The 113562-nt window shown below is 63.9% G+C and carries 102 protein-coding genes and 3 tRNA genes (1 of these 105 cut by a window edge); 58 read left to right on the top strand and 47 right to left on the bottom strand.

Annotation, left to right across the window (positions count from 1 at the left end):
• Positions 1 to 426: 426 nt before the first annotated feature.
• The 4 genes from ACFFUC_RS19675 to ACFFUC_RS19660 form a co-directional block, all read right to left on the bottom strand.
• Positions 427 to 501, bottom strand: a tRNA-Val gene (locus ACFFUC_RS19675).
• A 132-nt stretch (positions 502 to 633) separates the two neighbouring features.
• A complete protein-coding gene (lon, locus tag ACFFUC_RS19670; protein WP_377688624.1) occupies positions 634 to 3051 on the bottom strand; it encodes an endopeptidase La in 2418 nt (805 codons plus the stop codon).
• Between the two features lie 356 nt (positions 3052 to 3407).
• Positions 3408 to 4175 carry a 4'-phosphopantetheinyl transferase family protein gene (locus ACFFUC_RS19665; protein WP_377688623.1) on the bottom strand — a complete coding sequence of 256 codons (768 nt, stop codon included), beginning with the start codon at positions 4173 to 4175 and terminating at the stop codon, positions 3408 to 3410.
• Positions 4176 to 4188: 13 nt separating this feature from the next.
• Entirely contained in the window at positions 4189 to 5571 is a 1383-nt protein-coding gene (locus ACFFUC_RS19660) for an aspartate aminotransferase family protein (protein WP_377688622.1), read from the bottom strand.
• A 403-nt stretch (positions 5572 to 5974) separates the two neighbouring features.
• Between ACFFUC_RS19660 and panB the strand changes: the two genes are divergently transcribed.
• Together panB and panC are read left to right on the top strand one after the other, a co-directional pair.
• Complete coding sequence (gene panB, locus ACFFUC_RS19655; RefSeq protein WP_377688621.1) at positions 5975 to 6805, top strand: 3-methyl-2-oxobutanoate hydroxymethyltransferase; 831 nt, start codon at positions 5975 to 5977, stop codon at positions 6803 to 6805.
• Positions 6802 to 7644, top strand: a complete 843-nt coding sequence (gene panC / locus ACFFUC_RS19650) for a pantoate--beta-alanine ligase (protein ID WP_377688620.1) — start codon at positions 6802 to 6804, stop codon at positions 7642 to 7644. Before panB ends, panC begins: the two co-directional genes overlap by 4 nt.
• Before the next feature lie 46 nt (positions 7645 to 7690).
• Here the strand turns inward: panC and ACFFUC_RS19645 are convergent, their stop codons facing one another.
• Positions 7691 to 8281, bottom strand: a complete 591-nt coding sequence (locus ACFFUC_RS19645) for a TetR/AcrR family transcriptional regulator (RefSeq protein WP_377688619.1) — start codon at positions 8279 to 8281, stop codon at positions 7691 to 7693.
• Positions 8282 to 8578 (bottom strand): hypothetical protein, encoded by a 297-nt coding sequence (locus tag ACFFUC_RS19640; protein WP_377688618.1) that lies wholly within the window; start codon positions 8576 to 8578, stop codon positions 8282 to 8284.
• Between the two features lie 673 nt (positions 8579 to 9251).
• On the opposite strand from ACFFUC_RS19640, the gene ACFFUC_RS19635 reads away from it, so the two are divergent.
• From ACFFUC_RS19635 to ACFFUC_RS19625, 3 genes are all read left to right on the top strand, one after another.
• Positions 9252 to 10463 carry a M24 family metallopeptidase gene (locus ACFFUC_RS19635; protein ID WP_377688693.1) on the top strand — a complete coding sequence of 404 codons (1212 nt, stop codon included), beginning with the start codon at positions 9252 to 9254 and terminating at the stop codon, positions 10461 to 10463.
• Positions 10464 to 10688: 225 nt separating this feature from the next.
• A complete protein-coding gene (locus ACFFUC_RS19630) occupies positions 10689 to 12065 on the top strand; it encodes an MFS transporter (RefSeq protein ID WP_377688617.1) in 1377 nt (458 codons plus the stop codon).
• 121 nt (positions 12066 to 12186) lie between these two features.
• Positions 12187 to 13113 (top strand): LysR family transcriptional regulator, encoded by a 927-nt coding sequence (locus ACFFUC_RS19625; RefSeq protein ID WP_377688616.1) that lies wholly within the window; start codon positions 12187 to 12189, stop codon positions 13111 to 13113.
• A 34-nt stretch (positions 13114 to 13147) separates the two neighbouring features.
• Here ACFFUC_RS19625 and ACFFUC_RS19620 read toward each other — a convergent pair whose 3' ends face one another.
• The gene (locus ACFFUC_RS19620) at positions 13148 to 15703 is read right to left on the bottom strand and encodes an AI-2E family transporter (protein ID WP_377688615.1); all 2556 of its coding nucleotides are present in this window, start codon (positions 15701 to 15703) and stop codon (positions 13148 to 13150) included.
• Between the two features lie 298 nt (positions 15704 to 16001).
• Between ACFFUC_RS19620 and ACFFUC_RS19615 the strand changes: the two genes are divergently transcribed.
• The 15 genes from ACFFUC_RS19615 to paaZ all read left to right on the top strand — a co-directional run bounded on the left by ACFFUC_RS19615 (position 16002) and on the right by paaZ (position 32478).
• The gene (locus ACFFUC_RS19615; protein WP_377688614.1) at positions 16002 to 17174 is read left to right on the top strand and encodes an ABC transporter substrate-binding protein; all 1173 of its coding nucleotides are present in this window, start codon (positions 16002 to 16004) and stop codon (positions 17172 to 17174) included.
• Between the two features lie 175 nt (positions 17175 to 17349).
• Positions 17350 to 18261: a branched-chain amino acid ABC transporter permease gene (locus ACFFUC_RS19610; RefSeq protein ID WP_377688613.1), complete on the top strand. Its 912-nt coding sequence runs from the start codon at positions 17350 to 17352 to the stop codon at positions 18259 to 18261.
• The gene (locus ACFFUC_RS19605; protein WP_377688612.1) at positions 18261 to 19238 is read left to right on the top strand and encodes a branched-chain amino acid ABC transporter permease; all 978 of its coding nucleotides are present in this window, start codon (positions 18261 to 18263) and stop codon (positions 19236 to 19238) included. The genes ACFFUC_RS19610 and ACFFUC_RS19605 overlap by 1 nt, the downstream gene beginning before the upstream one ends.
• Positions 19231 to 19980, top strand: coding sequence for an ABC transporter ATP-binding protein (locus tag ACFFUC_RS19600; RefSeq protein WP_377688611.1), 750 nt, complete (start codon positions 19231 to 19233; stop codon positions 19978 to 19980). The genes ACFFUC_RS19605 and ACFFUC_RS19600 overlap by 8 nt, the downstream gene beginning before the upstream one ends.
• Positions 19977 to 20663 carry an ABC transporter ATP-binding protein gene (locus ACFFUC_RS19595; protein WP_377688610.1) on the top strand — a complete coding sequence of 229 codons (687 nt, stop codon included), beginning with the start codon at positions 19977 to 19979 and terminating at the stop codon, positions 20661 to 20663. Before ACFFUC_RS19600 ends, ACFFUC_RS19595 begins: the two co-directional genes overlap by 4 nt.
• A gap of 334 nt (positions 20664 to 20997) precedes the next feature.
• Entirely contained in the window at positions 20998 to 23373 is a 2376-nt protein-coding gene (locus tag ACFFUC_RS19590) for a penicillin acylase family protein (protein WP_377688609.1), read from the top strand.
• A gap of 212 nt (positions 23374 to 23585) precedes the next feature.
• Positions 23586 to 24422: a PaaX family transcriptional regulator C-terminal domain-containing protein gene (locus ACFFUC_RS19585; protein WP_377688608.1), complete on the top strand. Its 837-nt coding sequence runs from the start codon at positions 23586 to 23588 to the stop codon at positions 24420 to 24422.
• Between the two features lie 198 nt (positions 24423 to 24620).
• The gene (pcaF, locus tag ACFFUC_RS19580) at positions 24621 to 25823 is read left to right on the top strand and encodes a 3-oxoadipyl-CoA thiolase (protein ID WP_377688607.1); all 1203 of its coding nucleotides are present in this window, start codon (positions 24621 to 24623) and stop codon (positions 25821 to 25823) included.
• A 20-nt stretch (positions 25824 to 25843) separates the two neighbouring features.
• A complete protein-coding gene (gene paaA, locus ACFFUC_RS19575; RefSeq protein WP_377688606.1) occupies positions 25844 to 26836 on the top strand; it encodes a 1,2-phenylacetyl-CoA epoxidase subunit PaaA in 993 nt (330 codons plus the stop codon).
• A gap of 81 nt (positions 26837 to 26917) precedes the next feature.
• Positions 26918 to 27202 (top strand): 1,2-phenylacetyl-CoA epoxidase subunit PaaB, encoded by a 285-nt coding sequence (gene paaB / locus ACFFUC_RS19570; protein ID WP_377688605.1) that lies wholly within the window; start codon positions 26918 to 26920, stop codon positions 27200 to 27202.
• On the top strand, positions 27202 to 27978 hold the full coding sequence (gene paaC / locus ACFFUC_RS19565; RefSeq protein WP_377688604.1) for a 1,2-phenylacetyl-CoA epoxidase subunit PaaC: 777 nt from the start codon (positions 27202 to 27204) through the stop codon (positions 27976 to 27978). The genes paaB and paaC overlap by 1 nt, the downstream gene beginning before the upstream one ends.
• Before the next feature lie 14 nt (positions 27979 to 27992).
• Complete coding sequence (paaD, locus tag ACFFUC_RS19560) at positions 27993 to 28526, top strand: 1,2-phenylacetyl-CoA epoxidase subunit PaaD (protein WP_377688603.1); 534 nt, start codon at positions 27993 to 27995, stop codon at positions 28524 to 28526.
• A 33-nt stretch (positions 28527 to 28559) separates the two neighbouring features.
• The gene (gene paaE, locus ACFFUC_RS19555) at positions 28560 to 29636 is read left to right on the top strand and encodes a 1,2-phenylacetyl-CoA epoxidase subunit PaaE (RefSeq protein WP_377688602.1); all 1077 of its coding nucleotides are present in this window, start codon (positions 28560 to 28562) and stop codon (positions 29634 to 29636) included.
• 11 nt (positions 29637 to 29647) lie between these two features.
• Positions 29648 to 30403 (top strand): Phenylacetic acid catabolic protein, encoded by a 756-nt coding sequence (locus ACFFUC_RS19550; RefSeq protein ID WP_377688601.1) that lies wholly within the window; start codon positions 29648 to 29650, stop codon positions 30401 to 30403.
• A gap of 11 nt (positions 30404 to 30414) precedes the next feature.
• The gene (gene paaZ / locus ACFFUC_RS19545) at positions 30415 to 32478 is read left to right on the top strand and encodes a phenylacetic acid degradation bifunctional protein PaaZ (protein ID WP_377688600.1); all 2064 of its coding nucleotides are present in this window, start codon (positions 30415 to 30417) and stop codon (positions 32476 to 32478) included.
• Positions 32479 to 32568: 90 nt separating this feature from the next.
• On the opposite strand, the gene ACFFUC_RS19540 is transcribed toward paaZ, so the two are convergent.
• The 5 genes from ACFFUC_RS19540 to paaG form a co-directional block, all read right to left on the bottom strand.
• Positions 32569 to 33639 carry an AI-2E family transporter gene (locus ACFFUC_RS19540; protein WP_377688599.1) on the bottom strand — a complete coding sequence of 357 codons (1071 nt, stop codon included), beginning with the start codon at positions 33637 to 33639 and terminating at the stop codon, positions 32569 to 32571.
• 132 nt (positions 33640 to 33771) lie between these two features.
• A complete protein-coding gene (locus tag ACFFUC_RS19535; protein WP_377688598.1) occupies positions 33772 to 34371 on the bottom strand; it encodes a TetR/AcrR family transcriptional regulator in 600 nt (199 codons plus the stop codon).
• A 139-nt stretch (positions 34372 to 34510) separates the two neighbouring features.
• Entirely contained in the window at positions 34511 to 35821 is a 1311-nt protein-coding gene (paaK, locus tag ACFFUC_RS19530) for a phenylacetate--CoA ligase PaaK (RefSeq protein ID WP_377688597.1), read from the bottom strand.
• Positions 35822 to 35847: 26 nt separating this feature from the next.
• Complete coding sequence (gene paaI, locus ACFFUC_RS19525; protein WP_377688692.1) at positions 35848 to 36279, bottom strand: hydroxyphenylacetyl-CoA thioesterase PaaI; 432 nt, start codon at positions 36277 to 36279, stop codon at positions 35848 to 35850.
• A gap of 11 nt (positions 36280 to 36290) precedes the next feature.
• On the bottom strand, positions 36291 to 37085 hold the full coding sequence (paaG, locus tag ACFFUC_RS19520; protein WP_377688596.1) for a 2-(1,2-epoxy-1,2-dihydrophenyl)acetyl-CoA isomerase PaaG: 795 nt from the start codon (positions 37083 to 37085) through the stop codon (positions 36291 to 36293).
• A gap of 103 nt (positions 37086 to 37188) precedes the next feature.
• On the opposite strand from paaG, the gene paaN reads away from it, so the two are divergent.
• The 7 genes from paaN (at position 37189) to ACFFUC_RS19485 (ending at position 45387) form a co-directional block, all read left to right on the top strand.
• Complete coding sequence (gene paaN, locus ACFFUC_RS19515) at positions 37189 to 38865, top strand: phenylacetic acid degradation protein PaaN (RefSeq protein ID WP_377688595.1); 1677 nt, start codon at positions 37189 to 37191, stop codon at positions 38863 to 38865.
• A gap of 20 nt (positions 38866 to 38885) precedes the next feature.
• Positions 38886 to 40028, top strand: a complete 1143-nt coding sequence (locus tag ACFFUC_RS19510) for an ABC transporter substrate-binding protein (protein WP_377688594.1) — start codon at positions 38886 to 38888, stop codon at positions 40026 to 40028.
• A gap of 86 nt (positions 40029 to 40114) precedes the next feature.
• Positions 40115 to 40987 (top strand): branched-chain amino acid ABC transporter permease, encoded by an 873-nt coding sequence (locus ACFFUC_RS19505; RefSeq protein WP_377688593.1) that lies wholly within the window; start codon positions 40115 to 40117, stop codon positions 40985 to 40987.
• Positions 40988 to 40989: 2 nt separating this feature from the next.
• Complete coding sequence (locus ACFFUC_RS19500) at positions 40990 to 41949, top strand: branched-chain amino acid ABC transporter permease (RefSeq protein ID WP_377688592.1); 960 nt, start codon at positions 40990 to 40992, stop codon at positions 41947 to 41949.
• Positions 41946 to 42728, top strand: coding sequence for an ABC transporter ATP-binding protein (locus ACFFUC_RS19495; protein WP_377688591.1), 783 nt, complete (start codon positions 41946 to 41948; stop codon positions 42726 to 42728). The genes ACFFUC_RS19500 and ACFFUC_RS19495 overlap by 4 nt, the downstream gene beginning before the upstream one ends.
• Positions 42715 to 43416 carry an ABC transporter ATP-binding protein gene (locus tag ACFFUC_RS19490; RefSeq protein WP_377688590.1) on the top strand — a complete coding sequence of 234 codons (702 nt, stop codon included), beginning with the start codon at positions 42715 to 42717 and terminating at the stop codon, positions 43414 to 43416. The genes ACFFUC_RS19495 and ACFFUC_RS19490 overlap by 14 nt, the downstream gene beginning before the upstream one ends.
• Positions 43417 to 43434: 18 nt before the next feature.
• Positions 43435 to 45387, top strand: a complete 1953-nt coding sequence (locus ACFFUC_RS19485) for a 3-hydroxyacyl-CoA dehydrogenase NAD-binding domain-containing protein (RefSeq protein ID WP_377688589.1) — start codon at positions 43435 to 43437, stop codon at positions 45385 to 45387.
• Between the two features lie 67 nt (positions 45388 to 45454).
• Here ACFFUC_RS19485 and ACFFUC_RS19480 read toward each other — a convergent pair whose 3' ends face one another.
• The 7 genes from ACFFUC_RS19480 to ACFFUC_RS19450 form a co-directional block, all read right to left on the bottom strand.
• Positions 45455 to 46474 carry an MBL fold metallo-hydrolase gene (locus ACFFUC_RS19480; RefSeq protein ID WP_377688588.1) on the bottom strand — a complete coding sequence of 340 codons (1020 nt, stop codon included), beginning with the start codon at positions 46472 to 46474 and terminating at the stop codon, positions 45455 to 45457.
• 131 nt (positions 46475 to 46605) lie between these two features.
• Complete coding sequence (locus ACFFUC_RS19475) at positions 46606 to 47469, bottom strand: PCC domain-containing protein (RefSeq protein WP_377688587.1); 864 nt, start codon at positions 47467 to 47469, stop codon at positions 46606 to 46608.
• Positions 47466 to 49058, bottom strand: a complete 1593-nt coding sequence (locus tag ACFFUC_RS19470) for an acyl-CoA synthetase (RefSeq protein WP_377688586.1) — start codon at positions 49056 to 49058, stop codon at positions 47466 to 47468. The genes ACFFUC_RS19475 and ACFFUC_RS19470 overlap by 4 nt, the downstream gene beginning before the upstream one ends.
• Entirely contained in the window at positions 49055 to 50224 is a 1170-nt protein-coding gene (locus tag ACFFUC_RS19465) for an acetyl-CoA acetyltransferase (protein ID WP_377688585.1), read from the bottom strand. Before ACFFUC_RS19465 ends, ACFFUC_RS19470 begins: the two co-directional genes overlap by 4 nt.
• Before the next feature lie 74 nt (positions 50225 to 50298).
• Positions 50299 to 51102, bottom strand: coding sequence for an IclR family transcriptional regulator (locus ACFFUC_RS19460; RefSeq protein ID WP_377688584.1), 804 nt, complete (start codon positions 51100 to 51102; stop codon positions 50299 to 50301).
• A gap of 8 nt (positions 51103 to 51110) precedes the next feature.
• Positions 51111 to 52124 carry a TRAP transporter substrate-binding protein gene (locus ACFFUC_RS19455; protein WP_377688583.1) on the bottom strand — a complete coding sequence of 338 codons (1014 nt, stop codon included), beginning with the start codon at positions 52122 to 52124 and terminating at the stop codon, positions 51111 to 51113.
• Positions 52125 to 52220: 96 nt separating this feature from the next.
• Positions 52221 to 54095 carry a TRAP transporter large permease subunit gene (locus ACFFUC_RS19450; protein ID WP_377688582.1) on the bottom strand — a complete coding sequence of 625 codons (1875 nt, stop codon included), beginning with the start codon at positions 54093 to 54095 and terminating at the stop codon, positions 52221 to 52223.
• Between the two features lie 438 nt (positions 54096 to 54533).
• On the opposite strand from ACFFUC_RS19450, the gene ACFFUC_RS19445 reads away from it, so the two are divergent.
• The 8 genes from ACFFUC_RS19445 (at position 54534) to ACFFUC_RS19410 (ending at position 60815) form a co-directional block, all read left to right on the top strand.
• The gene (locus ACFFUC_RS19445) at positions 54534 to 56099 is read left to right on the top strand and encodes a histidine kinase (protein WP_377688581.1); all 1566 of its coding nucleotides are present in this window, start codon (positions 54534 to 54536) and stop codon (positions 56097 to 56099) included.
• Positions 56096 to 56767: a response regulator transcription factor gene (locus ACFFUC_RS19440; RefSeq protein WP_377688580.1), complete on the top strand. Its 672-nt coding sequence runs from the start codon at positions 56096 to 56098 to the stop codon at positions 56765 to 56767. Before ACFFUC_RS19445 ends, ACFFUC_RS19440 begins: the two co-directional genes overlap by 4 nt.
• Before the next feature lie 150 nt (positions 56768 to 56917).
• Entirely contained in the window at positions 56918 to 58300 is a 1383-nt protein-coding gene (locus tag ACFFUC_RS19435; protein WP_377688579.1) for a FliM/FliN family flagellar motor switch protein, read from the top strand.
• Positions 58301 to 58611: 311 nt separating this feature from the next.
• On the top strand, positions 58612 to 58830 hold the full coding sequence (gene infA / locus ACFFUC_RS19430; protein WP_020949877.1) for a translation initiation factor IF-1: 219 nt from the start codon (positions 58612 to 58614) through the stop codon (positions 58828 to 58830).
• 48 nt (positions 58831 to 58878) lie between these two features.
• Positions 58879 to 59460, top strand: coding sequence for a Maf family protein (locus ACFFUC_RS19425; protein WP_377688578.1), 582 nt, complete (start codon positions 58879 to 58881; stop codon positions 59458 to 59460).
• Entirely contained in the window at positions 59457 to 60509 is a 1053-nt protein-coding gene (locus ACFFUC_RS19420) for a ribonuclease E/G (RefSeq protein WP_377688577.1), read from the top strand. The genes ACFFUC_RS19425 and ACFFUC_RS19420 overlap by 4 nt, the downstream gene beginning before the upstream one ends.
• Positions 60506 to 60664 carry a DNA gyrase inhibitor YacG gene (locus ACFFUC_RS19415; protein ID WP_377688576.1) on the top strand — a complete coding sequence of 53 codons (159 nt, stop codon included), beginning with the start codon at positions 60506 to 60508 and terminating at the stop codon, positions 60662 to 60664. The genes ACFFUC_RS19420 and ACFFUC_RS19415 overlap by 4 nt, the downstream gene beginning before the upstream one ends.
• A 75-nt stretch (positions 60665 to 60739) precedes the next feature.
• Positions 60740 to 60815 (top strand) — tRNA-Phe (locus ACFFUC_RS19410).
• Between the two features lie 224 nt (positions 60816 to 61039).
• Here ACFFUC_RS19410 and ACFFUC_RS19405 read toward each other — a convergent pair.
• The 3 genes from ACFFUC_RS19405 to metH all read right to left on the bottom strand — a co-directional run bounded on the left by ACFFUC_RS19405 (position 61040) and on the right by metH (position 66275).
• A complete protein-coding gene (locus ACFFUC_RS19405; protein ID WP_377688575.1) occupies positions 61040 to 62029 on the bottom strand; it encodes an MBL fold metallo-hydrolase in 990 nt (329 codons plus the stop codon).
• A 334-nt stretch (positions 62030 to 62363) separates the two neighbouring features.
• A tRNA-Leu gene (locus tag ACFFUC_RS19400) sits at positions 62364 to 62450 on the bottom strand.
• Between the two features lie 87 nt (positions 62451 to 62537).
• On the bottom strand, positions 62538 to 66275 hold the full coding sequence (gene metH / locus ACFFUC_RS19395) for a methionine synthase (protein ID WP_377688574.1): 3738 nt from the start codon (positions 66273 to 66275) through the stop codon (positions 62538 to 62540).
• Between the two features lie 207 nt (positions 66276 to 66482).
• Here metH and lipB point away from each other — a divergent pair, with 207 nt between their 5' ends.
• The 4 genes from lipB (at position 66483) to ACFFUC_RS19375 (ending at position 70395) form a co-directional block, all read left to right on the top strand.
• A complete protein-coding gene (gene lipB, locus ACFFUC_RS19390) occupies positions 66483 to 67136 on the top strand; it encodes a lipoyl(octanoyl) transferase LipB (RefSeq protein ID WP_377688573.1) in 654 nt (217 codons plus the stop codon).
• A gap of 168 nt (positions 67137 to 67304) precedes the next feature.
• Entirely contained in the window at positions 67305 to 67793 is a 489-nt protein-coding gene (locus tag ACFFUC_RS19385; RefSeq protein ID WP_377688572.1) for a c-type cytochrome, read from the top strand.
• A 206-nt stretch (positions 67794 to 67999) separates the two neighbouring features.
• Positions 68000 to 69673, top strand: a complete 1674-nt coding sequence (gene ctaD, locus ACFFUC_RS19380) for a cytochrome c oxidase subunit I (protein ID WP_377688571.1) — start codon at positions 68000 to 68002, stop codon at positions 69671 to 69673.
• A 188-nt stretch (positions 69674 to 69861) separates the two neighbouring features.
• Positions 69862 to 70395, top strand: coding sequence for a DUF2244 domain-containing protein (locus tag ACFFUC_RS19375; RefSeq protein ID WP_377688570.1), 534 nt, complete (start codon positions 69862 to 69864; stop codon positions 70393 to 70395).
• A gap of 90 nt (positions 70396 to 70485) precedes the next feature.
• Here ACFFUC_RS19375 and ACFFUC_RS19370 read toward each other — a convergent pair whose 3' ends face one another.
• On the bottom strand, positions 70486 to 70950 hold the full coding sequence (locus tag ACFFUC_RS19370) for a GatB/YqeY domain-containing protein (RefSeq protein WP_377688569.1): 465 nt from the start codon (positions 70948 to 70950) through the stop codon (positions 70486 to 70488).
• 154 nt (positions 70951 to 71104) lie between these two features.
• Between ACFFUC_RS19370 and carA the strand changes: the two genes are divergently transcribed.
• From carA to ACFFUC_RS19355, 3 genes are all read left to right on the top strand, one after another.
• Positions 71105 to 72250, top strand: a complete 1146-nt coding sequence (gene carA, locus ACFFUC_RS19365; RefSeq protein ID WP_377688568.1) for a glutamine-hydrolyzing carbamoyl-phosphate synthase small subunit — start codon at positions 71105 to 71107, stop codon at positions 72248 to 72250.
• Positions 72251 to 72359: 109 nt separating this feature from the next.
• On the top strand, positions 72360 to 73274 hold the full coding sequence (locus ACFFUC_RS19360) for a cyclic di-GMP-binding domain-containing protein, MshE-related (protein ID WP_377688567.1): 915 nt from the start codon (positions 72360 to 72362) through the stop codon (positions 73272 to 73274).
• Complete coding sequence (locus ACFFUC_RS19355; RefSeq protein WP_377688566.1) at positions 73244 to 74539, top strand: glycosyltransferase; 1296 nt, start codon at positions 73244 to 73246, stop codon at positions 74537 to 74539. Before ACFFUC_RS19360 ends, ACFFUC_RS19355 begins: the two co-directional genes overlap by 31 nt.
• Before the next feature lie 2 nt (positions 74540 to 74541).
• On the opposite strand, the gene ACFFUC_RS19350 is transcribed toward ACFFUC_RS19355, so the two are convergent.
• Positions 74542 to 77373, bottom strand: a complete 2832-nt coding sequence (locus tag ACFFUC_RS19350; protein WP_377688565.1) for a [protein-PII] uridylyltransferase family protein — start codon at positions 77371 to 77373, stop codon at positions 74542 to 74544.
• Positions 77374 to 77684: 311 nt separating this feature from the next.
• Between ACFFUC_RS19350 and ACFFUC_RS19345 the strand changes: the two genes are divergently transcribed.
• The 3 genes from ACFFUC_RS19345 to ilvN all read left to right on the top strand — a co-directional run bounded on the left by ACFFUC_RS19345 (position 77685) and on the right by ilvN (position 81046).
• Complete coding sequence (locus ACFFUC_RS19345) at positions 77685 to 78494, top strand: arginyltransferase (protein ID WP_377688691.1); 810 nt, start codon at positions 77685 to 77687, stop codon at positions 78492 to 78494.
• A gap of 176 nt (positions 78495 to 78670) precedes the next feature.
• Positions 78671 to 80425, top strand: coding sequence for an acetolactate synthase 3 large subunit (locus tag ACFFUC_RS19340; protein ID WP_377688564.1), 1755 nt, complete (start codon positions 78671 to 78673; stop codon positions 80423 to 80425).
• Between the two features lie 60 nt (positions 80426 to 80485).
• Positions 80486 to 81046, top strand: a complete 561-nt coding sequence (gene ilvN, locus ACFFUC_RS19335) for an acetolactate synthase small subunit (protein WP_377688563.1) — start codon at positions 80486 to 80488, stop codon at positions 81044 to 81046.
• Between the two features lie 53 nt (positions 81047 to 81099).
• Here ilvN and ACFFUC_RS19330 read toward each other — a convergent pair whose 3' ends face one another.
• Both ACFFUC_RS19330 and ACFFUC_RS19325 read right to left on the bottom strand, forming a co-directional pair.
• Complete coding sequence (locus ACFFUC_RS19330) at positions 81100 to 81564, bottom strand: hypothetical protein (RefSeq protein ID WP_377688562.1); 465 nt, start codon at positions 81562 to 81564, stop codon at positions 81100 to 81102.
• Between the two features lie 241 nt (positions 81565 to 81805).
• Positions 81806 to 82588 carry a M48 family metalloprotease gene (locus ACFFUC_RS19325; RefSeq protein WP_377688561.1) on the bottom strand — a complete coding sequence of 261 codons (783 nt, stop codon included), beginning with the start codon at positions 82586 to 82588 and terminating at the stop codon, positions 81806 to 81808.
• Positions 82589 to 82712: 124 nt separating this feature from the next.
• Here ACFFUC_RS19325 and ACFFUC_RS19320 point away from each other — a divergent pair, with 124 nt between their 5' ends.
• Positions 82713 to 82964 carry a DUF8831 family protein gene (locus ACFFUC_RS19320; protein ID WP_377688690.1) on the top strand — a complete coding sequence of 84 codons (252 nt, stop codon included), beginning with the start codon at positions 82713 to 82715 and terminating at the stop codon, positions 82962 to 82964.
• A 25-nt stretch (positions 82965 to 82989) separates the two neighbouring features.
• Here ACFFUC_RS19320 and ACFFUC_RS19315 read toward each other — a convergent pair whose 3' ends face one another.
• The gene (locus ACFFUC_RS19315; RefSeq protein WP_377688560.1) at positions 82990 to 83253 is read right to left on the bottom strand and encodes a DUF167 domain-containing protein; all 264 of its coding nucleotides are present in this window, start codon (positions 83251 to 83253) and stop codon (positions 82990 to 82992) included.
• A 235-nt stretch (positions 83254 to 83488) separates the two neighbouring features.
• Between ACFFUC_RS19315 and ACFFUC_RS19310 the strand changes: the two genes are divergently transcribed.
• Both ACFFUC_RS19310 and ACFFUC_RS19305 read left to right on the top strand, forming a co-directional pair.
• Positions 83489 to 84058 (top strand): nitroreductase family protein, encoded by a 570-nt coding sequence (locus ACFFUC_RS19310; RefSeq protein ID WP_377688559.1) that lies wholly within the window; start codon positions 83489 to 83491, stop codon positions 84056 to 84058.
• Positions 84055 to 84756 carry an EI24 domain-containing protein gene (locus ACFFUC_RS19305; protein WP_377688558.1) on the top strand — a complete coding sequence of 234 codons (702 nt, stop codon included), beginning with the start codon at positions 84055 to 84057 and terminating at the stop codon, positions 84754 to 84756. The genes ACFFUC_RS19310 and ACFFUC_RS19305 overlap by 4 nt, the downstream gene beginning before the upstream one ends.
• Here the strand turns inward: ACFFUC_RS19305 and ACFFUC_RS19300 are convergent.
• A complete protein-coding gene (locus ACFFUC_RS19300; protein WP_377688557.1) occupies positions 84722 to 84982 on the bottom strand; it encodes a DUF1467 family protein in 261 nt (86 codons plus the stop codon). The two genes, ACFFUC_RS19305 and ACFFUC_RS19300, sit on opposite strands and share 35 nt — an antisense overlap.
• Positions 84982 to 85386, bottom strand: coding sequence for a methylmalonyl-CoA epimerase (gene mce, locus ACFFUC_RS19295; protein WP_377688556.1), 405 nt, complete (start codon positions 85384 to 85386; stop codon positions 84982 to 84984). The genes ACFFUC_RS19300 and mce overlap by 1 nt, the downstream gene beginning before the upstream one ends.
• 134 nt (positions 85387 to 85520) lie before the next feature.
• Here mce and ACFFUC_RS19290 point away from each other — a divergent pair, with 134 nt between their 5' ends.
• Positions 85521 to 86270, top strand: coding sequence for a response regulator (locus tag ACFFUC_RS19290; RefSeq protein ID WP_377688555.1), 750 nt, complete (start codon positions 85521 to 85523; stop codon positions 86268 to 86270).
• Positions 86271 to 86315: 45 nt separating this feature from the next.
• Here the strand turns inward: ACFFUC_RS19290 and ACFFUC_RS19285 are convergent, their stop codons facing one another.
• From ACFFUC_RS19285 to ACFFUC_RS19255, 7 genes are all read right to left on the bottom strand, one after another.
• Complete coding sequence (locus ACFFUC_RS19285; protein ID WP_377688554.1) at positions 86316 to 87491, bottom strand: DUF1501 domain-containing protein; 1176 nt, start codon at positions 87489 to 87491, stop codon at positions 86316 to 86318.
• Between the two features lie 11 nt (positions 87492 to 87502).
• On the bottom strand, positions 87503 to 88882 hold the full coding sequence (locus ACFFUC_RS19280; RefSeq protein ID WP_377688553.1) for a DUF1800 domain-containing protein: 1380 nt from the start codon (positions 88880 to 88882) through the stop codon (positions 87503 to 87505).
• A gap of 73 nt (positions 88883 to 88955) precedes the next feature.
• A complete protein-coding gene (gene aspS / locus ACFFUC_RS19275; protein ID WP_377688552.1) occupies positions 88956 to 90734 on the bottom strand; it encodes an aspartate--tRNA ligase in 1779 nt (592 codons plus the stop codon).
• Positions 90735 to 90794: 60 nt separating this feature from the next.
• On the bottom strand, positions 90795 to 91358 hold the full coding sequence (locus tag ACFFUC_RS19270; protein ID WP_377688551.1) for a CPBP family intramembrane glutamic endopeptidase: 564 nt from the start codon (positions 91356 to 91358) through the stop codon (positions 90795 to 90797).
• A gap of 68 nt (positions 91359 to 91426) precedes the next feature.
• Entirely contained in the window at positions 91427 to 92212 is a 786-nt protein-coding gene (locus ACFFUC_RS19265) for a glycoside hydrolase family 25 protein (protein WP_377688550.1), read from the bottom strand.
• Between the two features lie 219 nt (positions 92213 to 92431).
• Positions 92432 to 93811 (bottom strand): FAD-binding oxidoreductase, encoded by a 1380-nt coding sequence (locus ACFFUC_RS19260; protein ID WP_377688549.1) that lies wholly within the window; start codon positions 93809 to 93811, stop codon positions 92432 to 92434.
• Positions 93812 to 93999: 188 nt separating this feature from the next.
• Positions 94000 to 94983, bottom strand: coding sequence for a DUF808 domain-containing protein (locus ACFFUC_RS19255; RefSeq protein WP_377688548.1), 984 nt, complete (start codon positions 94981 to 94983; stop codon positions 94000 to 94002).
• 261 nt (positions 94984 to 95244) lie between these two features.
• Between ACFFUC_RS19255 and cobS the strand changes: the two genes are divergently transcribed.
• The 3 genes from cobS to ACFFUC_RS19240 all read left to right on the top strand — a co-directional run bounded on the left by cobS (position 95245) and on the right by ACFFUC_RS19240 (position 100132).
• Positions 95245 to 96216, top strand: coding sequence for a cobaltochelatase subunit CobS (cobS, locus tag ACFFUC_RS19250; RefSeq protein ID WP_377688547.1), 972 nt, complete (start codon positions 95245 to 95247; stop codon positions 96214 to 96216).
• 135 nt (positions 96217 to 96351) lie between these two features.
• A complete protein-coding gene (cobT, locus tag ACFFUC_RS19245; protein ID WP_377688546.1) occupies positions 96352 to 98214 on the top strand; it encodes a cobaltochelatase subunit CobT in 1863 nt (620 codons plus the stop codon).
• Positions 98215 to 98320: 106 nt separating this feature from the next.
• On the top strand, positions 98321 to 100132 hold the full coding sequence (locus tag ACFFUC_RS19240; RefSeq protein WP_377688545.1) for an aminopeptidase P family protein: 1812 nt from the start codon (positions 98321 to 98323) through the stop codon (positions 100130 to 100132).
• 73 nt (positions 100133 to 100205) lie between these two features.
• Here the strand turns inward: ACFFUC_RS19240 and ACFFUC_RS19235 are convergent, their stop codons facing one another.
• Complete coding sequence (locus tag ACFFUC_RS19235; RefSeq protein WP_377688544.1) at positions 100206 to 100610, bottom strand: hypothetical protein; 405 nt, start codon at positions 100608 to 100610, stop codon at positions 100206 to 100208.
• 321 nt (positions 100611 to 100931) lie between these two features.
• Here ACFFUC_RS19235 and ACFFUC_RS19230 point away from each other — a divergent pair, with 321 nt between their 5' ends.
• Positions 100932 to 101183, top strand: coding sequence for a YjhX family toxin (locus ACFFUC_RS19230; RefSeq protein ID WP_377688543.1), 252 nt, complete (start codon positions 100932 to 100934; stop codon positions 101181 to 101183).
• Positions 101184 to 101263: 80 nt separating this feature from the next.
• On the opposite strand, the gene ACFFUC_RS19225 is transcribed toward ACFFUC_RS19230, so the two are convergent.
• Positions 101264 to 102328, bottom strand: coding sequence for a DUF475 domain-containing protein (locus ACFFUC_RS19225; RefSeq protein ID WP_377688542.1), 1065 nt, complete (start codon positions 102326 to 102328; stop codon positions 101264 to 101266).
• 109 nt (positions 102329 to 102437) lie between these two features.
• Here ACFFUC_RS19225 and ACFFUC_RS19220 point away from each other — a divergent pair, with 109 nt between their 5' ends.
• Entirely contained in the window at positions 102438 to 103157 is a 720-nt protein-coding gene (locus tag ACFFUC_RS19220; protein WP_377688541.1) for a DUF1045 domain-containing protein, read from the top strand.
• A gap of 32 nt (positions 103158 to 103189) precedes the next feature.
• Here the strand turns inward: ACFFUC_RS19220 and ACFFUC_RS19215 are convergent, their stop codons facing one another.
• Positions 103190 to 104260, bottom strand: a complete 1071-nt coding sequence (locus ACFFUC_RS19215) for a magnesium transporter CorA family protein (RefSeq protein WP_377688540.1) — start codon at positions 104258 to 104260, stop codon at positions 103190 to 103192.
• Positions 104261 to 104489: 229 nt separating this feature from the next.
• Between ACFFUC_RS19215 and ACFFUC_RS19210 the strand changes: the two genes are divergently transcribed.
• Complete coding sequence (locus ACFFUC_RS19210; RefSeq protein ID WP_377688539.1) at positions 104490 to 105626, top strand: amidohydrolase family protein; 1137 nt, start codon at positions 104490 to 104492, stop codon at positions 105624 to 105626.
• Between the two features lie 515 nt (positions 105627 to 106141).
• On the opposite strand, the gene ACFFUC_RS19205 is transcribed toward ACFFUC_RS19210, so the two are convergent.
• Genes ACFFUC_RS19205 through ACFFUC_RS19190 form a run of 4 tightly spaced genes read right to left on the bottom strand, consistent with a single transcriptional unit; the run spans position 106142 to position 108793 of the window.
• Positions 106142 to 107098: a 2-hydroxyacid dehydrogenase gene (locus ACFFUC_RS19205; RefSeq protein WP_377688538.1), complete on the bottom strand. Its 957-nt coding sequence runs from the start codon at positions 107096 to 107098 to the stop codon at positions 106142 to 106144.
• Positions 107098 to 107460, bottom strand: coding sequence for a tRNA-binding protein (locus ACFFUC_RS19200; RefSeq protein WP_377688537.1), 363 nt, complete (start codon positions 107458 to 107460; stop codon positions 107098 to 107100). The genes ACFFUC_RS19205 and ACFFUC_RS19200 overlap by 1 nt, the downstream gene beginning before the upstream one ends.
• Positions 107457 to 108266 (bottom strand): pyrroline-5-carboxylate reductase, encoded by an 810-nt coding sequence (gene proC / locus ACFFUC_RS19195; RefSeq protein WP_377688536.1) that lies wholly within the window; start codon positions 108264 to 108266, stop codon positions 107457 to 107459. The genes ACFFUC_RS19200 and proC overlap by 4 nt, the downstream gene beginning before the upstream one ends.
• Positions 108267 to 108289: 23 nt before the next feature.
• Positions 108290 to 108793 (bottom strand): type III secretion system chaperone family protein, encoded by a 504-nt coding sequence (locus ACFFUC_RS19190; RefSeq protein ID WP_377688535.1) that lies wholly within the window; start codon positions 108791 to 108793, stop codon positions 108290 to 108292.
• A gap of 259 nt (positions 108794 to 109052) precedes the next feature.
• Between ACFFUC_RS19190 and cobD the strand changes: the two genes are divergently transcribed.
• Positions 109053 to 110024 (top strand): threonine-phosphate decarboxylase CobD, encoded by a 972-nt coding sequence (cobD, locus tag ACFFUC_RS19185; protein WP_377688534.1) that lies wholly within the window; start codon positions 109053 to 109055, stop codon positions 110022 to 110024.
• Positions 110025 to 110036: 12 nt separating this feature from the next.
• On the opposite strand, the gene ACFFUC_RS19180 is transcribed toward cobD, so the two are convergent.
• The 3 genes from ACFFUC_RS19180 to ACFFUC_RS19170 form a co-directional block, all read right to left on the bottom strand.
• Positions 110037 to 111098: a 5-(carboxyamino)imidazole ribonucleotide synthase gene (locus ACFFUC_RS19180; protein ID WP_377688533.1), complete on the bottom strand. Its 1062-nt coding sequence runs from the start codon at positions 111096 to 111098 to the stop codon at positions 110037 to 110039.
• Positions 111091 to 111576: a 5-(carboxyamino)imidazole ribonucleotide mutase gene (gene purE / locus ACFFUC_RS19175; protein ID WP_377688532.1), complete on the bottom strand. Its 486-nt coding sequence runs from the start codon at positions 111574 to 111576 to the stop codon at positions 111091 to 111093. Before purE ends, ACFFUC_RS19180 begins: the two co-directional genes overlap by 8 nt.
• A gap of 99 nt (positions 111577 to 111675) precedes the next feature.
• A complete protein-coding gene (locus tag ACFFUC_RS19170; RefSeq protein WP_377688531.1) occupies positions 111676 to 111894 on the bottom strand; it encodes a YdcH family protein in 219 nt (72 codons plus the stop codon).
• Between the two features lie 165 nt (positions 111895 to 112059).
• Between ACFFUC_RS19170 and ACFFUC_RS19165 the strand changes: the two genes are divergently transcribed.
• Both ACFFUC_RS19165 and ACFFUC_RS19160 read left to right on the top strand, forming a co-directional pair.
• Positions 112060 to 112485, top strand: a complete 426-nt coding sequence (locus ACFFUC_RS19165) for an Hsp20 family protein (protein ID WP_377688530.1) — start codon at positions 112060 to 112062, stop codon at positions 112483 to 112485.
• Positions 112482 to 112706, top strand: a complete 225-nt coding sequence (locus ACFFUC_RS19160; RefSeq protein ID WP_377688529.1) for a DUF1150 family protein — start codon at positions 112482 to 112484, stop codon at positions 112704 to 112706. The genes ACFFUC_RS19165 and ACFFUC_RS19160 overlap by 4 nt, the downstream gene beginning before the upstream one ends.
• Positions 112707 to 112801: 95 nt before the next feature.
• Here the strand turns inward: ACFFUC_RS19160 and ACFFUC_RS19155 are convergent, their stop codons facing one another.
• Positions 112802 to 113562: the 3' portion of a glycosyltransferase family protein gene (locus ACFFUC_RS19155; protein WP_377688528.1), read on the bottom strand. 82 nt of this gene lie beyond the right edge of the window; the window shows 761 of its 843 coding nt (coding positions 83–843); the start codon falls outside the window, past its right edge; it ends in the stop codon at positions 112802 to 112804.

The raw sequence follows: 113562 nt of genomic DNA, 5'->3' as shown, positions 1-113562 counted from the left end.
GCCTTGCCGCAGAGTGGCCGCCAGCATAGCAAGAGCCAATGAAGGGGGAACGCGGCATTCAAAGCCGGCGAGGACGCAGCGGTACTCCTCGATCGTTAGGCTGACGATACAAGAACCCTGTCGTTGACGCGCGTAGAAACCTTCACGTCCACCCCGGGCAGGAATGCCGCGAGCCCTAGCAGGCGACCAATCGCAAACCGAGAACTTTGCGAACAGCGCGGGCATGGTGAGCGTTCACCTTGGCCGCACCAACACGACGATGACCTGTTCGACCTATGCGGGGATTCGTTCCCGAACACCTGACAGAGGCCGCAGACGTGCTCGATTTTGCAAGGCTGAAATCCGGAACCCAGGTTCAGTGAACCGAGGAGCTCTTTGTGTTGGGCATGGCGCTAGGCCATAATTAACTAGATTTTCATAAGGAAATGGTGGGCGATAAGGGATTTGAACCCCTGACATCTTCGATGTGAACGAAGCGCTCTACCACTGAGCTAATCGCCCCACGAGGGCTAGATAGCCGCCCTGCCCCGGCATCGCAAGGGTGAATCTGATGCGAAACGGGGGCTTTTTGCAGGGTTCGCGCAAAAGAAAACGCGCAGGGTTTCCCCTGCGCGCCTTCATTGTCTTCGGGCCTTAATGGGCGATGGTCGAGCCGCTATTGTTTTCACCGCGCAACGCGGCAAGGCGGCTGGCCTCGGCTGCCTCTTCGGCGGCCTCGTCCCATTCGATCGGCTCGGGCGCGCGCACCAGAGCATGTTCGAGAACCTCTTTGACGTGACGGACGGGGATGATCTTCAGCCCTTCCTTCACATTCGCCGGAATATCGACGAGGTCCTTTTCGTTATCGGCCGGAATCAGCACCGTCTTGATGCCGCCGCGCAGCGCCGCCAACAGCTTCTCTTTCAAGCCGCCGATGGCCAGAGCATTCCCGCGCAAGGTCACTTCGCCGGTCATGGCGATATCCTTGCGGACCGGGATCTGCGTCAGAACCGACACGATCGAGGTCACCATGGCCAGACCGGCCGAGGGCCCGTCTTTCGGCGTCGCGCCTTCGGGGACGTGAACATGGATGTCGCGGCGGTCGAACTCCGTCGGCTTCACCCCGATTTCGGGCGCGATCGAGCGGACATAGCTCGAGGCGGCTTCAATCGATTCCTTCATCACGTCACCGAGCTTGCCGGTGGTCTTCATCCGTCCCTTGCCGGGCAGACGCAAAGCCTCGATCTGCAACAGATCGCCGCCGACTTGCGTCCAGGCCAGACCGGTCACGACACCGACCTGATCATCCAGCTCGGCCAGACCGTAACGGTACCGGCGCACGCCGAGATATTCTTCGGCCTTCGCGGGGGTCACGTCGACGGATTTGACCTTGCCCTTGAGGATCTCGGTCACGGCCTTGCGGGCCAGTTTCGCGATTTCCCGCTCGAGCGAACGGACACCGGCTTCACGGGTGTAGTAGCGGATGACATGGGTCAGCGCCTCGTCGGTCACCGAGAATTCGCCCTTGTGCAAACCGTTGGCCTTCACTTGCTTGTCGAGCAGGTGCTGGCGCGCGATTTCGAGCTTTTCATCCTCGGTATAGCCCGAGAGGGAGATGATCTCCATCCGGTCCAGAAGCGGGCCAGGCATGTTGTAGCTGTTGGCCGTGGTCACGAACATCACGTTCGACAGATCGTATTCCACTTCGAGATAGTGGTCGACGAAGGTCGAGTTCTGTTCGGGATCAAGCACCTCGAGCATTGCCGAAGCCGGGTCGCCACGGAAGTCCTGCCCCATCTTGTCGATTTCGTCGAGCAGGATGAGCGGGTTCGTGGTTTTCGCCTTCTTCAGCGCCTGGATGATCTTGCCGGGCATCGAGCCGATATAGGTCCGACGGTGACCGCGGATCTCGGATTCGTCGCGCACGCCGCCAAGCGAGATGCGGATGAATTCGCGACCCGTCGCTTTCGCGACCGAACGACCCAGCGAGGTTTTACCCACACCCGGAGGTCCGACGAGGCAGAGGATCGGCCCCTTGAGCTTGGTCGAACGGTTCTGCACCGCGAGATATTCGACGATCCGTTCCTTGACCTTTTCAAGGCCGTAGTGATCGGCGTCCAGCACCTCTTCGGCTTTGCCCAGATCCTTGCGGGTACGCGACTTCACGCCCCACGGCAGGCTCAGCAGCCAGTCGAGATAGTTGCGCGAGACCGTGGCTTCCGCCGACATCGGCGACATCGACTTCAGCTTTTTCAGCTCGGCATCGGCCTTTTCGCGGGCCTCCTTGCTGAATTTGGTCGCGGCGATTTTCTCTTCCAGCTCGGTCAGTTCGTTCGAGCCGTCGTCACCCTCGCCCAACTCCTTCTGAATGGCCTTCATTTGCTCGTTCAGATAGTATTCGCGCTGGGTCTTCTCCATCTGGTTCTTGACGCGCGACTTGATCTTCTTCTCGACCTGAAGTACCGACATCTCGCCCTGCATCAGGCCATAGACCTTCTCCAGACGTTCGGCCACGTTCAGGGTCTCGAGGAGATCCTGTTTCTTCGTCACATCAATACCCAGATGCCCGCTGACCAGATCGGCCAGACGCGCGGGTTCACGGGCTTCACCGACGGCGGTGATCACCTCTTCGGGGATGTTCTTGCGCACTTTGACATAGCGCTCGAATTCCTCGTCGACGGTGCGCGTCAGCGCTTCGAGGCTGTCGGCATCGCCCGGGACCTCGGCCAGAGGTTCGGCTGCGGCTTCGAAATAATTCTCGTTCTCGACGAATTCGGTGATGCGCACGCGTTCACGACCCTCAACCAGAACCTTCACGGTCCCGTCGGGAAGCTTCAGAAGCTGCAGCACATTGGCCAAAACGCCGGTTTCGTAGATGCCGTCTTTCGCCGGTTCGTCGACCGAGGCATCTTTCTGGGCCGCCAGAAGGATCGGGCGGTCCTGTTCCATCACGGCCTCGAGGGCACGAACGGATTTCTCGCGCCCGACAAAAAGCGGCACGATCATGTGCGGGAAGACCACGATGTCCCGCAACGGCAGGACCGGATGGGTCTTATGGGCGAATTGGTTCATACAATTAGTCCTTTCTCGCCAAAGGAAGCGGCCCCAAAAGCGGCAGCGCACGACCCCTGCTGACTGCTTAAATAGGTAGCCAGAAGTACCCGTTCAATGGCCCGCCAACGCCCTGTCTGCGGGGGCCGGCGCGAAGGGTCATCCACACCCGCCCGCCGATGCAGGGCGCATGCGGCAAAGCCATTCAGCCAGAATAGCATTCTTCGCCGCAGGGGCCAGACCGTTCTTGGCCGAAAGCTGCGAAACAGCCCTCAAAATGGCTGGAATTGTCGCTTTAAGGGCCGGAAATGCGGGTTTTCGGCGAATCTCGTGCTTTCCGTAAGAGCGCTCACAATAGCGTTCCCGGCCCTGCCCCGCTATGTCGAAGGGGCATCCGGCGCAATGCCCGACAAAAGCGAGACGACGACACCCGCCGCCACCCTTTGCTCGATCGCGAAAACGAGCCCCTCGGGCAGCGCCTCGGCCCAAGGTTCGGTCAGGGCAAGGCTCAGCGCGTCGCCGTTCCAGATCGCGCGCGCGGCCGAGAACTCCTTGATCGCGCGGACCTGCGGATAAAGCGCCTTGAAGAGCGTCTCCTTGGCGGAAAAGACGCGCGTGATCTCGATCTCGGCGGGCATGCCCTGCCCGCCCGCCCGCGCCTCGGGCATGAGCGAGGCCGCAAGTTGCTGCGCCAGATCGCGCGGCATCACCGGCTCCAGATCGAGGCCGAGGATCTGCCTCCCCCCCTTGTCCGGCACCACCACCGCCACCGCGATTTCGGTCCCGTGCGAGATGCTGCCGCGCCAGCCCTCGGGCCAGACCGGCAGGCGGTCGGCACCGATGGCGGGGACCGCGGGATCGGCCAGACCTGCGCCCCGCAAGGCGGCCAAAGCGGCAAGGCGGCCCGCGACGAATTCCTGTTTCCGCTTGGGCGCGGCATGGCCGAGGCAGGAGGGCAGAATGTCGGACGTGTGCCGCTCCCAATCGGGGCGGATCGGTGCAAAGGCTATCTGCCCGCCAGCAGGCATGGCGAGGTCGGCACAAGCGTTGCTCAGGGCCTCGATCGTCTCGCGGAAGGGTTCGGCGGCATCATCGGACGGCCCGTTCACATGCGGGCCGCCGTTTTCGGAAAAGCTGTTCGTCACGTCCCGGTCCTGCTCAGGCGCTCGGCTGTCCCGCCGCGATCCATTCGGCAGTATCCTTCAGCGTCGCCTCGAAGGCCTGCAGCATCTCGTCGATCTGCGCCTCGTTGATGATCAGCGGCGGGCAGAAGGCGAGGCTGTCGAGGATGTTGCGCACGATCAGGCCATGTTTGTGCGCGCGCGCGAAGAAATAGCCGCCGACCTTGCCCGGTTCGGGGAACTTCTCGCGGGTTTCCTTGTTGGCGACCAGCTCGACCGCAGCCAGCAGGCCGATGCCGCGCACCTCGCCGACCAGCGGATGATCCGCCAGCTTGCGCAGCCGCTCCTGCAGGATCGCGCCCATTTTGGCGGCATTCTCGACCAGCCCGCGTTCCTCGATCACCTTGAGGTTCTCGACCCCCACCGCAGTCGCGACCGGATGGCCCGAGGCGGTGTAGCCATGACCGAAGGTCCCGATCTTGCCGCTGTTTTTGGCGATGACCTCGAAAACACGATCGGAAATCATCACCGCAGCCAAAGGCTGGTAGGACGAGGTGATCTGTTTCGACAAAGCCATGAGGTCGGGCTTGATCCCGAAGTAATCCGACCCGAACGGCGTGCCGAGGCGGCCGAAACCGGTGATCACCTCGTCGGCCACGACCAGAATGTCGTGCTTGCGGCAGATCTCCTGCACACGGGCCCAATAGCCCTCGGGCGGCGGCAGAACGCCCCCCGCCGACATGATCGGCTCGCCGATGAAGGCCGCGATGGTCTCGGCGCCCTCTTCGGCGATCACCGTCTCCAACTCGGCCATGAGACGGTCGAGGAACTGCGCCTCGGTCTCGCCGGGGTTGCCGTAGCGGTAGAAATGCGGGCAGGTCAGATGGCGCACGGGGATCGCTGGCAGATCGAAATCGCGGTGGTTGTTGACCAGCCCCGTGAGGCTCGCCGAGGCCACGGTCACGCCGTGATAGCCGCCGTTGCGGGCGAGGAATTTCTTCTTTTCCGGCCGGCCGAGCGCATTGTTGTAATACCAGACCATCTTGATGATGGTGTCGTTGGCCTCGGAACCCGAATTGGTGAAGAAGGCGTGATTGAGCCCTTCCGGCGTGATTTCCGCAAGCTTTTCAGCCAGTTCGATCGCGGGCAGGTTCGATTTATGGGCGAAGGTATGGTAGAAGGGCAATTTGCCCAGCTGCGCGGTCGCGGCATCGACCAGACGTTGCTCGCCAAAGCCGACCGCCACGCTCCAGAGGCCTGCGAGCGCCTCGATATAGCGGTTGCCCTGATCGTCGAAGACATAGATCCCCTCGCCGCGCTCGATCACGATCGGGCCGGTTTCGGCATGGCGCGCGGCATTGGTATAGGGGTGCAGGTGATGCGCGATGTCGCGATTGGCGGTCGAATTCGATCTGGACATGACATTCCTCCGTTATGCGTCCGGTTTGCATCCTGCGGTTCGGGGTCGGCCCAGTCATCCGGCATGCGAGTCGTCGCGTTTCTCGATGACAGAATGTCCGAGATCAGGCGGAAGGCAAGCCCGCCCCGCATCCGGCCGCGAACTTATGTCTAGAGGAGTTGCCGCAACGGCGTCTCGCGGCCCGCGATCGGCCGCCGCGCAAGACTTCCGCCGGCTGCCGCAGCCGGTTAACCCCCCGTAAAGCTACTTCCACCTTTCATGTGGATTTGTCGGCCCGCCTAAGGTTAAAGGGCGCAAGGAGAATTCAAGCTACCCCGCATGCGGCGGCGCTCGCGCGAGCCGGTCGCCCGCATCCGCTCCCCGACGGGCGCAACGCCTGGGGTCGCCTGCAAGGGAGAAGAAGATGAGCGCCACGCCAGACCGCAAGGCCAGACTGACGCCGCAGGATATCCGCGCCCGCAAAGGCGCGGTGCCGATCGTCTGCCTGACCGCCTATACCACACCCGTCGCGCGTCAGGTCGATCAGGCCTGCGATCTGGTGCTGGTCGGAGACAGTGTGGGCATGGTCTTGCACGGCCTGCCCTCGACGCTTGGCGTGACGATGGAGATGATGGTGATGCATGGCCAGGCCGTCGCGCGCGGCCTCGATCATGCCTGCATGGTCGTCGACATGCCCTTCGGCTCCTACGAGGAAAGCCCCGCGCAGGCTTTCCGCAATGCCGCGCGGCTCATGGCCGAAACCGGCTGCCACGCGGTCAAGCTGGAAGGCGGGCGGCATATGGCGCAGACCGTGGCCTTTCTGGTCGAACGCGGCATTCCGGTCATGGGCCATGTCGGGCTGACGCCGCAGGCGGTCAATGCGCTTGGCGGCTACAAGGTGCAGGGACGCGGCGACGACGGCGAGCGCATCCTCGCGGATGCGGTGGCGCTGGCCGCGGCGGGGGCCTTTTCGGTCGTGCTGGAAAAGATCCCGGCCGAGCTCGGCGCGCGCATCACGCAAGAGATCGCCATTCCCACCATCGGCATCGGCGCGGGTGCCGATTGCGACGGTCAGGTGCTGGTGATCGACGATGTGCTGGGCCTTTTCACCGACTTCCGTCCGAAATTCGTCAAGCGCTATGCCGAACTCGGCCGCGATTCCGAAGCCGCCGTCGCGGCCTATGCCGCCGATGTCCGCGCGCGCCGCTTCCCCGACCCCGACCACAGTTTCTCCGCCCAAGGATCCCGAGCATGAGCGCAACGATCATCCGCAGCCTCGCCCAATTGCGCGCCCTCACCAAAAGCTGGAAGCAGCAGGGCGACGTCATCGGCGTGGTGCCGACGATGGGCGCGCTCCACGAGGGGCATCTCAGCCTCGTACGGGCGGCCAAGGCCGGCTGCGATCGGGTGATCGTGACGCTTTTCGTCAATCCGCGCCAATTCAACAGCCCCGAGGATTTCGCGAATTACCCCCGCACCGAACTCGCCGATGCGGCGCTGCTCGGCCCGCTCGATGTCGATGCGCTTTTCGTACCCGATGCCGCCGAAGTCTATCCCGAGGGGCACGACACCGTGGTCAGCGTGCGCGGCATCAGCGAGCCGCTTGAAGGCGCACATCGCCCCGGACATTTCGACGGGGTCGCCACGGTGGTCACTTTGCTTTTCAACATGACCCAGGCCGATCGCGCCTTTTTCGGCGAAAAGGACTGGCAGCAGCTTCAGGTCGTGCGGCAATTGGCCAAGGATATGCTCCTGCCGATCGAGATCGTCCCCTGCCCCTCCATCCGCGCCGAAGACGGGCTGGCACTATCCTCGCGCAACCAGCGGCTCTCGGGGGCCGCACGCGAACGCGCCGCCGCCTTGCCGGACATTCTCTTTGCCGCCGCCAAAGCGATTGCCAAGGGCCAGCCGGTTGAGGAAACGCTCGCGGCCGGAAAGCGCCGTTTGCGGGCGCAGGGTTTCGCGCCCGTCGAGTATTTCGAGCTCTGTGACAGCGAAACGCTCGGCCCTGCCCGGCCCGACCGGCCGCGCCGTCTGCTCGCGGCCGCTTTCCTCGACGAAGTTCGGCTGATCGACAATGTCGCGGTGGACTGAGCCAACGCCTCGGGCCTTTGCGTCATGACGCCTCTGGTCCTGCGCGTCACCCCAAGCTGAGCAGCGTCGCCTCGAGCGCAGATTGCGCCAGATCGGAGGCAGGCCGGCGCGTGAACATGTCGAGCCTGCGCCCGACATCAAGCGATACCAGCCCGTGGATGGTGATGAAAAGCAGCTCTGCCGAGCGCAAGGCCGCGACCGGAGCCAAGCCCGGCGCGTGATCGGTCAAAAGCGCGGCGAGGCGGTTCATCAGCTGGTCGATCGCGCCGACATACCATTCGGGAAAGGCGTCCCGCTCGCGCAGGCCGCCGAACAGCGCGCTCCACCGCGCCGGATTGCGCCGCATGAAGTTGACATAGGACAGACAGATCGCCTCGAGCCGGTCCTTGGGGCTTCCGTCCGAGGGCAGCGCTTCGAACATCGCGTCCAGCTCGCTCAGCGTCTCGCGGTTCACCTCCATCAAAATATCCGACATTGATTCGAACACATTGTAGATCGAGGCGGCAGTATAGCCGATCTCGCGGGCGATCGCGCGCGCGGTCAGCCCCTCCACCCCCTCGGTGTCGAGGATGTTTTTCGTTGTATCTACAATGGCTTTGCGCAGTTCTTCCCGGGGTTGTCGCGAGGGACGGCTCATCTAATTTCTCTTTTTTAAACACTGTTCAAAAATACCCTTGACGACTCGCAAGGTCCAGAGCATTTTAACTGAACAACGTTCATTAACGAGGTCTACAAGATGCGGAGCCCGAAGGAAAACAGCGCGGAAGGATCTTTCACCCGCCTGTTCCATCCGATGTTCTGCAACTTCGCAATGCGGAAATCCGCCGCCGAAACGCTTGTTGCGCCCCCGCGCCGCAGCCTTCGGGATCCCGTTCTGGACCATGCCCTTCGGGGCCGCGACGCAGCCGGCAGCTTTGCCGCTCCGGCTGGTCATGACGCAAGGCACTTTGCTTTCCCGGGCAAGTCCTCGCGTCTGCTGCCGGCGGTCCGGACCTGTTGTCCGCCATCGCCGACCTGTTGGTAAATGGTTGTCTGGTTTTTGTGTGTTCACCAGTTCCCTGTTCTGTCGTGTTACGAGTGCCCTTGTTTTGTTGCGTAACCAGTCTGTTGTTAACCATGTCACGAGTAAGCTGTTGATGTGATTGTGTCCGCGAAGACCCCCTGTCCTCCTCCCTTTGCACTGGCGGTCAGGGCCCGACTGGAAACAATCTTGTTGTTACCCGACCCGATCGTTTCGGGTCATGATCCCGCCCCCTAGCGCCGAGATCCGGCCGCGGGGGGGCGTCCGCGAAAAGTCGCATCCTGGGCGGCCAAGCGGATCGGTTGTTTTGGTTACGCGAGGAGAAGGAGCCGCTCTCTCGCACATGAACTGGTCGGGGCGAGGTGGGTATTCCCTTTCGCACAAGCCTTGCCCCGCCCCCTTCATCCTCCCGCGCGCGGCGCAGAATTGCCCCTCCGAAATCAACGCTCCGAATTGCCCCATTTGCATCGCTTATGGGCATTCCAACTATAAATTGGCCGCGTTTTGCCGCGCTCCCTATCGTGACCCCATCAGTGTCACAAAAGCGCCAAGCGCAGGAGCCAAGATGAACGTGTTTGCCAAGGGGATGCCGAACGAACTGCTGCGGCTGCAAAAGATGCACAACGGCGAAAAGGTCACCCCGACCTTCAGCGCGGCGGAGATGCAGCGCCGTCAGGACGGTCTGCGCAAGATCAACGACGAGCTGCAGCTCGATGGCGCGATCCTGACATCCTACCACAATATCAATTACTTCTCCGACTTTCTCTACTGCTCCTTCGGGCGCCGCTATGCTTTCGTCGTGACCGACAAGGCCGCAACCTCGGTTTCTGCGGGGATCGATGCGGGCCAGCCTTTCCGCCGCACCTTCGGCGAAAACGTCACCTATACCGACTGGCGGCGCGACAACTTCTTCTTTGCGCTGCAGGAGCTGATGCCCAAGGCCAAGCGCATCGGCATCGAATATGACTTCGTCAATCTCGACACGCTGACCCTGCTCAAGCAAGCCTTCCCCGAGGCCGAATTCGTCGATATCGGCGTCAAGACGATGTGGCTGCGCACCATCAAATCCGCCGAGGAAATCGCGCTGATCAAAGCGGGCGCGCATACAGGCGATCTGGGCGGGGCGGCGATCCGCGACGCGATCAAGGAAGGCGTTCCGGAATACGAGATCGCCCTTGCCGGCACACAGGCGATGATCCGCCATATCGCCAAGACCTTCCCCCATGCCGAGCTGATGGATACCTGGGTCTGGTTCCAGTCGGGCATCAATACCGACGGCGCGCATAACCCCGTCACCTCGCGCAAGCTGGAAAAGGGCGACATCCTCTCGCTCAACTGCTTCCCGATGATCGCCGGCTATTACACCGCGCTCGAGCGCACGCTCTTCCTTGACCACGCGAGCGACGCCCATCTGAAAATCTGGGAGGTCAACGTCGAGGTCCATCGCCGCGGTCTCGAACTGCTGGTTCCGGGCGCGAAATGCAGCGAGGTCGCCGCCGAGCTGAACGAGATCTACGCGAGCTACAACCTGCTCGGCTACCGCTCCTTCGGTTATGGCCATTCCTTCGGCGTGCTTTCGCACTACTACGGCCGCGAGGCGGGCGTGGAGCTGCGCGAGGATATCGACACCGTGCTCGAGCCGGGCATGGTCGTCTCGATGGAGCCGATGCTGACCATCCCCGAAGGCATGGCCGGCGCGGGTGGCTACCGCGAGCACGACATCCTCGTGATCGAGGAAAACGGCGCTGAAAACATCACGAAATTCCCCTTCGGCCCCGAGCATAACATCGTGAAATAACCTCCCGAATGGACCGCCGCATTTTGACTGCGGTCCATTCCTCTCGGCTCCGCCCGCGGCCAGCGCGACCTCCCTTTTCTGGGCTGCGGGCGGAATCGGCCCAAGTTCGCTGTCGAAACGGCTGCCCCAGTCGGAACGGCTGACATGCGGCGCAATCGGATCCCCCTGACCGCCTACGGGCAGGTCAGCCCGCCGGAGGCCCGCCCGACCCACAGGAGATCCGAGATGACCACCGCCTTGACCATAGGCGGGGCAGAATTGCGCCCTGCCGATACCGCCGCAGGCGATCTTTCGCCCCATGCGCCCCAAACGGGCGACGTCACAGATGCCGTCCCCCCCGCCACCATGCGCCGCGTGCTCACCGCAAGCTTTCTGGGCAATTTCGTCGAATGGTTCGACTATGCCTCTTACGGCTATCTCGCGACGGTGATTGCGGCGGTGTTTTTTCCCGATATCGCACCGGCGGCGGCCTTGATGGCGACCTACGCGCTTTTCGCGATCTCTTTCCTGATCCGCCCGATCGGCGGCATCATCTGGGGCGGGATCGGCGACAAGATCGGGCGGCGGACGGCGCTTTCGGCCTCGATCCTGATCATGTCGGGGACGACGACGCTGATCGCGCTTTTGCCCGGCTATGCCACGATCGGGATTTTCGCTCCCGTCCTTTTGCTGGTCCTGCGCATGATACAGGGCTTTTCGGCGGCGGGCGAATATGCGGGCGCGGCCTCGTTCATCGCGGAGTATTCGCCGCCCGCCAAGCGCGGCCTTTATACCAGCCTCGTGCCGGCCAGCACGGCGGCGGGGCTACTGGCGGGATCGCTGATGTCGGCGGGGCTTTTCTGGCTGCTCGATACGGCGCAGATGCACAGCTACGGCTGGCGCATTCCCTTCCTGCTCGCGCTGCCTCTGGGACTGATCGGCATCTATATCCGCCTCAAGCTGGAGGATACGCCGAAATTCCGCGAGATGGAGGACAAGAACCACGCAGCCGCCCTCCCCGTCGAGATCATGTTCAAGGACCACAAGCGCGAGATCATCATCGCGATCGGCGTCACCTGCCTTAATGCGGTCGGTTTCTACCTGATCCTGAGCTATATGCCGACCTATCTCATCACCGAGCTGGGCATGGGCGAGACGGAAAGCTTCCTCGCGGTCAGCATCTCGCTTGCGGTCTATATCTTCTCGATCTTCGCGATGGGGGCCTTGTCGGACCGCTTCGGACGCAAGACGGCGCTGATCTGCGCCTCGGTTTTCTTCATCCTGCTGACGGTCCCGCTTTTCAAGATGCTGGACGGGGCGTCGCTCGGCACGATCATCCTGATCCAGTGTTTCTTCGGCATTCTGCTGACCGTCAACGACGGCACATTGCCGAGCTTCCTGACCGAGATCTTCCCGACCCGCGTGCGCTACTCCGGCTTTGCCTTCAGCTTCAATACCGCCAATGCGATGTTCGGAGGCACCGCACCCTTCATCGCGACATGGCTGATCGCGGCGACGGGCAGCAAGCTTGCGCCCGCCTGGTATCTCGCGGGGATTGCCGTGATCGCGCTGGTTGCCATGTGCGCCAGCCATGAAACCAAGGGCAAGCCGCTGGCCGATTGACGCGCCGCGCGCTGCATCCGCGGCCTCCCTCGCCTCTTGGGCGGGGGATGTCGTTTTGCGCTGTCCTTTGCCCGCGAAGCGCCGAATAATCCATGCTTCCCGTTTTGAAGCGAAGGCCGTGATGCGCAATATTCCGACCGACCTGCTGCGCAGCTTTGTCACCATTATCGACCTCAAGGGCTATCGCCGCGCCGGAGACCAGCTCGGCCGGACCCAACCCGCCATGAGCCTGCAGATGAAGCGCCTGCAAGAACTGCTCGGCGTCACGCTCTTCGCGCGCGGCAGCAGTCTGGAGCTGAGCGAGCAGGGACGCATCGTCGCCGATCACGCCCGCCGCATCCTCGCCCAAAACGATGCGATGCTGGCCGCGCTGAACCAGCGTCAAAGTCTCGGCACGCTGAAACTCGGCATTCCCAATGATTACGCCGACCACTTCCTGCCCCGCCTGATGCCGCAGCTGGCGAAGAAAGAGCCGCAGATGACCTTTGATGTCGTCTGCCATCTCTCGCATCTGCTGTTCAAAGGGCTCGAGGACGACCAATACGACCTCATCGTCGCCCTGACCCCCAAAGGCGGCAGCGCCAAGGCATTCCGCCATTGGCCCGAGCCCTTGGCCTGGGTCGGCGCGCGCGGACACGAGGATCACTGGCCCGCGAGCGACAACAGGGCAACCAATTCAGGCGAAACCGCAGCGGGCGCGGCTGCCGATGGCGCGCCGGTCCGCATCGTCTGCTATCCGCAGGGCTGCCTCTACCGTCAAAGCATGATCGCGGCGCTGGATGGTGCAGGCCGCGCGCACGAGCTGGTCTATACCAGCCCCAGCCTCGCCGGTCTTCAAGCCGCGGTCAGCACCGGCTTCGGCGTCACGGTACTGTCGCGCCGCATCGTGCCCAAAGAGCTGGCGGCGCTGGACGATCCCGCCATGCCCGCGCTCGAGGATGCCGAGATCGGGGTCTATATCCACCCCAAGCACAAGAATTCGCCGGTGGTGCGCGCGCTGGCGCAAAGCTTCGCCGCGCTTTTCTCGGAAGGCGAAGCGGCGCGCTAAGGAGACCGCGCCGCAACCCTCGTTCAGCAAGCCGTCATTCGGGAACCTGCTGGCCCACAATCATCGTGCCGGCCTCGCCGTTCTTGTCCTTGCGCTTGCCTTTGCGTTTGACGGCTTCTTCGCCGATCAACAGCTTGGCGACCTCTTCGGCCAATTGACCCAGCAGCTCGCGCTCGCCCTCGTCGAGCTGGCGCGGCTCGGGGTCGAGCAGGCAAAAGGCACCGAGCGCGCGCCCCTCGCCGTCCAGAAGCGGCGCGCCCGCGTAAAGGCGCTGATGCCAGCGCTTGAGCGCGGGGTGATCGGCGAAATCGGGATCGCGTTCGGTATCGGGCACGACATCGACGCCATCAAGTGCGATCACCGGCCCCGAGAAGCTGCGGTCGGGCAGCTGATCTGCCGCGCCCTCCTCCGCCGGATCGCGGATGAAGGGGTTGTCCTCGTCATCGTCGTCATAGCCCGGAAGATCCCTGCTGCGCGCGATCAGACGTTCGCGACCGGAATCGACGGCGGCAATCAGGGCGTATTTCACGTCGAAGACATCGGCGGCACGTTTGACCACCGCCTCGAGTTCCTCGCGCACATCGTCACTTGCAAGCGCGGCGATGGCTTGGGGCGCAAAGGGCGAGAGCCCCTTGGGTCCGTCGCCGCCTTTCGCGCCCAGCGAAAGCGATTGCGCCACGGTGCGCCCGATCGCGCCGATCTTGCCCTTGGGTGCGGCGTCGTCATTCGCCTCCGCATCGCTTGCGGCTTGCGGCAAAGGCGGGACGAGACGCGCGATGCGGCCGACCGCTTCCTCGATCGAGGTCACGACTTCGTCCGCGCCCATCTCGCCGACCTTTTGCGCGGTCAAGAGTGCTGCGGGCGCGTTCCACAGGGCGAGGATGATCTTGATCTGGGGCCAGCGCTGGCGCAGGCGGCGGCAAAAGCGGCGCGCGGCCTGCTCGGGATCATCGCTGAAATAGCTCAGGCAAACGACGTCGATCCCCGCGAGATCGAGCCGCTCGAGCCCGCGCGCCGACAGGCTCCCCCCCTCGCGATGCGACATCGACGGATAGCCTTCGAGCGCGAGCGCATGGCCCAGCATGACGCAGGCCGTGGCATCGATCTCCCATTTGCCGCCGATACAGGCGATCCTTGCCCGACCGTTGCGCGCGGCCTCCTCGACGGCTTTGGCGGGGAAGTCCTCCTGCAACTCCTCGAGCAGGGTCTCCATGCCGTTGGCGACACGAAGCCGATGCTCGGGACCGGCGTTGAGGTGGTAATCCTCGCTGGTGCGGCGCAGCACGGCAATGCCGGTGTCGTTATAGAATTCCGCGACCGAGCTTGCGGCAATCGCCTCGCTCGCGATCTCTATCGCCTCCTCGGGATCATCCGCGATCAGGCGCTGATAGATGCGCGTCGGCAGATCCAGCACCGGCTCGGATCCCAGCAGGATCTCGAGGAATTGGAGCTGTCGCAGATTGCGCCCGATCACCAGCAGGCAGACCGTCAGAGGCGTCGAGAGGATCAGTCCGACCGGCCCCCAAAGCGCGGTCCAAAAGGTCGCCGCCGCGATCAGGGCGATGGCCGAAAGGCCGGTGCTGGTGCCGTAAAGCATCGGCTCGATGACATTGCCGCTGATGGCCTCGAGGCCGACGACCAGAACCAGCGTCCAGATCACCATGTTCCAGCCCGGATCGACCGCAAAGGCGAGGCTGAGCGGGAACAGCGCCGAAAGCATCGGCCCGACATAGGGGATGAAGCGCATGAAGGCGGCAAGCGTCGCCCATAAAAGCGCTCCCGGCACCCCGATCAGCCACAGGCCAAGCCCCATCGGGATCGCATAGATGATGTTCACGAGAATCTGCATCAGCAGATATTTCGAGATCCGCCGCCCCGCCTCTTCCAGTGCATCGGTCGAGCGGTGGAGGTTGCCGCCCATCAGCCGGATCAGCCGGTCGCGCAGATCGCCGCGATCAAGCAGCACGAGGAAAACGAAAACGAGAACGATACCGGTCGTCGCCAGCGGCGCCATTGCCGGCGTCAGCCATTCCTGCGCCGTTTGGAAAGGAGAAACCGGCGGCGGCACGACCTCGACCTTCTGGGCCGCGTCCTCGCCTTGGCCGTGAACTGCCGCATCGACCTCTTTTTGGACGGTATCGACCGTTTCGAGCGCCCCATCCAGAATGCCCGGTCCTTTCATCTGGCTCGCGAGATCCGAAATCTTGGCGCGGATCGTCGTCTGGTAGGTCGGAAGCTCGGCCGAGATCGTGCGCACCTGCGAGGTCACCAAAAGCGCCAGCCCCGCGATGAAGACGCCCACCGTGAGCATGACCACGCAAACCGAGAGGACACGCGACAGGCCCCGCCGCGTCAGCCAGTTGACCAAAGGCGACATCGCGAAACTGATCAGGAAAGAGATCGCGAGCGGGATCAGCACATCCTGCCCGACATAAAGCCCGCCGATCAGGATCGCGGCAACGATCAGCCACGACGCAAGCCGGATGATCTCGCCGCCGTCGCCTTCCGAAAGGGCCACGATCTGCGGCCCTGCTGTCCCGTTGAGGACGGTCTCTTCGCGTGATGCGTTCTGCGGCTGGTTTGGCGCCATATCGATGACTTCCTGCTCTGATCGGGTCGCATGGCCCCGCGTCGGGTGAACACTTTTGTCTCAATTCCCTAGAGCCGTGTTTGTTCCCTGCCCAACGGCCTTGCGCAGACTGGCGACGGACCTGCCGCGCGTGGGCCGCCGTTAGGCGCAAATCACGGCAAATGAAAGAAAATGCGGCATCAAAGGTCATGAAAGCGCGCAGCCCCCTTTCTTTGCTGCGGTCTTTGCGCGAAAACCGGAGCCAATGCGCGACAGCCGTCAAGCGCCACAAATCAGAACACCGCCGGGGAGAGAGACCATGACCACCACCAACCGCCAAAAGCCGGGCCTCGGCCTTGGTCTGACCACGGCGTTGATCGCGGGGCTTGCCGTTGCCGCGCCCGCCTTTGCCGATCCCGTGAAGGTCGGCATGATCACCACGCTTTCGGGCGGCGGTGCGGGGCTTGGCATCGACACGCGCGACGGTTTCCAGCTGGCGCTGAAACAGGCGGGCGACAAGGCCAAGGACATCGAGCTGCTGATCGAGGACGACCAGCAGAAACCCGATGTCGCGGTCCAGATCGCCGACAAGATGATCCAGTCGGACAATGTCGACGTGCTGACCGGCATCGTCTGGTCGAACCTCGCGATGGCGGTGGTTCCGGCTGCGGTCCAGCAGGGCAAGTTCTACCTCTCGACCAATGCCGCGCCCTCGGCGCTGGCAGGCAAGGGCTGCAATCCGAACTACTTCTCGGTCTCCTACCAGAACGACAACCTGCACGAGGCGGCAGGTGCCTATGCCAATGACGCGGGCTTCAAGAAGGTCTTCATCATGGCGCCGAACTATCCGGCGGGCAAAGACAGCCTCGCGGGCTTCAAGCGCTTCTACAAAGGCGAGATCGCTTCCGAGGTCTATACGCAGGTCGGCCAGACCGATTACGCCGCCGAGATCGCCCAGATCCGCGCAGCCGGTGCCGATGCGGTCTTCTTCTTCCTGCCGGGCGGCATGGGGATCGCCTTCATGAAGCAATATGCGGGCTCGGGCGTCGAAACGCCGGTAATCGGTCCGGCATTCTCCTTCAGCCAGGACGTTCTTCCGGCCGTGGGCGAGGCGGCGCTTGGCGTCAAGAACACCTCGAACTGGTCCAAGGATATCGACAACGAGGCCAACAAGACCTTCGTCGAGGCGTTCAATGCGGAATACGGCCGCCTGCCCTCGATCTATGCGGCCTACGGCTACGATACCGCGAACCTGCTGACCTCGGCGCTGGAAAAGGCCCAGCCCTCGGATACCGACGGCTTCCGCGCTGCACTGAAGGCGGCCGATTTCGCCTCGGTGCGCGGCAAGTTCAGCTTCGGCCCGAACAACCATCCCGTTCAGGACCTCTACGTCCGCGAGGTCGTTTCCGAGGACGGCACGCTCACCAACAAGATCGTTGCCACCGCCATGACCGATCACGGCGATGCCTATGCGGCCGAATGCAAGATGTAAGCAGGCGGCGCGGCTTGGCCCGTCTGCGCATCGCGCATCACGGCCCGTCCGCGCCATCCGCCCGATCGTCACGCCCTTTGTCGGGGCGTGACGCCTGCCTTGCCCCAAACCCCGTGATCGCCCCCATTACCGCCCACGGCGCGACCCTCGTGCCGACCGACCGGAGACTTCAGTTTTGACCTTGCTCATCGAGCAGGCCCTCAACGGGCTGCAATACGGGATGATGCTTTTCGTCATGGCGGCGGGGCTGACGCTGATTTTCGGCGTGATGGGGCTGATCAATCTGGCGCATGGCTCGCTTTACATGATCGGCGCTTTCGCCTGCGCGGCGGTTGCGGCGGCGACCGGATCCTATTGGCTCGGCCTCGCGGCCAGCCTCATTGCCGCGGCTTTCATCGGCGCGTTGGTCGAACGGCTGGTGATCCGGCGGCTCTACGGTCGCGACCACCTAGACCAAGTGCTCGCGACCTTCGCGCTGATCCTGATCTTTTCCGAGGGCACGCGCTGGCTGTTCGGCTCCTTCCCGCTCTATCTCTCGCTGCCGCCCGCGCTTTCGGGCGCGGTTTCGCTGCCGGGCGGGGTGACCTATCCGCTCTTCCGGCTCGTCATTATCGCGATCGGAGCGGCAATCGCGATCGGGCTTTGGCTCCTGATCACCCGCACCCGCCTCGGCATCCGTATCCGAGCAGGCGAAGCGGACCGCGAGATGATCTCGGCGCTCGGGGTCGATATCGGCGCGCTTTATACCGCCGTTTTCGCGCTTGGCGCAGCACTGGCCGCAGTGGCGGGCGCACTGGTCGGCACGCTTCAATCGGTGCAGGTCGGCATGGGCGAGCCGGTGCTGATCCTTGCTTTCGTGACCGTGGTCATCGGGGGCATCGGCTCGATCAAAGGGGCCTTTATCGGAGCGCTTCTGGTCGGCATGACCGACACGCTCGGCAAGGCGCTTCTGCCGATGCTTCTGGCGCCGCTGATCGGCGCGAATGCCGGTCCGGTCGGGGCGGCGCTCGCCTCGGTGCTGATCTATGTACTGATGGCGCTGGTCCTCATCATCCGCCCGCAGGGCCTTTACGGAGCCAAGGCCTGATGCAGCTGAGCCGCGAAACCACCCTCGATCTCGCGATTTTCGCGCTTTTGGTCGCAACCGCCCTTGGCGCCGCGCTGGCGGGGCAAAGCTTTACCGTCACGCTGGCAACCAAAGTCGCGATCCTCGGCCTCGCCGGTGTCGGGCTCAATCTGGTGCTGGGCTACGGCGGGCTTGTCTCCTTCGGCCATGCCGCGTTTTTCGGGATCGGCGGCTATGTCACCGCGATCCTCGCGAGCCATGCCGCCAATTACGAGCCGCTCGCCTTCGGCTTTGAAGGCACGACGCAGATGCTGGCAATCTGGCCCATGGCGATCATCGCGGCAGGGCTTGCCGGTCTTGTGATCGGCGCGCTGTCTTTGCGCACGAGCGGCGTCTATTTCATCATGGTCACCCTCGCCTTCGCGCAGATGCTTTACTATCTCGCGATCAGCTGGCCCGCTTACGGCGGCGAGGACGGGCTGAGCTTTTACACGCGCAACAGCTTTCCCGGCCTGAACACCTTCGATCCGCTGCAATATTTCGCGATTTGCGCAACGCTTCTGGCGGTTGTGCTGCTTTTATGCGCCTGCCTGACGCGGTCGCGTTTCGGCCTCGCGCTCGCCGCCGCGCGCCAAAGCCCCGCCCGTACCGAGGCGACCGGCATCCGTCCCTATCCGGTCCGCCTGACCGCCTTCGTAATCTCTGCAATGATTTGCGGGCTGGCGGGCGCGCTTTACGCCGATCTCAACCGCTTCATGAGCCCCGCCGCGATGTCGTGGCATATGTCGGGCGAAATCATGGTCTTCGTCATCCTCGGCGGCACCGGCCGGCTTGCCGGACCGATCATCGGCGCGGCGGTCTATATCCTGCTCGAGCAGCTTCTTGGGCCTGTGTCGCAATATTGGCTCGGGCTATTGGGTCTGCTGCTGTTGCTGATCGTGATCTTCGCTCCGGGCGGGATCACCGGCCTGATCCTGCGGGAGAAACGCCATGGTTGAGCCGGTCCTCGCATTGCGGAACCTGCGCAAGAGCTTCGGCGCGCTTGCAGCAACCAATGATGTTTCCCTGACCTTGCTCCCGGGCGAGATCCACGCGCTGATCGGGCCGAACGGTGCGGGGAAATCGACCCTGATCAAGCAGATCACCGGCGAGATCCGCCCTGACAGCGGCGCGGTCGCCTTCATGGGTCGCGCGATCGACGGGCTCGATGTCGCGGCGCGGGCACGGCTCGGGCTTGCGCGCAGCTTTCAGGTTTCTGCTGTCATTCCCGATTTCACGGTGCGCCAGAATGTGATGCTGGCGCTGATGGGTGCTTCTGGGCGGGTCTTCCGCTTTTTCCGCCCCGCCCTTTCCGATCACTCCCTGACCGGCCCCGCGCAGGACCATATCGCCGCTGCCGGACTGGCGGATCGGGCCGGTGTCAAAGCCGCCGAACTGTCCCATGGCGAGCGCCGAAAGCTCGAGATCGCCATGGCTCTGGCCCTCTCTCCCAAGGTCTTCCTGCTGGACGAGCCGATGGCCGGCATGGGGCTGGAGGGTGCCGCGCAGCTGACGGAGCTTTTGTCAAATCTTCGCCGCAAAGCCCCGATTTTATTGGTCGAACATGATATGGATGCGGTCTTCGCTTTGGCCGACCGCATCTCGGTTCTGGTCTATGGCCGCATTATCGCGACCGGCACCGTCGCCGAAATCCGCGCCCATCCCGAGGTCCAGCGATCTTATCTGGGAGACGAGGCATGAGCCTGCTTTCGCTGCGCAATGTTACAGCCGCCTATGGTCAGGCCGCGGTTCTGCACGGGGTCAGCTTCGATCTGGCCGAGGGCGAGGTTCTGGCCCTGATGGGCCGCAACGGCATGGGCAAATCCACGACGATCAAAACGGTGATGCAGCTTCTGCGCGCCGGCAGCGGCGAAATCCGCTTTGACGGCGCGGACCTGACCCGCCTCGCACCACATCAGGCCGCGCGCTGCGGGCTGGGCCTCGTCCCCGAGGGTCGGCGCGTCTTTGCGCCGCTCAATGTCGAGGAAAACCTCATGGTCGCCGCGCGCCCCGGCGCTTGGGACCGTGCCCGCGTCATCGCGCTGTTTCCGCGATTGGGCGAGCGCCTCGGCCAACGCGCGGGCACGCTTTCTGGCGGCGAGCAGCAGATGCTCGCGATCGGGCGCGCGCTGATGACCAATCCGCGCCTTCTGATCCTCGACGAGGCGACCGAGGGCCTCGCCCCTGTCGTGCGGCAGGAAATCTGGGCCGGCATCCGCGCGCTCAAGGCCGAGGGCCTCTCGATCCTCGTGGTCGACAAATCGCTCAAAGAGCTGGCTTCGGTCGCAGATCGCGCCGTCATCCTCGAACGCGGTCGCTCTGTCTGGCAAGGCGGCATGGGGGAAATCACCCCCGACATCGCGCGCAACTGGCTGGGCGTCTGAGCGCCGAGCGCACGGCAACCCCCTTCAGACCGCCCAGCAGATAGCTGCGGATTTCGCTAAGGTCTTTCCCGATTTCCAAAGGATATCGCGCCGCCAGCGGCGTGTATGCGCATATGATAAACAACTTCATATATCGAATATAATATATTGTTATTACTTGAGCACTTTAGAGATCCTAAACCTCTCTTCAGACGTAAGCCCTCTGCCACTCGCCGTCGCTCCTTGCCACCAAAACATCATTGACCGTCCGGTCGGTTGACCATAGCGTCGCCGGAATCGCCCGCGCAGGAGGACGCCCGGGTGTGATTGCCGAATGCCTACCGGAGGATTGAAGTTGCGCGTTCACAAACCCATTGCCGCTTTGTTGCTTTCAGCCGCGCTCGCACCGTTTCTCGCGAGCCCCAGCCTTGCCCAATCGCAGGTCGAGATCATCCGCGATGACTGGGGCGTGCCCCATGTCTATGCCGACGACGTCTTCGGCCTTTACGCGGGCTTCGGCTATGCCGTCGCCGAGGACCGGCTGTTCCAGATGGAAATGTCGAAACATTCGGTTCTGGGCACCGTATCCTCGGTTCTGGGGATCGAGCATCTGCCCTATGACCTGCGCACCCGCGCCGATTTCGATCACGCCGATATCCGCGCCCAGATCGAGGCCCTGCCGGCCGAAGACCGCGCCATTCTGCGCGGCTATGCGGCGGGCTACAACAGGCGCGTGGCCGAGGTTCTGGCCGATCGCGACACGCTTTTGCCCAAACAGTTCACCGATTTCGGGATCGAGCCGAGCACATGGACCGAATTCGACGTGGCGATGATCTATGTGGGCACGATGGCGGGCCGTTTCTCGCATTATTCGACCGAGCTAGATAATGCCAAAGTCTTGGCAAAGCTCGAAAAAGATCACGGAAAAGAGAAAGCGGCCGAGCTGTTCAACCAGATGTTCTGGCTCGAGGACCCGCTTGCCCCGACCACCGTCCCCGAAGGCGGCCAGTACCAGATCAAGGCCGAGGCACCCGCCGCGCTCGACGCCAGCCGCTTTGCCGCTTTGCTTGGCCGCGATGACGTGCCGGGCGGCGATGACGCGATGCCGCGCGCCTCGAACCTGTGGATCCTCGGTCCCGAAAAGACCACCGACGGCAGCACGATCCTGCTGAACGGGCCGCAGTTCGGCAATTACAACCCCTCCTATGTCTTCTCGATCGGCCTGCATGGCGCGGGCTTCGATCTGACCGGCTCGACGCCTTTCGCGGTGCCGAACGTGCTCTTCGGGACCAACGGACAGATTGCTTGGGGCGCGACCGCCGGCCCGCTTGACGTCAATGATTTCTTCCAGCTGGCGCTCAACCCCGAAAACCCCGCGCAATACAAAAAGGACGGCGCCTGGGTCGACATGAAGCCGCGCCTCGAGACCTTCAAGGTCAAGGGTCAGGGCGATGTCTCCGCGACGGTTTATGAAAGCGATTACGGCGTGGTCAGCCTGATCGATCCGGAAAGCCACACCGCCTATGCCTTCAACCGCAGCTGGAAGGGTCGCGAGATCCAGACGCTGATCGCTTGGGTCAATTCGACCAAGGCGCAGAATTACACCGACTGGCTGGCGCAGGCCGAAAATGTCGCGACCACGATCAACTGGTATTACGCCGACAAGGACGGCAATATCGGCTATGTCTCGCCGGGTTATCTGCCCTTGCGCAATACGGCGCAGGACCAGCGCATTCCCGCGATCGCCGACGGCTCGCAGGATTGGCGGCAGGGCCGCCGCCCCTTCGCCGAGATGCCCAAGACATACAATCCCGAACGGGGCTGGATCGCCAACTGGAACAACCGCTCGACCCATGGCGAGATCGGCAATTTCGAGGCCAATCCCTGGGGCGCGGCAGACCGTGTCGACGAGATCATGGCGCGCATCACCGCCAAGGACAAGCTGACCCCTGCCGAGGTCTGGGACATCAACAAGGAAATCAGCTTCCTCGACATCAACGCCCGCGCGCTGCTGCCCTTCCTGCTCGATGCCGCCACGACCCTGCCCGCAGACGACCCGCGCCAGCCCCTTGTCGCCGAGCTTGCCGCGTGGGACGGGCAGATGATCCGCGCCGAGGACGGCCGCGCCACCGCTCCGGCGGTCGCGATCTTCCAGAGCTGGGTCGAGACCATGGTTGCCGATGTGCTGATGGACGACAATCCGGGCTTTGCGCCGGTGGTGACGCGCAACCGCGTCTCGCGCCCCGCGCAGGTGCTGCGCAACGCGCTTCTGGGCGATCAGGCGGGCGTGCCCCAGACCCATGATTTCTTCAACGGCGCCGACAAGACCGAGGTCATGCTGGCCGCCCTGTCCAAAACCGCAGAGGCGCTGAGCGCGAGCTACGGCAGCGACAATCCCGCCGATTGGCGTCAGGAGCTTGCCCAGCATGTCTTCGAGACCGACAACTATCTCGGGATCCCGCAGGCAGGCGAGGACGAGGTGCTTTCGATCGGCACGGCAATGAACCGCGGCACGCAGAGCGATCTCATCACCTTCAAGGACGGCAAGGTCTCGGTCTGCATCTCGGCCCCTCCGGGTCAAAGCGGCTTCATCAGCCCTTCGGGCGAGAAATCGCCGCATTATCAGGACCAGCTGTCGCTCTACGAGGCCTTTGAATGCCGCCCGCAGGCGCTTGCCCGCGAGGATCTGGACAAAGTCGCGAAGGACCGCACCAGCTTTACCATCGAGTAAAACGGGACCGGAGCCTGCGACAAGGATCGGGGGCAGCCTGCAACGGGCTGCCCCTTTTCCGTCGCCTGTCGCACCGCCCGCCGCACGGGCCGCGCGGTCCTTTGGCGGTTTGACAAGCGCGCGCAGCCTGCTACCCATTCGGACCTGCCCCAATCCGGACCAAAGCGGCGCGGCGCCCACCTGCCCCGTCCTCCCCGAACGAAACGACACGCATGACCACCGAGCCATTTCTCGCCCCGCTTCTTTCGGACCTGCCGCTGCGGGCGACCTCGTTCATCGTGACGGTTTACGGCGATGTCGTTGTGCCGCGCGGCGAGGTCTTGTGGATGGGCAATCTGATTGCGGTCTGCGCCCATGTCGGCATCAGCGAATCGCTGGTGCGTACGGCGGTCTCGCGTCTGGTGCAGGCCGGACGCCTCGCGGGCGAACGGATCGGACGGCGCAGCTATTACCGGTTGGCGCCGACCGCGCGGGCCGAATTCGCGCAGGTCGCCAAACTGCTCTACCATCCGCCCGCAGAAGCTTCGGGCTGGCTGGTCCTCCATGCACCCGAGCTTGCCGAAGATGTCATCCGCCGCCGCCATCTCGGCCGGCTCGAGGGCAATGTGCTGATCGCGCCCGATCACGGCCAGACCCCGCCGGAGGTCGCGCTGACCCTTCACGCGGGCCTTGGCCGCGATGACGCCAAGCTCGCCGCCTGCTGGGATCTCGCGCCTTTGAACGCGGGATATGCCGATTTGATCGGGCGCTTTGCCCCGCTCGAACAGGCGCTCGGATCCGGCGCCCCGCTCGCGCCCGATGCGGCGCTGATCGCGCGGCTTTTGCTGGTCGATCTCTACCGCAGCACGCTCTTGCGTGACCCCCGCCTGCCCGCCTCGGCCCTGCCCGCCGATTGGTGCGGCCACGAAGCCCATGCGCTTTTCGCGCGGCTTTACCTGCTGCTTTCGGAACCGGCCGAGCTCCATATCGCGCGCAATCTCGAGGGCGAAACCGGATATCTGCCGCGAACAAGCGCGATTTCGGAAGCCCGCCTGGCGGCCCTCGCTTAAGCCGCCCAGTATAGACCACTGATTTAACGTGTATTTTCGGTGCAGTCCGTTCGCGCCACCGCAGACATTACACTCAATGCCAATTTTATCTTTGCGATGTAATGTTTCGATGCTATAACCGACCAATCGGTTGACGAATTGGAGAGTCGTCCGCCGCCAGCCAAAGACCAGCGAGAGACACGAGGGAGCACGGGCCTGATGGATGCCTTTATCTGCGACGCGGTACGCACACCGATCGGCCGTTACGGCGGGGCCCTGTCCTCGATCCGCGCCGATGATCTGGCCGCTTTGCCCCTGAAAGCCCTGATCGAGCGCAACCCGAACGTCGACTGGACGGCGGTTGACGATCTGATTTACGGCTGCGCCAATCAGGCCGGAGAAGACAACCGCAACGTCGGCCGCATGGCGGCTTTGCTTGCGGGTATGCCGATCGACGTGCCGGCGACCACGGTGAACCGGCTTTGCGGCTCGGGGATGGATGCGATCGGCATGGCAGCGCGGGCGATCAAGGCGGGCGATTGCGATCTGGTGATTGCGGGCGGCGTGGAATCGATGTCGCGCGCTCCCTTTGTCATGCCAAAGGCCGAAACCGCATTTTCGCGCAATAATGCGGTTTACGACACCACCATCGGCTGGCGTTTCGTCAATCCCGCGATGAAGGCGGCATTCGGCGTCGATACGATGCCCCAGACCGCCGACAACGTCGCCGCCGATTTCAACATCTCGCGCGAAGATCAGGACGCATTCGCGCTCCGCAGTCAGGCCCGTTGGGCGGCAGCCAATGCGGCGGGCGTCTTTAAAGACGAGATCATCCCCGTTTCCGTCCCGCGCAAAAAGCAGGAGCCGATGGTCGTCGATACGGACGAGCATCCCCGCCCCGAGACGACGGCGGCGCAGCTTGCCAAGCTCAGGGTCGTGAACGGCCCCGATCTGACGGTGACGGCGGGCAATGCCTCGGGCGTGAACGACGGTGCGGCTGCGCTGGTCATCGCCTCGGCCGAGGCCGCCAAGACCCATGGCCTGACCCCCAAGGCCCGCATCGTCGCCATGGCGGCCGCAGGCGTCGAGCCGCGCGTCATGGGTATCGGCCCCGCGCCGGCAGTGCGCAAGGTTCTTGCCAAAACGGGCCTCACGCTGGCCGATATGGATGTGATAGAATTGAACGAGGCCTTCGCGGCGCAGGCTCTGGCCGTGCTGCGCGATCTCGGTCTGCCGGATGATGCGCCGCAGGTGAACCCCAACGGCGGGGCCATCGCGATCGGCCATCCGCTCGGCATGTCGGGCGCGCGTCTCGTGACCACGGCCATGTACCAGCTGCACCGCACCGGCGGCCGCTATGCGCTGTGCACCATGTGCATCGGCGTCGGTCAGGGCATCGCGCTGATCATCGAACGCGTTTGAGTTAGGGAGTTTCGCAAGCCATGTATGCACAGCTCGTCAAGACCGAGGACGCCAAAACCGCCGCCGAGATGACCCCCGAGGAGCGCGCCTTTCAGGAGCGCATCGACCGCAACGAAAAGATCGAGCCCAAGGAGTGGATGCCGGACGGCTACCGCAAGACGCTGATCCGCCAGATGGGCCAGCACGCCCATTCCGAGATCGTGGGCCAGCTTCCCGAGGGTAACTGGATCACCCGCGCCCCCACGCTGGAGCGCAAGGCGATCCTGCTTGCCAAAGTGCAGGACGAGGCCGGCCACGGGCTTTACCTGTACTCGGCCGCCGAAACGCTGGGTGTCTCGCGCGACGAGCTGCTGGAGGCCCTGCATTCGGGGAAGATGAAATATTCCTCGATCTTCAACTATCCGACGCTGACCTGGGCCGATATGGGCGCGGTCGGCTGGCTGGTCGATGGCGCGGCGATCATGAACCAGGTGCCGCTTCAGCGCACCTCTTACGGCCCATACAGCCGCGCGATGGTCCGGATCTGCAAGGAAGAAAGCTTCCACCAGCGTCAGGGCTACGACATCATGATGAAGATGTGCGCGGGCACGCCCGAGCAGAAAGCCATGGCTCAGGATGCGCTCAACCGCTTCTGGTATCCGTCGCTCATGATGTTCGGCCCTTCGGACAAGGATTCCGTCCATTCGGCCCAGTCGATGGCGTGGAAGATCAAAATGAACACCAATGACGAATTGCGTCAGAAGTTCGTCGACCAGACCGTGCCGCAAGCCAAATTCCTCGGCCTGACCGTGCCGGACGAGAACCTTGTCTGGAACGAGGAAAAGGGCGGCCATGATTTCTCTGAGCCGGACTGGAACGAATTCTTCGCCGTCATCGCCGGCAACGGCCCGTGCAATGCCGAGCGTCTTCAGGCGCGCGTCGATGCCTGGGACAATGGCGCTTGGTTCCGCGAAGGGCTGATGGCCCATGCCGAAAAGGCCGCGGCCCGCCGCGCGCCTGTGGCTGCCGAGTAACGACACCGACCTCCGGCGGGCGCGCGACGCCCGCCCCTCTCACCCCCTGCCAGAAATCCCCAAGCTTAGGGAGGAACCCTCATGTCCAAAGAATGGCCCCTCTGGGAAGTCTTCATCCGCGGCCAGCACGGCCTGAACCACCGCCACGTCGGCAGCCTGCACGCGCCCGATGCCGAAATGGCGATCCGCAACGCCCGTGACGTCTATACCCGCCGCAACGAGGGCGTGTCGATCTGGGTGGTGAAGTCGAACGACATCTCGGCCTCCGCGCCCTCGGACAAAGGCCCGCTGTTCGAGCCCTCGAACGACAAGGTCTACCGTCACCCGACCTTCTTCACGATCCCCGACGAAGTGGGGCATATGTGATGGAGGCGAGTGCTCAAGCTGTTGATCGGGCCGCCTTTTTCGAATGGCTGTGCCGGACGGGCGACAATACGCTGATCCTCGGGCACCGCGTTTCGGAATGGTGCGGCCATGCGCCCGCGCTGGAAGAGGACATCGCGATCTCGAACACCGCGCTCGATCTGATCGGCCAGACCCAGCTTTGGCTGGAATATGCTGCCGAGATCGAGGGCGAGGGCCGCAACGCCGACAATCTCGCCTTCCTGCGCGACGCCGGTGCCTTCCGCAACGTCCTGCTGGTCGAGCGTCCGAACGGCGATTTCGGCCTGACGCTGATGCGCCAGTTCCTGTTCGACGCCTATCACATGGAGCTGCTCCGCGCCCTGCAATCCTCGACCGATACCCGCGTGGCCGAGATTGCGGCGAAAGCCTCGAAAGAGGTGGCCTACCACCTCGAACGCTCGGCCGATCTGGTGGTGCGTCTGGGCGACGGCTCGCCCGAAAGCCATGCGCGGATGCAGAAATCGCTGAACGCGCTTTGGGCCTACAGCGGCGAGATGTTCATGGACGATGCCGTCGATCAGGCTATGGCCGATGCGGGCATCGCGCCCCTGCCGAGCAGCCTGAAAACCGGATGGGAGGCGACGCTGCGCCATGTCTTCGACGAAGCGACCCTGACCATCCCCGAGGCAAGCTGGCAGCACAAAGGCGGCAAGACCGGCGTTCACACCGAACATCTGGGCTTCCTTCTGGCCGAGATGCAGTTCCTCCAGCGCGCCTATCCGGGCGCCAGCTGGTAAAACGGGGGCAGCCCATGGACAGCCAAAGCCACAAGATGCTTCCCGATCTCGATCAGGTCTGGCAATGGCTGGCCGAGGTCCCCGATCCCGAAATTCCGGTCATCACCCTGACCGATCTCGGCATCATCCGCGATGTGCGTCTCGAAGACGATACGCTCGTCGTCGCGGTCACGCCCACCTATTCGGGCTGTCCCGCGACCTCGATCATCAACCTCGATATCGAGACGGCCCTGCGCGCGCGCGGCATCGAAAAGCTGCGCCTCGAGCGGCGGCTTTCCCCGCCCTGGACCAGCGATTGGCTGAGCGCCGAGGGCCGCGAGAAGCTGCGTGCCTACGGGATCGCGCCGCCCGTCGACGGCACGGCTGCCGACGGGGTGATCGCGGGCCGGATCGCGCGGCTGACGGGATCGGGCAATCTCGTGATCGCCTGCCCGTTCTGCGGATCGAACCACACAGAGCGGCTCAGCCAATTCGGCTCGACGCCCTGCAAGGCAAGCTACCGCTGCAAGGACTGCCTCGAGCCCTTCGACTATTTCAAATGCATCTGAGGATGCGCCCGAACCGACAGGAATGATACCCCAATGGCACGCTTCCATTCCCTGAAAGTCACCGAAGTCCGCCGCGAGACCCGCGATGCCGTCGTGGTGACGCTGGCGCCGCGTGACGAAGACCGCGCGCTTTTCGACTTTACCCAAGGCCAGTATCTGACGCTGCGCCGCGCCTTCGACGGCGAAGAACTCCGCCGCTCCTATTCGATCTGCGCAGGCAAGGATGACGGCATTCTGCAGGTCGGCATCAAACGCGTCGACGGCGGCGCTTTTTCGACCTGGGCCAATGAGAACCTCCAGCCCGGCGACGAGATCGAAGCCATGCCGCCGATGGGCAAGTTCTTTACGGCAATCGAACCCGAAGCCGCGAAAGCCTATCTCGGCTTTGCCGGTGGTTCGGGGATCACGCCGGTCCTGTCGATCATCAAGACGGTGCTTGCGCGCGAACCCGAAGCGACCTTCACGCTGGTCTACGCCAACCGCCAGATCAGCTCGATCATGTTCCGCGAGGATCTCGAGGATCTCAAAAACACCTATCTCGGGCGTTTCTCGGTCATCCATATCCTTGATAGCGAGGCGCAGGACATCGACCTCTTCACCGGCCGGATCGACGCGGAAAAGATGAAAGCTTTGTTCGCCAACTGGATCGACCCGACCGCGATCACCACCAGCTTCATCTGCGGCCCCGAGCCGATGATGCTCGCCATCGCGCAATCCTTGCGCGACCACGGTCTCAAGGACGAGCAGATCAAATTCGAGCTTTTCGCCTCGAGCCAGCCGGGCCGCGCCAAGGCCCGCGCCGTCTCGCAAAATGCAGCGACCGCAGGCGAGGCGATCGAGGCCACGGTGACGCTGGACGGCTCGACCCGCAGCTTCTCCATGCCGCGCAACGGCGAGAGCATCCTTGATGCCGCGATCGCCAACAACATCGACGCGCCCTATTCGTGCAAGGCCGGCGTTTGCTCGACCTGCCGCTGCAAGGTCATCGAGGGCGAGGTCGAAATGGCGGTGAACCACGCGCTTGAAGATTACGAAGTCCGTGCGGGCTATGTCCTGAGCTGTCAGGCCATCCCGCTCTCGAACAAGGTTGTCGTGAGCTACGACGAATAAGGGGTGTTGCGATGTCCGGTACGATGAATATCGAAGACTACCTTGCCCAAGGCGGCGTGCTGTCCTCGCCCGATAACGCCCCCGCGCGTTACCGTGGCGAGCTGATGCGGATGATGTCCTCTTTCGTGGATAGCGAGCTTGCCGGTTCGGCGGGTTTCGCCGATGCGATCAACTTCGCCCCCGCGATCAAGGAGCGTATCGCCGCCAGCCGCATCACGCTGGAGAAAGCCGACCACGCCGAGCGTGTTCTGGCGATCATGGGCGATTTCGGCACCGATACCGCGCGTTATCAGGCGATGCATGACTGGTCGGCACGTCTGCCGCGCGAGGCCGCCCATAATGCCGAACGCATCGGGTCGGACATGCGGCTCTCGGTCTTTCACTATCCGCTGGAAGGCTGGACCGATGCGGTCGTGATGAACGTGCTGATGGGGCTTGCGAGCGGCGTGCAGCTGGCGGAACTGTCGCGCGTTTCCTACGGCCCGCTGGCCGAAGTGTTTCGCGGGGTCGCCCCGCGCGAGGCGCGCCATGCCGAATTGGGTCGCGAGGGTCTGGAAAAGATCACCGCCACCCCCGAGGGCCGCGCCGAGGCGATGGCCTCGATCGCCTATTGGCAGCCGCGCGTTGCCGCAAGCTTCGGCGCGCCCGCATCGGCGCGCTACGAGACGCAGGCCCGTTTCGGGCTGCGCCACACCCCCAATGCCGCCATGCGGGCCGATTGGGAAAAGCAGGTCGCCGCGGTGCTTGCCGCGCTGGATCTGAACTGAAAGGACAAGACATGAACGCCCCTCTCAAGGCGCGCCGCCGGCTCGAAAGCTATGTTCTGGGCCAATGGACCTCCGGTGCGAAAGACGGTCAGGTCCTGCGCGATGCCGGCACCGGCGAGGCCATCGCCACCATCGATTCCTCGGGGATCGATTTCGCCGAAGTGCTGAATTACGGCCGTTCGGTCGCGGGCAGGAAGCTGCGCGCCATGTCCTTCCATGAGCGCGCGGGCATGCTCAAGGCGCTCGGCCTCAAGCTGATGGAGCAGAAGGAAGACTTCTACGCCGAAAGCCTGCGCACCGGCGCGACGCGGCCCGACGGCTGGGTCGATATCGAGGGCGGCATCGGCACCATGCTGACCTTTGCGTCCAAAGGCCGCCGCGAATTGCCCAACACCCGCGTGCTGACCGAAGGCCCCGTCGAGGTGCTTTCGCGCGACAACACCTTCTCGGCCCAGCATATCCTGTCGCCGCTTCAGGGCGTCGCGGTCCATATCAACGCCTATAACTTCCCGATCTGGGGGATGCTGGAAAAGATCGCGCCGACGCTTCTGGCGGGCGTGCCCTGTATCGTCAAACCGGCCAGCCAGACCGCCTATCTGACCGAACTCATGGTGCGCCGCATCATCGCGACGGGCATTCTGCCCGAAGGCGCGCTGCAGCTGGTTTCGGGCTCGGTCGGCGATATGCTGAGCCATGTCTGCGAGCAGGATGTCGTGACCTTCACCGGCTCGGCCACCACCGGCCGCATGCTCAAAACCCTGCCGGCCATCGTCAACAATTCGGTGCGTTTCAATATGGAGGCCGACAGTCTGAACGCCTCGATCCTCGGCACAGATGCGGTGGCGGGCACGCCGGAATTCGATCTGTTCGTCAAGGAAGTCGCGCGCGAGATGACCTCGAAAGCGGGGCAGAAATGCACCGCGATCCGCCGCGTTTTCGCGCCGCGTGGCCAGATCGACGCGCTTGTCGCGGCTTTGGGCGAGCGTCTGGGCAAGACCGCCGTGGGCCTGCCGGGCGACGAGGCGACGCGCATGGGCGCGCTGGCCTCCTTCGATCAGCGTGACGAGGTTCGCGCCCGCATCAAGGATCTGCAGGCCGATGCCGAGATCGTCTCGGGCGACCCCGACAATGCGCGCCTGACCTCGGGCAATGCCGAAAGCGGCGCTTTCATGAACCCCGTTCTACTCTACTGCGACAAGCCCTTTGCCGCGCGCGCGGTCCACGAGGTCGAGGCTTTCGGCCCCGTCTCGACGGTCATGCCCTACGACACGCTCGACGAGGCGATCGAGCTGGCCAATATGGGCAAAGGCTCGCTGGCCGCATCGGTCTTCACCAATGACGGCGAGGTCGCGCAGGAAGTGGTCTTGGGTATCGCGCCCTATCACGGCCGCGTTTTGATCGGAAACCGCGCCTCGGCCAAGACCTCGACGGGTCACGGCTCTCCGCTGGCCGGTCTGGTCCACGGCGGTCCCGGTCGCGCGGGTGGCGGCGAGGAAATGGGCGGCATTCGCGGCGTCACCCATTACATGCAGCGCACCGCCGTCCAAGGCGCGCCGAACATGCTCTCGGCCGTCACCGGCCGCTGGATCGAGGGCGCGGATGCCCGTCAAGGCACGCATCCCTTCCGCAAATCTTTGGCCGAACTGCGCATCGGCGACCAGCTTGTGACCGCAAGCCGCGTGGTCACCTTGGAAGATGTCGAGCATTTCGCCGAATTCACCGGCGATACGTTTTACGCCCATATGGACAGCGAGGCCGCGAAAGCGAACCCGTTCTTCGACGAGCGCGTGGCGCATGGCTATTTGATCGCAAGCTTCGCGGCGGGTCTTTTCGTCGAGCCGAACCCCGGTCCGGTTCTGGCCAATTACGGCGTCGACAATCTGCGCTTCCTGACGCCGGTCTATTTCGGCGACAGCCTTCAGGTGCGGCTGACCTGCAAGGAAATCAATCCGCGCGCCAATGCCGAACATGGCGAGGTGCGTTGGGATTGTCAGGTCACCAACCAGAAGTCCGAGGTCGTCGCGCAATATGACGTGCTGACCATGGTGGCCAAGGAATGGCCGCTCAAAGACTGATCACCACCGATCGGTGACGCAGAAGGCGCCGGATCACATCCTGATCCGGCGCCTTTCCGTTTTGCCCTGATGCGTTGGGCCCGTCGGGCCTCAATCGGCTTCGATCTGAAGGGGGGCCTCGCCCTTTTCTTCCATGTAGAGCCGCCAGACGGCCAGAAAGAGAGCCGCGACCAGCGGGCCGATGACGAAGCCGTTGACGCCGAGCAGGGAAAGCCCGCCAAGCGTCGAAACCAGCACGATATAGTCGGGCATATTGGTCTGCCCGCCGACAAGGCGCGGGCGCAGAAGGTTGTCGACAAGGGAGATGACGCCGAAGCCCACCACCATCAGGATCACGCCGCTGGCGATGCTGCCGGTCGCCAGCAGATAGACGGCGATCGGAAACCAGATCAGCCCCGCCCCGATCGCGGGGATAAGCGACAGGACCGCCATGACGACGCCCCAAAGCACCGCGCCTCCGATCCCGAGAAACCACAATGTCACCCCCCCGATCGCGCCCTGCACCGCCGCGATGATGAAGTTTCCCTTCACCGTCGCCGTCAGGACCGAGTCGACAGTCTGCATCAGAACCTCGGTCTGGTGCAGGCTGAGCGGGCTCGCCTTGCGGATCGTCGCGGCCAGTCCGCGCCCGTCCTTGAACAGGAAGAACAGCAGGTAAAGCGCCACACCGAATGCCACGGTGAAACTCAGCGCGCCCTGCCCCAACGAGTAAAAGCCCTTGGCGACATATTGCAGGATGCTTTGCAGGAATTCGCTGAATTTCTGCGCCAGCTCGGCCGCGCTCGGCAGATTGAGACGGTCGAGGAAAGAGATCACGCTTGCAGGCAGGTGATTGCGCAGCCCGTCGAGCGTTCCCGCCACATCAAGCGGCGCGCTGGTGAGCGCCTGATAGGCCCGCGCCGCCTCGGCCGCGATCATGGCGACAAGGATGAGGAAGGGGATGACCACCAAAAGAATGCAGGTCATCACCGTGCAGATCGAGGCCAGTGCAGAACGCCCGCCGCACCAGCCGAGCAAGCGCCGATAGAGCGGCTGGAACAGCAGCGCCAGAATGAGCGCCCAGAAAACCGCGCCGTAATAGGGCCGGATCACCAGCAGAAAACAGATGCTGATGATGACCATCGTCGCGACGAAAGCCGTGGAAAGCCGTTTGTCCGTCATAATGTCCCCGATTTCCCCGGCTTCTTGGCCTGTCCATAGGGAAAGCCGTGGCACGGCTCTCGGGTTCCGCGCAAGCGCGAAAAGCCGGAGCCTCCGCGTCTTGCATGTTTTGCGCAAACCTTGCGGCGCGCCTTAGCGGACCGCCTTGATCCCTTCCAGAACCAGCGTCGTCGCGACATCGGCGTAATCGTCGCGCGAAATGCGCCCGCCGTCGCGAAACCACATATAGACCCAGTTCAGCATGCCGAACAGCGACATGGTGACAGGCATCAACAGCGGACGCTCGGGATTGGCCAGCTCGGGGTTGATCTGGTTGAGAACGCTGGAGAAACGCTTGACGATGCCACGCTCCATCGCGGTGATCTCGGCCTTTTGCTCGTCCGAGAGCGCCGAGGTCGCATTGAGCTGGACCTTGTGCTGGTCGTCGGCGCCGCGATAGCTTTCAAGCACGGTGCCCACCAGTTTGCGCAAGCGCTGCTGGGGCGGCAGATCGGGCTCGTCGGCCTCTTCGATCGCGGCATCCAGCTCCTCGAGATGGGTCATGATGATCGCAAAGATCAAAGCATCCTTGCTGGGATAATAGTGGTAAAGAAGCGCTTTCGAGACCTTCGCGTGCGCCGCAATCTGCGACATCGAGGCCTTTTCCATTCCCTGTTCGGCAAAAACCGCCGCGGCATCATCGAGAATGCCGCGTTGTTTTTCCTCAAAATCGGCTGCTCTTGTCCGAGCCATTATTCGTCACTTTCATGCTTGGAGCGGTCGGCCCGACAGCAGGCGAAAAACTCACCCCTAGCTGTAAGCCATTGACGAGGGGGAGTTCCACCCTTGCGTGAAACCCCGCCCCGCCCTGGGCACGACCGTCAGGCCGGGTTCATTCCTTGGGACGGTTGTCGACCACGCGTTTGGCCTTGCCCTCGGAGCGTTGCAGCGAATGGGGATCGCAGACCTGAATCACGGTCGAGACCCCGACCACCGCCTTGATGCGATGCGACAGATCCTTGGCGGAACGCAGGCGCGCATCGCTGTCGGTGCCGTCTTCGGAGCATTCAACATGGACGACCATGCTGTCCATCCGGCCCGAGCGCGTCAGCTCGATATGGAAATGCGGCGCGAGCTGCGCGCATTTGAGGATCTGCTCCTCGATCTGGGTCGGGAAGACATTGACGCCGCGCAGGATGATCATGTCGTCGCTGCGGCCGGTGATCTTCTCGATCCGGCGCATCGAACGTGCGGTGCCGGGCAAAAGCCGCGTCAGATCGCGCGTGCGGTAGCGCACCATCGGCAGACCTTCCTTGGTCAGCGTGGTGATGACCAATTCGCCCATCTGGCCGTCGGGCAGCGGCTCGCCGGTGACCGGATCGATGATCTCGGGATAGAAGTGGTCCTCCCAGAAATGCAGCCCGTCCTTGGTCTCGACGCATTCCATCGCGACGCCCGGCCCCATGATCTCCGACAGGCCGTAGATGTCGACGGCATGCATGTCGAAGGCTTCCTCGATTTCCTCGCGCATGGCATTGGTCCAGGGCTCGGCCCCGAAAATGCCGACCTGCAACGAGGATTTGCGCGGATCGAGGCCCTGACGGCGGAATTCGTCGAGGATCGACAGCATGTAGGACGGCGTCACCATGATGATGCGCGGCTTGAAGTCGTTGATCAGCGTCACCTGACGCTCGGTGCCGCCGCCCGAGATCGGAACCACGGTGCAGCCCAACTTTTCGGCGCCGTAATGCGCGCCCAAACCGCCGGTGAAAAGGCCGTAGCCGTAGGCGTTGTGCAAGATGTCGCCGGCACGCCCGCCGCCCGCGCGGATCGAGCGCGCGATCAGATTGGCCCAGGTGTCGATGTCGTTCTTGGTATAGCCGACCACGGTGGGCTTGCCGGTCGTGCCCGACGAGCCGTGGATGCGCGACAGCTGGTTCTGCGGAACCGCAAACATCCCGAACGGATAGGTGTCGCGCAGGTCCTGCTTATAGGTGAAGGGGAACTTCGCGATGTCTTTCAGAGACTTCAGCTCTTCGGGATGCACATCCGCCTCGATGAAGCGTTTGCGGAAGAAGGGCGAATTCTCATAGGCATGTTTGAGCGAGCGCTTCATGCGGTGGAATTGCAGCGCCTCGATCTCGTCGCGCGACGCCGTTTCGATCGGGTCGAGATCTTTCGGATTCGGAGTGAGGTCTTCCATAATGTTCCTCCCTAAGACGGAATAGCTCAGGCGAGATCGGGCAGATGCTGCCCTTTCACCGAGCGCGAATGGCCACGAAATTCGGCGACATGGTCGCCATGCTGGTTGGTGATGCGCACATCATAAATCCCCGAGCGCCCGCGCAGGGAAATCTCGCGCGCGGCGGCCGTCAGGCGGTCGCCGATCCGGACGGGGTTGATGTAGGTGATCGAATTGGTCTGGGCGACAACCATCGTGTTGCGGCTGTTGCAGGCAAAGGCAAAGGCGCTATCGGCGAGGGTAAAGATATAGCCGCCGTGGCAATTGCCGTGGCCGTTCGACATGTCCTTGGTGACATCCATCGACAAGGTGGCCTCGCCGGGCGCGACATGCTCGAGCGCCATGCCGAGGCGCTGGCTCGCGCTGTCGTCGTTCCACATGGACTGCGCGCAGGCTTCGGCGATTTCCTGATCGGTCATCGTCATCGGATTTACTCCCCCTTGAAGGCGGGTTTGCGCTTTTCGAGGAAGGCGGTGACGCCTTCTGCGTAATCCTCGCTGCGGCCTGCGATCTGCTGGCAATCGCGCTCGTGATCAAGCTGTTCGTCAAGGCTGTTGCTGGCCGCCGCCTGAATGAGGCGTTTCGTCAGGCCAAGCCCGAGGGTCGGACCCGCGGCAAGGCCGGCGGCCAGAACCTCGGCTTCGGCCATCAGGGCCTCGTCCTCGACGGCTTTCCAGATCAGCCCCCAATCGGCGGCCTTTTCGGCCATCAGCGGCTCGGCGGTCAGCGCCAGCGCTTTCGCGCGCGGCTCGCCCAGAATGCGCGCCAGCGACCATGTGCCGCCCGCGTCCGGAACCAGACCGATCTTGGCGAAAGCCTGAATGAATTTCGCGGATTTCGCGGCCAGAACGATATCGCAGGCAAAGGCGATATTCGCGCCAGCGCCGGCAGCAACCCCGTTCACCGCGCAGACGACCGGCTTTTCGAGGCTGCGAATCAGGCGCAAAGTCGGGTTGTAGAATGTCTCGAGCGTCTGGCCGAGATCGGGCTTCGGCCCGCCCTTGCGCGGATCGCGATCGCCCAGATCCTGCCCCGCACAAAAGCCGCGCCCTGCCCCCGTCAACAAAACGGCGCGCACCGCATGATCGTGATGGGCGCGCTCGATCTGCGCGCGCAGCGCCAGATGCATTTCCTCGTTGAACGAATTCAGCTTGTCGGGGCGGTTCAGCGTCAGGCGCAACACACCCCCGTCCAGCGCCACGAGGACGGTGTCGGATTGGCTCATGGTGATGTCTCCCAATCCCCGCATATCGGCGGGGCCTCCAGATTCTTGTTGCATAGACCGACCGGACGGTCAATGATTAAGCGTGATCTGGGAGGAGACCACCATGACGCGATTTTTCGACCTTCACCGGCCGATGCTGGAGACTGCCATCAAGGCGGTCGAGAGCCGTGGCTTCTGGTCGCCCTTCCCCGAAATTCCCAGCGGCAAGATCTATGGCGAGAGCGCCAAATCCGATGCCGAGGCCGCTTTTGCCGCGCTGCAGGGCGAGGCCTTTGCCCTGCCCGACCACCCCGAGAATGCGCGAATCGGAGCGGAGATCTCGCCTTGGGGCCCTGCCCTCGCGATCAGCTATCCGGCGGCGCCGGTCGATGATCTGGTCGCCGCGAGCCTTGCCGCTTCCAGCGCTTGGGCCGAAGCCGCGATCGAGACGCGCGTGGGCATCTGCCTTGAAATCCTTGCGCGGCTGAACCGCCAAAGCTTCCTGATGGCCCACGCGACGATGCACACGACCGGCCAAGCCTTCGCGATGGCCTTTCAGGCGGGCGGGCCCCATGCGCAGGACCGTGCGCTTGAAGCCGTGGCCTTGGCCTATGCGGAGATGACGCGCTTTGCGCCGCGTGCCGACTGGATAAAGCCGCAGGGCAAGGCCGCCCCGCTGGAGATCGAGAAGCACTGGACGATCCTGCCGCGCGGGATTTCTCTGGCGATCGGCTGCAATACCTTCCCGACGTGGAACTCCTATTCGGGGATCTTCGCAAGCCTTGCCACGGGAAATACCGTCATCGTCAAACCCCATCCCGCCGCGATCCTGCCGCTGGCGCTGACCGTGCGCGTCGCGCGCGAAGTTCTGGCCGAAGCGGGTCTGCCCGCCGATGTGATCTTGCTGGCCGCCGATCGCGCGGATGCGCCCTTGGCCAAGGATCTGGTCACCCGTCCCGAAGTCGCGCTGATCGACTATACCGGCTCGAACGCTTTCGGCGATTGGGTGCGCGCCAATGCGGGGCGGGCAGCGGTCTTCACCGAAGAGGCGGGCATCAATACCGTAACCCTCGCCGCGACCGAAGATTTCAACGCGGTCTGCGCCAATCTCGCCTTCTCGCTGGCGCTGTACTCGGGCCAGATGTGCACCGCGCCGCAAAACATCTATATCCCTGCCGAGGGGATCGAGACCGATCAGGGGCACAAGAGCTTCGACGAGGTCGCGGCAGGAATCCGTGCCGCCATCGAGGCGCTTCTCGCCGATCCGGCGCAGGCCTCGGGGATCTGCGGCACCATCGCCAACCCCGCGACGCTTCAGCGCGTGGCCGAGGCCCGCGGCTTGGGCAAAATCATCCGCGACAGCGCCCCGCTGGCATCGGGCCGCAGCGCAACACCGCTTTTGCTGGCCGTGAACGAGGACGACCGCGCCACCTATGAGCAGGAACGCTTCGGCCCGATCGCTTTCCTGATCCGCATGCGCGACGCGGATACGGCCATCACCAAGGCTGCGGATCTTGCCCGCAGCAAAGGCGCGATCACCGCCGCGCTTTACGACACGGACGAGGCCCGCATCAGCCGCGCCATCCGCGCTTTCGCGGGCGCGGGCGTCAATCTTTCGATCAACCTGACCGGCAATATCTTCGTCAATCAATCCGCGGCCTTCAGCGATTTTCACGTCACCGGCGCCAATCCGGCCGGAAACGCCAGCCTGACCGACACCGCTTTCGTCGCCAACCGTTTCCATCGCGTGATGTGGCGGCGACCGATCTCCGACCGGACCGCAGCGTCCGGCGCGAACTGACTTTCTTAGGGAGGAAGACCATGAAATCCACGACCAGCATGATTGCCACGCTTGTGGCCCTTGGCCTTGCAGGCACCGCCGCCCAGGCCGAAATCAGGATCGGCGCATCGGTCTCGGCGACCGGCCCCGCATCCTTCCTCGGCGACCCCGAGGCGAAAACGCTCGAAATGTTGGTCGAGGAGACCAATGCCAAGGGCGGGATCAACGGCGAACCGGTCAAGCTCGTGCTTTACGACGACGGCTCGGACCCCAACAAGGCCCGCACCTTCGCGACCCGCCTGATCGAGGATGACGAAGTCGTCGCGATCATCGGGGGTTCCACCACCGGCACCTCGATGTCGATCGCCTCGGTCGCCGAAGACAACGAAGTCCCCTTCATCTCGCTGGCCGGCGCGATCGAGATCATCCAGCCGGTGCGCCCCTTCACCTTCAAAACGCCCCATACCGACCGTATGGCCTGCGAAAAGATCTTCGAGGATATGAAGGCGCAAGGTATCACCAAGATCGGCCTGATCTCGGGAACCGACGGCTTCGGCGCTTCGATGCAGGCGCAGTGCAAGGATGTGATCGGCAATTACGGAATCGAGATCGTCGCGGATGAAACCTACGGCCCGCAAGACGCCGACATGACGCCGCAGCTGACCAATATCAAAGGCAAGGAAGGTATTCAGGCCGTCCTCAACCCCGGCTTCGGTCAGGGCCCCGCGATCGTGACGCGCAACTACAAGCAGCTCGCCGTCGGCCTGCCGCTTTACCAGTCGCATGGCGTGGCTTCGGACGGCTTCATCGAGCTTGCCGGCGCGGATGCGGCCGAAGGCGTGCGCATTCCGGGCACGGCGCTGCTCGTGGCCGATCTTCTGCCCGACACCGACCCGCAAAAGCCGGTCGTCGAGGCCTACAAGACCGCGTTCGAGGCCCGCACCAAAACGCCGGTCGGCACCTTCGGCGGCTATGCCCATGACGCTTTCAACATCCTGAGCGATTCGATCACCCGCGCGGGCGACACCGATCCGGTGGCGATCCGCGACGCGATCGAGGCGACCTCGGGCCTCGTCGGCACCACCGGCATCGTCACCATGACCCCCGAAGACCACCTCGGTCTCGATCTGAGCGCCTTCAAGATGCTCGAGATCTCGGGCGGCAAATGGAAGCTGATCGACTGATCTGAACCGGCTTGGCCGAAGGCGCGGGAGGGGAGAGAAATCCCTGCCCGCGCCAAAGCCGCCACGACCCTCGAAGGGCCCCCGCCATGTCGGAACTCATGCAATTTCTTTTGTCCGGAGTGACGGTCGGCGCGGTTTACGCGCTCGTCGCCTTGGGCTTCACGATCATCTACAACGCCTCGGATGTGGTGAATTTCGCGCAAGGCGAATTCGTCATGCTGGGCGGGATGATCACCGTTTTCGCCCATCAGGCGGGGCTGCCCCTGCCCTTGGCGGCGCTGATCGCGATCGCGGTGACCTCGGCTGTGGGGGTCGCGCTGAACAAGCTCGCGATCGAGCCCGCGCGCGGCGCGCCGGTCGTGTCGCTGATCATCATCACCATCGGGGCCTCGATCCTGATCCGCGGCGTGACGCAACTGGTCTTCGACAAACAGCTCCACCGCTTTCCGGCATTCTCGGGCGATGATCCGATCCATATTCTGGGCGCGACCATCCTGCCGCAAAGCCTTTGGGTCATCGCGGGGGCTTTCGCGGTTTTCTTCGGGCTTTGGGTGTTTTTCACCAAAACCCTGACGGGCAAGGCGCTTCTGGCGACCTCGAACAACCGTCTTGCCGCCCAGCTTGTCGGCATCAACACCAATTTCATCATGACGCTGTCCTTCGCGCTTTCGGCGGGGATCGGGGCTTTGGCGGGCGTGCTGGTCACGCCGATCACGCTGGTCTCTTATGACGTCGGCATCGCGCTGGCGCTCAAGGGCTTTGCCGCGGCCATGCTGGGCGGAATGGGCAATCCCAAAGGCGCGCTTGTGGGCGGGCTGGCGCTTGGCGTGATCGAGGCAATGACGGCGGGCTATCTGAGCTCGCAATACAAAGACGCGGCGGCCTTCGTCGTGATCCTCGCGGTGCTGTTCTTCATGCCGCAGGGCCTTTTCGGCAAAAAATCGACCGAGCGGGTGTGATCATGATGAAGCTGACCTCGAAACAGGCAACCCTGTTGGTGCTGGCCGCGCTGATCGCGATCTCGCCGTTCTTCTTTCCCTCGGGCTATTACTTCCGCATCGGCGCGCTGATCTTCGTCAACGGCATCGCGGTGACAGGGATCGTGATCCTGACGGGCTATGCCGGCCAGATCAGCCTCGGCCATGCCGGATTTGCGGGGATCGGGGCCTATGCCTGCGCCTTGGCCCCGATCTATCTGGGGCTGCACCCCGGCCTTGCGATCGTGCTGGGCGCGGCGATTTCAGCGGCGCTGGCCTATCTCGTCGGCCGTCCGATCCTGCAATTGCGCGGCTATTATCTTGGCGTGGCCAGCCTCGGCATGGGCATCCTGATCTTCATGGTGCTGAGCAACGAGCGCCAGATCACCAAAGGCCCCGACGGGATCGATGTCCCCGAGCTGGGCCTGCGCGCCTTGCTGAAGGATTGGGGCCTGAACCTCACGAACGGCGAGTTCTGGTATGCTTTCACCGGCCTTTGCCTGCTGATCGGCGCATGGATCGCGCTCAACCTCTACAACAGCCCCTCGGGGCGGGCCCTGCGCGCGCTGCACGGCTCCGAGATCGCGGCCCGCACCGTCGGCGTCGATGTCGCGAAATACAAGCTGCAGGCCTTCGTCATCTCGGCGGTCTATGCCTCGGTCTCGGGCTCGCTGCTGGCGCTGCAAAACAAATTCGTCAGCCCCGATGTCGCGGGCTACATGCATTCGATCGAGATGGTCACGATGGCGGTTCTCGGCGGCGCGGGCTCGGTGCTGGGCGCGATCTTCGGCGCGGGGATCCTGACGCTTTTGCCGCAGGCGCTGACGGTTTTCGCCGAATATGAGCAGCTCATGCTGGGTCTGGTCATGATCCTTGTGATGATCTTCATGCCGCAGGGGCTTTTGCCGTCGATCCTGCGCAAATTCCGGGGGAAAGACGAATGAGCCTTCTGGAAATCAAGGGCCTCGGCATCACCTTCGGCGGCCTCAAAGCCGTGCAGGATGTCGGCTTCAAGGTCGAACCGGGCGAGATCGTCTCGGTGATCGGGCCCAACGGCGCGGGCAAGACCACGCTTTTCAACATGATCTCGGGCGTCTACCAGCCCGGCTCGGGTCAGGTCCTGCTCAAGGGCGAGGATGTGACCGGCATGGCTCCGAACCATCTGGCGGAACGCGGCATGTCGCGCACCTTCCAGAACCTCCAGATCTTCCAGAACATGACGGTGCTGGAAAACGCGATCGCGGGCTATCACCTGCGCGAGCGCGGTCCGGTTCTGGCCGATCTGCTCAACCTGCCCTCGTCGCGCCGCCGCGCCAAAGCGGCAGCCGAGGGCGCGCGTGCCCTGCTGGCGCGCGTAGGGCTGGACCGCGCCGCCGAACGCGAGGCGGGCAATCTGTCCTATGGCGCGCTCAAACGGCTGGAGATCGCCCGCGCTCTGGCGCTTGATCCTGCGGTTTTGCTGCTCGATGAACCCGCCGCCGGCTGCAATGCCGTCGAGACCGAAGAAATCGACCACCTCATCGCCGAAGTCGCGGCCTCGGGCGTGGCGATCCTGCTGGTCGAACACGACATGAAAATGGTCATGCGGATCTCGAACCATATCGTCGTGCTTGATCACGGCGAAAAGATTGCCGAGGGCGATCCCGCCACGGTCAGCCGCAATCCGGCGGTCATTGCCGCCTATCTTGGTACCGAAGCGGAGGTCGCCCATGCTGACGGTTGAGGGGCTGCGCTCGCGCTACGGGCGCATCGAAGTGCTGCACGGGATCGACCTTCGCGTCGACAGCGGCGAAATCGTCACCGTGGTCGGGGCAAACGGCGCGGGCAAGACCACGCTTTTGCGCTGCCTGTCGGGCGTGCAGCCGGTCTCGGGCGGGACGATCACCTTTCGCGGCGAGGCGCTGACGCCGGTTCCGGCCTTCAAGCGCCTCAAACGCGGTCTCGCGCAATCGCCTGAGGGGCGGCAGATCTTCACCAATCTCTCGGTCGAGGAAAACCTGCGTCTGGGCGCCTTCCTTTTCACCGACGACCGCGTCGAGAAGGATATGGAGGACGCTTTCCAGATGTTCCCGATCCTGCGCGAAAAGCGCAATCTCGCGGCGGGTGGTCTGTCGGGCGGCCAGCAGCAGATGCTCGCCATGGCGCGGGCGCTGATGGGCCGGCCAAGCTGCCTTTTGCTCGACGAGCCCTCGATGGGGCTGGCGCCGATCATCGTCCAGCAGATTTTCGATGTGGTCAAAGGGCTGAAAGCGCTCAATGTCACCGTGCTTCTGGTCGAGCAAAACGCCTTTGGCGCCCTGAAAATCGCCGATCGCGGCTATGTCATGGAGACCGGCCGCATCAGTATGGAAGGCCCTGCCGAGGCGCTGATCGCGGATCCGCGCATCCGCGAAGCCTATCTCGGGATCTGACAAGTCAGGAGTAAAGACATGTCCACCGTCACCATCGCCCGCGCGGGCAATATCGCCATCGTCACCGTGGATAATCCGCCCGTGAACGCTTTGTCGCAAGCCGTGCGGCAGGGGTTGTGGGATGCGGTCGCCACGCTTGACGCCGAGGCGGAGGTGACGGCGGTCGTGCTGCATTGCGCGGGCCGGACCTTCATCGCGGGTGCCGATGTGCGCGAATTCGGCAAAGTGCCGGAGCCGCCGCATCTGCCCGATCTCGTCGCCCGTATCGAAGGCGCGGCGAAACCGTGGGTCGCGGCCATCCACGGCGCGGCGCTGGGTGGCGGGCTTGAAGTCGCGCTCGGCTGCCGTTTCCGCGTCGCGGGCACCGGCGCAAGCCTCGGCCTGCCCGAAGTCAATCTCGGGATCATTCCGGGGGCAAGCGGCACGGTGCGCACCCCGCGCCTGACCGGCCTGCCCGCCGCTGTGGCGCTGGTGACATCGGGCAAGCCGGTGCGTGCCGAAAAGGCCCTGACGCTTGGCCTGATCGACGCGGTGATCGAGGGCGATCTGCTGGAGGGCGCGATCGCCTTTGCCGAAAAGGCATTGGCAAAGCCCCTGCCCCAACCCGTTTCCGCCCGCGTGATCACGCCCGAAGACGATGCTTTCTGGGACGGGCAGCGCGTGGCGGTCACCAAGGCGGCCAAGGGCAACAATGCCCCGCTGCGCGCGCTGGACTCGCTCCGCTTTGCATCCGAGAACGACTTTGCAACGGCCATGGCATTCGAGCGCGAAACCTTCCTCGCGCTGCGCGGCTCGGATCAGGCGGCGGCTTTGCGGGCAGTATTCTTTGCCGAACGCGCCGCGACCCGTCCCGCACATCTGGGGGATGCCAAACCCGTCGCCATCCGCTCGGCCGCGGTGATCGGCGGCGGCACGATGGGCGCAGGCATTGCCGCGGCTTTGCGCGATGCGGGCCTGCCGGTTGTGCTGATCGAGCGTGACGAGACGGCCCTTGCGCGCGGCATCGCCAATCTGCGCGCGATCTTCGAGGGCGGCGTCAAACGCGGCAAGCTGACCCAAGCGCAGGCCGAGGCGCGTCTGGCGGGCGTCACCCCCTCGACCGATTATGCAGCGCTTGCCGATACCGATCTGGTGATCGAGGCGGTCTTCGAGGAAATCGGCGTCAAACGCGCGGTTTTCGAGCAGCTCGCGCAGGCATGCCGTGCCGATGCCGTTCTGGCGACGAATACCTCGTATCTTGATCCGCGCGAGATCGCCGAAGGTCTGCCCCATCCCGAACGCTTCATCGGGCTGCATTTCTTCAGCCCCGCCAATGTCATGAAATTGCTTGAAATCGTGCCGGTCCCCGAGACCGGACCCGAGGTGCTGGCCACGGCTTTCGCGCTGGCCAAACAGCTTGGCAAAATTCCGGTTCAGGCGGGGATCTGCGAAGGCTTCATCGGCAACCGCATCCTCAAACGCTACCGTGCCGCGGCAGAGGCTTTGGTGCGTCAGGGCGTGACAATTGCCGATATCGACGCGGCAATGCGCGGCTACGGCCTCGCGATGGGGCCCTTCGAGGCGCAGGATATGGGCGGGCTCGACATCGCCTATCTCCAGCGCGAAGGCGCGCGGGCGCTTGGGCAAGATGTGCCGGAAACGCTTGGCGACGTCTTGGTCACGGCGGGCCGCAAGGGGCAGAAGACCGGCGGCGGCTGGTATGATTATGTCGCAGGCGACCGCAAACCCAAACCCTCGCCTGCCGTGACCGCGCTTCTGGGCGAGCGGATCGCCAGTCCCGCCACCATGAGCGCACAGGAGATCGCAACCGCGCTGGTCGGCGAAATGGCGGCCGAAGGCGATGCCATTCTGGCCGAGGGGATCGCGCATCAGGCCTCGGATATCGATCTGGTCGAGATCCACGGTTACGGCTTCCCGCGCTGGCGCGGCGGACCGATGCATGCCCGCGACCGTGCGGCAGGCAAGGTCTGACCGACGGGTTCAAACGGCAAAGGGGCGGCAGAAGGTTCTGCCGCCCCTCTTCATTTCCGCGCCGGCCTCAGACCGAGAATTGATAGGTCGCGGGCATGAAACGGTAGCTGCCCTCGCCCGTATCCGCGATGAAACCCACGGCGGGGAAAGGCATGTGATAGCCGAAAAAGGGGATGCGGTCGGCGGCAAGACGCGCCAGAACGGCTTTGCGCGTCACGATCGCCGCATCCTTGTCGTTGTCGTAAAGCACTTTCCATTCGGGGCGCGAGACCGAGAAAGCGTAATGATTGAAACTGTCTCCGGTCAGCAGGAGGCGCTGGTCGCCGGCGCTCAGAAGATAGGTCGTATGGCCCGGCGTATGGCCGTAAGCAGCCTCGGCGGTGATGCCGGGCAGGATCTCGTCGCCGGCATTGATCTGCCGCGCCTTGTCGATCAGCGGCGCGACCTTGGCCTTGTAGGCCGCGCTGTCCTGCGTCGACCAGAAGTCGTTTTCGAGCTTCGGCACCACCAGTTCGGCATTGGGGAAAGTCGGCCCCTCGCCGTAAAGCCCGCCGATATGGTCGGGATGCATATGGGTCAGAACGACATGGGTGATCTGGTCGGGCGTCACCCCCGCCAGTGCCAGCGCGGCGATGGTACCCGCCGGCTCCATCCCCGAATCAAAGAGCGCAAGACCGCCCTCGAACCGCACGAGAACCGGTGTGAAGGAGCCGAAGGTCTTGTCGGCGGGGATGAAGTTCTCGGCAGCGACGCGGGCGAAGTCTTCGGGATCGACATCCAGCCCGAAAATCGCAATCGGATTGTCCGAGACACCGCCCCCCGCCGGAAGCGGCGTGATCGCGAAAGACCCGAGGGAGATCGTCAAAAGCGGCAGACCGGCCTGCGCGAGCGCGGTGGGCGCATGGGCATCGCCATCTGCGCCCGCGCCGTCCTGCGCCATCACGGAAACGGGCCAAGCGAGGCTCAGAGGCAGGCCCGCGCCCAGCATCAGCGCGCTGCGGCGGCTCGGGCGGAAGGCGGTGCCTTGATCGGGCCTGTCGGTCGCGGCCGCGCTCCGGCGCCGGCTGTCGGTGGTCTTGTCGCTCATGAGGCACCTCATTGGATCAATATGCCCGCAGCATGACACGACAGAGCCGCCGCCTGCATGAAAAAAGCCGCCCCCCGCATGACAAATCCGCGAGAGGCGGCCCATTGCCGCCGGGTCGTTGGCGTCTGGCCTCAGGGCGAGGCCACACCCAGATCCTCGATCAGAACTTCAAATGTCACGCCGACGGGGTTTTTGCCCGAAACCAGCCTGCCGGAATGGATGCGCCAATCGGTATCGACATAGCTGACCGCAAGCGACACAGCCCCGTCACGGATATCGCCCTGATCGATGCGCACTTCCGTGATCGGGGTCGCGATGCGGCCCGTTTGCGCGAAATGCGGCTCGCAGATCGAGCCCACGCCGTGGATGCGGGCATTGGCGATCCCCGCAGCCCGCGCCACCTCGGCAATCGCATCCGAAAGATCGGTATCCGGCGCGATGCGCAAAAACACCCCGCTGCCCTGCCCGCGAGGACCGGCCTCGCCTTCGGTTTCGGGGTGGAACAGGGTGAAATTCGTCTCGGGATCATAGCGCGCGGCAAAGGCATTGCTGGTTGATCCCAGCCCCGAGACCGCCTGATCTTCCGCGACAATGCAGTCATGGGGCAGGAGATGACCCATGATCGCCGCGCCCTTGGCCTGCCATCGGCCGTGGCAGTGAAAGAACGGCTGCCCCTCGCGCAGGCCGACCGTCGCGGTACTGGCGCGAATCGGCGCATCGCTGTCGCCCGCAAACGTTTCCGAATAATAGGCGGCAAAGGCCGGATCGCGCGACACCGCAGGCCCGACGTAAAGCAGCGGATCGCAGCGCACCCCGTCAAGCGAGATCACGCCGCCACGGCACCCCGCCTCGGCGAAGATGCGGCCGACGCCCGCGCAAAGGCTCTCGCCCTTGCGCAAAATGCCCGCGACGGGGCGCAGATCGCCCCTGCCCCAGACGACCCGCGCCGCAGCTTTCGGTCCGCGATGCGAAAGCGATGCAAGCGCCTCGCTCATGCGGTCTTCTCCGGCTGCTCGATCTGGCCGCGTGCCTCGAGCTCGTCGCGCACCATCTTCTTGGTGATCTTGCCGTAAGCCGATTTCGGCAGCGCCTCCCATTGGATGAAGCGCTTGGGCTGTTTGTAGCGCGCGACCTTGGCGGCGGTGAAGGCGGCAAGCTCGTCCTCGGTCACGCTGTGACCCGCGTTCACCGCATAGACCGCATAGCCGACCTCGCCCCAGAACGGATCAGGGATGCCCAGAACCGCGACCTCGGACACCGCCTCGTGCTGGAGGATTTTTTCCTCGATCTCGCGCGGATAGACGTTGGAGCCGCCCGAGATATACATGTCGGATTCGCGCCCCGTCAGATAAAGGAAGCCGTCATTGTCGACATGGCCGAGATCGCCGGTGCGGAACCAGCCGTTGCGGAAGCTTTTCGCATTGGCCTCGGGGTTGTTGTAATAGCCCGCGAAAACCGCAGGGCCGATGGCGCAGACCTCGCCGGTTTCATAGGGCTCGCAAGCGGTGCCGTCGGCGCGCTGGACCTGAACCTGAATGCCGGTGCGGTCGAAACCGCAGGTCGCGATCTTGACCTCGGGCCCGTCCGCGGCGTGATGCAGATAGGTCGGCAGCACCGTGATCGCACCGGTAACCTCGCCCAGACCGTAATATTGCACGATGACCGGACCAAGCACCGCCAGCGCGCGCTTTTGGTCCTCGCGAAACATCGGCGCACCGGCATAGATCACATAGCGCAGCGAGGAATGGTCGAACCGCGCCACGCTTTCATGCTCGACCATCATTTTGAGGATGGTCGGCACGGTGAACATGGTCGAGACCTTCCATTTCTCGATCAGCCCCCATGCCACATCGACCTCGAACCGGTCCGAGGGCAGAAGCACGGTCTTGATGCCGCGCGCCACCTGCGTGACCTGATGGACGCCCGCACCATGCGAGAGCGGCGCGACCACCAAGGATGCATCCGCCCGCGTCAGGCCCGGCATCAGATCGCACAGATGGTTCGTGATCACGAAAGCCATCTGGCCATGGGTCAGGACCGAGGCCTTGGGCTTGCCGGTCGTCCCCGAGGTAAAGAAGAACCAGCACGGATCGTCACGATCGACCGGTACCTCAACGGGCTTGCGCCCGAGATTGGCCGCGACCAGCGCGTCGTAAGACAGCCCCCAATCCGCCGTGCCGATCACGATTTTGCGCTGGATGCCGCCGACGGCCGCCGCATGGTCGGGGAAGCTCTCGTTGCAAATAAAGGTATTCGCGCCAGAGGCTTGCGCCTGATAGGCGACCTCCTCGGCGGTCTGTCGGAAGTTCGTCGGCACATAGACCGCGCCGATGCGGAAACAGGCGAACATCGCCTCGAACATCTGAGTGCAGTTTTGCGATTGCAGCAGGATCCGGTCACCCTTGACCACGCCCAGATCCTGAAGCGCCACCGCCATCGCGTCGATACGGGCGTCAAGCTCGGCCCATGTCATCTCGGTCTCGCGCCAAACCAGCGCGATGTCGTCGGGGCCGCGCGTCTTGGCCTGCGTCACGAAATGCGCAAGGTTCATCACGCGGGTCGAAGCGGGAATGATGCCGCTCATTTCGCGCGCTCCATGATCGAGACATAGCTCGTGACGGCAGCGCCGCCCATGTTGAAGACCCCGCCAAGGTTGGCGCCCGCGACCTGCATCGCGCCCGCCTCGCCCATCAGCTGCATCGCCATCATGACATGCTGCGACACGCCGGTCGCGCCGATCGGATGGCCGCGCGATTTGAGCCCGCCCGAGGGGTTGACCGGAAGCGCGCCGTCGAAACGGGTCACGCCGTCGCGGATCGCGCGCCAGCCCTCGCCGCGCTCGGCAAGGCCCATCGCCTCGTATTCCAGCATCTCGGCCACGGTGAAACAATCATGGGTCTCGACGACGGACAGGTCGCGGATCGACAGCCCCGCCTGTTCGAGCGCCTTGGCCCAAGCGCGGCGCGGCCCCTCGAAAGCGATGGGATCGCGGCGAGAAAGCGCAAGGAAATCGTTGACATGGGCGCGCGCCCGAAAGCGGATCGCGCGCTGCATCTGCGCGGCGGTTTCGGCATCGGCGAGCACCAAAGCCGCCGCCCCGTCCGAGACGAGCGAGCAATCGGTGCGCCGCAAAGGCCCCGCGACCAGCGGGTTCTTTTCCGAGACCGTGTTGCAGAAATCGAAACCGAAATCCTTCTGCATATGCGCCAGCGGATTGCGCATGCCGTTCTCGTGGTTCTTGGCCGCGATCATCGCCAATTCCGCCGAGCGGTCGCCGTGCTGCTGGAAATAGCTGTTGGCGATCTTGCCGAAAACGCCCGCAAAGCCGCCTGCGACATCGGCTTCTTCCTCGCGGTAGCAAGCGGTCAGAAGCACGTCGCCGACCTCGTTGCCGGGGATGGCGGTCATTTTTTCCGCACCCACAACCAAAGCGATCCGCCCGCGACCCGAGGCGATGAAATCCATCGCCGAATAAAGCGCGGCCGAGCCGGTGGCGCAGGCATTCTCCATCCGGACGGCGGGAACATATTCAAGGCCGGGCGTGCCCATCGCGACCAGAGCGGCCTGAAAATCCTGCTTCTGGAAGCCGTTGTTGTAGCAACCGACGAAAATCCCGTCGAGATCGCCCGCACCGACACCGGCATGGGCCAGAGCGGGGCCGACAACCTCGGCCATCAGCGCCTCGGTACCGGCGGCCTCGGATTTGCCGAATTTGGTGTGGGCCCAGCCGACGATATGTGGATCAGCCATGATCTCTCTCCGTTAAATCAGAGCCTTACGGCGAAAATATCAAAAGTCCGGCGGCAGGGTCCGCCGCCTTGCAATCAGAAAAGCGCACCCAGCCGCGTGGCCACGATCTGCGCTTCGCGGCGCAGCAAAGCGCCAAGTTCGATCTGGCGTTCCGGTGTCATGCGGCTGTCCGGCGCGGCAATCGAAAGCGCGCCCGCGACCTGCCCGTCGGGCAAAAGGATCGCGACACCGACGCCCCATGAACTCGACAGCACCAGCCCCGGATTGACCGCGTAGCCCAAAGCATCGGCACGCCCGCAGGCGGCAAGCAGACCTTCGGCCTCGTGACCCGGATAGGGCGCATAGAAATCCGCAAGCCGCGCGATGATCGCGGCGCGGTCGGGCATGGCGGCCAGCATGGCAAGCGATCCCGCCCCCACCCCCAGAGGATGGCTGTCACCCGCCTGCAGCACATGGCTGCGGACCGGAAAGCTGCCCTCCTGGCGGCGCAGGCACAAAGCCCAATCGCCGCTGCGGCTGGAAACGAAAGCCGTATCGCCAGAATCCCGCGCAAGCCGCGCCACCGCATCGCCCGCCTGTTCGGCAAGCCCGTGGCGGCGCGAGGCCATCATGCCCAAAGCATAGCTTTGCCGGCCGAGATGGTAGCGCCGCGTTTCGCTGTCCTGATCGACCAGACCGGCGCGGATCAGCGCGATGAGCAACCGCCGCGCGGTGGGCTTGCTGAGCGCAAGCCCCGAGGCCAGCTCCATCAGGCCGATGCCCGCAGCCCCGCCGCGTCCGACCATGGACAAAAGCGCCATGGCCCGATCGACGGCCTGCGCGCCGTCGGCCGCGACAGGCGCGCGCTTCGCATTCTCTTCCGCAGCACGCGCCATCATCGCCTCTCTTACAGCGAATGGCCGACGGCAGCCTCGAGCTTGGCCCAGGCGTCGTCACCGAATTTGCCCTTCCATTCGGCATAGAAACCGGCATCGACCAGCTTCTTCTGGAAGTCGGCGGTGGTCACGTCGTTGAAGACCATGCCGTTGCCCTCCAGCTCGCCGCGCAGGCTGGTGTTGATCGTGGCCATGGTCTCGCGCTGGACGAGCGCCTCGGCGTTGAAGACATTCGCCATGATCTCTTTGACGTCGTCGGGCAGGCCGCGCCACATGCGACCGTTCGCCAGAAGCCAGAAGCCGTCCCACATGTGGTTGGTCATCGAAACGTATTTCTGGACCTCCCACAGCTTGAAATCCGACAGGATCTGGAGCGGGTTTTCCTGACCGTCGACGATGCCGGTCTGAAGCGCGGTATAGGTTTCGGCGAAGTTGATCGAGGTCGTGGCCGAACCGAAGGCCGAGAACATCGAGGTCCACATCGGGCTGACCGGCACGCGGATCTTGAAGTTCTCCAGATCGGCAGGCGTCGCGATCGGCTTGGTCGAGCTGGATATCTGGCGGAAGCCGTTGTCCCAGATGCGGTCGAAGGCATAAAGGCCCTTGCCCTCGATCTCGGCGCGCACATAGGCGCCCAGATCGCCGTCCATCGCCTTCCAGACGCTGTCGTAATCCTTGAAGGCGAAGCCGATCCCCGAGATCGAGGCATTGGCGACGAAGGTCGACAGGATCAGCGGCGAGAGGTGGAAGAAATCGACCCCGCCCGAGCGCAGCTGGCCCAGAACATCGGTATCCGCGCCGAGCTGGCTTTGCGGGAAGACGGTCAGTTTGACGCGGCCCCCGGTCTGCTCCTCGATCGCCTTGACCGCTTTCGCGAGGCTGAGGTTGGTCGGATGGCTCAGCGGCATGTTGTTGGCCATCTTCAGGTCGAATTCGGCCGCCGATGCGGGGCGCAGGCTGATGAAGGGGGCCGCGATCAGACCGGCAGCAGTGCCTTTGAGCAGCGAACGTCTGGACAGTGACATAAGATCTCCTCCCATGGAGTTTCTGGTTGTCGTGGTTTCTTGGACTGGTCGTCGGACCATGCGCCGCGTGGCGCATGGGGTTCTCGCGGCGCGCGCTTAAAGCAGCGCGGTCGACAGGATCGGGAAGCAGGCGATCAGGATCAGACCCGCCATCAGCGCCCCGATATAGGGCCAGATCGCCTTCATCGCCTGATCGGGGGGCACATTGCCGATCTTGCAGGCGATGTAGAAGCCGACCCCGATCGGCGGTGCCATCATCCCGATGTTCATCGCGACGACGATCACCATCGAATAATGGATGTCGTGGATCCCGAGATTGCGCGCGAGCGGGAACATGATCGGCGCCATCAGGACCAGCGCAGGCAGACCTTCGAGGACGCAGCCCAGCACCAGAAAGATCGCGATCGAGGCGAACATGAACGAGAGCCAGCCGCCCGGCAGATTGGTCACGATCTCGGCCAGACCGGCGGCAAAGCCCGATTGCGTCAGCGCCCATGCCATTGCGGATGCGGTCCCGAGGATCAGCAGCACCGCCCCCGACATCGCCGCCGTATCGACCAGCATCTGGCCCAGTTTCGCGGGTTTGATGCCGCCATAGATCACCATGCCGATCAGAAGCGCATAGACGACGGCCACGGTCGAGACCTCGGTCGCGGTGGCGATCCCTCCGCCGACAAAGGCGCGGATCAGGAAGGGCAGGACCAGCGCGGGCGCGGCCACGAGCAGGGTTTTGGCGACGACGCTCAGCGGCGCGCGGCGCACGCCCTCCATGCTCTCGTCGCGCGCCTTCCAGCGCGCCAGCACCGCCAGCACCAGCAAAAGGATCATCGCGATCGCAAAGCCCGCGGTGAAGAGCCCCGCGATCGACACGCCGGCGGCCGAGCCCAGCACGATCAGCACGATCGAGGGCGGCACGGTGTCGGCCATCGCCGCGCCGGTCGCCAGAAGCGCGATCATCTCGGAAGGTTTGTTGCCGCGCCGCTTCATCTCGGGGAAGAGTGCGGGGGCCACCGTCGCCATATCCGAGACTTTCGAGCCCGAAATCCCCGAAACAAGGAAAAGCGCGCCCAGAAGGACATAGCGCATCCCCGCTTTCACATGGCCCAGAAGCGAGGCGAGAAAGCCGACGATCGCTTTGCCCATGCCGGTCGCGTCCAGAATGCAGCCCAGAAAGACGAAGATCGGAACCGAGAGCAGGATGAGCGAGGACATGCCCTCGTCGATGCGCCCGATCATCACGAAAACCGGCCGCGAGGTCGCGAAGGTGATATAGGCCAGCGTGCCCAGACCGAAGCAGAAGGCAATCGGCACGCCGAGGCCCAGACAGACGAAAACGATCAGCCCGAGATAGATCGGCAGGTTCCAGTTGCCCAGCGCTGCGAGCGCGGGCGAGGCAAGATAAAGCCCGCCGACCAACACCGCCGCGACGCCCAGCGCCGCGCCGACCGCCTTGATCGGCAAATCGCGCAGCAGATGCACGACCACCAGAAGCGCCATCAGGATCACGCCGGTCGGCAGCGCCGAGGCGCGCCAGATCATCGGCATATTCAGCGCGGGCGAGGTGATATAGCTTTCCTCATAGGCGTATTCGAGCGCCGAAGGCATGATGCCGCCCAGAAAAACCAGCATCAAAACGCCCGAGAAAGCCTCGACATAGGGACGCCAGCGGTCCGAAATCAGCGGCAAAAGCACGGTCAGGCGCATGTGCTCGCTGCGTTCGATCGCCAGCACCGCGCCCAGCATCGCCATCCACATGAAGCTGAGCGAGGCGACCTCGTCGGCCCAGACGATGGGATGGCCAAAGACATAGCGCGTGAAAACATTGGTCAGGATCATGCCGGACATGATCAGGAAAAAGACCACCGCGACCCATTCCACAGGCTTGAGCCAAACGGGCGTCGCGCGGCGCGCCGGCTCCAGCTCGGTCATGCCGGGATAGCTATCGGCGTCGGTTGTGATTGTCCCCGTCATCGACAGGCCCCTCCTTCTGCTGCAAGGCGGCTCCTCCCCCTCCCCGAGGCGGGCCGCGTCGCCTGCTTTCGTTCCGTTCCGTGGCGACCTTGCGGTCCATCTCGTGGAACTGGTTTGCGGCGATTGTTCCAAAAGTTGTCGAAGCCGGTGCCGAAATTCAAGAAATATATTCGAAACCTGCCCATATTCTTTTCATTTCCTTGATTGCTTAAGGAAAGCGGGGGTGATTTGCGGGCAGGATTGAAACCGCTCGTACCTTTTCGTTCCACTAAATGGAATAAGGTCGCATGCGGACTACAGGGACCCGTCCTCAGCATGCGGTCACCCCGCCCGCCCGAATCCTTGCCCCAAGCGCGGGGTCGCGCTTACTGTGATCAAAAGATCCCGCGGCTCCCGGGCCGGTTTGCGGATCAGGGAAAGCCAAAGGATCGCGGCGCGATGACAACCACCCTGCGCTCCGGCAATCCGGAAGGCCCCCGCTCCGGCCTGCTCCCCTCCGGCGGCGACCAGCGACAAACGCGGCCCGAAGCGCCCGCAACCGTTGCGCATGACGCGCGGGGGGTTGCGCCGCGACGTCCGGCCAAACGGCACTTGTCGCTGGTCACGATCGCGGCAATCGGCTCTTCGGTCGCGGGACTGCTGATCTGCCTGTTGGTGAGCGCGATCCTGATCCTACATGCGCGCGCCGCCGTGCGGCAGGAAACCGATGCCGCCTTCCTGCTCGCCACCGCGACCGCGACCTTCCGCGAGCCGACGGCTTTCACGCGCGGCGACCTCATGGTGCAGGCGCAACGCCTCGCCGCCGAGATCGACCGCCAGCGCCATGTCGCCGCCTGGGTCGAGAATGCCAAAGGCGAGCGGATCGAGGAGGACGCCCCCCCGCCGAGCACCGTTCCCGCCTATGGCGCGACCGATCTTTTCCCCGCGCTCCAGCCAAAGACGCATGTCCCGCCCGACTGGCTCACCGGCCTTCTGACGCCGCCGCCACGCAGCGACATGTTCCCGATCCGCCATTATCCCAATGTCTTGGGCATTTTGCGCGTTGCGACCGATCCTTCGGACGAAATCGCGAAAACATGGGACAATCTGCGGGTGATCCTGCCGCTTCTGGCGCTTGCGGTCGCGGTCATGGTCGCGGTCACGATGTCGGTCACGCTTTTCGTCACGCGCCGCCTTGCCGTGGTCGGCCGCGCCATCGGGCGGATGCGGGAAAACGACCTCTCGGTTCGCGCCCCCCTCTCGTCCTTGCGCGAAATCGACCGGCTCGCCGAAGGGGTGAACGCCCTTGCCAGCCATCTCGACGAGGGCCGCGCCGAGAACCGCCGCCTGCAGGAGCGCATGATGACGCTGGCCGAGACCGAGCGTGCGCGCATCGCGAGCGATCTTCACGACGATATGGGGCCGCAGCTTTTCGCCCTGCGCGCTGCCGTCGGTCAGGCGCAATCGGTCGAAAAAAGGCTCGATCAGCCCGAAAACGATGCGGAGCGCCCAAACGATCGCGGGACATTGGCGGATGCTCTCGCTGCCATCACCCGCCATGCGCAGGAGGTCCAGAAATCCGCCCGCAGCGCGATCGAGGATCTGCGTCCCATGACCCTCGACGAAGCCGGTCTCGACGAATTGCTGCACGAACTTGTGCTGAATTTCTCGGAAATGGCGCCCGAGGTCGATATCTCGATCACCACCCCAGCCGAGGCGCGCTGCAGCGAAGCGGCGGGAATTGCCATTTACCGCTTTGTGCGCGAGAGTATTCTGAACGCCATTCGCCACGCCAATCCTGCACGGATCACCATCGAGATGACTGTCGCCCCTGCCTGCGATGCCGCAGCCCATGCCGCCCTGGTCACGCGCGTTCGCGACGACGGCACCGGCCCCGTCGGCAAGACCCGCTCGGGTCTCGGGCTGAACGGGATAAGGGAGCGCGCGCAGATCCTTGGTGCAACCTATCAGCCGCCGACCCGTCTTGACGGCGAAACGGTAACCGAACTCCGGATTTCGCTATGAATGCACATGTCAGCTTTGCCCCGACCCGCTCGCGCCCCTGCCGCGTCGTCATCATGGACGACCATCCGGTCGTGGCCGAGGGCTGGAACCGGATCGTACATGACGCCATGCCCTGCGAGGTCATCCCGACGGCGACGCCCCTTCAGGCCTTCCGCGCCTGGCGGCGCGAGCGTCCCGACGTGCTGGTGATCGACCTCTCGGTCGGTGACGCCAAGATCGCGGGCGTGCGCCTGATCGAGCGGCTGCGGCGGGCCGGTGCGAGCCAGCCGATTCTGGTTTTCACCATGCACCGCAGCCCGATCATCGCGCGTCGCGCCCTGCAGGCGGGTTGCAACGGATTGATCAACAAGGATTCTCCCGCCCAAGAGATCTGCCAGGCCTTTTCCGAGGTTGCCCGTGGCGGCAATTATGTCTCCGCGGATATGGCGCGCAAAATCGCGCTGATGAACCAGCCGGGCATGTTCACCGCCAAGCCGCGTCTGACCCCGCGCGAAGAGCATATCCTGCGCGGCATCGCCGAGGGTCTCTCCTATCGCGACATCGCCGAACGGGCGCAGATCAGCTACAAAACCGTCTCGAATGTCAGCATGACGCTGAAAGACAAGCTCGGCGCGAGCGGCTTTGCCGATCTGGTCGGCAAGGGCATCCGCTATTTCGACGAGCTCTGAGGACCCAAGTTCTCCGCCCTGAACCTTTTGGTGCCGCGCGATCAATCCGCGCGGGATCAACACTTTCGCAAGACTTCTCTGCCAATATCGCGGGGAATGAATGCAGCGATTCCCGCGAAACCGCTGCCCGTCTTGTAGAAGGAGGCCTTGATGGAGGGCTCGGAGCCGAGCATCGCCGCCCCGCTTGCACCAAGCGGTCGCGCGAGCCATGCCGATATTTTGCGCGCCATGATCGTGAGCAGGCCAGAAAGCGCGCCCGAGGAGCTCTCCTTCACCCCCGATTTCGACGCCCTGCCCGAGGTAGAGGTCGACATCGGCCGCGCGGCAGCAGTCGCCTTGGGCCGCACGGCGGACCGGCTTTACGGCCTTCCGGTCTTTGTCGAAAACGTCGCCAATGCCCCCGCCACCCCTGCCGAACTGGCCGAGCTTTTCCCCGAACGCGCGCTTCTTGCCGTGGTTCAAGGTGATGGCGACCGCTTGGGCGTCGTCGCGCTTTGCCCTTCGCTGATCGCCTCGCTGATCGAGATGCAGGCGATCGGCCGCGTCTCGGCGCGGGCGGTTCGGGCGCGCAAGCCGACCCGCACCGATGCCGCGATCACGGCCGATTTCGTTAACCGTCTTCTCTGCGAGCTGGGCAATGCCCTGCCCGATAGCGCCGGGGGCCCCGATTTTGCCAGCTACCGCTACGCGAGCTTCCTCGATGACGCCCGCCCGCTTCTTTTGATGCTGGAAGATGCCCCCCTCGCCAATCTGACGCTGAATTTCCGCATCGGCAGCGGCGGCCAACGCGACGGCAAGATCCTCGTGGCGCTTCCGGAAGCGGCAAGCCCCGCTTTGCCGGATTTCGGCAAGACCATGGCCGCCCTCACGGTGATCGCGCCCGAGAGCCGATTTGCGCCCGACGAAGGCCGCGACATCGGCCCTTCCGGTTTCCCCGATGCCGCAGAAAGCACCGCCGATCCGGACAGCCTCGCGCAGGCCGTCCGTCAGGCTCCGATCCCGCTGCAAGGCGTGCTCTGCCGACGCCAGATGACCCTGCGCGCGATCCGCGCCCTCAAGCCGGGCGATCTCATCGCGCTGCCGACCGGCATTCTGAACGAAACCCGTCTCGAAACCGGCAACGGCCAGATCCTCGCCAAGGGCCGGTTGGGCGAAGCCGACGGCCTGCATGCCATCCGCCTGCACGGCCCCGAACACGGGGCGGGGACGTCAGGGATCGTGATGTCTCCCCCATCGGGCCTGATCGAGGGCGACCACCTGCCCCTGATCGACACGAGAGAGCCCGACCATTTCCGCCTTCCGCCGGACGGAGACGACAACCACCTGCCCGCGCAGGATATCGCCGCCCAAGACTTCTCCTCCGTGGGTTTCGACTCTGCCCCGACCTTCGACCCCGATTTCGGCGCTTCATCGGGCGAAAGCCCCGAACCCGCTTTCGCCTCGGATTTCGTCCTGACCTATGACGAAGAGGCGGCGGAACAGGCGGAGGGCGAACCACCTTTCGACATCGGAACGCTGCCCTCGTTCGGCTAGGTGCAGATAGACACGAACCGCAACCCTGAGCGCCCCGAAACCGCGCCGGAAAAGAACAGACTTTCGCGCGGCCTGACCCCGCGCGCGGGCTGCATCACTTCTCTTTCCCGGCCCTGCATCGGCGCGGGGCCGCGCAAACTTCGCGGCCATTTCAGCCGCCCCCCATCCAAATCGCGAGCGGAATGGCCAAGAAAGGCCCTATTCCGGCGCAAGGAGCCGTCTTCCCAGCAGATTCCCCTTGAAAACCCAGCCGCCAGGTCGCATGTAGCTCGCGCCTGCTCGAATTGCGGGCAGCCAAATCAGGAGACACCATGGCCAAGGAAGAACTGCTCGAATTCCCCGGCGTCGTGAAGGAACTCCTGCCGAATGCGACGTTCAAGGTCGAGCTGGAAAACGGCCATGAGATCATCGCACATATGGCAGGCAAGATGCGCAAAAACCGCATCCGCGTTCTCGCCGGCGACCGTGTTCAAGTCGAGATGAACACCTATGACCTGACCAAGGGTCGGATCAATTATCGCTTCAAATAACAATCGACCGCTTTACGCGGTCGATTTTCAAATTCGGAAAGGGTTGATGTGTCACGTCCCCTGCTGACGCTTGGCTCGGCCAGTCCCCGACGGCTCGAGCTTCTTGCGCAAATCGGCATCCGTCCGGATCATGTCCTGCCTGCCGATATCGACGAAACCCCGCATCCCGCCGAGCCACCGCGCGACTATGTCCGCCGCATGGCCCGCGAGAAAGCGGCCGCTTTGCAAGGACGCGCCGAAGGCGTCGTGCTTTGCGCCGATACCGTGGTGGCGGTCGGCCGCAAGATCCTCGGCAAGCCCGAGGATGAGCGCGAGGCGGCAGCCTTCCTGCGCCTCATGTCGGGACGACGCCACAAGGTCATGACGGCCGTGGCGCTTGCGCTGCCCGACCGCATTGCCGAAAGGCTGGTCGAAACCACCGTCCGTTTCCGCCCCCTCACCGCGCAGGATATCGCGGGCTATGTCGCCTCTGGCGAATGGCGGGGAAAGGCGGGCGGCTATGCGATCCAGGGCCGCGCCTCGGCCTTCGTCCCCTGGCTTCAGGGTTCCTTTACCTCGGTCGTGGGCCTTCCCCTCGCCGAAACCGCGGCGCTCCTCGCCAGCGCCGGCATTCACGGAGATCACCAATGAAGGGCCGTCAGGTCATTATCGGCCGCGTTCTGGGCCAGGAAGCCGCCGCGCTGCTCGTCGACGGACGGCTCGAGGATCTCTTTATCGATTCCAGCGACCTGACCCCGCTTCCACCGGGCGCGATCTGCCGCGCCAAGGTCGAGCGTCTGGTCAAGGGCCAGGGCGGCGTCTTCCTGCGCCTGCCCGAAGGCGCACGCGGCTATCTGCGCGACCGCAACGGCCTGAGCGAAGGCCAGTCGCTGATCGTTCAGGTCACCGGCGTTGCCGAGGACGGCAAGGCGGTTCCCTGCTCGGGGCGCATCCTGCTGCGCGGCCGCAATGTCATCGTCACGCCCGGCGCGGGCGGCGTGAACGTCTCGCGCCAGATCAAGGATGCGGACGAACGCGCGGCCCTGACCGAAATCTGCGAGGCCGCAATTGCCGAACTCGCGGATCCGCCCGGCATCATCATCCGCAGCGCCGCCGTTTTGGCCGAGGATGACGAGATCCGCGAAGAGCTCGAGGGGCTGGTCGGTCTTTCCGTCGCTTTGGCCGAGGATCTCGAGGGCTCGCCCGAACTTTTGCTCGATGCACCCTCCCCTGCCGAGGCCGCCTGGCGCGACTGGGCCCAGCCCGAGCCCGACGCGATCGAGGAAGGCGATGATTCCTTTGCCCAATCGGGGGCCGAGGATGCCGTCGCCGCGCTTTTGTCGACCCGCGTCGATCTGGACGGGGGCGCATGGGCCTCGATCGAATCCTTGCGCGCGCTGAGCGCGATCGACGTCAACACCGGCAGCGACACCTCGCCCGCCGCGGGTCTCAAGGCCAATATCGCTTTGGCCCGCGACCTGCCGCGCCAGCTGCGTCTGCGCGGAATCGGCGGCCAGATCGTGATCGATTTCGCGCCGATCGCAAAACGCGACCGCGGCACGCTCGAGCAGGTTCTGCGCGCCGCTTTCAAGGCGGAAACGGCAGAAACCGTGCTGATCGGCTGGACCGCGATGGGGCTCTTCGAGCTGAACCGCAAGCGCGACCGGATTTTGCTGTCGCGACTCGCCGGAGGGGCATGATGGCGGCGAAATGTCCGATTTGCGGCAAGCCCTCCACAGCTGAATATGCGCCGTTTTGTTCGAAACGTTGCGCCGATATCGACCTCGCACATTGGTTGCGGGGCGATTACCGCATCCCTGCGGAACCTGCTTCAGAGAATATTCCCGAAGAGTGAATTTTTCTTCATTTCAGGTCTGGACAGTCCCGTCACAGCCACTTAATAACCCCCTCAGCAAGCAGATGATGCTTCGCCCGGATAGCTCAGTTGGTAGAGCAGCGGATTGAAAATCCGCGTGTCGGCGGTTCGAATCCGTCTCCGGGCACCACTTCTTCCCTTTGAAATTGTTGCGCTTTTACCGGATCCGCTTTAGGCCGGTTTGTCTCGCTTTGACCGCATGTCTGCGCCTGTCTTGCGGGTTTTCGGACATCGAAAGCCGCCGCCGACCGACTGCCGGAGGGGCCGCGCAGGGGATCCGGCACACACCTCATGAATGGACGCAGCAGGCCCCGACAGGGCTGCCGGAGCCGCGCTGATCGCCTTCGGCAGGTGCTACTTCCAGCCGTCCAGATGCTCGGTCCATTGCAGCGGCACCAGCCGGTACTCTTCATCCGTGATCTTGCGGATATAGCCGTTGCCGGGGAACGGGCCGTGGAAGCAGCTCACCCGCATCCGGTCGGCCGTCGCCATGTCCAGCATGCGCATCCGTGTCGACAAAGCGACCTGTTGGTCCATATCGGCAGAGGGCGTCCAGAGCGGGAAGCGCAGCACGATATCGGTGAAATTGGTCACATCACCCCAGACCAGAAGCTGCGCCTCGCCCGAGGTCACCATGAAGGATGTATGCCCGGGGGTATGGCCGGGCGTCCAGATCGAGCGGATGCCGGGCACGATCTCCTGATCATCGCCGAAACGCTCGACATCCTTTTCGATCGGCAGGAAGATCCGGCGCGCCTGATTGAAATAGATCTGCTGGCGTTCGGGCGCGCGCGACTGGTTCGAATCATCCATCCAATGCGCCCACTCCAGCTCGGGTACATGGATTCGCGCATTGGGGAATTGATAGGTCCCGTCCATCAGCCGGATCCCGCAGACATGATCGACATGGAAGTGCGAGATGATGATCGTGTCGATGGCGGCTGGATCGATGCCCGCCGCGCGCATGTTCTTGGCGGTATAGCCCGCGACATCGGGCAGCAAGTCGCCGTTGCCCGTATCGATCAGCACGAGATTCTTGCCGGTGTTGATCACCAGCGGCGTCATCGGGGTCGGAACGATTGTGGGCGGCAGAAAGACATCGTCTAGGGCCTTGATCACTGCCTCGACCGGCTGGTTGGTGACGAAGGTCTCGGTCTTGAGCGGGTAGTAGCCGTCGTAAAGCGCCGTGACCTCGAATTCGCCGATCTTGAAGCGATAGCTCGAGCCGGTCGGTGCGCCCACCGGCGGCGCGGCGGCGCGGGCAGGCGCCGAAGTGATCAAGGGGGAGGCAGCCCCCGCAGCGAGCGTGCCTAGGGCGGTCCGGCGACTGATCGGGCTTTTCATGCGATGCGCTCCAATGTGACGCCCGCCCCCTAGCGAGGCTGAAACGAGGCGTAAAACGACTGCGCCGCCCGAGGGCCTGCCCCGCGGGCGGCATAAGCACATACTTATTGTACAAAAACAGCCTGTCCAGAGAAAACGAGCCCGTGTCGTGCCGTTTGCTGGGGCCTGCCCCGTAACGTCGAGGCAGATTATTGCCCTGCCGATGACGCGGCCACTCCGGCCGGAACGGCGCGGGGGCGCATCGCCCTTTTGCGGCGGGAAACACGAATGAAATCAGGTAGCTGAAATGAAAAACGCCCGGAGCTTGTTACCAAGCTCCGGGCGCGTTTCTGAATGGTGCGGTCGAAAAGACTCGAACTTTCACTCCGGTTAAGGAACAGCGACCTCAACGCTGCGCGTCTACCAATTCCGCCACGACCGCATCGTGTCAGTGAGGGTGATGTAGCCGCTACCGCCGGCATTGAAAAGAGGCATTCGACAGGTTTTCGACAGAAAATTCATCTTCTTTTCATTCTGCTGCCGCAACATCGGTCGGAACGTAGTTCAGGATGGGGGCAAGCCAGCGTTCGGCCTCTGAAAGGCTCATGTTTTTACGCGCGGCATAGTCCGCAACCTGGTCATGTTCGACTTTTGCGACCCCGAAATAGTAAGAATCGGGGTGGCCGATATAAAGACCCGAAACCGAAGCCCCCGGCCACATCGCCATGGATTCGGTCAGCTCGACCCCCGTCGCCTCGGTTGCGCCCAAAAGCGCGAAGAGGGTCTCTTTCTCGGTATGGTCGGGCTGGGCCGGATAGCCCGGCGCGGGGCGGATGCCTTCATAGGGTTCGGCGACCAGTTCGGCCGGTGCGAAGCTTTCCTGCGGCGCATAGCCCCAATAGTCGCGGCGCACGCGCTGGTGCAGCATTTCCGCCAAAGCTTCGGCAAAGCGGTCCGCCAGAGCCTGCACGAGAATCGCCGAAAAATCGTCGCCCTCCGCCTTGTAGCGATCCGCGATCGCCTGCTCCTCGGGGCCGGTCGTCACGACGAAGCCGCCGACATAATCGCGCAGGCCCTCGGGTGCGACAAAATCGGCAAGGGCCACATTCGGGCGGTTGTCGCGCTTGGTGACCTGCTGGCGCAGGGTGTGAAGAACGGCGAGCGGCGATTCGCGTGCCTCGTCCTGCCAGAGCTGGATATCGTCGCCCTTGCGGTTCGCAGGCCAGAAGCCCACCACCGCGCGCGGCTGGAACCAGCGCTCGTCGATGATGCGTTTGAGCATGGCCTGCGCATCGGCGAAAAGCTGGCGCGCGGCCTCGCCCTGATGCGCATCCTCGAGGATGCGCGGATAGACGCCCTTCATTTCCCAAGTCTGGAAGAAGGGGGTCCAGTCGATATAGCGCGCGATTTCGGCAAGATCGAAGTCGTCGATCACGCGCGGACCGAAGAAAGTCGGCACTGCGGCCTCCCAGCCCGTCCAATCAACCTTGAAGGCATTGTCGCGCGCCGATGCCAGCGGCAGGCGCTTTTTCTCGGCCTCGCCACGGGTGTAGCGCTCGGCCACATCGACATATTCGGCGCGTACATCGGCGGCGAAATCATCCTTGCGGTCCGACAGCAGGTTCGAGACCACGCCGACCGCGCGGCTTGCATCGGTGACATAGACCGTCTGGCCCTTGTGGTAGCGCGGGTTGATCTTGACGGCGGTATGGACGCGGCTGGTGGTCGCGCCGCCGATCAGCAGGGGCACGTTGATCCCTTCGCGCTCCAGCTCGGAGGCGACATGGCACATTTCGTCGAGCGACGGCGTAATCAGGCCCGAAAGGCCGATGATATCGACCTTCTCGCGCTTGGCGACCTCGATGATCTTGGTCGCGGGCACCATCACGCCCAGATCGATGATCTCGTAATTGTTGCACGACAAGACGACGCCGACGATGTTCTTGCCGATGTCGTGGACATCGCCCTTGACCGTCGCCATCAGGATCTTGCCGGCGGAAGAGGCCCCGCCCTCCTTCTCTTCTTCCATATAGGGCAGAAGATGGGCGACCGCCTGTTTCATCACGCGGGCCGATTTCACGACCTGCGGCAGGAACATCTTGCCCGAGCCGAAGAGATCGCCGACCACGTTCATCCCGGCCATCAGCGGACCTTCGATGACATGGAGCGGGCGCTCGGCCGCAAGCCGCGCCTCTTCGGTATCCTCGTCGATATAATCGGTGATGCCGTTCACCAGCGCGTATTCCATGCGCTTTTCGACCGGCAGTTCGCGCCAGCTCAGATCCTTTTCACGCGCTTTCGCACCGGCCTCGCCGCGATAGCGTTCGGCGAGATCCAGCAGGCGCTCGGTCGCATCGTCGCGACGGTTGAGCACGACATCCTCGCAAGCCTCGCGCAATTCGGCGTCTATCTGGTCATAGACCGCAAGCTGGCCCGCATTGACGATCCCCATATCCATGCCGACCTGAATGGCGTGATAGAGGAAGACCGCATGCATCGCCTCGCGCACCGGTTCGTTGCCGCGGAAGCTGAACGAGAGGTTCGAGACACCGCCCGAGATATGGACATGCGGCAGGGTCTGGATGATGCGTCTGGTCGCGCCGATGAAGTCGAGACCGTAGTTGTTGTGCTCCTCGATGCCGGTGGCGACGGCAAAGACGTTGGGGTCGAAGATGATGTCTTCGGGCGGGAAGCCCACTTCGCGGGTCAAAAGCTCGTAGGCGCGGGTCGAGATCTCGACCTTGCGGTTCTCGGTATCGGCCTGCCCCGTTTCGTCAAAGGCCATGACGACGACGGCCGCGCCGTAGCGGCGGCAAAGCCGTGCATGATCGAGGAAAAGCTCCTCGCCTTCCTTGAGCGAGATCGAGTTGACGATCGGCTTGCCTTGCACGCATTTCAGACCGGCCTCGATCACCTCCCATTTGGAGCTGTCGATCATCACCGGCACCCGCGCGATATCGGGCTCGGAGGCGACGAGGTTGAGGTATTCGATCATGACCTGCGCCGAATCGATCAGGCCCTCGTCCATGTTGATGTCGATGATCTGCGCGCCGTTTTCGACCTGATCGCGCGCAACCGTCAGCGCGCTGGCGTAATCGCCTGCGGTGATCAGCTTGCGGAACTTGGCCGAGCCGGTGACGTTCGTGCGCTCGCCGACGTTCACAAAGGGGATCTCGGGAGTTTTGACGAAAGGCTCGAGACCCGAGAGGCGCAGAAGCGGCTCGATTTCGGGAACGGCGCGCGGCGGGTACTTCGCGACGGCCTCGGCAATGGCGCGGATATGGTCGGGGGTCGAGCCGCAGCAGCCGCCGACGATATTGACCAGCCCCTCGCGGGCGAATTCCTCGATCTGGGCGGCCATTTGCGCGGGGTTTTCGTCATATTGGCCCATCTCGTTGGGCAGACCCGCATTGGGATAGGCGCAGATCAGCGTATCGGCCACGGCCGACAGCTCGGCGAGGTGGGGGCGCATCGCATTGGCGCCAAGCGCACAGTTCAACCCGATCGACAAAGGCGTCGCATGGCGCATCGAATACCAGAAAGCGGTGGGCGTCTGGCCGGTCAGGGTGCGACCCGACAGGTCGGTGATCGTGCCCGAGATCATCACGGGCAGGCGGATGCCCTTTTCCTCGAAGACCTCTTCGCAGGCGAAAATCGCGGCTTTGGCGTTGAGCGTGTCGAAAATCGTCTCGATCAGGATGAGATCGGCGCCGCCGTCCATCAGACCGCGCAGCTGCTCGGAATAGGCGATGCGCAGATCGTCGAAAGTGATCGCACGGTAGCCCGGATTGTTCACATCGGGCGAGATCGAGGCGGTGCGGTTGGTCGGCCCGAGCGCGCCGGCGACGAAGCGCTCGCGCCCGTCCTCGGCCGTGGCGCGGTCAAGCGCGCGGCGCACGATCTGCGCGCCCTTGAGGTTGAGATCATAGACCGCCGCCTGCAGCCCGTAATCGGCCTGCGCGATCGAGGTCGAGGAAAAAGTATTCGTCTCGACGATATCGGCACCCGCCTTGGCATAGCGGTAATGGATATCCTCGACCGCATCGGGCTGGGTCAGGTTCAACAGGTCGTTGTTGCCCTTTTGCGGATGATCCGAGTGATGCGCGCAGGCGCAACCCGAGCCGTGACCCGTGAATTCCTCTTCGCCCATGTTCAGAAGCTGGATCTGCGTTCCCATCGCCCCGTCGAGGATCAGGATCCGCTCGGCCGCGGCTTTGCGCAGGCTTTCGAAGACAGGGGAAACTTTGGGTTGGCTTTTCGCAGTCATGATATCCGTCCGGGCTTATGCAAAGGGCCTTATAGCGCTGTCGTGTCATTTAGGGAAATTCATCATCCGCACAATGATCATGAGAAATGCTCATATTAAAGCCTTGCACGCCGCGCATGGCTGCCGCCCCTTCCCCGCACCCCGGTTTGCCGCGCTTTGCCGCGTCGCGCTCTTGCGGCCCCGCGGCCCGAGGCGGTATGAGGCTTCATGGTTGAATGGATTACAGAACCCGGCTTGCTCGATTACGACTCGGCCGTGGCCCGCATGGAAGCGCGCGTCGCCGCAATCTCGGCCGGCACCGCCGAAGAGCTGATCTGGCTGGTCGAACACCCGCCGCTTTACACCGCCGGAACCAGCGCGCAGGCGCCGGATCTGACCGATCCCGACCGCTTCCCCGTCCATGTCACCGGACGGGGCGGACAATATACCTATCACGGCCCCGGCCAGCGCGTGGCCTATGTGATGCTCGATCTCAACAAGCGCGGACGCGACGTGCGCGCTTTTGTCACGGCCCTCGAAAACTGGGTCATCGGCGCGCTTGCCGAATTCGGCCTGAAGGGCGAGATCCGCGACGGGCGCGTCGGCGTCTGGATCGCGCGGCCCGACAAGGCACCGCTGGCGGACGGCACGATGCGCGAGGACAAAATCGCGGCCATCGGCGTCAAGCTGCGCAAATGGGTCAGCTTCCACGGCCTCGCCGTCAACGTCGAGCCCGACCTGAGCCATTACTCCGGAATTGTACCCTGCGGCATAACTGCACATGGCGTTACCAGCCTTGTGGATCTAGGCCTGCCGGTTACGATGGGAGACCTCGATTCCGCGCTCAAGGCGCGGTTTTCGGACAGTTTCCCGGACCCTTAAGTCCAACCCAATCAGCAGGACGAAACATTACCGCCTGAGGCAGGGCACCCGCCCCCATTCAGGATGATTTGATGTATGAAAGCTTGCTAAAACGAATGATCAAATGCAGCATCCCGAAAATCACCTGACAGGGTTCAACGGGATCTCTGTGCCAAAAAGGATAACGCGATGAAGATCAGCCTCTTTGCCACTCTCGCCGCAACTCTGCTGGCTGTTCCTGCCTTTGCGCAGGACGCCGGCGATGCAGCCAAGGGCGAATCCGAATTCAAACGTTGCAAGGCTTGCCACATGGTTCAGGCGCCCGACGGAACCGATGTCGTCAAAGGCGGCAAGACCGGCCCGAACCTTTACGGCGTCGTCGGCCGCACCGCCGGCACCGCCGAGGGTTACAAGTTCTCGGACGCGCTGGTGAAGCTCGGCGAAGCCGGTGAAGTCTGGACCCAGGAAGATCTGGCGGCCTATATCACCGACCCGAACAAATATGTCGAAGAAAAAGTCGGCGACGCGTCGCTCAAGACCAAGATGACGTTCAAGATGAACAAGAATCAGGCCGACGTCGTGGCCTTCCTCGCAGCGAATTCGCCCGACGCGGCTGCGGCGGCTCCGGCCGAGGCAGCTCCGGCAGAAGCTCCCGCCGAAGCTCCGGCAGCCCAGTAAGCTGTCCGCGCCGATCGGAGGCCCCAAAGGCCCCGATCGCAATTCGTGAAGCAATTTGCGCCCCCGGCCCCTTGAAAAACGGGTCGGGGGCACGTCAATCACACCTCCGGTCCATTGCCGGTCCGGTTTTTGTGGTCTAGAACCACACGCAGAGTCCGCCGACCTTTCCGATGGTCGGCCAGCCGCAAGTACTAGGGAGATCACACATGGCAGACGCCGCCGTCCATGGCCCGGATGACCATCATGATACCCGTGGGTTCTTTACCCGCTGGTTCATGTCAACAAACCACAAGGATATCGGGATCCTCTATCTGTTCACGGCGGGTATCGTCGGTCTGATCTCGGTCTGCTTCACTGTTTATATGCGCATGGAACTGCAGCACCCCGGTGTGCAGTACATGTGTACCGAAGGCGCCCGCTTCATCGCGGATGCAACCCAGGAATGTACGCCGAACGGCCATCTTTGGAACGTGATGATCACCTATCACGGCGTCCTGATGATGTTCTTCGTCGTTATCCCCGCATTGTTCGGCGGTTTCGGCAACTACTTCATGCCGCTGCAGATCGGTGCGCCGGACATGGCGTTCCCGCGTCTGAACAACCTCAGCTACTGGTTCTATGTCTGTGGTGTGGCGCTTGGTATCGCCTCGCTGCTGGCACCGGGCGGTGGCGGCTATGGTTCGGGCGTTGGCTGGGTTCTTTACCCGCCGCTGTCGACCATTGAAGACGGCTATTCGATGGATCTGGCGATCTTCGCCGTCCACGTTTCGGGCGCTTCGTCGATCGTTGGCTCGATCAACATCATCACCACCTTCCTCAACATGCGCGCACCGGGCATGACGCTTTTCAAAGTGCCGCTGTTCGCCTGGTCGGTGTTCATTACCGCATGGCTCATCCTTCTGTCGCTGCCGGTTCTGGCAGGCGCGATCACGATGCTGCTCATGGACCGCAACTTCGGGACGAACTTCTTCAACCCGGCCGGTGGCGGTGACCCGGTTCTGTATCAGCACATCCTGTGGTTCTTCGGCCACCCGGAAGTGTACATGATCATTCTGCCCGGCTTCGGCATCATCAGCCACGTCATCTCGACCTTCGCCAAGAAACCGATCTTCGGTTATCTGCCGATGGTTCTGGCAATGGCTGCGATCGGTATCCTCGGTTTCGTCGTCTGGGCGCACCACATGTATACCGTCGGCCTGTCGCTGACCCAGCAGTCCTACTTCATGCTGGCCACCATGACGATCGCCGTGCCCACGGGCATCAAGGTCTTCTCGTGGATCGCAACGATGTGGGGCGGCTCGATCGAGTTCAAAACCCCGATGCTCTGGGCTTTCGGCTTCCTGTTCCTGTTCACCGTTGGTGGTGTGACCGGTGTGGTTCTGTCGCAGGCTCCGCTGGACCGCGTCTATCACGACACCTATTACGTCGTGGCGCACTTCCACTACGTGATGTCGCTGGGTGCCGTCTTCGCCATCTTCGCCGGTATCTATTACTGGATCGGCAAGATGTCGGGCCGTCAGTATCCGGAATGGGCTGGTAAGCTGCACTTCTGGGCGATGTTCATCGGTGCGAACCTGACCTTCTTCCCGCAGCACTTCCTTGGCCGTCAGGGCATGCCGCGTCGCTATATCGACTATCCCGTCGAATTCGCGACCTGGAACAACATCTCCTCGATCGGTGCCTATATCTCGTTCGCATCCTTCCTGTTCTTCATCGTGGTGATTTTCTACACGCTGTTCGCAGGCAAGCGCGTCACCGAGAACAACTACTGGAACGAGCACGCCGACACGCTGGAGTGGACCCTGCCCTCCCCGCCGCCGGAGCACACCTTCGAGCAGCTGCCGAAGCGTGAAGATTGGGACCGTGCCGTAGCGCACTAAGCCCCGAGCACATTCCTTGCGGCCCCGGAGCAATCCGGGGCCGTTTTCTTTTGTCGGTTCCCGCTGCGGTGCACCCCGGCTCTGGCGGATCGCCGTCAGGGGCGTAAACTGCACAGGGCCGATGCCGGCCCATCCCCCCTACCGCCCGCCGGAAAGACTGCCGAAAAGACCGCCGTCCCGAGACGAAGATGCCCTATCACTGGTCCAAATTCCCCGATCCCGAGGCGCGTCCTGCACAAAGGCCCGCGCAAAATCATGGCGACGAGCTTGTGGCGGAGCTGCATCTCTGGCCGCACCGCTCGCTTCCCGCCAAGGGTTTTGTCTGGGTAATCGCAACAAGCGCGATCGGGTTGATGATCCCGCTACTGGCGATGGTCGGATCGGGGGTGATGTGGGGGCTTTTGCCTTTTGCCCTCGTCGTGATCTGGGCGCTCTGGATCGCGATCGAGCGCAATTCCCGCAATGCGCGCATCACCCGCGAGACCCTGCGTCTGAGCTCCGATGTGCTGACGGTGCTGCGGCAGGAACCGGGTCAGCAGGACCGTTTGTGGCGGACCAATCCCTATTGGGTGCGCAGCCAGCTGCGCGAGGACGGGCCCGTCGAGCATTACCTCACCCTGACCGACGGCCAGCGCGAAATCGAAATCGGCCGCTTCCTGTCGCCGCAAGAGCGCGAGGCCCTGCGCGCGGATATCGACCGCGCCCTCGCCCGCAGCCGCTAAAGCGTGACGCCGGACGCGCCCGCCTTCCGCGCATAAAAAAAGAGCGGCCAAGCCGCTCTTTCCCGTGATCTCGGCAACCGGGCTTTCGCCTCAGCCCATCAGCCGGTCCTTGATGATCGGGCCGACGGCGCCGAAATCCATCTGTCCGGCATAACGTGTGCGCAACTCTGCCATGACGCGGCCCATGTCGCGAATCGAGGATGCGCCCAGATCCGCAACAACGCCGTCAATTGCGGATTTGACTTCGGCCTGGTCGAGCTGGCGCGGAAGGTATTGCTGGATCAGCTTGATCTCGGCTTCTTCCTTGGCCGCAAGCTCCAGACGCCCGCCCTCTTCATAGGCGCGCACCGATTCCTGCCGCTGCTTGACCATTTTCGACATGATCGCGACCAAATCGGCATCGGTCAGGCCGGGATGTTCGCTATTCTCGCCACGGGCCGCGATTTCCCGATCCTTGATCGCAGCAGAGATCAGACGCAGGGTCGAGACCCGCGGTGCATCCTTGCTTTTCATGGCCTCGGTCGTATCCGCCTGAATGCGTTCGCGAAGTTCCATCTTATCCTCTTGTTGCTGAACAGCCCCGTTGTGTGCCCCCGGCGGACGCCGAGGTCAACCCACCCGCAAAACATGCGAAAACTCGCATAGTTCCGGCCTTGACGCTTTGGCCATGTAATCTTAGTTGTCGGTCGATTTATCCGGAGAAATGAAGATGGCACAGAAACCGACCGCATGTCTTGCACTCGCTGACGGAACGGTCTTCCACGGGCGAGGCTTTGGCGCAACCGGGGAAACGGTGGCCGAGCTCGTCTTCAACACCGCCATGACCGGCTACCAGGAGATCATGACCGACCCGTCCTACGCAAGTCAGGTCGTGACCTTCACTTTCCCCCATATCGGCAATACCGGCGTCACCCCGCAAGACGAAGAAGCCGCCGATCCCGTCTCGCCGGGCATCGTGGTGAAATGGGACCCGACCGAACCGTCGAACTGGCGCGCGACCGCCGATCTCGTCGAATGGATGGAAAAGCGCGGCCGCATCGGCATCGGCGGCATCGACACCCGTCGCCTGACCCGCGCTATCCGCCAGCAAGGCTCGCCCCATGTCGTGCTCGCCCATGATCCCGAGGGCAATTTCGACATTGCCGCCATGGTCGCGAAGGCGCGTGAATGGAAAGGCCTCGTCGGCCTCGACCTCGCCAAAGAGGTCAGCACGACCCAAAGTTACACCTGGGACGAGAGCCTCTGGCAATGGCCGGGCGAGTTCACCAAACAGTCGAACCCCAAGCCCTTCCGCGTTGTCGCGATCGACTATGGCGCGAAACGCAACATCCTGCGCTCGCTCGCGGCCAGCGGCGCGGAAATCACCGTTCTGCCCGCAACCGCAACCGCGGCTGAAGTGCTCGCCCACAACCCCGAGGGGATTTTCCTCTCGAACGGTCCGGGGGATCCGGCTGCGACCGGCGAATATGCCGTGCCGATGATTCAGGAGCTGCTGGCCAAGGATCTGCCGATCTTCGGCATCTGCCTCGGCCATCAGATGCTGGCGCTCGCCTTGGGCGCGAAGACCGTCAAGATGAGCCACGGCCATCACGGCGCGAATCACCCCGTGCGCAACGTCGAGACCGGCAAGGTCGAGATCACCTCGATGAACCACGGTTTCGCGGTTGATGCCCAAACCCTGCCCGAAGGCGTAATCGAGACCCATGTCAGCCTCTTCGACGGCTCCAACTGCGGTCTGCGCGTGCTCGACAAGGCGGTTTTCTCGGTCCAGCACCACCCCGAGGCGAGCCCGGGCCCGCAAGACAGCGCCTATCTCTTCACGCGTTTCGCCAAAGCGATGCGCGAGCGCCGCTAAAGCGGCCGCCACGTCTTTCGTGGCCCTGTGACCTGGTTGGGGACGGGATTAACCCGTCCTTAACGCTTCGCGTGGCAAAGAGAGCGCAGATCCTCAACGGGAAGCGCCCATGCCCGCCAGCTCCTCTCTCGCCAATTCCGCGCTAACGCCCCTCGGCCGCACCGTCCCGATCCGTCCCGATCGCGCGGATGTCCCTGCCGCCGTGATGGCGGATCTTCCGGCCAAGGGCTCCTCCCCGATCCCGCCGCCGCCACCGGACCGGCTCGTCCAGAACCGCGATCCGCGCCATCTCGGCCAGATCCTGCTCGAGGACGAGGCCGTGAGCTCGCAAAACCTGCTCAAGGCCGTGGTGATGCGGCAAAGGCAGGACGCCCCCTTGGGAGAGATCCTTCTGGCGCATGGCTGGGTCACCGAGGCTGCGCTGACACGCGCCCTCTCGCGGCAATGGCGCACCAGCATGATCGATCCGGTCGCCATGCCGCCCGATCCGCGCCTGCTCGATCAGGCTGGCGCCGATTTCTGCCTGTCTGCAGGTCTGGTGCCCTGGCGCCGGATCGGCGGCGTGACCTATGTCGTGACCTCCCGCCCCGAGGCTTTTGGCGATACGAGCCGGCATCTGCCCGCCGATTTCGGCGAATTGCGCATGCTTTTATGTTCGGAAACCGCAATGCGGGACGCGATCCTCGGCAGCCGGAAAACCGCGCTGATCCGGCGGGCCGAAACCCGCGTGCCCATCGACGACAGTTGCCGAAACCGCAACGAGGGCCGCACCGCGCGGATCGCGGCCGTGGCGCTTGCAGGGCTGGCGCTCGGCCTGATCCTCGCGCCGGTCCTCGTCATCTCCATAGTAACGGCCTGGGCGCTGCTGACCTTGCTCGCGACCATGACCGTCAAGGTGCTGGCCTTTTCGCCACCATCCTGCGCGAGGAAAGCCGCGCGAGGCGCCTTGCAGCCGGTCAGGCGAGTGCCGACGCCCTGCCCGAACAGGCACAAATGCAGGGGAAGCTTCCGGTCATCTCGGTGATGGTGCCGCTCTTTGCCGAGGCCGATATCGCCGAGCGCCTCATCGCGCGCCTCTCGCGGCTGACCTATCCGCGCGAGCTGACCGACGTGCTTTTGGTGGTCGAGGCCAGCGACCTCGTGACCTGCGACGCTCTGGCCGGTACGGTCCTGCCCCACTGGATCCGCGTCATCAAAGTGCCCGACGGTCCGATCAAGACCAAACCACGTGCGCTGAATTACGCGCTGAACTTCTGCCGTGGCCCGATCATCGGCATCTGGGACGCCGAGGACCGGCCCGAGCCCGACCAGCTCCACAAGGTCGCCCGCCGCTTCCACTTCGCGCCCCCCGACGTCGCCTGCCTTCAAGGCATCCTCGATTACTACAACCCCAGGACCAACTGGCTCTCGCGCTGTTTCACCATCGAATATGCCTCGTGGTTTCGCGCCAATCTGCGCGGCGTGGCGCGGCTTGGTCTGGTGGTCCCGCTCGGCGGTACGACGCTCTTCATCCGCCGCGAGATCCTCGAGAAAGTCGGCTGCTGGGATGCGTTCAACGTGACCGAGGATGCCGATCTCGGCGTGCGTCTGGCGCGGCGCGGCTGGAAGACAGAAATGCTCGACACCGTCACCTATGAAGAGGCCAATTGCCGTGCCCTGCCCTGGGTGCGCCAACGCTCGCGTTGGCTCAAGGGCTATGCGATGACCTGGGGCGTCCATATGCGCCATCCGCTGAGGCTCTGGCGCGAATTGGGCCCACGTCGGTTCATCGGCTTTCAAGCGCAGTTTCTCGGGACGATCTCGCAATATCTGCTCGCGCCGATCCTCTGGAGCTTCTGGCTTCTGACCTTCGGTCTCCCCCATCCGCTGCAACCCGCCGTCTCGGGGCTTTGGGGCGGCTACGCCCTGCCCGCCCTCACGGCGCTTTTGATCCTGACCGAGGCCGTCAACCTCACGGCAGGTCTCTGGGCGGTCCGCGACAGGGAACATCGCCATCTGATGCCCTGGGTGCCGACGTTGAACCTTTATTTCCCGCTCGGCTGCCTTGCGGCGTGGAAGGCGATTTACGAGGTCGTCACCCGTCCCTTCTACTGGGACAAGACAAGCCACGGTCTCTTTGACCATACGCCCGACGAAACCGAGGCCGAGATCACCAGAGCCCTGCAATCCGCCCCTTCGGCCATCATTGCGCTGCACAAGGTATCAGCCATTTCAGGCCGCGCGGCAGCCTTGCCCACGGGCCGCGGCGATCACGCGGCACCCGTCACCCTGCTGGGAAAAATCGGCTGATGTCAGAGGGCCGCGGCCTCACCCCGAGGAGGGCCCTCCTCCGGAGCCGCCGCAGCCTGCAACAAGCGGTCGATGATCTGTGCCGTACTGCGCGCGCTATCCTCGATCCTTGCGCCAAGCGCCTCCAGATCGTCCGCGCCCGTCTCGCGCAGCAAAAAGTCGCGCCCGCCATAGCCGATGGTCGCAGGATCAAAGCGGCCTTCGCTCAAAAGCTTGCCCGTGCAGCGTACCGTCCAGAAGAAACGATAGGCCGAACCGAGGGCTGCCACCTCGTCGCGCCCGATCAGGCCCGCGCGCTGTCCGGCCCGCAATTGCGCGATCGTCCCCCGTGCCGGAGCGGCAGCCCGCAAGGCAAAGGATTGCGCCAGAAGTTCGATATCCTGCAACCGTCCCGGCCCGACCTTCACTTCCCAAGGCGAATCGGCGGGTTTGGCAGCAAAGATGCGCTGGCGCATATCGGCCAGATCGCTCCGGACCTGCCCGCGCATGCCGCATTGGCCGAATACGCCCACCCGCAAGGCCTCGACCTGATCGCCAAGCGCGATCCCGTCGCCGCCGCAATGCGCAAGAACCTGCGCCCGCGTCAAAGCAAGATGCTCCCAGGTCCAGGCCTCGGTCAGCTGGTAATTTTCGAAGGATTGCACCGAAGTCGCGACCGGACCCTGCCTGCCCGAAGGCCGCAACCGCATATCAACCTCATAGAGCCTACCGGCAGAAGTCAGGGCCGATATCGCCGTGATCATCGCCTGCGTCAGCCGCGCATAATAGGGACGCGCCGCCAAGGGTCGGGGCCCGTCGGAACTTTCGACCTCGCCGCTGTCGTAAATGACAATGAGATCGAGGTCGGAGCTCGCATTCAGCCGATGCGCTCCGATCGATCCCATTCCGAGCACTACCGCCCCCCTGCCCGGCGCCTCGCCATGTTTGCGGGCGAACTCGCGCGCGACGAAGGGAAAAAGCTCGGCAATCGCGACGGCGGCGATATCGGCGTAATGCGCGCCGGCCTCTTCGGCACCGATCAGCGCGCGCAGATGGTGGACGCCGACGCGGAACTGCCACTCATGCGCCCATCGGCGCGCCGCATCGAGGCCGCGCTCATAGCCGCCATCGGGCGCGGAAAATGCCGCGTTCAAGGCTTGGGAAAGGCTGTGTTGCAGCCCCTCCATCCCCGGCCATGGCGCAAAGAAACTGCCGCCGAGCACCGCATCCAAAACCTCTGGGTGCCGTGCGAGATAGCGCGCAAGAACCGGAGCGGTCCCCACGATATCCACGAGCAGCTCGATCAATTGCGGATTGGCCTCGAAGAGCGAGAAGAGCTGCACACCGGCAGGCAGCCCCGCGAGAAAGGCGTCGAAACGGACCAAAGCCTCGGCGGGATCGGCCGCGCGCTGCATTCGCGTCAGAAAATCGGCCTCGATGCGCTGGAAGATCTGGAGCGCGCGATGCGAGCGCAGCGCCGGATAGCGGCGCCAGCGGTCGATGATCGCCTCGGCCTCTGGCGTAAGCTCGGGACGCGTGGTGGTCTCGGCGGGCACGAAAAAGTCGTTGGTCAGGGTCTCGACGCGATCGAGGCGTTCCAAAAGAGCCTGCGACCATTCCTCGGTATCAGGGGCGCCCATCATGCGCGCGATATTGTCGATGCCCTCGTCGGTCACGGGCAGGCTGTGGGTCTGCGCGTCATTGACCATCTGGATGCGGTGCTCGACCTCGCGATGGGCGCGGTAAAGCGCGGTCAGCTCCTGCGCTTCATCGGGGTTGATCCAGCCCTTTTCGGCGAGCCGCGCCAGCCCTTCGACCGTGCCGCGCGCGCGCAGATCGGGATCACGCCCTCCCGAGATCAGCTGGCGGGTTTGCGTGAAAAACTCGATCTCGCGGATGCCCCCACGACCAAGCTTCATGTTGTGGCCGGCGAGCACCATCGGCCCCTGAAGCCCCTTGTGCTCGCGGATCCGGAGCCGCATGTCCTGCGTGTCCTGCACCGTCGCGAAATCGAGGTGCCGCCGCCAGATGAAGGGCCGCATTTCGGCCAGAAAACGCTCGCCGGCCGCGAGATTGCCCGCGCAGGGGCGCGCCTTGATATAGGCCGCGCGCTCCCATGTGCGCCCCTCGGCCTCGTAATAGCGCAGGGCGGCAGCGGTCGAGATACAGACCGGCGTCACCGAAGCATCGGGGCGCAGCCGCAGATCGGTGCGGAAAACATAGCCCTGATCGGTGTTGTCGGAAAGCGTCGCCACCGCCTTGCGCGTCGCGCGGATCAGGGCGGCGCGCGCCTCCTGCTGGTCCTCGGGGGCATAGGCGGTTTCGTCGAACAGAATGATCAGATCGATGTCGGAGCTGTAGTTCAGCTCGCCCGCGCCCATTTTCCCCATGGCAAGCGCGATGATCCCGCCTGCATCCGAAGCGGTCTCGGGAAGCTTCTTGCGGGCAATCTCGGAGCGGATATGGACGCGCAGGGCGAGATCGGTCGCGCGATCGGCGAAATCGCTCAGCGCTTGCGTCACCTCGGACAACTGCCAAACGCCTCCGAGATCGGCCAGAGCCGTCCAAAGCGCGATCCTCCTTTTGGCGCGCCGCAAGGCAGGACCAAGCGCCTCGGGGCCCAGTTCCTCGAATTCCGCAGTCTCGCGCGCGACGACATCACCCTCATCGAGCGCCGCCACAAGCCAGTCCGCCTCGGAGCGCAGAAGGCCCGCAAGATAGGGGCTGCATCCGGCGGTTCCCGCGATCAGCCGCGCGAGTTTGGCGTCGAGACCTGTGAAATGCTCGAGCGCGGATGTCGCGCGCTGCGCGTCGTTGGGCAGAGGAAAGCGGGTGATACGCGAGGCAAAATCCATCCCGTCAGCCTAGCGCGCAGCATGTCGGTTGCAACCGGATTTGCGCCGGATCGACCGCCTTCGCCATACCCCTTTGGCAGTACGGTACGGAAGCGCCCTGCGCTTGGCCGCGGGTTGATCTCTTGTTAGGCTTTGTGTGACAATGCTCTTGTTGATCCGACGCCGATTTCGCGAACCATGACAGCTGACCTGCGATTTTTTCACCATGACGTCGATCCGGACAACTTGCCGGAGGGCGCGGGCGTTTCCATATTGTCCCTGACGGGAGACAGTTCGGCAATGCTCGGGATCAGACAAGGGGCAAGCGCGTGATGCGGCACAACCGGCCCAATTCTCCGCAGTTTTATGTAACCGCGCCGCAGCCCTGCCCCTATTTGCATGGTCGGGCCGAACGCAAGCTCTTTACCGCGCTGAGCGGCGATGGCGCGGTCGAGCTGAACAATGCGCTTTCACGGCAGGGATTCCGGCGCTCGCAGAATGTGCTCTACCGGCCGAGTTGCGAAAGCTGCGTCGCCTGCATGTCCGCGCGGATCCGCGTCTCGGAATTCCGGCCCTCGCGCTCGCAGCGCCGTGTCGAAAAGCGCAATGCCGATCTCGTGCGGCTCGCAACCAGCGCCTGGGCCACCGAAGAGCAGCATGACCTTTTCCGCCTTTACCTCGACAGCCGTCACGCCGACGGCGGCATGGCGGATATGGATATCTTCGAATTCGCCGCCATGATCGAGGAAACGCCGGTGCGCTCGCGCGTGATGGAATATCGCGATCAAGGCCAGCAGCTCGTGGGCGTCTGCCTGACCGATATCCTCGATGACGGGCTCAGCCTCGTCTATAGTTTCTACGACCCCGCGCAGGAGCGGCGCAGCCTCGGGACCCATGTCATTCTCGACCATATCGAGCTGGCGCGCAGTGCCAACCTGCCCTTCGTCTATCTTGGTTACTGGGTACCGGGCAGCCGCAAGATGGATTACAAGGGACGCTTCGGGGCCCTCGAAATCTACAAAGGCGGTGTCTGGCAGCCGATCGGGGATCCCAAATCGCATGGCGACGACATTGATCCTTTGTCGATCGACCCGATTGTCGAGCAAGTGGCGCGGATCTCGCTACCACATGCGAAGGGATAGTTGCGCCCCATCGCCATCATCCGAAATATAATTTCAAGAATATGCACCAATTGGTCATTTTCTTGGACGCATGCCATTGACCCTCCCCGCTCCGCCACATAGTTTGCGCAAGGTTCGCGGGGCCCTTCCGGGCAGGAAATGCGGACGTTTGTTGTAAAAAAAGACGGAGAATGGGCATGTCCCGAAGCATGACCGGTGCAAGAATGGTTATCGAAGCCCTGCGCGATCAGGGTGTCGATACGGTATTCGGCTATCCGGGGGGCGCGGTACTACCCATTTATGACGAGATTTTCCAGCAAAACGACATCAAGCATATTCTGGTGCGCCACGAACAGGGCGCGGTCCATATGGCCGAGGGCTATGCCCGCACCACCGGCAAGCCGGGCGTCGTTCTGGTGACCTCGGGTCCGGGTGCGACCAATGCGGTGACCGGTCTGACCGATGCGCTGATGGATTCGATCCCGATCATCGTCCTCTCGGGGCAGGTTCCGACCTTCCTGATCGGCTCGGACGGTTTTCAGGAAGCCGATACGATCGGCATCACCCGTCCCTGCACCAAGCATAACTGGCTGGTCAAAGACACCAATGCACTGAGCCAGACCATCCACCGCGCCTTCCATGTCGCGACCACCGGCCGCCCCGGCCCGGTCCTTGTCGACATTCCGAAGGATGTGCAGTTCGCGACCGGCGATTACGTCGGGCCGAAACAGCTGGATCTGTCCTCCTACCAGCCCGCGAAGAAGGGCGACATCGAGCAGATCACCAAGCTGGTCGAGCTGATGGAAAAGGCCGAGCGCCCGATCCTTTATACCGGCGGCGGCGTCATCAACTCGGGTCCGGCCGCAAGCCAGTTGCTGCGCGAGCTTGCCGAGGCGAGCGGCTTTCCCGTGACCTCGACCCTGATGGGTCTGGGGGCCTATCCGGCCAGCGGCAAGAACTGGCTCGGCATGTTGGGCATGCACGGGCTTTATGAAGCCAATATGGCGATGCATGATTGCGATCTGATGATCAATATCGGGGCGCGTTTCGACGACCGCATCACCGGCCGTGTCGCCGATTTCAGCCCGGGCTCGGTCAAGGCCCATATCGATATCGACCCCAGCTCGATCAACAAGGTCATCCGCGTCGATGTCCCGATCGTGGGTGATGTCGGCCATGTCCTCGAGGATCTGCTGAAAGTCTGGAAGTCGCGCGGCCGCAAGACCAATGCGGCGGGGCTCAAGGATTGGTGGGCGCAGATCGACAAGTGGAAGGCGCGCAAGAGCCTCGCCTACAAACAGACCGGCAATGTCATCAAGCCGCAATATGCGCTCGAGCGTCTCCACGCCCTGACCAAGGACCGCAAACCCTATGTCGCGACCGAGGTCGGCCAGCACCAGATGTGGGCTGCGCAATATCTGCATTTCGACGACCCGAACCACTGGATGACCTCGGGCGGTCTGGGGACGATGGGCTACGGCCTGCCGGCCTCGATCGGGGCGCAGGTTGCCCATCCCGACGCGCTTTGCATCAACGTCGCGGGCGATGCCTCGTGGCTGATGAACATGCAGGAAATGGGCACCGCGATCCAGTTCCGCGCGCCGGTCAAGCAGTTCATCCTCAACAACGAACGTCTGGGCATGGTGCGTCAGTGGCAGCAGCTGCTCCATGGCGAGCGCTACAGCCAGAGCTGGTCGGACAGCCTGCCCGATTTCGTGAAACTGGCCGAAGCCTTCGGGGCGAAAGGCCGCATGGTCTCGGATCCAGCGGAGCTCGATGATGCGATCCAGGAGATGCTGGATTACGACGGGCCGTTCATCCTCGATGTTCTGGTCGAGAAACACGAGAACTGCCTGCCGATGATCCCCTCGGGCAAGCCGCATAACGAAATGCTTCTGCCCGACGACGACACCGATGGTGCCATCACCGGTGCCGGCGGCGCGTTGGTGTGATCCCTGAATGCCGGGGGTCCGCCCCCGGCCGTTTCCCAAGTTTCATGAAGTGAGGCCATCATGGCGGCATTGAATATCCAACAGGGCGCAACCAGCCATTCGGCCTATGACCTGCGCGATCCCAATTCGCAGATCGAGGAATCCCACACCCTCGCGGTACTGGTCGACAACGAGGCGGGCGTTCTGGCACGGGTGATCGGTCTATTCTCGGGCCGCGGCTACAATATCGACAGCCTGACCGTGGCCGAGGTCGACCACAGCGGCCACCGTTCGCGCATTACCATCGTGACGCGCGGCACCCCTTCGGTGATCGAGCAGATCAAGGCGCAGCTCGGCCGGATCGTTCCGGTCCATGAAGTCCATGACCTCACGGTCGAGGGCCGCTCGGTCGAGCGCGAGCTGGGTCTTTTCAAGGTGCGTGGTCAGGGCGAGAAACGCGTAGAAGCGCTCCGCATTGCCGAGATCTTCCGCGCCAATGTGGTTGATTCGACGCTGGAGAGCTTTGTTTTCGAAATGACGGGGACGTCCGAAAAGCTGGATGCTTTCGCCGATCTGATGCGGCCGCTCGGCCTGATCGATCTTGCGCGGACCGGTGTTGCTGCCCTGTCGCGCGGCGCCTGACGGGCGCCAATTTCAAAACTTAAGAGAAAAGCATCGCGCTTGAGCCGAAAGGCTCAGCGCGATTTTCCTGCGGTTTTCACCGCGAAAAGCGTCGGCTGTTTGCCGCGCATGGCTCCCGACGCGGCTTGCGGCGTCTCTTGCGAGGCCACGACGCGCAGCGCCGGACGCTTCACCTCGGTCTGAACCGCGATGGTTTGGCTTTGCGCCGCAACCGCCCCCGTGACCGGACCAACGCCGCTTGCCACCAGATCGGCATTGCCGCCGCCCGTACCGCCGACTTCGCGCAGCATGCCCGGCAATTCGCTCATCTGCGTTTCATCGAGAACGCGGACGTTGAAGGCATGGCGCAGCTCGTTGCGGACTTCGGATTCGAGCGCGACCATTGCACCGGTCACCGGCCATTCATCGCCGCCCAGAACGTTGTCGAGGCCGTGAAGATAGGCTAACGGCCCCTGGTCCTCACACCAGATCACCGCTTTGCGCTTCACTGCGCTACTCCAGACAATCACGCCAATCATGGCCGCTCCTAACCTCACATCGACTCCGGGCACCCTGCCCAAGCAGGCGACAACTTGCCGATGCAACTTACCGGCAGCAATCAGGCTATTAAAGGAGTTTTTCAGACAATTTTGAAGCAGTTCGAAAAACGTGGCGGCACACCACCACGCTACTCGCCGTATAGGTGTAAAGCGCTAATCTTACTCACATTTCCGGTGCCAGAGTTGCACCGAATCGTTCGTATTCTAACACATTTCCGCCCTATCTGAACTGCCCTGTACGGTAATCGTTTACCGCTCTCGCGACCTGCGCCATCCGCGCCGCACGCGAGGGGTGAGTTCCCAAAATCCGGTCGCCCGGATCGGGAATACGCGCGAAAAACTGCGCACCATGTTCGGGGTCATAGCCCGCATTCAATGCGACGATCGCCCCGAGGTAGTCCGCCTCGAGCTCCCAATCGCGCGAATAGTACCGCGCGCCCATCTGCGCGCCGATGTCCTGCGCCGAGCGGATCGCCGATTCGCTGCCGCCATAGGCGCTGGCCAGACCGCCCAGAATGACCGCCCCCGCCGAGGCCGCCGTGGATTTGCGGTTGATATGACCGAGGATGTGGTGGCTGGCCTCGTGGCCGACGACAAAGGCCAGCTCGTCGGCATTGCGCGCCTCGGCGATCAGCGAAATCGTAAAGCCGATGATCGGGCGGCCGGTACTGTCGACGGTTTGGAAGGCATTCGGCTCCAGCCCCGCGCGGTCGTCGACAACGAACTGGAAGTCGCAATTGATCGGTTGGGTACGGCGCTGGACGCATTCGCGCTCGACCGCGGGCTCCATCTTGCGGATGACCTCGGCAAAGCCGCGCGCGCTTTCCTGCGGCGAATTCGCGAAATCGCGCGACGGGACCGGCAGGTTTGCGGCGGGCAGGTTTGCGGAGGGCTGGCTACCCGCTTCGGGCAGCGGCGGATAGGGCATCTGCCCCGGTGCCACGCAGCCGGCCACCACAAGGCTCAGCGCCAAAAAGGTGCTCGTCCCGAGAAATCTGCGCATCAACCATACCTCACAGCAAAATTAACCGCTATCTATCCCTGACCGGGCCGCAACGCCAAGCCCGACGCGCATCAAGGCGGCATCTTTCACAGAAAATTTGCCCGATACCAACGAGGTCCACGAGATGTTCACGATCGAGCACGAGTTCGACGCCACCGTCATCACCCTGATCGACGAGGCCGAACCCGCGACACGCCCCCTCAACGAGGACGTCACCATCCTTGCATTCGACGACCGCGTCATCATCGAGCAATCCGACCCGACAGACGAGCAGATCGCGCGCATCGTGCTCTCGCTCGAGCAACTCGAAGAGCTCCGCGCCGCGCTGAACCTCCCCGAGGGCAATTACCGCATGGAGCATCTCAAGCGCCGCTGAGCGGCCCTCTGGCAGGGGCACCCGCTTAGTCGATCCTGAACAGCTTGTCGCGTCCGGTCTCGCCGCGCAAAAGCGTCAGCCGCGATTTGGCGATGCCCAGAGCCTTGGCGATCAGCTTGATCACCGCGGCATTGGCCTTGCCGTCCTCGGGCACGGTCGTCGTGCTGACGCGCAGCCCCGTGCTGCCGTCCTCCAAGAGCGCGGGCGTGACCTGATTGCGCGCCGCGCGCGGCGTGACGCGCACCGCAATCACGCGGCCCGGAACCGCCAAATCGGCCAGATCATCCATGGGGGCTTCCTTCGACATATCCCCATGAAGCCCCGATCGCGGCTTTTGGCAAGCCGTCACGCGCGCTTGCGGCCACCGCCTCCCGCGCGCGCCGATCGCCGCGCAAGCCCGTCTGGTAGCGCCCCGCAATCACCGCTATCGTCAGTTCAACCCCGATTGCCGCCGGCCTCCGCGCTGCGGCCCCACCCTGCCGCGACCGGCCCCGCGCCGTGTTCGGGCCTTTCATGAGGCTGCCATGTCCTTCGCCAATCCCGATGCCCTGACCTTCCTCGGCAAGCGCCGCTCGCATCCGCCGAAACTGCTGAAAGGCCCTGCCCCCGAGCGCGAGGAGCTTCTGGCGCTTCTGGAGCTGGCCGCCCGCGTGCCCGATCACGGCAAGCTCGAGCCATGGCGCTTCATCGTGCTCGAACGCCCCGTGCTCGACCGGCTCGCGCCCGAGCTGGCGGCCAGCGTCGCGGCCAAAGGCGGCGACGAGGCTGCCGTCGAAAAGGCGCGCTCGGCCTTTGGCTCGCCCCTGATCGTCGCGGTGGTCTTTTCGCCGGTCGAAAGCCCGAAAATCCCCGAGTGGGAGCAGTTCCTTTCGGCAGGCGCGGTCTGCCTGTCGCTGGTCAATGCCGCCCTCGCGGCAGGCTACGGCGCGGCATGGCTGACCGGTCCCGCCTCGCATCCCGATTTCGCGACCCGTCACTTCGACCTTGCCCCGCAGGAGCGCATCGCGGGTCTCGTCCATATCGGCCAGCGCGGCGAGACCCCGCCCGAGCGTCCGCGCCCCGATCTGGCTGCAAAAGTCAGCTTCCTCGCATGATGTTTCGGGCGCTGACGCTGGCTTGGGGCGATCTCTTGCGGCCGCGCATCTTCGGTGTGGTGCTGCTCGGGGTCCTGTTGACCATCGCTTTGCTGGTCGCGCTCCAGACCGGAGCCTTTTGGGCCATCCGCTGGCTCGCGCCCGAAAGCATCACCTTGCCGCTGGTCGGGACAATCCCGATCGGCGGGACCTTGTCATGGGGCTCGCTGGCGCTTTTCCCGCTGATGGGCTTTTTCCTCATGGCGCCAGTCGCGGCAGCCTTTTCGGGCCTTTTCGCCGAGCGCGTAGCCGAGATCGTCGAAGAGGTCCATTACCCCCAGCGCCGCGGCCTGCCGCTCGATTTCTGGGACGGGCTTCTGGAATCGCTGGCCGTCATGGGCGCGGCGCTCGCGATCATGATCGTCTCGCTGATCGCGACGCCCTTTCTCGGGCCGTTGGCTTCGGTGCTGTTTTACGGAGCCAACGGCTGGCTTCTGGGGCGCGAGTTCTTTTCGATGGCAGCGCGGCGGCACCTGAATAGCGAAAGCGCCGGCGCATTGCGCCAGCGCCTTTCGTTTCAGGTCACCGGTCTAGGGGTGATGATCGCCTTTCTGCTCTCGGTTCCGGTCCTCAATATCGTGGTTCCGGTCCTTGCAGCGGCGGGCTTCACCCATCTTTTCCAGCTTAGCCAAACATCCGCGTCAGATCGGCGCGGGTGATGATCTCGCCGAAGATGATATAGGCGATGATGCCCCACAGGACCGTGGTGATCACGGTCGACCACAGCGCTTTTTTCAGCAATTGCGGCTCGTGAGGGGCGCCGGCATGGGTGCCGGGGACGATGATGCCGACATCGGCCTGGCTCTTTTGACCGATCGGCAGCAGCACGAACAGCACGAGAAACCAGATCGAGGCATAAAGGACGATTCCGCCAGTCAAATTCATCAGACTTGCTCCAGTTCAATCAGGGTTCCGTTGAAATCCTTCGGGTGAAGGAACAACACGGGCTTGCCATGGGCGCCGATCTTGGGCTCGCCGCTGCCGAGCACACGCGCGCCCGAGGCTTTCAGCTTGTCGCGCGCCGCGAGAATATCGTCGACCTCATAGCAGATATGGTGAATGCCGCCGGCCGGATTCTTGGCAAGGAAACCGGCAATCGGGCTGTCGTCGCCAAGCGGATAGAGCAGCTCGATCTTGGTATTGGGCAGTTCGATGAAAACCACGGTCACGCCGTGGTCGGGCTCGTCCTGCGCCGGACCGACCTTGGCCCCCAGCACATCGCGATATTGCGCAGAGGCCGCCTCGAGGTCGGGGACGGCAATGGCAACATGGTTCAAGCGACCGATCATGTGATTTCTCCCGTGATTTGCGCCGTTTTAGGCCGCGACGGCGCTCAGGGGAAGGGTCGGGACGGCGATTAACCGCTTCTTAGGGAAAACGAGTCACTCTGTCCCAATGAGAGTTTCAGCTGCGGGAGCATGTCATGCAGGGACAGGGACAAGGGCCGGGAACGGTCGAACAGAGCGCGGAAATGCCGGTTTGGCGGCCGCAAATGCTGCCGGGACGCCCTTTGGCAGGGCTAACCGCCCTTGTGGTCGAGGATTCCCGTTTCGCATCCGAGGCTTTGCGCCTCCTTTGCCTGCGCTCGGGTGCGCGCATTCGCCGCGCCGATACCCTCAAGGCGGCGGTGCGCCATCTGCGCAGTTACCGCCCCAGCGTGCTCATCGTCGACATGGGACTACCCGACGGCAATGGCGCGGAATTGATCCGCTCCTTCACCGGATTGGTCCCGAGCGCGCCGGTCATCATCGGAATTTCGGGCGATCCCGAAAACGAATCGGTCGCTCTGGCGGCGGGGGCGCAGGTTTTTTTGCTCAAACCAATCGAGAAACTGGCGGTCTTCCAGCAGGCGATTCTATCGGCTTTGCCGCCCGAATTGCGCTGCAGCGGGCTGCGGGTCCTGCCCGACGACACGATCTGCCCCGACAAGGCCGCGCTTCGCGACGACCTCAGCCATATCGCGGATATCCTCGCCAGTGCGGAGGATACCTCGAGCATCGACTATATCGCGAACTTTCTCGCCGGTGTCGCCCGTTCGGTCCATGACCGCCCGCTCGAGGATGCTGCCCAAAGCCTCGCGCGCGACAACCGTGCCGGCCATACGCTGGCCGCAGGCCTCGCCCGCATCAGCGGCATGCTGCACGAGCGGCTGGAGGCGGTGGGCCAGATCTGACAGGCCAGTTCTGACGGGGCAAAGCCCGCGCGCCGACAGGCCCGTTCAGGCCAGAAACCGCGGATCGGCCCCCAGATCGAGGCCCGGAAAGATCGTGCTCTCGAGAGCGCCGCCCTCGATCGCGAAAAGATTGCGCATCGCCCAGGCCGAATAGGCGCGGATGTCGCGCAGGGGCATGAGATCGCGGTCGGCGTAAAGCTGGCCCTCGCCAAGGCCCGGCCAGTCGCCATAGACCCGCCCGCCCTTGATCGCACCGCCCGCCATCAATAGCGCCCCCGCCGTGCCGTGATCCGTCCCGCCCGAGCCGTTCTCGCGCACGGTGCGGCCGAATTCGGTCATGGCGAGAACCGTGGTCTTTTCCCAATTCGGGCCAAGACCGTCGCGCAATGCGATGATCGAGTCGCCCAAACGTTTCAGTGCGCGCCCGATCACCGCGGGCTGTCTGGCATGGCTATCCCAACCGGCCAGAGAAAAGGCCGCGATTCGCGTCTCGCCGTTCAGCCGGTCGGCCGCGAAACGCGCCAGCCCCTGCGCCTCTCGCGTCGGCCCTTTGGCGTCGAGGTCGAGCATCTCCTGCCCGCCGAGCTCTCCGGCATCCTGCGCCGCATCGCGAAACAGCGGATCGTCGTGATAGATCTGCTCGAGCAGAAGCTGGCCCTGCGCGGAAAGGGTCAGATCCGCCTCGGGGGCCCAACTTTTGCTGCGCGCCTGCCCGCTCAAAATGCGCATCTCGTCGATCCCGACCGAATAGGCCGTCTCGGACACCGCATTCGGCATCACCTGCAGCAAGCGGTTGAGCCAGCCGCCGGTGCGCTGGAAGTTCGGCACATCGTTTCCGGTCCCCGCCTCGAGCACGTCCTGCCCGTCGAAATGGCTGCGCTTGTCGCGATAGGGCGTAGAAACCGCTTGGGCAAAGGCCAATTGGCCCGCCTGCCAAAGCGGCATCAACATCGCCAGATCGGAATGGAGGGCGTAAAAGCCGTCGAGATCCGTCGCCCCCTGCCCCGGCCCGACCGAAATCGTGCTGCGCAGTTTCGCCAGCATCGGATCGCCGTAGGGCTGGAGCACATCGAGCCCGTCCATCGCCCCGCGCAGGATGATGACCACAAGGCGGTTCTCGCCGGGGGCCGAGGCAAAGGTCATGCTCGACATCAGGGGATGGGCCGCGAGCGAGCATCCCAAAAGCGCGCTACCGCGCAAGAACAGGCGTCGGTTGATCATGTCGGGCCTCCTTAACGGCGGTTGAAATCGTTGGATGCGAGGATCAGCGCGATCCCCTCGCGCGCGCTTTCCGCTTTGGGGACGGCCCAAGCCAGCTTCTCGGATTGCGTCCCGCCGAAAGCCGTGAGCATCAGCTCGCGCGGGTCGGGCAGATCGTCGCCGAGCACACGCTTTTGGATGTCGAGGATCCAGTTGATGCGCGCCGACAAGGCCTGCGGCGTGATCCATGCCGAAGCCTCCTCGGGCCAGCCGTTCGGGCCAAGGGGCGCGCCCCAGCGCTGCCCCATCATCCCCAGGGGCTGCATCAGGACGCGGTTGGCCGTGCGGATGTCCCAACCGCGCAGCACCTCTCCGGTAACGCCCAGAGCGCGCAGACTTGCCACCATGAAATCAAAGGGTTGCCGCGCCTTGTCGCGAAAACTGTCGACCAAGGCCGGATGGGTGATCATGACGCGGTAGACCTCGGCCAGATCCCCGCGCGTCTCGCGCCACCGTGCGGTCATCGCCGTCACCAGCCCCTCGTCGGGCGTATCGCTGGTGAAGTGGACGGCCAGTTTGCGCGAGACGAATGCCGCCGTTTCGGGGCGTCGCGCCAGATCGGTAAAGGCCGCGCGGATGTCGTCCGCGCTCGGCTGCCGCTTGCCGCCGTAAGAGGTTCCGAGGATTGTCTCGGCACCGGGCTCCGCGCGATTGGGCAGGAATTCGACGCCGACCTTGGGATTGTAGCTGATGCCGGTGAGAAGTTCGGCCAATTCGCGCACATCGTCTTGCGAATAGCCGGCACCGACACCGAGGCTGTGCAGCTCCATCGCCTCGCGCGCGAGATTTTCGTTCAGCCCCGCAAGCCGGCCCTGCGAGGCGCGCGCCTTGCCGAAGCGCGAATTCGGCCCGACGCTCGAGGTCTGGTCGAGATAAAGCAGCATCATCGGATGCAGGTCCGCCGCCACGAAGAGATCCTCGAAACGGCCGCCGATATGGGGCCGGATCGCATCGTCGACAAAGGCTACGGCTAGTTTGTGCTGTCCGGCTGCGGCGGCGCGAATGGTGAAATGGTCGGCCCAGAACTGCACCAGACGTTCGCCGAAGCCGCTCGGGTCATCGATGGCGCGGGCAATACGCTGCTGAAGCGCGATTGTGTTGAAATCACGCAGATCGCGCGACAGTTGGTTGAGCTTCTCGCGTTCCGCATCGCCGCCGTCACGGGCGGCCTTGCCGAGATCGGCGAGCGAGAGAGCGGATGCGCGGGCCTCGTCGAGACTGACCGCATCTCCATCGGGTGCGGCCGTCGCCAAGCCTGCCAGAATCGCATCGACATCGGCGGGCGGCTGCATATGGGGCGAGAGGCCGAAGCCCAAGCGGATCGCCGCAAGCTCGGGAAAACCAAACTCCAAGCGCTTTTCCTTTTAAATCCGGGGGGAACCGATCCCCCCGAATTTTATGTCAGAAATCGTGCCGGAGGTCAGATCACTCTTTCGGCACGGCGCGCAGACGCAATTCGCGCATCTGCTCGTTGGTGGGCTCGGACGGCGCGCCCATCATCAGGTCTTCGGCGCGCTGGTTCATCGGGAACATGATGACTTCGCGGATGTTTTGCTCATCCGCCAGCAGCATCACGATCCGGTCGATACCGGCCGCACAACCACCGTGGGGCGGGGCGCCGTAACGGAAGGCTTTGACCATGCCGCCGAAACGCTTTTCGACCTCGTCATGACCGTAACCGGCCAGCTCGAATGCCTTGAACATGACCTCCGGCGAGTGGTTGCGGATCGCGCCGGAAATCAGCTCGTAACCGTTGCACGCGAGGTCATACTGATAGCCCTTGATCGTCAGCGGATCCTGGGTGTTCAGCGCGTCAAGACCGCCCTGCGGCATCGAGAACGGGTTGTGGCTGAAGTCGATCTTGCCGTCATCGCCCTTCTCGTACATCGGGAAGTCGACGATCCAGGCGAATTTGAACTGGTTTTCGTCGGTCAGACCAAGCTCGCGGCCGATCTCGGTGCGGGCACGGCCGGCGACGGCCTCGAAGGTTTCCGGCTTGCCGCCGAGGAAGAAGGCGGCGTCGCCCTCGCCCAGACCAAGCTGGACGCGGATCGCTTCGGTCTTCTCGTCACCAAGCGCTTTCGCGATCGGACCGGCTGCCTCGGTCGAGCCGTCTTCGGCTTTGCGCCAGAAGATATAGCCCATGCCCGGCAGGCCCTGGCTCTGCGCGAAGGCGTTCATGCGGTCGGCGAATTTGCGCGAACCGCCTTTGGCTGCGGGAATGGCGCGCACTTCGGTGCCGTCTTGTTCCAGCAGTTTCGCGAAAATCGCAAAGCCCGAGCCGCGGAAATGGTCGCTGACGATCTGCATTTCGATCGGGTTGCGCAGGTCGGGCTTGTCGCTGCCGTATTTCAGCATCGATTCCGCATAGGGAATGCGCGGCCAGTTGGTGTCGACCGGACGGCCGCCGCCGAATTCCTCGAACAGGCCCTGAATGACCGGCTGGACGGTGGCGAAAACGTCTTCTTGCTCGATGAAGGACATCTCAAGGTCGAGCTGGTAGAAGTCCGTGGGCGAGCGGTCGGCGCGCGGGTCTTCGTCACGGAAGCACGGCGCGATCTGGAAGTATTTGTCGAAGCCCGCGACCATGATCAGCTGTTTGAACTGCTGGGGCGCTTGCGGCAAAGCGTAGAATTTGCCCGGATGCAGACGCGAGGGCACGAGGAAGTCACGCGCGCCTTCGGGGCTCGATGCCGTGATGATCGGGGTCTGGAATTCGGTGAAACCCTGATCCCACATCCGGTTGCGGATCGAGCGCACGACCTTGGAGCGCAACATGATGTTGTTGTGCAGCGTCTCGCGGCGCAGGTCGAGGAAGCGGTAGGTCAGGCGGGTTTCTTCCGGGTAGTCCTGATCGCCGAAGACCGGCAGCGGCAGATCGTCCGAGGGTCCGAGGATTTCGGTCTCGGTCGCATAGACCTCGATCTCGCCGGTCGGCAGCTTCGGGTTGATCAGGCTGGCGTCACGCAGTTTGACGCGACCGTCGATGCGGATGACGGTTTCGGCGCGCAGCTTTTCCAGCGTCGCGAAAGCCGGGCTGTCGCTGTCGGCGATGACCTGAGTGATGCCGTAATGGTCGCGCAGGTCGATGAACAAAACCCCACCGTGATCTCGGACGCGATGCACCCAGCCCGACAGGCGGACCTCATTTCCGGCATTCGCGGCGGTCAACTGGCCGCAGGTATGGCTGCGATAAGCGCTCATCGGTTTTCCCCTAAATATTCGGCATTGTGTGAACAACTCCGAGGCGGGGAAGTCAAGCAATCAGAAGGGGCGCACCACATTGCCCGAGTAGAAATAAGCCCCCATTCCCACGGAAAAGAGCATGTTCCCCGCAATCGCATGCAAAAGCCACGCCGACGAGAAGCCGCGCCGCAGATAGGCATGGGCAAAGATCAACCCGCCCGCGAAGGTCATCACCGTCACGATCGAGGACCAATACATGAGATGGGCGAAGGAAAAGATCGCCGCATTGGCAAGGATCGCCTGCCCCCTAGAGGCGAAAAGCGCGCCGTAGCGGTGAAAGAAGAGCGTGCGGAAGATCAGCTCTTGCGGCAGGGCGGACAGCAGCGGGTAAAGCATCCAGATCCGCGTCAGAAACCACAGCCGTTGCGGCGAGGTGTTGAGCCGGTAATCGGGAAAGCTCAGTTCCATGACGGCCCAGCCGATCAGCCCGACCGAAAGCCCGAACAGCAAGACCAGATGCCAGCGCACCCGCCCCCAGCCGCGGATCAGGCTGCGCCAGTCGAAACCGCCTGTCCACCACAGCAGCAAAAGCCCCGCGAGGCTGAAGACCGCCAGCGCCGGAAAGAGCAGACGGCCGGGCATGCAGAGCGCAATGAGAAGTGGCGCCCCGATGAAGAGCGCCACGAATTCGAGCCGGAGTTGACGCCGGCTTATTGGAGCCTCCGGCTCAGCCAGCTACGCCACTCGTTGGGCGAGCCCGCGAAGACGTTGAGGTCGACATTGCCGTTGATCCCGTTCACGCGGCCGGTTCCGGTATATTGCCAGAAGGTCCAGCGTTGGCCCGGATAGACCTCGCGCGGGTGGCCGGCAACCGAACGCAGCCAGAATTCCTCGGGCCAGCTCCGCAGATCGTTGTCGCGGTAGAAGTCGACCGTGGTGTAGATGATCGGGCGCTGACCGTAATACTGGTGCAGCGTGTCCTTGAAGATCTTGGCTTCGCGCAGAACCTCGTGGCTCGGCGGACGGCGCGGACAGGTCTTCGAAACGGTCCACTCCAGATCGATTACCGGCGGCATCGCGCCACGCTCGCGCGGGACGTTTGCGATGAACCAGCGCGCCTGTTCGGCACCCGAGCGGCAGAAGTAGAAATAATGGTAGGCCCCGCGCGGAATGCGCGCTGCGGCGGTCTCGGCCCAGTAGCGGCGGAAGTTCGGGTCGGAGTGGTCGCCGCCTTCGGTCGCCTTGATCATCACGAAGCTGACGCCCGAATGGCGCACCGCATTCCAGTTGATGTCGCCTTGATAGCGCGAGATGTCGATCCCGTGCACCGGATGGTTATAGGGATGCCCGCCCGTCCAGACATGGGGCGCGGAATCGCCAAAACGCGGGCCGCTCCCCTGACCATAGGTCACGCCACGCCCACCCTGCGGCGCGCTCGAACAGGCGGCCAAGGCCCCCAGCAGAACGACGCCCAACAAACGTCCGAGAAATTTCATGTAGCCCTCTGCCCCATCGCGCGTTCCGCGCGCTTTTGTCCCTTATGGCAAAGCTCCATGTCAAAGTCACGTCAGCGTGACAAGCGGGGACCGGAGGCGGCATCACGAATCTGTCAGTCCGCAGGCGGAAGGCCGCCGCCAGAATCCCCGCAGGAGGCGCGGGGCGAGAACCGAAACCACGCCATGCCCCGCCCGAGACTGCGTTTTCAGCGCATCGTTTCAGACCGGATCGGGGATCATCTTTCCGGGGTTCATGATGTTCTCCGGATCGAGCGCCTGTTTGATCGCCGCCATGACCCCGATCGCCGCACCATGCTGGGCCGCCATCAGCCCGCGTTTGCCGACCCCGATCCCGTGTTCGCCCGAGATCGTGCCCCCGACCGCAATCGCGCGCTCCGCCATGCGGTTCGCGATGCGTTTTGCCGCCGCCAGCTCCTGCGGATTGTCGGGATCGACAAGAAGGGTCGAATGGAAATTGCCGTCGCCGACATGGCCGAGAATCGGACCGAGCAGCCCCTCGGCACGGATATCGTCGCGCGCCGCCGCCACCTGTGCAGCAAGCGCCGAGATCGGGACGCAAATATCGGTGACGACCGCCGTCGCGCCGGGCCGCAGCGAGAGGCAGGCGGGATAGGCACCGTGGCGCATTTTCCACAGCCGCGAGCGGTCCTCGGCGCTTTCGGCCCAGTCAAAGCCCAGACCGCCGTATTCGGCCGCGATCTCGCCGAAACGCGCGACATCGGCGCGCAGGCTCTCGCCCGAGCCGTGGAACTCCACCATGAGATGGGGCTGCTCGCGAAGGTTGGTGCCGGAATAGCTGTTGAAGGCGCGCGCGGTCTCGGCATCGACGAACTCGATCCGCGCCATCGGAATGCCGGTCTGGATGGTCGCGGTCACGCAATCGACCGCCTGCTCCAGCGTCTCGAAGGCGCAAACCGCTGCCGCGACATCCTCGGGCTGGCCGTGCAGGCGCAGGGTCAGTTCGGTGATGATGCCCAGCGTCCCCTCGGCACCAACGAAAAGGCCGGTGAGGTCATAGCCCGCGCTCGATTTCGCGGCGCGGCTGCCGGTGCGGATGATGCGCCCGTCGGCCAGAACCACCTCGAGCGCCAGAACATTGTCGCGCATCGTGCCGTAGCGCACTGCGGTCGTGCCGCTCGCGCGGGTCGAGGCCATGCCGCCAAGGCTCGCATTCGCACCGGGATCGACCGGAAAGAACAGCCCCGTCGCCCGCAGATCGGCATTGAGCGCCTCGCGCGTGACCCCGGGCTCGACCACGGCCAGCATGTCCTCGGCACGGATGTCGCGGATGCGGTCCATCCGGCCCAGATCCATCGTGATGCCGCCGTGGGTGGCAAGGGCATGGCCCTCGAGCGAGGTCCCTGTGCCCCAGCCGATCACGGGCACGCGGCGGGCGTGGCAAAGCGCCAGAATGCGCGAGACTTCGGCGGTATTTTGCGGCCAGACCACGGCATCGGGCGGCGGCGCGCGATGGAAGGTCTCCGAACCGGCATGTTGCTCGCGATCGGCACGTTTGGTCGAAAAGCGCGCGCCCAGAAGGGCGGCAAGTTCGCCCTGAAGTTGGTCTGCTATGGTCATGGCCCTCTCATCCGGTCGCTGAAATCGCCGCAACTATCTGCCCCTCGACGGGGCGCGGCAAGGCCGCAGAGGGATGCAACCAGCTCGAGGCAGCAACGCCGGCCATCCACCGCCGAAGGCCTGCCGGAAAGCAGCCCGCGCCGGTCGGGGGCACAAAACGGGGGCCGTTGTTCGCGGCCCCCCTCGGGTCAGTGACCCGCTTTTTCGGTCTTGCCGAACAGGCCGCGCAAAGCGCCGATCAGCGGATTGATCACTTTGGTCGCGATCGGGATCAGGATGAAGCCGAGGATGATCCCGAAGATGCCGTCGAAGAAGGCCGTAACCGCCCAGTTGACCAGCCCCGCCACCTGCGGCACAGCCAGCGCCGCAGCCGCGGCCGTATCCTTGATCCACTGATAGGGCTGGTGCATCCCCAGCTCGTGCATGCCGTGGATGACGATATTGCCGCCGACCCAGACCATCGCGGCCGTGCCCACAATCGTCAGGACCTTCATGAAACCCGGCATGAATCGCACGATGCCGCGCCCGAGCGCCGCCATCCCGCCCCCGCGCCGCGCAAGGCCGAGGCCGAAATCGTCGGCCTTCACCACCAGCGCGACGAAGCCGTAGACCGCAGCCGTGATCAGCACGGCCACGACCAGCAGGATCAGCGCCTTCATCCACAGGGGATCCGCGACCGGAATGGCCGAAAGCGCGATGGTCATGATCTCGGCCGAGAGGATGAAGTCGGTCTTGACCGCACCGGCGACCCGCGACTCCTCCAGCGAGACACCGCCGCCCTCACCCTGAATATGGGCTTCGGAATCGTGGCCGTCACCGGGATTGAGCGCATGCCAGACCTTCTCGGCACCCTCGAAACACAGATAGGCACCACCGATCATCAGCAAGGGCGAGATCAGCCAGGGCGCGAAGGCTGACAGCAAAAGCGCGATCGGCAGCAGGATGACGACCTTGTTGAAGATCGAACCCCGCGCGATGCGCATGACGATCGGAAGCTCGCGGCTGGCGTCGAAACCGTTGACATATTTCGGCGTGACCGCTGCATCGTCGATCACGGCGCCCGCCGCCTTGGCCGAGGCTTTGACCGCCTGCCCCGCGACATCGTCGATCGATGCCGCCGCCACTTTCGAGATCGCTGCGACATCGTCCAGCAACGCGATCAATCCACTCATCCGTCATTCCTTGTCCCGAGGATCGTGGCCCAACGCTTCAATCCTGCCGCTAGTTCGCACGATCCCCACCCGAGCGGCAAGATTTCGCGTCATGGCCGGCGTTTGATGCGCTTTATGCGCCAAATCCCGCATGTCGCGCGCCAGAGCCTCCGGCGCGGCGGCTTTTTTCCCGCGAATGAATTTGCACCAAAGCGCCTCCCCGTCCTTGCACCCTCGCGGGGAATGTTTCATCAAGTCATGATTATTCGATAAAGGTGCGCTATGCTGGATAAAGACGCAAAACCGACCGAAGAGATTGACCTGCGCGAGGTCTTCGGCCTTGACAGCGACATGAAGGTCAAAGGCTTTGCCGAGCGCACCGAACGCGTGCCGGAAATCGACCCGACCTACAAATTCGATCCCGATACCACGATGGCGATTCTGGCGGGCTTTGCCTACAACCGCCGCGTCATGATCCAGGGCTATCACGGCACCGGAAAATCGACCCATATCGAACAGGTCGCGGCGCGTCTGAACTGGCCCTGCGTGCGCATCAACCTTGATAGCCACGTCAGCCGGATCGACCTGATCGGCAAGGATGCGATCAAACTGGTCGACGGCAAGCAGGTCACGGTCTTCCACGAAGGCATCCTGCCCTGGGCGCTCCGCAACCCGACCGCGATCGTTTTCGACGAATATGACGCGGGCCGCGCCGATGTGATGTTCGTGATCCAGCGCGTGCTGGAGGCCGACGGCAAGCTGACGCTTCTGGACCAGAACGAGGTCATCACGCCCAACCCGTTCTTCCGTCTCTTCGCCACCGCGAACACCGTTGGTCTGGGCGACACCACCGGCCTCTACCACGGCACCCAGCAGATCAACCAGGGCCAGATGGACCGCTGGTCGCTGGTCGCGACGCTGAACTATCTCAGCCATGACGCCGAGACCAATATCGTTCTGGCGAAAAACCCGACCTACAACACCGAGGCCGGCCGCAAGACCATCAGCCAGATGGTCAGCCTTGCCGATCTGACCCGCACGGCTTTCATGCAGGGCGACCTGTCGACCGTCATGAGCCCGCGCACCGTGATCGCATGGGCGCAAAACGCGCGCATTTTCGCCAATGTGGGCTATGCTTTCCGCCTGACCTTCCTCAACAAATGCGACGAACTCGAGCGCCAGACGGTTGCCGAATTCTACCAGCGCCTGTTCGACGAGGAATTGCCGGAAAGCGCTGCCGCCAAGGCAGGCTGAGATCAAGCGGGACAGCCCCGCGCACTCGAAGCGTGGCGGGCCCGAGCGGCACCGCCACGGCTGGCTTGAGGGCTGCCCATCCCGGCACCGCGGCTTTTCCGCGGCTTGCCGCGTTACAGGGAAACTGGAAGGGTTATGAAAAAATCCGACAACCCCGCCGATCCGTTCAAAAAGGCTTTGACCGAGGCCACGCGCGCGCTGGCTGACGACCGCGAGCTGAACGTCACCTTCTCGGCCGACCCGTCCGGCGTGGCGGGCGATACGATGCGTCTGCCGCAGGTCAGCCGCCGCATGACGCGTGACGAAGTCCTGCTCGCACGCGGCACCGCGGATGCTCTGGCGATGAAGCTGCGCCACCATGACGTCGCGACCCATGCCAAATACGTCCCCCCCGGCCCGATGGCGCGCGAGCTTTACGAGGCGATGGAGACCGCGCGTTGCGAGGCGCTTGGTGCGCGCGACATGCCGGGCGCTTTGTCGAACATCGACGCCCGCATCGCCGCCGATGCCGAGCGCAAGGGCTATTCCCAGATCAAATCCGCCTCCGAAGCGCCCTTGGCGGCAGCGGCGGGCTATATCGTGCGCGAAATGGCGACGGGGCGGAAGCTGCCGAAAGGTGCGCGGCATGTGGCCGACCTCTGGCGGCCCTTCGTCGAGGAACAGGCCGGAGCCGATATGGAAAATATCGGCGATTTCATCGCCGATCAGGCCGCTTTCGCACGGCTCTCGCGCAAGGTGATCTCGGATCTGGGCTATGGCGACCAGCTGGGCGAAGATCCCGACCAGCCGCAAGACGATGCCGAGGATCAGGCCGAGCAGGAAGAGGAAGCGGGCGACGACCAGTCGCGCGACCAATCCGAAGAGGACGAGGCAGAGGCCTCGCCCGAACGCTCGCAGGAACAACAGCAGGACGAACGTCAGGCACAGGTCAGCATGGATGACCAGTCGGACGAGGAAATGGCCGACGAGGCCGAAGCCTCCGAGGCCGACAATCCGCCCGACCTGCCGCCGCCGGTCTCGGATGCGAGCGCCGATTACAAGGTTTTCACGCAGGAATTCGACGAGGAAATCCGCGCCGAGGATCTGGCCGAACCGGCCGAGCTCGAACGGCTGCGGGCCTATCTCGACAAGCAGCTCGAACCCTTGCGCGGTGCGGTCTCGCGGCTGGCGAACAAACTGCAGCGCCGCCTTCAGGCACAGCAGAACCGCAGCTGGGAATTCGACAAGGAAGAGGGCGTTCTTGACGCGGGGCGGTTGGCGCGAGTGATCGCGAACCCGACCATGCCGCTCTCCTTCAAGGTCGAGAAAGACACCGAATTCCGCGACACGGTGGTGACGCTTCTGATCGACAATTCCGGCTCGATGCGGGGCCGCCCGATCTCGATCGCGGCGATCTGTGCGGACGTTCTGGCGCGCACGCTCGAACGCAGTCAGGTCAAGGTCGAGATCCTCGGCTTCACCACGCGGGCGTGGAAAGGCGGGCAAAGCCGCGAGCAATGGCTGGCCGCCGGCCGTCCCGCGACACCGGGCCGCCTCAACGATCTGCGCCACATCATCTACAAGGCGGCCGATGCGCCGTGGCGCCGCGTGCGCCCGAACCTCGGCCTGATGATGAAGGAAGGCCTTCTGAAGGAAAACATCGACGGCGAGGCGCTGGAATGGGCGCATCGCCGCATGGTGCGCCGCAACGAGGCGCGCAAGATCCTCATGGTGATTTCCGACGGGGCGCCGGTCGACGATTCCACGCTGTCGGTCAATCCGGCCAACTATCTTGAAAAGCACCTGCGCGACGTGATCGCCATGGTCGAAAAGAAAAAGCAGGTCGAACTTCTGGCGATCGGCATCGGCCATGACGTGACGCGCTACTACCAGCGCGCGGTCACGATCACCGATGTCGACCAGCTGGCCGGCGCGATGACCGAACAGCTTGCCGCCCTTTTCGAGGCCGATCCGCGCAAACGCGCCCGCGCGCTTGGCCGCATGGGGCCGCGCCGCTAGGCCGCTTTGATACCGACCTGCCGCAACCCCGCGTTGCGGCAGGGACAGGCCTCGGCTCTGGACAGTTGCCGCGCCCGGGGCGAATAGTCCGGACCGGAGGTGCCCAATGGCCAATGACAAACCCTTTCAGATTTTCACCGTCCAGACCCGCCCCGAAGACGGGCCGCCGCGTCTTGCAGCCCTGCGCGCCGAAATGGCGAAACGCGGCTTTGACGGCTATATCGTGCCGCGCACCGATGCCCATCAGGGCGAATATGTCACCGCGCAGGACGCGCGTCTCGGCTGGCTGACCGGCTTTTCGGGCAGCGCGGGTTTCGCCATTGCGACGCAGGAGCAGGCCGGCGTTTTCGTCGACGGCCGTTACCGCGTGCAGGTCAAGGGCGAGGTCGATCTGGCCCATTACACCCCCGTCAACTGGCCCGAAGTCTCGCTGGCGGCATGGCTGCGCCAAGCCCTGCCAGAGGGCGGCCGCGTCGCCTATGACCCGTGGCTGCAAAGCCGCAAGGAGATCCGCGACATGACGGCGGCGCTTGCCGGCAGCAATATCGCGCTGATCCCGAGCGAGAACCTCGTCGATGCGGTCTGGACCGACCGCCCCGCCCCTGCCCCGGGTCCGGTGCGTCTTCATGAAGAGGCGATCGCGGGCCGCACCGCTGCGGAAAAGCGCGCGGCACTGGCGGGCGAACTCAAGGCGCAGAAACAGGCATCGACCGTGCTGACACTTGCCGATTCCATCGCATGGCTTCTCAATATCCGCGGCGAGGATCTGCCCAAGAACCCCGTGGTCCAAGGATTTGCCGTGATCGACGACGACGGCCGTGTCGAGCTGTTCTCGGAGCCCTCGAAATTCGGCCCCGAGGTCCGCGCCAAGCTTGGCAACGACGTGGTGATCCTGCCGGTCTCGGGCCTTCCGGCCGCTTTGGGCGAGCTGAACGGCCCGGTGCGCCTCGACCCCGCCTCCGCCCCCGACGAGGTCTTCCGTCTGGTCGAGGCCAATGCCGATGTGGTCGAAGCCCCCGATCCGGTGGTGCTGCCCAAAGCGGTCAAGACCGCCCCCGAGATAGAGGGGATGCGTCAGGCCCATCTGCGCGATGCCGTCGCCATGATCGAGATGCTGGCATGGATCGACGCCCAGCCCACCGACGGATCGCTGACCGAGATCGCGGTGGTCGAGAAACTCGAAAGCCTGCGCAAGGCGCAAGGCGCGCATGACGTGAGCTTCGACACGATTTCCTCGACCGGCCCCAATGCCGCGATCAACCACTATCACGTCAACGAACTGACCAATCTGCCGATCAGGGACGGCGAGTTGCTTCTGCTGGATTCGGGCGGCCAGTACCGCGACGGCACCACCGACATCACCCGCACCATCCCGATCGGCACGCCCTCGGACAAGCACCGCCTGCCCTATACGCTGGTTCTGCAGGGCATGATCAACCTCTCGCGTCTTCGCTTCCCCAAGGGCCGCGCCGGTCGCGATATCGATGCGGTGGCGCGTGCGCCCTTGTGGATGGCGGGGCTCGATTTCGATCACGGCACCGGCCACGGCGTCGGCGCGGCGCTTTGCGTCCATGAGGGGCCGGTACGGATCGCGCGGATCTCGGAAATCCCGCTCGAGGCGGGGATGATCCTGTCGAACGAGCCGGGCTATTACCGCGAAGGCGAATTCGGCATCCGGATCGAAAACCTGATCGTGGTCGAGACCGCCGAAAGCCCCGACAACCGTGCGATGCTGGGTTTCGAAACCCTGACGCTGGCCCCGATCGACACGCGGTTGATCGACGTCACGCTGATGTCGTCCCCCGAGATTGACTGGCTTGATGCCTATCACGCCCGCGTTCTGGCAGCGCTCGGCGACAAGGTCGCCGGCGCGACCCGCGATTGGCTGGTCAAGGCGACACAACCCGTCGCGCGCTAAAGCGGGGCTTCGCCTCCGGCCATTCCGCGGCTTTCGCGGCGGGATGGCACCTCTCCAGCTACCACGACCGCCCCTAACGGCGTTCGGGACGCGGCACGGGCGGAACCGTCACCTCGACCACCACCTCGCCCTGCGGTGCGCTGTAGCGCGCGACAGTGGCGGCGCAGTAATCGGCAAGCCCGTCTTCGGACAAGGCGGCAAGCTGCATCCTTTCCTCGTGACGGGCTTCCGAGACGGCATTGTCGAAAGCCGCGCGGGTCGGTTCGTGAAAATCCGAAGGGCCCGAGACGAAAGCGACATCGCCGGGCGCGGATCTGAACCCGCATTGCTCTTTCGCCGCCAGATAGATCCCGAGACGGTCGGCGTCACGGGCCAGATCGGACGAATAGCCGGAAAAGAGGCTCGCCCGCATCACGAAAGCCGCCGCCGGAAGACCCGCGACCAGCAAGAAGAGCAGAGCAAGAGAACGTCCTGTCACGGCAGATGTCGACCATTTTTCGCAAGCACTTCCGGCAGGATGACACCCGAAGCGCGGCAAAGATGCCCGCTCGCAAGCGGAACGGCAATCGCTATCGCAAGCGGCTCCTGGCTGAGGCGGGATCGGCCCCGAGCCGCGCAAAGATTGACGCAAGACGCGCCTGCCCCTATCCTCGCCGCATGAAAACATTCCGCTGTGCATCTGTCTAAAGCCTCGCTTCGCGCCTAGCGCGGACCGAGGCCGTCATCGCCCCCAGCGAGCAAGCGCATGCTTGCTTCTCCGATGACAACCGGGCTTTGGCCCGGACAGTGGACCTATATCATGAATATCTCGAAAACCGAGCGCAGAGCGCTGGAAATGCTGTCCTTTGGCGGCTGCATCACCGTGGAGAAGGACGGCAAACAGGTCGTCGACGTCTATTTCATCACCCGCGAAGGATGGTTTCTCGACGGCTACGGGCTGCGCGAATTCGACCGGCTTCGCCAAAAGAAGATGATCGCCTCGCAGGCGGGCGGCCCCTACCGCATCACCAAATCCGGCGTGGCAGCCCTCTCGCAGGCCCGCAAAAGCTAAGCTTTTCCGCCCCGAGGCCGATATAGAAAAGCCCCGCAAAAGCGGGGCTTTTCCTTGCCTTGCGGGGGTCTCCCCGTGGCTTAGTCGATATGGGCGTCGCCTTCGCCCGGGTGCTTGCGGCGCCAGGCGAGCGAGTTGAAGAAGGCCACCGCGATAAAGCCCGCGCCCAGAAGGCCGGTGATATATTCCGGAACCGGATGCAGCGTCTGGACGAACATGATGATCGCCAGCGAGAAGATCGACCAGAAAGCGCCATGCTCGAGGTAACGGAACTCGGCCAAAGTGCCGCGCTCGACCAGCATCACGGTCATCGAGCGTACATACATCGCGCCGATGCCCAGACCGATGGCGATCAGAAAGAGGTTCTGCGTCAGCGCGAAAGCCCCGATCACGCCGTCGAAGCTGAAAGAAGCATCGAGCACTTCGAGGTAAAGAAAGCCGCCCAGACCCGCTTTGGCGATATCCCCGTTCGAGGATTTGCCGCCCCAGCGGTCAAGCACATGGCCCAAAGCATCGACCACCAGATAGGTCACAACGCCCCAGATCGCGGCGATGACGAAGGTGTGCTCTTTCTCGGCGGGCAAGAAGTGCAGCACGATCAGCATCGAGATGAGCACGAAGCCGACCTCCATGCCGCGGATCTCGCCGACTTTGCGCAGGCCGGTTTCGACGCCGCGGATCCAGTCGACCTCTTTGGCTTCGTCGAAGAAGTAGCGCAGGGCGACCAGCATCAGGAAGGCGCCGCCGAATGCCGCGATGGGCAGATGGGCCTCGTGGATGATGTGGGAGTATTGGTCGGGCTCGGTCGCGGCGAGCTTGATCGCCTCCCAAGGGCCGAGATTGGCAGCCACAACCACGATCAGGAGCGGGAAGACAATCCGCATCCCGAAGACGGCGATGACGATACCCCAGGTCAGGAAGCGGTGCTGCCACTCGGGGGTCATGTTCTTGAGCTTCTGCGCGTTCACGATCGCGTTATCGAAGCTGAGCGAAATTTCCAGAACGGCCAGAATGGCCGCAATGAGGAAGAAGGACAGCGCTCCGCCAACCGTCTTTTCGTATTCCCATCCGATAAATGCAGAAAGTAGGAGGCCTATGGCCGTCACGATGAACGGCCATTTCATATAGCTGACGGTTGATCTCATCTGTCTTCCTCTGAGACTTTTGTTTCAGGCTCAGATAGGAAGTGGTTAACACCATCACAAGAGCGTGCGCGTTCTTGAAACCCAATTTGCTCACGAATCGGAGAAGAAAATGCGCTACGCCGTCTACCATCTGCCGCAGGGCGATCTTGGGCACTGGGGAAGCGCATGGCTAGGCTGGGATGCGCGCAAACGCCATGACGCGACTGCCGTTTCGGATGTGCAACCAAAGGGAGAAACGCCTCCGCGGCGCAATGGTGCGGCGCTTCCGCGCACCCAGGGCGAATTGACCGCAACGCCGCGCCGCTACGGTTTTCACGCGACGATGAAGGCGCCGATGCATCTGGCCGAGGGGCGCAGCCTCGTTGAATTGCGCGCGCGCCTTGGCGAGATCGCAGCCACCAATACGGGTTTCGCGATGGAGATGGCGCTGAATTGGGATTGGGGCTTTCTCGCCTTGCGCCCGCTGGTCCAGCCGCCCGAGCTGATGGCGCTCGAGGCCGCGCTGGTCACCGGTCTCGACGACTTCCGCGCGCCCCTGTCCGAACAAGACCGCGCCCGCCGCCACCCCGAGCGCCTCTCGCCCACCGCACGCGAGCATCTCGACCGTTGGGGCTATCCCCATGTGCTCGATCTCTTCCACTACCACCTGACGCTCAGCGGCGCGATTACCGAGCAGGAAGGCGCGACACTCGCACAGGCTTTCGAGCCCGAACTCGCCCCGCTTCTGGCGCGCCCGATGCCGGTCGCGGCAATTGCTTTGGTGGCCGAAGGGCCGGACAAGCATTTCCGCCTGATCGAGGAATTCCCGCTCGAAGCCGGCGCCGGTTAAATCGGGGCACAGGACGCGCGGCGTTCAGCCCGTCAAAGCCATTTCTTCCAGCGGAAAATCAGGAAGGTTGCCACCGACGAGGCCACCATCAGCCCCACCGCCAGCGGATAGCCGAAGCTCCATTCCAATTCGGGCATGAGGCGGAAGTTCATGCCGTAGGTACTGGCGATCAGCGTCGGCGGCAGGAACAACGCCGCCACGACCGAGAGGATTTTCACCGTCACGTTCTGGCGCAGGTTGATCATCCCCATGGTCGCATCGACCGTCAGGGTGATGCGGCCCTCGAGAAACTCGGCATGGACATGGAGCGCGTGGATATCGAGCTGCGTCGCGGTGATCGTCGCTCGCAGCTTGCCCGCCTCGCTGCGTTTTTCGATATTCGGGATATGGAAGACCAGCATCCGCTCCACCGTCATCAGGCACAGCCGCACACGGCTGATCTGCGCAGCGCTCCGCCCCGTCGCCAGAAGCGAGGCGCGCAGGGCCTCTTCGGCCAGAGGCTCGGTATTGCCCAGAAGCGTGCCCGAAACATGGTCGAGTTCGCGCCCCACCCCCTCGAGGAGGTCCGCCATCCGTCCGGCGATTTCCTCGACAAGACCGACGAAGATGCGTTCGGGCGAGGCTGCCCCGCAGGAGCTTTGCCCCGCGCGATGAGGGAAGGTCACGAAGGGACGCGGCTCGTGGTGGCGCACGGTCACCAGACGCGATGCGTTGAGGATGAAAGTCACCGGCAGCGACACCGGCTGTGCCCCGCCGACGGCTCCGGCGCCGGTCGTGCCTTGCGCCGGACTAGCGCTCCCGTCCGTCACGCCGGTCTCACCCTGCACCGGCCCGCCCGCCACGGCCTGACCGGGGATGACGCAGGTCATATAGGCCGTATCCCCCTCGAGATAGAGCCGGTTAGAGACCTCGATCTCCTCCATATCCTCGAGCGTCGGAACCTCGATCCCGAGTCGGCGGAGTTGCTCGATTTCCGCGACGGTGGGCGAGAGCAGGTCGATCCACGCCGCTTTGGCCAGATCGAAGCTCTCGTCGGGTCCCTCGGCAAGACTTTCCGGAAGGGCGACCAGCGCCTTGTCGGATGCGAGATAGGCCTTCAACATCGGTGCGGGATCCTCGTGCGGTCAAACGCCCCTCATGCGTAAGCCCTGCGCCCGCGCCGTCAAGCCCGTAGCGCGGACGGGCGCGGCCTGCCCCAAGCATGCGCGCGGCCTGTATGCGGCAGCGCCCGCCCGCAGATTTTCCCGCGATTGACGAATGTTTAGCCGTCCTGTCACGCGCATTTCACAGAGTGCGGGCATTTTGGCCATATTGCCTCATCGCGGATTCATCATGCCGTTTCTGCCTCCTCTCCGCCTGACCGGCGCCACCATCTTGCGCGAAGGAGAGCTGCGTCAGCGCTCGGTCGCGATCGCGCGCGGCAAGATCAGCAAGGGCCCGCTGCCCGCGGTCGATCTGACCGGCTTCCTGATCCTGCCCGGCATCATCGACATGATGGCCCTGCCACCTGCCCTGACCGGACCGCAAACACCTGCCCGCATCCTGAGGGAGGCGCAGCGTCAGGCGGCAGCAGCGGGGGTTACCACGGGCTGGCTGGCGGCGGGCTGGTCATGGCAGGGCGGCCATGATTGCCCCGAACGGGGCGAGGCGCTGCTGCGCGCTCTGGCACAGCCGAGCGGGCCGGTCGATCTGCGCCCCGCGCTTCGGGTCGAGACAGCGCGCAGCGATCTGGGTCCGCGCCTGAGCGCCCTGATCGCCGAGCTCCGGCCGCAGCTTTTGTATTTCGAGAATACCCGCGACCGGCTCGACCGGCTCGAGGCCAACGATCCCGTGGCCTTCGCCGCCGAGGCCGCGACGCTCGGCCTTGACGCCGCGCGGTTGCGCAGCGCCCTCTGCGCGGCACAGACCCGCGCGCATGAGGTTCCCCGCCACCTGTGCCGGATCGCCGAGGCGCTGGATGCGGTCGGCGCGCATTACGGCAGCCTCGACGACAGCGGCGGCGACATCCGCGAAAGCTATTCGATGATCGGCGCACGCCTTGCCACCCGTCCCGCCGCCCATTCCGCCGCCGCAGCCTCGCGCGCGATGGGCAATCCCGTGCTGATCGGCGCGGGCCAGCACGGGTTGGGCGACGATCTTTTGCAAGCGCGGCTGGGAAATGCTCTGGTGTCCGACGGGAACTGGCCTGCGCTCGCGGCGCGCGCCCTGGCGCTGGCAGGTCGTGATTTTGCCGATCTGCCCCGCGTCTGGCCGCTGGTCTCCGCCACCCCCGCCGAAATCATGGGTCTGGCCGATCGCGGCACGCTCGATTACGGGCGACGCGCCGATCTGGCCGTGGTCAATGCGGCAACGCGGCGGGTGGAGGCCACGATCTGCGCCGGCCGCCTCGCCCATCTTACGGGCCTCGCGCGCGAGCGTTTCAAGGCCGCCTGGAACACCGAGGGTTTCAACGCCATCGCTGCCGAGTGACATTGCACCACAAGGGTGATGCAAATGTGACGCAACGTCATAACCTTTTCGTGAACGTACAAAATAAGCTTATACGCCCGGAACCTTCCGGACGTATAAAGAGTTAATACCTGCGTAATGAGTATAACGTTGTGGGGATACGCCAAAAGCGTATCCCTTTTCCTTTGGGTCTTATCTGAAATCTAAACCAGATTTTCGTTTTCTCAAAGCTATTTAGACTTGATGAGCAAAACACCGCCATTTCCGGACCCTATCGGGAGGGGAAAACTGCTTGTCTCCATTTCTCCCTCGGGCAAAAGCCCCATGTGCAAACACGAAAACGCATTCAGGATTGCGGGGAAATAACGGGATATCCGCGACTTTCCGACGCAGCCCCTCTTGTGAAGGGGCGCTCACGCGGGATTGTGGCCATGCGCGAAAACGTGCGCAAAAGTGAAGGCACCCCGAAGGGTGCCCTGCATGCCGAAAGCCGGATCCGGCCCGCGCGCCCGAGAATCAGCGCCCGAAAACCCCTGTCAGTTGACGCGGTCGGGCAGCGGCTGGCCATCGACGAAAGCCACGAGATTGGCCATGGCACGCATCGCCATGGCGGTGCGGACCTCTTCGGTCGCGGTACCCAGATGCGGCAAAAGCGTCACATTCTCGAAAGCCTTGAGCGCATCGGGAACCAAAGGCTCGCGCTCGTAGACATCAAGCCCCGCCCCCGCGATTTTGCCGGCCGCAAGCGCCGTGATCAAGGCGGCCTCCTCGACGACATCGCCGCGGGCGATATTGATCAGATGCGATGACGGCCCCAGCCGGTCCAGCTCGGCCGCGCCGATCAGGTGGCGCGTCCCCGCCCCGCCCGGAACGGCGACAACGGCGAAATCGGCCTCGGCCAGCATGTCGTGCAGGTTCGGGATCTGCTCGGCGGGGAAATCAGTCGCGGTTACCGGCGAGCGGTTGAAGAAGACCACGCGCATGCCGAAACCATAGTGGCAGCGCTGCGCGATCGCCTTGCCGATGCGGCCCATGCCGATGATGCCGACGGTCTTGCCGCTGACCTGCGTGCCCAAAAGCTGGGTCGGCTGCCAGCCGGTCCAGCCGCCGGAACGCACCAGCCGCTCGCCCTCTCCGGCACGACGTGCCGCCATGAGGATCAGCGTCATCGCGATATCGGCGGTGGCATCGGTCACGACACCGGGCGTATTCGTCACCGGCACGCCATGGGCCGCCGCGGCCGCGCTGTCGATATGGTTGTAGCCCGCGCCGAAATTGGCGATGAGCTTGCAGCGAAGCGGTTTGGCCGCCGCGAAAGCCGCAGCGGTGAAGCGGTCGCCAAGCGTCGGCAGGATCAGGTCGTAATCCTGCAGCGCGCGGGCCGCCTGCTCTTCGCTCAGACCCTCCAGAACATCTTCGAAATCGGCATCGAAACGGGCGGCGAGCGAACGCTCTGCCGAAGCCGTCATGCGGCGTGTGACCAGTAGTTTCATCAGTAAATCCTCCCCCCAATCGGGACGTCTTTGTCGGGCGTCAGCAAGACGACCTCGCCCGATGCGTCGGGCAGACCCAAAACCAGCACTTCCGAGACGAATTTGCCGATCTGGCGCGGCGGAAAGTTCAGCACCGCAAGCACTTGTTTGCCCACAAGACCGTCGGGGTCATAGTGATGCGTGATCTGCGCCGAAGAGCGCTTCTCGCCGATCTCTGGCCCGAAATCGATCCAGAGCTTGATCGCGGGACGACGCGCCTCGGGATAGGGTTCGGCACGGGCGATCCGGCCGACGCGGATATCGACCGCCAAAAAGTCGTCGAAGGTGATCTGCGGGGCGAGCTGCGCGGGCACCTCGCTCACTTCCCGAGTTCCCGACCCCGCGCCGCAGCCGCTGCTACCGTGCGGCGCATCAGGGGCTCGAGCCCGTCCTCGGGGTTCATCAGCTGCGAGAGGCCGGCCGCCGTGGTGCCGTTGGGCGAGGTCACACGATCACGCAGAACCGAGGGCTGCTCGGCGCTGGCCATGGCAAGCGCGCCCGCACCCGCCACCGTGGCGGTGGCAAGCTTCTGCGCCATTTCGCGCGGCAGACCTTCGGCCACACCGGCCTCGGTCATCGCCTCGATCAGGTAGAAGACATAGCCCGGCCCCGAGCCGGACAGGCCGGTGACCGCATCCATCTGGCTCTCGCCTTCCAGACGCACGACGGGGCCGACGACGCCCATCAGCATCTCGGCCAGAGCCATTTGAGCATCACCCGCCTTGCCGTTGCCGACAATCGCCGAAATCCCCTGACGGATCGCGGCGGGCGTATTGGGCATGGCGCGCACGACGGGAGAATTGGGGAAGGCGGCCTCATAGGTCGGGATATTGGTGCCGGCGGCGACCGTCAGCACCAGCGTATCCTTGCCCGCACGCGCCTGAAGGCTCGGCAGCACTTCGGCCATCATCTGCGGCTTGACCGCGATGACCATAACCGCGGGATCTTCGGGCAGGCCGTCGTTCACGGCAATGCCGCGCTCCGCCAGATCGGCGCGCGGCTTGGGGTCGATCACGCCGACCGATGCCGGCGCCAGACCGCCTTCGAGCCAGCCGTCAAGCAGCGCGCCCCCCATATTGCCGCAACCCACCAGCACGAGGCCGCGGCCGTTCAATCCTGCAAGTTCCATGACTCTCTTCCCTAAGCTCCCACTCAGGCCCGTCCGTAGGCCTCGGCCATCGCCATGTCCAGCGCCGAGACCGGCGCGGCATCGCCCCAGCAGGTCATCTGGAAAGCGGGATAATAGCGTTCCGCATTGCTGATCGCGCTGCCGATCATGCGGTCGATCTGCTCGGGAGCCGCCAGAGATTCGCCGCAAAGAACAAGGCCGTAGCGCCAGACCATCAGCCTTTGCTCGGGCCAGAAGACGAAGCCGCCCTCCCAGACCTGATCATTGGCGAGGTTCAAAAGCTCGTAGAGCGCGGGCAGACGGCGCGAGGGCGGGTCCATGTCGAAGGTGCAGATGAGGCGCAGAACCTCTTCGCGAGGCGACCATTGCAGCGTCAGCGAATAGCTGCGCCACTGCCCCTCGACCTGCATGGCGATCTGGTCGTCGGCAAGCCGGTCGAAGTCCCAGTCGTGATGGGCCGCAACCGATTCCACAATGTCGATCGGGTGGATCTCATCGCTGTGAATGTAGTGCTCTAGCTGCGCCATACCTGCCCCTTTTGCTGTCGATGGCAGGCGATGATCCCCCTACCACTGGTAGCCGTAACTACACCCGGCGCAATTCCCCGGATGTACTACCATATATCGTGTTCTTGAAGCTCAGGACTGTAAAGCGAATTTTCGGCGACAGGCAGATAGCTGCAGGCGTCATCCACAGCTTTGTGCAAACCATCCACAGGGAGTGCACAGTTGGCTTGAAGTTTTCCCCGGTCCTCTGTTCAAGACTTTGGGGAAAAAGGGGCAGAACATGCGCGACCACGGCGGAGACATCGACAAAGCGGCCCGAAGATTCGGTCGCGACGACTGGATCGACCTTTCGACGGGAATCAACCGCAGGCCCTGGCCGGTCGGAACGATCTCGGAACATGCGCTGACCGCCCTGCCGACGGGCGCGTCATATGTCCGCTTGCAAGAGGTCGCGGCGCTGGCTTTCGGCTGCGCGCCCGAACAGGTCGCGCCGATGGCGGGGGCCTCGGCCGCGATCCAGATCCTGCCACGCCTTCTGGTGCCCGAGGGGCGTGCGGGACGCGCGGCGGTGATTTCGCCCAGCTACAACGAACATGCGGCCAGCCTGCGCGCCTCGGGCTGGGAGGTCGCCGAGGCTGCGACGATCGCGGCGCTCCACGGTGCCGATCTGGCGGTGGTCGTGAACCCCAACAATCCCGACGGGCGCAGCTGGCAGCCCGCCGAAATCGCGGCACTCGCCCGAGAGGTCGGCCATCTGATCGTCGACGAGAGCTTTGCCGACCCCCGCCCCGAACTGTCGATCATCCCGAGCCTGCCCGAGAACGTCACCGTCCTGCGCTCTTTCGGAAAGTTCTGGGGGCTGGCGGGGCTGCGTCTGGGCTTTGCGGTGACCCAAACGGCGCTGCATCGCCGGATTGCCGAGCATGCGGGTCCGTGGTCGGTCAGCGGGCCCGCGCTTGAGATCGGAGCGGCGGCGCTGGCGGATCGCGACTGGGCCCGCGACGCGGTGGTCTGGCTGGCCGAGGCGGCGGTCCATCTCGACCAGATCATGATGGCGCAAGATTGCACGCTGGTCGGCGGCACCCATCTGTTCCGCCTTTACGAGACGGCCGATGCCGCCGCCCTGCAGGAGCGTCTTGCCCGCCACGCAATCTGGAGCCGCATCTTCCCCTATAATCCGCGCTGGCTGCGGCTGGGGCTTCCGGGCAGCCGCGCGGAATTCGGGCGGCTGCGCGAGGTGTTCAACGCCTGAACGGCGCGGTCCTTACAGGACCTTGTTCACATGGCCCATCTTGCGGCCCGGACGCGGTGCGCCCTTGCCGTAAAGATGGATCTGGGTCTTGGGCTGCGCCAGAAGTGCGGGCACGCGGTCGATATCGTCTCCGATGAGGTTGGTCATCTCGACATCGGCATAGCGCCCGCCGTCACCCAAGGGCAGGCCCGCAACCGCGCGGATATGCTGCTCGAACTGGTCGACCGCACAACCCGCCTGCGTCCAATGGCCCGAGTTGTGGACGCGTGGCGCGATCTCGTTCACCACGAGCCCTTTGGGCGTGACGAACAGCTCGACCCCCATCACGCCGACATAATCGAGCGCATTGACGATCCGCGCGGCGATCAGCACGGCATCGGTCAGCACCGAGGAAGGCTGGCCGCTCGGAACGGTGGTGGTGCGCAAGATCCCCTCGCGGTGGACATTGAGGCCCGGATCGAAGGCCGAGACCTGACCATCCTGCCCGCGCGCCACGATCACGCTGATCTCGGCCGAGAAATCGACGAAACCTTCGAGCACCGAAGGCGCATCGGTCCAATCGCTTTGCCCCGCGTCGTTGATGCGGATCTGGCCCTTGCCGTCATAGCCCATCCGGCGGGTCTTGAGGATCGAGGGCACGCCGACGGCAGCAACCGCATCCGCCAGCCCCGAAGCATCATCGACCGCGACATAGGGCGCGGTGGTCAGTCCGATCCCGCTCAGGAAGTCCTTTTCGGTGATGCGGTCCTGCGAGACCGCAAGCGCGCGGCGGTTCGGATGGATCGGGCGCAGGCTTTCGAGCAGATCAAGCGCCGAGGTCGGCACATTCTCGAACTCGTAGGTCACGACATCAACCGAGGCGGCGAAGGCACGCAAGGCGGCCTCGTCCTCGTAGGGGGCATTGGTCACCTGATGGGCGACATCACCGGCAGGGGCCGCGCCCGGTTCATAGATATGGCTGCGAAAGCCGAGACGGCTGGCCGCGACCGAAAGCATCCGGCCCAACTGGCCGCCGCCCAGAATGCCGATGGTCGCGCCGGCAGGCAGCGCGGCGGGTTTGGTTGCATCAGTCATCGGAGGGCTCCTCGGGGATGGAGGCCGACAAAGCCTCGCGCCACGCATCGAGACGCGCGGCCAGTTCGGGGTCGTTAATCGCCAGAATACCCGCGGCCATCAGGCCGGCATTGGCCGCACCCGCCGCACCGATCGCCATCGTCGCGACCGGAAAGCCTTTGGGCATCTGAAGGATCGAATAAAGCGAATCGACGCCCGAAAGCGCCTTGGTCTGGACCGGAACCCCGATCACCGGCACCCGCGTCTTGGAGGCCATCATCCCCGGCAGATGGGCCGCGCCCCCTGCCCCCGCGATGATCACCTTCAACCCGCGCGCAACGGCCGTTTTGCCGTAATCCCACAGCCGGTCCGGCGTGCGGTGGGCGCTGACGATCTTGGTCTCGTAGGCGATGCCCAGCTCGTCAAGAATGGTTGCTGCCTCGCGCATGGTGGGCCAGTCCGACTGGCTGCCCATGATGATCCCGACGGGTGTGTCCATAAAATAGCCCCTTCGTTGCTGCCGGCCACGGCTTGCGCGCGCCCGCTGTCGCATGGGCCTTAGCGCGGGCGCGCAATCCGCGCAATCGCGGGCGGCGGTTCAGGCGATGATATCGGGGGTCAGATCGTCCTGAATGCGCGAAATCCGGTCCTTGAGCGCCAGTTTCTGCTTCTTGAGGCGCTGCAGCGTCAACGAGGAGGTCAGGCTCTGGGTCCCGAGCGCCTGAATGGCCTCGTCGAGATCGCGATGCTCGCGCCGGAGCACTTCGAGCCGCGCAAGGGCGATTTCATTCGGAGACATTTCGTGCTGGGACGTCATCTTCTGGCCTCACGCTGGATTGCCTTGCTTATAGCCCGCGCGAAAGGCGGTGTAACTGCCCAACTGCATCTTGTTACCGGCGCGTTGCATCCTCATATTTGCAAGGTCGGATTGCCAATCATGGGATCCGGACGACGGTCGCTTTACGACAAAGGACTAGAGCAAATGACGAAGATCAGTCTGGCCACGCATCCCTTCCTTCTGGGCTTCGACCAGTTGGAACGCCTGGCCGAGCGGGCTGCCAAAGGCGCCGAGGGTTATCCGCCCTATAATATCGAACATATCGGCGCGCACGGCTTCCGCATCACCCTCGCGGTCGCGGGTTTCTCGGACGAGGATCTCACGGTCACGCTGGAGGAACGCCAGCTGGTGATTCGCGGCAAACAGGCCGAGATCGACAGCGAGCGCGTCTTTCTCCACCGCGGAATTGCCGCGCGCGCCTTCCAGCGCAGCTTCGTGCTGGCGGACGGGGTCGAGGTGGTCGCGGCGGGGCTGGAAAACGGTCTGCTCAATATCGATCTGCGTCGCTCTGTCCCGGACAGCATCGTCCAAACCATCCCGATCAGCCGCAAAGAAAGGGGATCGCAGTGAATACCAAATACGAATTCGGTCAAGAAACCGACAACACCGTTTACGTCCGTCGCGTCGCCATCGAGAGCCTGCCGCAGGATGTGCAGGAACAGGCCGAAGGTCTCGAGGCGCTTTACGCGCTCCATGACGCATCGGGCGAGCGCATTGCCCTCGTCAAGGATCGCGGGCTGGCCTTCATGCTGGCCGTCCAGAACGAGATGAGCCCCGTCAGCGTCCACTAAGGCGCGGAGAGCGGAACAACGTCAAACGGGCCGGCTTCATGCCGGCCCGTTTGCTTTTGGGCGCGACTGCTCGGGAAAGGCCGCGTCCGGAAAAGCTACTTCGGAAACCCGTAAGCCTCGATCATCGCGCGAATGGCTCGGTCGTTGCCGCTTTCGCCGCCCGCAGCCCCGCCGCTTCCCCCCGCAAGATTGCCCGAGCGCAGGTTCTGCTCCTGCGTGCCCGGCCATTCGGTAATGCGGAACCGCCCGCCGATCTTGGCCGGACGGCTGCCCGCAAGCCGGTGCATCCAGTAAAGCCAGACATCATCGGCCGCGGGGGCAAGGCGCGTGAAAATCTCGGGCTTGGCGACGTCTTCGTGAAACACGCCCGGCGCGTAAAGCACCCCGCCGACGCCGGTGGGAAAGATCAGCGGTGCGGTTTCGGGCGAGGCGATATTGCGGCTCCAATCCTCGTAGGACAAAGGCAGGCCCGCCGGATCCAGTGTGATCATGTGCGCGCGATGGCCGACCACTCCCGCATCCGCGTGACGCACCAGCTGCTCCAGCCAGTCGCGGGCGTAATAGACATCGTCATCCGCCGTCACGACATAGGCCGAAGGATCTTCGAGCAGAACCGGCACGATCTTTTTGTAGGAGCGCCAATCGGGACAAACCGCAATCCGCAACCCCGACAGCGCGCGCACCTCTGCCGGAAGCTTGGCCTCGTCACCTGCATCGAGCCACAAAACCACCTCGTCGGGCTGCAGGCTTTGCGCCAAAAGCGAGCGCAAGGTGAGATGGAGCGACGCAAATCGCGCGGGATAGCTGGTCAGGCTGACGACCAGCCGTGCAGGCAGGCCGTGGGCCGCGCCCGCTG

It is taken from the genome of Paracoccus cavernae (genome assembly GCF_042430175.1).
Lineage (GTDB): Bacteria > Pseudomonadota > Alphaproteobacteria > Rhodobacterales > Rhodobacteraceae > Paracoccus > Paracoccus cavernae.
The sequence above is the reverse complement of the archived record's forward strand: the minus strand, read 5'-3'. Positions and strand labels throughout refer to the sequence as shown.

Coding starts and splice junctions, on each gene's coding strand:
- lon (WP_377688624.1), bottom strand. CDS start 3,051: ATGAACCAATTCGCCCATAAGACCCATCCGGTCCTGCCGTTGCGGGAC.
- ACFFUC_RS19660 (WP_377688622.1), bottom strand. CDS start 5,571: ATGTCCAGATCGAATTCGACCGCCAATCGCGACATCGCGCATCACCTG.
- panB (WP_377688621.1), top strand. CDS start 5,975: ATGAGCGCCACGCCAGACCGCAAGGCCAGACTGACGCCGCAGGATATC.
- panC (WP_377688620.1), top strand. CDS start 6,802: ATGAGCGCAACGATCATCCGCAGCCTCGCCCAATTGCGCGCCCTCACC.
- ACFFUC_RS19645 (WP_377688619.1), bottom strand. CDS start 8,281: ATGAGCCGTCCCTCGCGACAACCCCGGGAAGAACTGCGCAAAGCCATT.
- ACFFUC_RS19640 (WP_377688618.1), bottom strand. CDS start 8,578: ATGACCAGCCGGAGCGGCAAAGCTGCCGGCTGCGTCGCGGCCCCGAAG.
- ACFFUC_RS19635 (WP_377688693.1), top strand. CDS start 9,252: ATGCCGAACGAACTGCTGCGGCTGCAAAAGATGCACAACGGCGAAAAG.
- ACFFUC_RS19630 (WP_377688617.1), top strand. CDS start 10,689: ATGACCACCGCCTTGACCATAGGCGGGGCAGAATTGCGCCCTGCCGAT.
- ACFFUC_RS19625 (WP_377688616.1), top strand. CDS start 12,187: ATGCGCAATATTCCGACCGACCTGCTGCGCAGCTTTGTCACCATTATC.
- ACFFUC_RS19620 (WP_377688615.1), bottom strand. CDS start 15,703: ATGGCGCCAAACCAGCCGCAGAACGCATCACGCGAAGAGACCGTCCTC.
- ACFFUC_RS19615 (WP_377688614.1), top strand. CDS start 16,002: ATGACCACCACCAACCGCCAAAAGCCGGGCCTCGGCCTTGGTCTGACC.
- ACFFUC_RS19605 (WP_377688612.1), top strand. CDS start 18,261: ATGCAGCTGAGCCGCGAAACCACCCTCGATCTCGCGATTTTCGCGCTT.
- ACFFUC_RS19600 (WP_377688611.1), top strand. CDS start 19,231: ATGGTTGAGCCGGTCCTCGCATTGCGGAACCTGCGCAAGAGCTTCGGC.
- ACFFUC_RS19595 (WP_377688610.1), top strand. CDS start 19,977: ATGAGCCTGCTTTCGCTGCGCAATGTTACAGCCGCCTATGGTCAGGCC.
- ACFFUC_RS19585 (WP_377688608.1), top strand. CDS start 23,586: ATGACCACCGAGCCATTTCTCGCCCCGCTTCTTTCGGACCTGCCGCTG.
- pcaF (WP_377688607.1), top strand. CDS start 24,621: ATGGATGCCTTTATCTGCGACGCGGTACGCACACCGATCGGCCGTTAC.
- paaA (WP_377688606.1), top strand. CDS start 25,844: ATGTATGCACAGCTCGTCAAGACCGAGGACGCCAAAACCGCCGCCGAG.
- paaB (WP_377688605.1), top strand. CDS start 26,918: ATGTCCAAAGAATGGCCCCTCTGGGAAGTCTTCATCCGCGGCCAGCAC.
- paaC (WP_377688604.1), top strand. CDS start 27,202: ATGGAGGCGAGTGCTCAAGCTGTTGATCGGGCCGCCTTTTTCGAATGG.
- paaD (WP_377688603.1), top strand. CDS start 27,993: ATGGACAGCCAAAGCCACAAGATGCTTCCCGATCTCGATCAGGTCTGG.
- paaE (WP_377688602.1), top strand. CDS start 28,560: ATGGCACGCTTCCATTCCCTGAAAGTCACCGAAGTCCGCCGCGAGACC.
- ACFFUC_RS19550 (WP_377688601.1), top strand. CDS start 29,648: ATGTCCGGTACGATGAATATCGAAGACTACCTTGCCCAAGGCGGCGTG.
- paaZ (WP_377688600.1), top strand. CDS start 30,415: ATGAACGCCCCTCTCAAGGCGCGCCGCCGGCTCGAAAGCTATGTTCTG.
- ACFFUC_RS19540 (WP_377688599.1), bottom strand. CDS start 33,639: ATGACGGACAAACGGCTTTCCACGGCTTTCGTCGCGACGATGGTCATC.
- ACFFUC_RS19535 (WP_377688598.1), bottom strand. CDS start 34,371: ATGGCTCGGACAAGAGCAGCCGATTTTGAGGAAAAACAACGCGGCATT.
- paaK (WP_377688597.1), bottom strand. CDS start 35,821: ATGGAAGACCTCACTCCGAATCCGAAAGATCTCGACCCGATCGAAACG.
- paaI (WP_377688692.1), bottom strand. CDS start 36,279: ATGACCGATCAGGAAATCGCCGAAGCCTGCGCGCAGTCCATGTGGAAC.
- paaG (WP_377688596.1), bottom strand. CDS start 37,085: ATGAGCCAATCCGACACCGTCCTCGTGGCGCTGGACGGGGGTGTGTTG.
- paaN (WP_377688595.1), top strand. CDS start 37,189: ATGACGCGATTTTTCGACCTTCACCGGCCGATGCTGGAGACTGCCATC.
- ACFFUC_RS19510 (WP_377688594.1), top strand. CDS start 38,886: ATGAAATCCACGACCAGCATGATTGCCACGCTTGTGGCCCTTGGCCTT.
- ACFFUC_RS19505 (WP_377688593.1), top strand. CDS start 40,115: ATGTCGGAACTCATGCAATTTCTTTTGTCCGGAGTGACGGTCGGCGCG.
- ACFFUC_RS19500 (WP_377688592.1), top strand. CDS start 40,990: ATGATGAAGCTGACCTCGAAACAGGCAACCCTGTTGGTGCTGGCCGCG.
- ACFFUC_RS19495 (WP_377688591.1), top strand. CDS start 41,946: ATGAGCCTTCTGGAAATCAAGGGCCTCGGCATCACCTTCGGCGGCCTC.
- ACFFUC_RS19490 (WP_377688590.1), top strand. CDS start 42,715: ATGCTGACGGTTGAGGGGCTGCGCTCGCGCTACGGGCGCATCGAAGTG.
- ACFFUC_RS19485 (WP_377688589.1), top strand. CDS start 43,435: ATGTCCACCGTCACCATCGCCCGCGCGGGCAATATCGCCATCGTCACC.
- ACFFUC_RS19480 (WP_377688588.1), bottom strand. CDS start 46,474: ATGAGCGACAAGACCACCGACAGCCGGCGCCGGAGCGCGGCCGCGACC.
- ACFFUC_RS19475 (WP_377688587.1), bottom strand. CDS start 47,469: ATGAGCGAGGCGCTTGCATCGCTTTCGCATCGCGGACCGAAAGCTGCG.
- ACFFUC_RS19470 (WP_377688586.1), bottom strand. CDS start 49,058: ATGAGCGGCATCATTCCCGCTTCGACCCGCGTGATGAACCTTGCGCAT.
- ACFFUC_RS19465 (WP_377688585.1), bottom strand. CDS start 50,224: ATGGCTGATCCACATATCGTCGGCTGGGCCCACACCAAATTCGGCAAA.
- ACFFUC_RS19460 (WP_377688584.1), bottom strand. CDS start 51,102: ATGATGGCGCGTGCTGCGGAAGAGAATGCGAAGCGCGCGCCTGTCGCG.
- ACFFUC_RS19455 (WP_377688583.1), bottom strand. CDS start 52,124: ATGTCACTGTCCAGACGTTCGCTGCTCAAAGGCACTGCTGCCGGTCTG.
- ACFFUC_RS19450 (WP_377688582.1), bottom strand. CDS start 54,095: ATGACGGGGACAATCACAACCGACGCCGATAGCTATCCCGGCATGACC.
- ACFFUC_RS19445 (WP_377688581.1), top strand. CDS start 54,534: ATGACAACCACCCTGCGCTCCGGCAATCCGGAAGGCCCCCGCTCCGGC.
- ACFFUC_RS19440 (WP_377688580.1), top strand. CDS start 56,096: ATGAATGCACATGTCAGCTTTGCCCCGACCCGCTCGCGCCCCTGCCGC.
- ACFFUC_RS19435 (WP_377688579.1), top strand. CDS start 56,918: ATGGAGGGCTCGGAGCCGAGCATCGCCGCCCCGCTTGCACCAAGCGGT.
- infA (WP_020949877.1), top strand. CDS start 58,612: ATGGCCAAGGAAGAACTGCTCGAATTCCCCGGCGTCGTGAAGGAACTC.
- ACFFUC_RS19420 (WP_377688577.1), top strand. CDS start 59,457: ATGAAGGGCCGTCAGGTCATTATCGGCCGCGTTCTGGGCCAGGAAGCC.
- ACFFUC_RS19415 (WP_377688576.1), top strand. CDS start 60,506: ATGATGGCGGCGAAATGTCCGATTTGCGGCAAGCCCTCCACAGCTGAA.
- ACFFUC_RS19405 (WP_377688575.1), bottom strand. CDS start 62,029: ATGAAAAGCCCGATCAGTCGCCGGACCGCCCTAGGCACGCTCGCTGCG.
- metH (WP_377688574.1), bottom strand. CDS start 66,275: ATGACTGCGAAAAGCCAACCCAAAGTTTCCCCTGTCTTCGAAAGCCTG.
- lipB (WP_377688573.1), top strand. CDS start 66,483: ATGGTTGAATGGATTACAGAACCCGGCTTGCTCGATTACGACTCGGCC.
- ACFFUC_RS19385 (WP_377688572.1), top strand. CDS start 67,305: ATGAAGATCAGCCTCTTTGCCACTCTCGCCGCAACTCTGCTGGCTGTT.
- ctaD (WP_377688571.1), top strand. CDS start 68,000: ATGGCAGACGCCGCCGTCCATGGCCCGGATGACCATCATGATACCCGT.
- ACFFUC_RS19375 (WP_377688570.1), top strand. CDS start 69,862: ATGCCCTATCACTGGTCCAAATTCCCCGATCCCGAGGCGCGTCCTGCA.
- ACFFUC_RS19370 (WP_377688569.1), bottom strand. CDS start 70,950: ATGGAACTTCGCGAACGCATTCAGGCGGATACGACCGAGGCCATGAAA.
- carA (WP_377688568.1), top strand. CDS start 71,105: ATGGCACAGAAACCGACCGCATGTCTTGCACTCGCTGACGGAACGGTC.
- ACFFUC_RS19360 (WP_377688567.1), top strand. CDS start 72,360: ATGCCCGCCAGCTCCTCTCTCGCCAATTCCGCGCTAACGCCCCTCGGC.
- ACFFUC_RS19355 (WP_377688566.1), top strand. CDS start 73,244: ATGCAGGGGAAGCTTCCGGTCATCTCGGTGATGGTGCCGCTCTTTGCC.
- ACFFUC_RS19350 (WP_377688565.1), bottom strand. CDS start 77,373: ATGGATTTTGCCTCGCGTATCACCCGCTTTCCTCTGCCCAACGACGCG.
- ACFFUC_RS19345 (WP_377688691.1), top strand. CDS start 77,685: ATGCGGCACAACCGGCCCAATTCTCCGCAGTTTTATGTAACCGCGCCG.
- ACFFUC_RS19340 (WP_377688564.1), top strand. CDS start 78,671: ATGTCCCGAAGCATGACCGGTGCAAGAATGGTTATCGAAGCCCTGCGC.
- ilvN (WP_377688563.1), top strand. CDS start 80,486: ATGGCGGCATTGAATATCCAACAGGGCGCAACCAGCCATTCGGCCTAT.
- ACFFUC_RS19330 (WP_377688562.1), bottom strand. CDS start 81,564: ATGATTGGCGTGATTGTCTGGAGTAGCGCAGTGAAGCGCAAAGCGGTG.
- ACFFUC_RS19325 (WP_377688561.1), bottom strand. CDS start 82,588: ATGCGCAGATTTCTCGGGACGAGCACCTTTTTGGCGCTGAGCCTTGTG.
- ACFFUC_RS19320 (WP_377688690.1), top strand. CDS start 82,713: ATGTTCACGATCGAGCACGAGTTCGACGCCACCGTCATCACCCTGATC.
- ACFFUC_RS19315 (WP_377688560.1), bottom strand. CDS start 83,253: ATGGATGATCTGGCCGATTTGGCGGTTCCGGGCCGCGTGATTGCGGTG.
- ACFFUC_RS19310 (WP_377688559.1), top strand. CDS start 83,489: ATGTCCTTCGCCAATCCCGATGCCCTGACCTTCCTCGGCAAGCGCCGC.
- ACFFUC_RS19305 (WP_377688558.1), top strand. CDS start 84,055: ATGATGTTTCGGGCGCTGACGCTGGCTTGGGGCGATCTCTTGCGGCCG.
- ACFFUC_RS19300 (WP_377688557.1), bottom strand. CDS start 84,982: ATGAATTTGACTGGCGGAATCGTCCTTTATGCCTCGATCTGGTTTCTC.
- mce (WP_377688556.1), bottom strand. CDS start 85,386: ATGATCGGTCGCTTGAACCATGTTGCCATTGCCGTCCCCGACCTCGAG.
- ACFFUC_RS19290 (WP_377688555.1), top strand. CDS start 85,521: ATGCAGGGACAGGGACAAGGGCCGGGAACGGTCGAACAGAGCGCGGAA.
- ACFFUC_RS19285 (WP_377688554.1), bottom strand. CDS start 87,491: ATGATCAACCGACGCCTGTTCTTGCGCGGTAGCGCGCTTTTGGGATGC.
- aspS (WP_377688552.1), bottom strand. CDS start 90,734: ATGAGCGCTTATCGCAGCCATACCTGCGGCCAGTTGACCGCCGCGAAT.
- ACFFUC_RS19270 (WP_377688551.1), bottom strand. CDS start 91,358: ATGCCCGGCCGTCTGCTCTTTCCGGCGCTGGCGGTCTTCAGCCTCGCG.
- ACFFUC_RS19265 (WP_377688550.1), bottom strand. CDS start 92,212: ATGAAATTTCTCGGACGTTTGTTGGGCGTCGTTCTGCTGGGGGCCTTG.
- ACFFUC_RS19260 (WP_377688549.1), bottom strand. CDS start 93,811: ATGACCATAGCAGACCAACTTCAGGGCGAACTTGCCGCCCTTCTGGGC.
- ACFFUC_RS19255 (WP_377688548.1), bottom strand. CDS start 94,983: ATGAGTGGATTGATCGCGTTGCTGGACGATGTCGCAGCGATCTCGAAA.
- cobS (WP_377688547.1), top strand. CDS start 95,245: ATGCTGGATAAAGACGCAAAACCGACCGAAGAGATTGACCTGCGCGAG.
- cobT (WP_377688546.1), top strand. CDS start 96,352: ATGAAAAAATCCGACAACCCCGCCGATCCGTTCAAAAAGGCTTTGACC.
- ACFFUC_RS19240 (WP_377688545.1), top strand. CDS start 98,321: ATGGCCAATGACAAACCCTTTCAGATTTTCACCGTCCAGACCCGCCCC.
- ACFFUC_RS19230 (WP_377688543.1), top strand. CDS start 100,932: ATGAATATCTCGAAAACCGAGCGCAGAGCGCTGGAAATGCTGTCCTTT.
- ACFFUC_RS19225 (WP_377688542.1), bottom strand. CDS start 102,328: ATGAGATCAACCGTCAGCTATATGAAATGGCCGTTCATCGTGACGGCC.
- ACFFUC_RS19220 (WP_377688541.1), top strand. CDS start 102,438: ATGCGCTACGCCGTCTACCATCTGCCGCAGGGCGATCTTGGGCACTGG.
- ACFFUC_RS19215 (WP_377688540.1), bottom strand. CDS start 104,260: ATGTTGAAGGCCTATCTCGCATCCGACAAGGCGCTGGTCGCCCTTCCG.
- ACFFUC_RS19210 (WP_377688539.1), top strand. CDS start 104,490: ATGCCGTTTCTGCCTCCTCTCCGCCTGACCGGCGCCACCATCTTGCGC.
- ACFFUC_RS19205 (WP_377688538.1), bottom strand. CDS start 107,098: ATGAAACTACTGGTCACACGCCGCATGACGGCTTCGGCAGAGCGTTCG.
- proC (WP_377688536.1), bottom strand. CDS start 108,266: ATGGAACTTGCAGGATTGAACGGCCGCGGCCTCGTGCTGGTGGGTTGC.
- ACFFUC_RS19190 (WP_377688535.1), bottom strand. CDS start 108,793: ATGGCGCAGCTAGAGCACTACATTCACAGCGATGAGATCCACCCGATC.
- cobD (WP_377688534.1), top strand. CDS start 109,053: ATGCGCGACCACGGCGGAGACATCGACAAAGCGGCCCGAAGATTCGGT.
- ACFFUC_RS19180 (WP_377688533.1), bottom strand. CDS start 111,098: ATGACTGATGCAACCAAACCCGCCGCGCTGCCTGCCGGCGCGACCATC.
- purE (WP_377688532.1), bottom strand. CDS start 111,576: ATGGACACACCCGTCGGGATCATCATGGGCAGCCAGTCGGACTGGCCC.
- ACFFUC_RS19170 (WP_377688531.1), bottom strand. CDS start 111,894: ATGACGTCCCAGCACGAAATGTCTCCGAATGAAATCGCCCTTGCGCGG.
- ACFFUC_RS19165 (WP_377688530.1), top strand. CDS start 112,060: ATGACGAAGATCAGTCTGGCCACGCATCCCTTCCTTCTGGGCTTCGAC.